The organism is Bacillus sp. 3a, from assembly GCF_017161885.1.
Taxonomy (GTDB): domain Bacteria; phylum Bacillota; class Bacilli; order Bacillales; family Bacillaceae; genus Bacillus; species Bacillus safensis.
In genome coordinates, this window is sequence record NZ_CP067376.1 from 3,337,553 (window position 1) to 3,452,895 (window position 115,343).

Annotated in this window: 110 protein-coding genes, 1 pseudogene and 2 other annotated features (2 of these 113 running past the window's edge); of the genes and pseudogenes, 40 read left to right on the forward strand and 71 right to left on the reverse strand. The window is 41.8% G+C overall.

The window, feature by feature from the left end; genetic code table 11:
* A protein-coding gene (locus tag JJ692_RS17075; protein ID WP_056767742.1) for an AcpB/EbpR/MafR family transcriptional regulator crosses the window boundary here: on the forward strand, window positions 1–786 show its 3' portion. It extends 723 nt beyond the left edge of the window; only the last 786 of its 1,509 coding nucleotides appear in the window; the start codon falls outside the window, past its left edge; it ends in the stop codon at window positions 784–786.
* A 53-nt stretch (window positions 787–839) separates the two neighbouring features.
* On the opposite strand, the gene JJ692_RS17080 is transcribed toward JJ692_RS17075, so the two are convergent.
* From JJ692_RS17080 to JJ692_RS17120, 9 genes are all read right to left on the reverse strand, one after another.
* The gene (locus JJ692_RS17080; protein ID WP_024425245.1) at window positions 840–1,121 is read right to left on the reverse strand and encodes a hypothetical protein; all 282 of its coding nucleotides are present in this window, start codon (window positions 1,119–1,121) and stop codon (window positions 840–842) included.
* A gap of 343 nt (window positions 1,122–1,464) precedes the next feature.
* Window positions 1,465–2,748, reverse strand: coding sequence for a hypothetical protein (locus tag JJ692_RS17085; protein WP_073204347.1), 1,284 nt, complete (start codon window positions 2,746–2,748; stop codon window positions 1,465–1,467).
* Between the two features lie 23 nt (window positions 2,749–2,771).
* Complete coding sequence (locus JJ692_RS17090; protein WP_070326765.1) at window positions 2,772–3,341, reverse strand: hypothetical protein; 570 nt, start codon at window positions 3,339–3,341, stop codon at window positions 2,772–2,774.
* A 173-nt stretch (window positions 3,342–3,514) separates the two neighbouring features.
* Complete coding sequence (gene thrS / locus JJ692_RS17095) at window positions 3,515–5,437, reverse strand: threonine--tRNA ligase (protein ID WP_081372058.1); 1,923 nt, start codon at window positions 5,435–5,437, stop codon at window positions 3,515–3,517.
* 52 nt (window positions 5,438–5,489) lie between these two features.
* Window positions 5,490–5,713, reverse strand: a binding site (T-box leader).
* A gap of 37 nt (window positions 5,714–5,750) precedes the next feature.
* Window positions 5,751–5,974 (reverse strand) — a binding site (T-box leader).
* A 74-nt stretch (window positions 5,975–6,048) separates the two neighbouring features.
* Window positions 6,049–7,230 carry a DUF1835 domain-containing protein gene (locus JJ692_RS17100; protein ID WP_073204345.1) on the reverse strand — a complete coding sequence of 394 codons (1,182 nt, stop codon included), beginning with the start codon at window positions 7,228–7,230 and terminating at the stop codon, window positions 6,049–6,051.
* A gap of 226 nt (window positions 7,231–7,456) precedes the next feature.
* The gene (locus tag JJ692_RS17105; RefSeq protein WP_073204342.1) at window positions 7,457–8,644 is read right to left on the reverse strand and encodes an MFS transporter; all 1,188 of its coding nucleotides are present in this window, start codon (window positions 8,642–8,644) and stop codon (window positions 7,457–7,459) included.
* Between the two features lie 26 nt (window positions 8,645–8,670).
* Window positions 8,671–9,498 carry a MerR family transcriptional regulator gene (locus JJ692_RS17110; RefSeq protein WP_073204339.1) on the reverse strand — a complete coding sequence of 276 codons (828 nt, stop codon included), beginning with the start codon at window positions 9,496–9,498 and terminating at the stop codon, window positions 8,671–8,673.
* Between the two features lie 138 nt (window positions 9,499–9,636).
* Entirely contained in the window at window positions 9,637–9,960 is a 324-nt protein-coding gene (locus JJ692_RS17115; protein ID WP_073204336.1) for a carboxymuconolactone decarboxylase family protein, read from the reverse strand.
* A 26-nt stretch (window positions 9,961–9,986) separates the two neighbouring features.
* Window positions 9,987–10,376, reverse strand: coding sequence for a tautomerase family protein (locus JJ692_RS17120; protein WP_073204333.1), 390 nt, complete (start codon window positions 10,374–10,376; stop codon window positions 9,987–9,989).
* A 111-nt stretch (window positions 10,377–10,487) separates the two neighbouring features.
* Between JJ692_RS17120 and JJ692_RS17125 the strand changes: the two genes are divergently transcribed.
* On the forward strand, window positions 10,488–11,372 hold the full coding sequence (locus tag JJ692_RS17125; RefSeq protein WP_073204329.1) for a LysR family transcriptional regulator: 885 nt from the start codon (window positions 10,488–10,490) through the stop codon (window positions 11,370–11,372).
* A gap of 30 nt (window positions 11,373–11,402) precedes the next feature.
* Here the strand turns inward: JJ692_RS17125 and JJ692_RS17130 are convergent, their stop codons facing one another.
* The 4 genes from JJ692_RS17130 to JJ692_RS17145 form a co-directional block, all read right to left on the reverse strand.
* The gene (locus JJ692_RS17130; RefSeq protein WP_206533989.1) at window positions 11,403–11,816 is read right to left on the reverse strand and encodes a DUF6508 domain-containing protein; all 414 of its coding nucleotides are present in this window, start codon (window positions 11,814–11,816) and stop codon (window positions 11,403–11,405) included.
* 171 nt (window positions 11,817–11,987) lie between these two features.
* A complete protein-coding gene (locus JJ692_RS17135) occupies window positions 11,988–12,749 on the reverse strand; it encodes a methyltransferase domain-containing protein (RefSeq protein ID WP_370880846.1) in 762 nt (253 codons plus the stop codon).
* A 386-nt stretch (window positions 12,750–13,135) separates the two neighbouring features.
* Entirely contained in the window at window positions 13,136–14,521 is a 1,386-nt protein-coding gene (rlmD, locus tag JJ692_RS17140) for a 23S rRNA (uracil(1939)-C(5))-methyltransferase RlmD (protein ID WP_073204320.1), read from the reverse strand.
* A gap of 102 nt (window positions 14,522–14,623) precedes the next feature.
* Window positions 14,624–15,493: a DNA-3-methyladenine glycosylase family protein gene (locus JJ692_RS17145; RefSeq protein WP_073204317.1), complete on the reverse strand. Its 870-nt coding sequence runs from the start codon at window positions 15,491–15,493 to the stop codon at window positions 14,624–14,626.
* A 434-nt stretch (window positions 15,494–15,927) separates the two neighbouring features.
* Between JJ692_RS17145 and JJ692_RS17150 the strand changes: the two genes are divergently transcribed.
* Both JJ692_RS17150 and corA read left to right on the forward strand, forming a co-directional pair.
* Entirely contained in the window at window positions 15,928–16,437 is a 510-nt protein-coding gene (locus JJ692_RS17150) for a hypothetical protein (protein WP_024425256.1), read from the forward strand.
* A 134-nt stretch (window positions 16,438–16,571) separates the two neighbouring features.
* Window positions 16,572–17,531, forward strand: a complete 960-nt coding sequence (gene corA, locus JJ692_RS17155; protein WP_025093503.1) for a magnesium/cobalt transporter CorA — start codon at window positions 16,572–16,574, stop codon at window positions 17,529–17,531.
* 92 nt (window positions 17,532–17,623) lie between these two features.
* On the opposite strand, the gene pdaA is transcribed toward corA, so the two are convergent.
* Together pdaA and JJ692_RS17165 are read right to left on the reverse strand one after the other, a co-directional pair.
* Window positions 17,624–18,415 carry a delta-lactam-biosynthetic de-N-acetylase gene (gene pdaA / locus JJ692_RS17160; protein ID WP_073204315.1) on the reverse strand — a complete coding sequence of 264 codons (792 nt, stop codon included), beginning with the start codon at window positions 18,413–18,415 and terminating at the stop codon, window positions 17,624–17,626.
* Window positions 18,416–18,516: 101 nt separating this feature from the next.
* The gene (locus JJ692_RS17165) at window positions 18,517–18,708 is read right to left on the reverse strand and encodes an SE1561 family protein (RefSeq protein ID WP_012009274.1); all 192 of its coding nucleotides are present in this window, start codon (window positions 18,706–18,708) and stop codon (window positions 18,517–18,519) included.
* Window positions 18,709–18,854: 146 nt separating this feature from the next.
* Here JJ692_RS17165 and yfkAB point away from each other — a divergent pair, with 146 nt between their 5' ends.
* From yfkAB to JJ692_RS17185, 4 genes are all read left to right on the forward strand, one after another.
* Complete coding sequence (gene yfkAB / locus JJ692_RS17170; protein WP_044334665.1) at window positions 18,855–19,976, forward strand: radical SAM/CxCxxxxC motif protein YfkAB; 1,122 nt, start codon at window positions 18,855–18,857, stop codon at window positions 19,974–19,976.
* A 7-nt stretch (window positions 19,977–19,983) separates the two neighbouring features.
* Window positions 19,984–20,820, forward strand: coding sequence for a mechanosensitive ion channel family protein (locus tag JJ692_RS17175; protein ID WP_041116197.1), 837 nt, complete (start codon window positions 19,984–19,986; stop codon window positions 20,818–20,820).
* Window positions 20,821–20,918: 98 nt separating this feature from the next.
* Window positions 20,919–21,320, forward strand: a complete 402-nt coding sequence (locus JJ692_RS17180) for a nuclear transport factor 2 family protein (protein WP_206533990.1) — start codon at window positions 20,919–20,921, stop codon at window positions 21,318–21,320.
* Window positions 21,321–21,451: 131 nt separating this feature from the next.
* Window positions 21,452–22,171, forward strand: coding sequence for a YebC/PmpR family DNA-binding transcriptional regulator (locus JJ692_RS17185; RefSeq protein WP_003218036.1), 720 nt, complete (start codon window positions 21,452–21,454; stop codon window positions 22,169–22,171).
* 113 nt (window positions 22,172–22,284) lie between these two features.
* On the opposite strand, the gene JJ692_RS17190 is transcribed toward JJ692_RS17185, so the two are convergent.
* The 3 genes from JJ692_RS17190 to JJ692_RS17200 all read right to left on the reverse strand — a co-directional run bounded on the left by JJ692_RS17190 (window position 22,285) and on the right by JJ692_RS17200 (window position 24,645).
* Window positions 22,285–23,067 carry a YfkD famly protein gene (locus JJ692_RS17190; RefSeq protein WP_133744874.1) on the reverse strand — a complete coding sequence of 261 codons (783 nt, stop codon included), beginning with the start codon at window positions 23,065–23,067 and terminating at the stop codon, window positions 22,285–22,287.
* Window positions 23,068–23,134: 67 nt separating this feature from the next.
* Window positions 23,135–24,202, reverse strand: coding sequence for a calcium/proton exchanger (gene cax / locus JJ692_RS17195; RefSeq protein ID WP_206533991.1), 1,068 nt, complete (start codon window positions 24,200–24,202; stop codon window positions 23,135–23,137).
* Window positions 24,203–24,267: 65 nt separating this feature from the next.
* Window positions 24,268–24,645, reverse strand: coding sequence for an OsmC family protein (locus JJ692_RS17200; RefSeq protein ID WP_206533992.1), 378 nt, complete (start codon window positions 24,643–24,645; stop codon window positions 24,268–24,270).
* A gap of 75 nt (window positions 24,646–24,720) precedes the next feature.
* Here JJ692_RS17200 and JJ692_RS17205 point away from each other — a divergent pair, with 75 nt between their 5' ends.
* Complete coding sequence (locus tag JJ692_RS17205) at window positions 24,721–25,902, forward strand: MFS transporter (RefSeq protein ID WP_206533993.1); 1,182 nt, start codon at window positions 24,721–24,723, stop codon at window positions 25,900–25,902.
* A 210-nt stretch (window positions 25,903–26,112) separates the two neighbouring features.
* On the opposite strand, the gene JJ692_RS17210 is transcribed toward JJ692_RS17205, so the two are convergent.
* Genes JJ692_RS17210 through JJ692_RS17220 form a run of 3 tightly spaced genes read right to left on the reverse strand, consistent with a single transcriptional unit; the run spans window position 26,113 to window position 27,773 of the window.
* The gene (locus tag JJ692_RS17210) at window positions 26,113–26,931 is read right to left on the reverse strand and encodes a YihY/virulence factor BrkB family protein (protein ID WP_034283696.1); all 819 of its coding nucleotides are present in this window, start codon (window positions 26,929–26,931) and stop codon (window positions 26,113–26,115) included.
* 27 nt (window positions 26,932–26,958) lie between these two features.
* Window positions 26,959–27,282, reverse strand: a complete 324-nt coding sequence (locus JJ692_RS17215; RefSeq protein ID WP_206533994.1) for a YtxH domain-containing protein — start codon at window positions 27,280–27,282, stop codon at window positions 26,959–26,961.
* A gap of 20 nt (window positions 27,283–27,302) precedes the next feature.
* A complete protein-coding gene (locus tag JJ692_RS17220; RefSeq protein ID WP_024425273.1) occupies window positions 27,303–27,773 on the reverse strand; it encodes a low molecular weight protein-tyrosine-phosphatase in 471 nt (156 codons plus the stop codon).
* Between the two features lie 174 nt (window positions 27,774–27,947).
* Between JJ692_RS17220 and JJ692_RS17225 the strand changes: the two genes are divergently transcribed.
* Window positions 27,948–29,303, forward strand: a complete 1,356-nt coding sequence (locus tag JJ692_RS17225) for an alanine/glycine:cation symporter family protein (protein WP_122631769.1) — start codon at window positions 27,948–27,950, stop codon at window positions 29,301–29,303.
* A 77-nt stretch (window positions 29,304–29,380) separates the two neighbouring features.
* Window positions 29,381–29,596 carry a DUF1128 domain-containing protein gene (locus tag JJ692_RS17230; RefSeq protein WP_003214000.1) on the forward strand — a complete coding sequence of 72 codons (216 nt, stop codon included), beginning with the start codon at window positions 29,381–29,383 and terminating at the stop codon, window positions 29,594–29,596.
* Between the two features lie 108 nt (window positions 29,597–29,704).
* Here JJ692_RS17230 and JJ692_RS17235 read toward each other — a convergent pair whose 3' ends face one another.
* On the reverse strand, window positions 29,705–30,223 hold the full coding sequence (locus JJ692_RS17235; RefSeq protein ID WP_024425275.1) for a type 1 glutamine amidotransferase domain-containing protein: 519 nt from the start codon (window positions 30,221–30,223) through the stop codon (window positions 29,705–29,707).
* A 254-nt stretch (window positions 30,224–30,477) separates the two neighbouring features.
* Between JJ692_RS17235 and JJ692_RS17240 the strand changes: the two genes are divergently transcribed.
* Window positions 30,478–34,770, forward strand: coding sequence for a multifunctional 2',3'-cyclic-nucleotide 2'-phosphodiesterase/3'-nucleotidase/5'-nucleotidase (locus JJ692_RS17240; protein ID WP_206533995.1), 4,293 nt, complete (start codon window positions 30,478–30,480; stop codon window positions 34,768–34,770).
* A gap of 86 nt (window positions 34,771–34,856) precedes the next feature.
* Here the strand turns inward: JJ692_RS17240 and JJ692_RS17245 are convergent, their stop codons facing one another.
* The 7 genes from JJ692_RS17245 to JJ692_RS17275 all read right to left on the reverse strand — a co-directional run bounded on the left by JJ692_RS17245 (window position 34,857) and on the right by JJ692_RS17275 (window position 43,412).
* The gene (locus tag JJ692_RS17245; RefSeq protein ID WP_073204286.1) at window positions 34,857–35,291 is read right to left on the reverse strand and encodes a terpene synthase; all 435 of its coding nucleotides are present in this window, start codon (window positions 35,289–35,291) and stop codon (window positions 34,857–34,859) included.
* A gap of 72 nt (window positions 35,292–35,363) precedes the next feature.
* On the reverse strand, window positions 35,364–36,092 hold the full coding sequence (gene treR, locus JJ692_RS17250; protein ID WP_034623146.1) for a trehalose operon repressor: 729 nt from the start codon (window positions 36,090–36,092) through the stop codon (window positions 35,364–35,366).
* A gap of 19 nt (window positions 36,093–36,111) precedes the next feature.
* Window positions 36,112–37,812 (reverse strand): alpha,alpha-phosphotrehalase, encoded by a 1,701-nt coding sequence (treC, locus tag JJ692_RS17255; RefSeq protein WP_206533996.1) that lies wholly within the window; start codon window positions 37,810–37,812, stop codon window positions 36,112–36,114.
* Between the two features lie 15 nt (window positions 37,813–37,827).
* Window positions 37,828–39,264, reverse strand: a complete 1,437-nt coding sequence (gene treP / locus JJ692_RS17260) for a PTS system trehalose-specific EIIBC component (protein WP_206533997.1) — start codon at window positions 39,262–39,264, stop codon at window positions 37,828–37,830.
* Between the two features lie 164 nt (window positions 39,265–39,428).
* Window positions 39,429–39,818 carry a DnaJ family domain-containing protein gene (locus JJ692_RS17265; RefSeq protein ID WP_024425281.1) on the reverse strand — a complete coding sequence of 130 codons (390 nt, stop codon included), beginning with the start codon at window positions 39,816–39,818 and terminating at the stop codon, window positions 39,429–39,431.
* A gap of 179 nt (window positions 39,819–39,997) precedes the next feature.
* Window positions 39,998–41,722 (reverse strand): methyl-accepting chemotaxis protein, encoded by a 1,725-nt coding sequence (locus tag JJ692_RS17270; protein ID WP_206533998.1) that lies wholly within the window; start codon window positions 41,720–41,722, stop codon window positions 39,998–40,000.
* Window positions 41,723–41,753: 31 nt separating this feature from the next.
* Complete coding sequence (locus JJ692_RS17275; protein ID WP_044334637.1) at window positions 41,754–43,412, reverse strand: pyridoxal phosphate-dependent decarboxylase family protein; 1,659 nt, start codon at window positions 43,410–43,412, stop codon at window positions 41,754–41,756.
* Between the two features lie 577 nt (window positions 43,413–43,989).
* On the opposite strand from JJ692_RS17275, the gene ltaS reads away from it, so the two are divergent.
* Together ltaS and JJ692_RS17285 are read left to right on the forward strand one after the other, a co-directional pair.
* The gene (gene ltaS, locus JJ692_RS17280) at window positions 43,990–45,972 is read left to right on the forward strand and encodes a lipoteichoic acid synthase (protein WP_151040240.1); all 1,983 of its coding nucleotides are present in this window, start codon (window positions 43,990–43,992) and stop codon (window positions 45,970–45,972) included.
* Between the two features lie 98 nt (window positions 45,973–46,070).
* Entirely contained in the window at window positions 46,071–46,658 is a 588-nt protein-coding gene (locus tag JJ692_RS17285) for a YjgB family protein (RefSeq protein ID WP_103132783.1), read from the forward strand.
* Window positions 46,659–46,702: 44 nt separating this feature from the next.
* Here JJ692_RS17285 and JJ692_RS17290 read toward each other — a convergent pair whose 3' ends face one another.
* Complete coding sequence (locus JJ692_RS17290) at window positions 46,703–47,206, reverse strand: DoxX family protein (RefSeq protein WP_024426621.1); 504 nt, start codon at window positions 47,204–47,206, stop codon at window positions 46,703–46,705.
* Between the two features lie 195 nt (window positions 47,207–47,401).
* Here JJ692_RS17290 and JJ692_RS17295 point away from each other — a divergent pair, with 195 nt between their 5' ends.
* Window positions 47,402–48,160, forward strand: coding sequence for a DUF817 domain-containing protein (locus JJ692_RS17295; RefSeq protein WP_125587257.1), 759 nt, complete (start codon window positions 47,402–47,404; stop codon window positions 48,158–48,160).
* A gap of 18 nt (window positions 48,161–48,178) precedes the next feature.
* Here the strand turns inward: JJ692_RS17295 and nagE are convergent, their stop codons facing one another.
* Window positions 48,179–49,546, reverse strand: coding sequence for an N-acetylglucosamine-specific PTS transporter subunit IIBC (gene nagE, locus JJ692_RS17300; protein ID WP_171464057.1), 1,368 nt, complete (start codon window positions 49,544–49,546; stop codon window positions 48,179–48,181).
* A gap of 187 nt (window positions 49,547–49,733) precedes the next feature.
* On the opposite strand from nagE, the gene map reads away from it, so the two are divergent.
* From map to JJ692_RS17315, 3 genes are all read left to right on the forward strand, one after another.
* Window positions 49,734–50,483: a type I methionyl aminopeptidase gene (gene map, locus JJ692_RS17305; RefSeq protein ID WP_024424611.1), complete on the forward strand. Its 750-nt coding sequence runs from the start codon at window positions 49,734–49,736 to the stop codon at window positions 50,481–50,483.
* A gap of 324 nt (window positions 50,484–50,807) precedes the next feature.
* Window positions 50,808–50,969, forward strand: a complete 162-nt coding sequence (locus JJ692_RS17310) for a hypothetical protein (RefSeq protein ID WP_087978305.1) — start codon at window positions 50,808–50,810, stop codon at window positions 50,967–50,969.
* A gap of 134 nt (window positions 50,970–51,103) precedes the next feature.
* A complete protein-coding gene (locus tag JJ692_RS17315) occupies window positions 51,104–51,241 on the forward strand; it encodes a YflJ family protein (protein ID WP_064497716.1) in 138 nt (45 codons plus the stop codon).
* 43 nt (window positions 51,242–51,284) lie between these two features.
* On the opposite strand, the gene JJ692_RS17320 is transcribed toward JJ692_RS17315, so the two are convergent.
* Complete coding sequence (locus tag JJ692_RS17320; RefSeq protein ID WP_073204264.1) at window positions 51,285–51,935, reverse strand: MOSC domain-containing protein; 651 nt, start codon at window positions 51,933–51,935, stop codon at window positions 51,285–51,287.
* Window positions 51,936–52,057: 122 nt separating this feature from the next.
* Between JJ692_RS17320 and JJ692_RS17325 the strand changes: the two genes are divergently transcribed.
* Complete coding sequence (locus JJ692_RS17325) at window positions 52,058–52,330, forward strand: acylphosphatase (protein WP_073204262.1); 273 nt, start codon at window positions 52,058–52,060, stop codon at window positions 52,328–52,330.
* Window positions 52,331–52,588: 258 nt separating this feature from the next.
* Here JJ692_RS17325 and JJ692_RS17330 read toward each other — a convergent pair whose 3' ends face one another.
* Window positions 52,589–53,476, reverse strand: a complete 888-nt coding sequence (locus tag JJ692_RS17330; protein WP_073204260.1) for a LysR family transcriptional regulator — start codon at window positions 53,474–53,476, stop codon at window positions 52,589–52,591.
* Window positions 53,477–53,593: 117 nt separating this feature from the next.
* On the opposite strand from JJ692_RS17330, the gene JJ692_RS17335 reads away from it, so the two are divergent.
* A complete protein-coding gene (locus JJ692_RS17335; protein WP_073204258.1) occupies window positions 53,594–55,003 on the forward strand; it encodes an MFS transporter in 1,410 nt (469 codons plus the stop codon).
* A 305-nt stretch (window positions 55,004–55,308) separates the two neighbouring features.
* Here the strand turns inward: JJ692_RS17335 and JJ692_RS17340 are convergent, their stop codons facing one another.
* Complete coding sequence (locus tag JJ692_RS17340) at window positions 55,309–56,415, reverse strand: nitric oxide synthase oxygenase (protein ID WP_044335441.1); 1,107 nt, start codon at window positions 56,413–56,415, stop codon at window positions 55,309–55,311.
* Window positions 56,416–56,519: 104 nt separating this feature from the next.
* Window positions 56,520–57,077 carry a PadR family transcriptional regulator gene (locus JJ692_RS17345; RefSeq protein ID WP_024424606.1) on the reverse strand — a complete coding sequence of 186 codons (558 nt, stop codon included), beginning with the start codon at window positions 57,075–57,077 and terminating at the stop codon, window positions 56,520–56,522.
* A gap of 112 nt (window positions 57,078–57,189) precedes the next feature.
* Here JJ692_RS17345 and JJ692_RS17350 point away from each other — a divergent pair, with 112 nt between their 5' ends.
* Window positions 57,190–57,675 carry a phenolic acid decarboxylase gene (locus tag JJ692_RS17350; RefSeq protein ID WP_008341777.1) on the forward strand — a complete coding sequence of 162 codons (486 nt, stop codon included), beginning with the start codon at window positions 57,190–57,192 and terminating at the stop codon, window positions 57,673–57,675.
* Window positions 57,676–57,747: 72 nt separating this feature from the next.
* Here the strand turns inward: JJ692_RS17350 and JJ692_RS17355 are convergent, their stop codons facing one another.
* From JJ692_RS17355 to JJ692_RS17400, 10 genes are all read right to left on the reverse strand, one after another.
* Complete coding sequence (locus JJ692_RS17355; RefSeq protein WP_206533999.1) at window positions 57,748–59,379, reverse strand: M14 family metallopeptidase; 1,632 nt, start codon at window positions 59,377–59,379, stop codon at window positions 57,748–57,750.
* Window positions 59,380–59,556: 177 nt separating this feature from the next.
* Complete coding sequence (gene citM / locus JJ692_RS17360) at window positions 59,557–60,855, reverse strand: Mg(2+)/citrate complex secondary transporter CitM (RefSeq protein ID WP_024426631.1); 1,299 nt, start codon at window positions 60,853–60,855, stop codon at window positions 59,557–59,559.
* Between the two features lie 341 nt (window positions 60,856–61,196).
* Window positions 61,197–62,174 carry a tripartite tricarboxylate transporter substrate-binding protein gene (locus JJ692_RS17365; protein WP_135032918.1) on the reverse strand — a complete coding sequence of 326 codons (978 nt, stop codon included), beginning with the start codon at window positions 62,172–62,174 and terminating at the stop codon, window positions 61,197–61,199.
* A 3-nt stretch (window positions 62,175–62,177) separates the two neighbouring features.
* Window positions 62,178–62,873: a response regulator gene (locus tag JJ692_RS17370; RefSeq protein WP_025092679.1), complete on the reverse strand. Its 696-nt coding sequence runs from the start codon at window positions 62,871–62,873 to the stop codon at window positions 62,178–62,180.
* 3 nt (window positions 62,874–62,876) lie between these two features.
* Window positions 62,877–64,472 carry a sensor histidine kinase gene (locus JJ692_RS17375; RefSeq protein WP_206534000.1) on the reverse strand — a complete coding sequence of 532 codons (1,596 nt, stop codon included), beginning with the start codon at window positions 64,470–64,472 and terminating at the stop codon, window positions 62,877–62,879.
* 141 nt (window positions 64,473–64,613) lie between these two features.
* Window positions 64,614–67,394 carry an exosporium glycoprotein BclB-related protein gene (locus JJ692_RS17380; protein ID WP_206534001.1) on the reverse strand — a complete coding sequence of 927 codons (2,781 nt, stop codon included), beginning with the start codon at window positions 67,392–67,394 and terminating at the stop codon, window positions 64,614–64,616.
* 112 nt (window positions 67,395–67,506) lie between these two features.
* Window positions 67,507–68,589 carry a bifunctional diaminohydroxyphosphoribosylaminopyrimidine deaminase/5-amino-6-(5-phosphoribosylamino)uracil reductase RibD gene (gene ribD / locus JJ692_RS17385; protein WP_073204237.1) on the reverse strand — a complete coding sequence of 361 codons (1,083 nt, stop codon included), beginning with the start codon at window positions 68,587–68,589 and terminating at the stop codon, window positions 67,507–67,509.
* Between the two features lie 283 nt (window positions 68,590–68,872).
* Window positions 68,873–70,630: a WD40 repeat domain-containing protein gene (locus JJ692_RS17390; RefSeq protein ID WP_024424598.1), complete on the reverse strand. Its 1,758-nt coding sequence runs from the start codon at window positions 70,628–70,630 to the stop codon at window positions 68,873–68,875.
* Window positions 70,631–70,634: 4 nt separating this feature from the next.
* Complete coding sequence (locus JJ692_RS17395) at window positions 70,635–71,438, reverse strand: formylglycine-generating enzyme family protein (protein WP_206534002.1); 804 nt, start codon at window positions 71,436–71,438, stop codon at window positions 70,635–70,637.
* A 32-nt stretch (window positions 71,439–71,470) separates the two neighbouring features.
* Window positions 71,471–72,196, reverse strand: a complete 726-nt coding sequence (locus tag JJ692_RS17400; RefSeq protein WP_024424596.1) for a GTP cyclohydrolase II — start codon at window positions 72,194–72,196, stop codon at window positions 71,471–71,473.
* A gap of 119 nt (window positions 72,197–72,315) precedes the next feature.
* On the opposite strand from JJ692_RS17400, the gene JJ692_RS19185 reads away from it, so the two are divergent.
* A complete protein-coding gene (locus tag JJ692_RS19185; RefSeq protein ID WP_254968622.1) occupies window positions 72,316–72,441 on the forward strand; it encodes a hypothetical protein in 126 nt (41 codons plus the stop codon).
* Between the two features lie 35 nt (window positions 72,442–72,476).
* Here JJ692_RS19185 and JJ692_RS17405 read toward each other — a convergent pair whose 3' ends face one another.
* Both JJ692_RS17405 and JJ692_RS17410 read right to left on the reverse strand, forming a co-directional pair.
* Window positions 72,477–73,133, reverse strand: coding sequence for a class I SAM-dependent methyltransferase (locus tag JJ692_RS17405; protein WP_024424594.1), 657 nt, complete (start codon window positions 73,131–73,133; stop codon window positions 72,477–72,479).
* Between the two features lie 959 nt (window positions 73,134–74,092).
* Window positions 74,093–74,440: a YflT domain-containing protein gene (locus tag JJ692_RS17410; protein WP_034282732.1), complete on the reverse strand. Its 348-nt coding sequence runs from the start codon at window positions 74,438–74,440 to the stop codon at window positions 74,093–74,095.
* 221 nt (window positions 74,441–74,661) lie between these two features.
* On the opposite strand from JJ692_RS17410, the gene JJ692_RS17415 reads away from it, so the two are divergent.
* Together JJ692_RS17415 and JJ692_RS17420 are read left to right on the forward strand one after the other, a co-directional pair.
* Window positions 74,662–75,039 (forward strand): YfmB family protein, encoded by a 378-nt coding sequence (locus JJ692_RS17415; protein ID WP_024424591.1) that lies wholly within the window; start codon window positions 74,662–74,664, stop codon window positions 75,037–75,039.
* Window positions 75,040–75,159: 120 nt separating this feature from the next.
* Entirely contained in the window at window positions 75,160–76,164 is a 1,005-nt protein-coding gene (locus tag JJ692_RS17420; RefSeq protein WP_206534003.1) for an NADP-dependent oxidoreductase, read from the forward strand.
* Between the two features lie 37 nt (window positions 76,165–76,201).
* Here the strand turns inward: JJ692_RS17420 and JJ692_RS17425 are convergent, their stop codons facing one another.
* Window positions 76,202–77,344 carry a DEAD/DEAH box helicase gene (locus JJ692_RS17425; RefSeq protein WP_133744855.1) on the reverse strand — a complete coding sequence of 381 codons (1,143 nt, stop codon included), beginning with the start codon at window positions 77,342–77,344 and terminating at the stop codon, window positions 76,202–76,204.
* A 152-nt stretch (window positions 77,345–77,496) separates the two neighbouring features.
* On the opposite strand from JJ692_RS17425, the gene JJ692_RS17430 reads away from it, so the two are divergent.
* Window positions 77,497–79,050: an ABC-F family ATP-binding cassette domain-containing protein gene (locus tag JJ692_RS17430; RefSeq protein ID WP_024426645.1), complete on the forward strand. Its 1,554-nt coding sequence runs from the start codon at window positions 77,497–77,499 to the stop codon at window positions 79,048–79,050.
* 47 nt (window positions 79,051–79,097) lie between these two features.
* On the opposite strand, the gene JJ692_RS17435 is transcribed toward JJ692_RS17430, so the two are convergent.
* Window positions 79,098–80,288, reverse strand: coding sequence for an MFS transporter (locus tag JJ692_RS17435; protein ID WP_122631754.1), 1,191 nt, complete (start codon window positions 80,286–80,288; stop codon window positions 79,098–79,100).
* 56 nt (window positions 80,289–80,344) lie between these two features.
* Entirely contained in the window at window positions 80,345–80,770 is a 426-nt protein-coding gene (locus JJ692_RS17440) for a MerR family transcriptional regulator (RefSeq protein WP_024424586.1), read from the reverse strand.
* Between the two features lie 143 nt (window positions 80,771–80,913).
* Between JJ692_RS17440 and folE2 the strand changes: the two genes are divergently transcribed.
* Window positions 80,914–81,810: a GTP cyclohydrolase FolE2 gene (folE2, locus tag JJ692_RS17445; protein ID WP_206534004.1), complete on the forward strand. Its 897-nt coding sequence runs from the start codon at window positions 80,914–80,916 to the stop codon at window positions 81,808–81,810.
* A 31-nt stretch (window positions 81,811–81,841) separates the two neighbouring features.
* On the opposite strand, the gene JJ692_RS17450 is transcribed toward folE2, so the two are convergent.
* Window positions 81,842–83,725, reverse strand: coding sequence for an ABC-F family ATP-binding cassette domain-containing protein (locus JJ692_RS17450; RefSeq protein ID WP_206534005.1), 1,884 nt, complete (start codon window positions 83,723–83,725; stop codon window positions 81,842–81,844).
* A 132-nt stretch (window positions 83,726–83,857) separates the two neighbouring features.
* On the opposite strand from JJ692_RS17450, the gene JJ692_RS17455 reads away from it, so the two are divergent.
* Complete coding sequence (locus tag JJ692_RS17455; RefSeq protein WP_206534006.1) at window positions 83,858–84,931, forward strand: tetratricopeptide repeat-containing glycosyltransferase family 2 protein; 1,074 nt, start codon at window positions 83,858–83,860, stop codon at window positions 84,929–84,931.
* Window positions 84,932–85,111: 180 nt separating this feature from the next.
* The gene (gene bcaP / locus JJ692_RS17460) at window positions 85,112–86,503 is read left to right on the forward strand and encodes a branched-chain amino acid transporter BcaP (RefSeq protein WP_025092665.1); all 1,392 of its coding nucleotides are present in this window, start codon (window positions 85,112–85,114) and stop codon (window positions 86,501–86,503) included.
* A 36-nt stretch (window positions 86,504–86,539) separates the two neighbouring features.
* On the opposite strand, the gene JJ692_RS17465 is transcribed toward bcaP, so the two are convergent.
* Both JJ692_RS17465 and JJ692_RS17470 read right to left on the reverse strand, forming a co-directional pair.
* Window positions 86,540–86,773: a hypothetical protein gene (locus tag JJ692_RS17465; RefSeq protein ID WP_103132309.1), complete on the reverse strand. Its 234-nt coding sequence runs from the start codon at window positions 86,771–86,773 to the stop codon at window positions 86,540–86,542.
* Between the two features lie 6 nt (window positions 86,774–86,779).
* On the reverse strand, window positions 86,780–87,037 hold the full coding sequence (locus JJ692_RS17470; protein ID WP_003213975.1) for a hypothetical protein: 258 nt from the start codon (window positions 87,035–87,037) through the stop codon (window positions 86,780–86,782).
* Window positions 87,038–87,102: 65 nt separating this feature from the next.
* Between JJ692_RS17470 and JJ692_RS17475 the strand changes: the two genes are divergently transcribed.
* Complete coding sequence (locus JJ692_RS17475) at window positions 87,103–87,582, forward strand: Hsp20/alpha crystallin family protein (RefSeq protein ID WP_024424582.1); 480 nt, start codon at window positions 87,103–87,105, stop codon at window positions 87,580–87,582.
* On the opposite strand, the gene JJ692_RS17480 is transcribed toward JJ692_RS17475, so the two are convergent.
* Window positions 87,563–87,790: a hypothetical protein gene (locus tag JJ692_RS17480; protein WP_039177063.1), complete on the reverse strand. Its 228-nt coding sequence runs from the start codon at window positions 87,788–87,790 to the stop codon at window positions 87,563–87,565. The genes JJ692_RS17475 and JJ692_RS17480 overlap by 20 nt on opposite strands.
* An 83-nt stretch (window positions 87,791–87,873) precedes the next feature.
* Here JJ692_RS17480 and JJ692_RS17485 point away from each other — a divergent pair, with 83 nt between their 5' ends.
* On the forward strand, window positions 87,874–88,230 hold the full coding sequence (locus tag JJ692_RS17485) for a hypothetical protein (RefSeq protein WP_206534007.1): 357 nt from the start codon (window positions 87,874–87,876) through the stop codon (window positions 88,228–88,230).
* Between the two features lie 5 nt (window positions 88,231–88,235).
* On the opposite strand, the gene JJ692_RS17490 is transcribed toward JJ692_RS17485, so the two are convergent.
* Window positions 88,236–89,651, reverse strand: a complete 1,416-nt coding sequence (locus JJ692_RS17490) for an SLC13 family permease (RefSeq protein ID WP_206534008.1) — start codon at window positions 89,649–89,651, stop codon at window positions 88,236–88,238.
* A gap of 257 nt (window positions 89,652–89,908) precedes the next feature.
* On the opposite strand from JJ692_RS17490, the gene pbp4 reads away from it, so the two are divergent.
* Entirely contained in the window at window positions 89,909–91,948 is a 2,040-nt protein-coding gene (pbp4, locus tag JJ692_RS17495; RefSeq protein ID WP_206534009.1) for a penicillin-binding protein PBP4(5), read from the forward strand.
* A gap of 147 nt (window positions 91,949–92,095) precedes the next feature.
* The gene (locus tag JJ692_RS17500; protein ID WP_056767620.1) at window positions 92,096–93,334 is read left to right on the forward strand and encodes an MFS transporter; all 1,239 of its coding nucleotides are present in this window, start codon (window positions 92,096–92,098) and stop codon (window positions 93,332–93,334) included.
* Window positions 93,335–93,365: 31 nt separating this feature from the next.
* Here JJ692_RS17500 and JJ692_RS17505 read toward each other — a convergent pair whose 3' ends face one another.
* The 5 genes from JJ692_RS17505 to rfbF are packed head-to-tail and all read right to left on the reverse strand — an operon-like array spanning window position 93,366 to window position 98,147.
* Window positions 93,366–94,295, reverse strand: coding sequence for a putative nucleotide-diphospho-sugar transferase (locus tag JJ692_RS17505; RefSeq protein ID WP_024424577.1), 930 nt, complete (start codon window positions 94,293–94,295; stop codon window positions 93,366–93,368).
* The gene (locus JJ692_RS17510; RefSeq protein ID WP_024424576.1) at window positions 94,296–95,486 is read right to left on the reverse strand and encodes a glycosyltransferase family 2 protein; all 1,191 of its coding nucleotides are present in this window, start codon (window positions 95,484–95,486) and stop codon (window positions 94,296–94,298) included. It abuts the gene before it with no gap.
* Window positions 95,483–96,394, reverse strand: a complete 912-nt coding sequence (locus JJ692_RS17515) for a putative nucleotide-diphospho-sugar transferase (protein WP_024426658.1) — start codon at window positions 96,392–96,394, stop codon at window positions 95,483–95,485. The genes JJ692_RS17510 and JJ692_RS17515 overlap by 4 nt, the downstream gene beginning before the upstream one ends.
* A gap of 12 nt (window positions 96,395–96,406) precedes the next feature.
* On the reverse strand, window positions 96,407–97,378 hold the full coding sequence (locus JJ692_RS17520) for a GDP-mannose 4,6-dehydratase (protein ID WP_025092661.1): 972 nt from the start codon (window positions 97,376–97,378) through the stop codon (window positions 96,407–96,409).
* 4 nt (window positions 97,379–97,382) lie between these two features.
* Window positions 97,383–98,147, reverse strand: coding sequence for a glucose-1-phosphate cytidylyltransferase (rfbF, locus tag JJ692_RS17525; RefSeq protein WP_024424573.1), 765 nt, complete (start codon window positions 98,145–98,147; stop codon window positions 97,383–97,385).
* Window positions 98,148–98,502: 355 nt separating this feature from the next.
* Between rfbF and JJ692_RS17530 the strand changes: the two genes are divergently transcribed.
* Entirely contained in the window at window positions 98,503–98,652 is a 150-nt protein-coding gene (locus JJ692_RS17530) for a DUF1540 domain-containing protein (RefSeq protein ID WP_073204211.1), read from the forward strand.
* Between the two features lie 200 nt (window positions 98,653–98,852).
* Window positions 98,853–99,932: a DUF3900 domain-containing protein gene (locus tag JJ692_RS17535; protein WP_122631750.1), complete on the forward strand. Its 1,080-nt coding sequence runs from the start codon at window positions 98,853–98,855 to the stop codon at window positions 99,930–99,932.
* A gap of 63 nt (window positions 99,933–99,995) precedes the next feature.
* Here the strand turns inward: JJ692_RS17535 and JJ692_RS17540 are convergent, their stop codons facing one another.
* Entirely contained in the window at window positions 99,996–101,198 is a 1,203-nt protein-coding gene (locus JJ692_RS17540; protein WP_122631749.1) for an MFS transporter, read from the reverse strand.
* 103 nt (window positions 101,199–101,301) lie between these two features.
* Between JJ692_RS17540 and JJ692_RS17545 the strand changes: the two genes are divergently transcribed.
* Window positions 101,302–102,210 (forward strand): LysR family transcriptional regulator, encoded by a 909-nt coding sequence (locus JJ692_RS17545; protein ID WP_024424569.1) that lies wholly within the window; start codon window positions 101,302–101,304, stop codon window positions 102,208–102,210.
* Between the two features lie 36 nt (window positions 102,211–102,246).
* Here JJ692_RS17545 and JJ692_RS17550 read toward each other — a convergent pair whose 3' ends face one another.
* Window positions 102,247–102,726 carry an aminoacyl-tRNA deacylase gene (locus tag JJ692_RS17550; protein ID WP_024424568.1) on the reverse strand — a complete coding sequence of 160 codons (480 nt, stop codon included), beginning with the start codon at window positions 102,724–102,726 and terminating at the stop codon, window positions 102,247–102,249.
* 145 nt (window positions 102,727–102,871) lie between these two features.
* Between JJ692_RS17550 and JJ692_RS17555 the strand changes: the two genes are divergently transcribed.
* Window positions 102,872–104,071: an MFS transporter gene (locus JJ692_RS17555; protein ID WP_197172123.1), complete on the forward strand. Its 1,200-nt coding sequence runs from the start codon at window positions 102,872–102,874 to the stop codon at window positions 104,069–104,071.
* A 17-nt stretch (window positions 104,072–104,088) separates the two neighbouring features.
* Here JJ692_RS17555 and JJ692_RS17560 read toward each other — a convergent pair whose 3' ends face one another.
* Window positions 104,089–104,820 (reverse strand): MurR/RpiR family transcriptional regulator, encoded by a 732-nt coding sequence (locus JJ692_RS17560; protein WP_024424566.1) that lies wholly within the window; start codon window positions 104,818–104,820, stop codon window positions 104,089–104,091.
* Between the two features lie 199 nt (window positions 104,821–105,019).
* On the opposite strand from JJ692_RS17560, the gene JJ692_RS17565 reads away from it, so the two are divergent.
* Window positions 105,020–106,348, forward strand: a complete 1,329-nt coding sequence (locus tag JJ692_RS17565; protein WP_024424565.1) for a 6-phospho-beta-glucosidase — start codon at window positions 105,020–105,022, stop codon at window positions 106,346–106,348.
* A 75-nt stretch (window positions 106,349–106,423) separates the two neighbouring features.
* On the opposite strand, the gene JJ692_RS17570 is transcribed toward JJ692_RS17565, so the two are convergent.
* Entirely contained in the window at window positions 106,424–107,071 is a 648-nt protein-coding gene (locus tag JJ692_RS17570; RefSeq protein WP_206534010.1) for a DUF3885 domain-containing protein, read from the reverse strand.
* Window positions 107,072–107,185: 114 nt separating this feature from the next.
* Here JJ692_RS17570 and JJ692_RS17575 point away from each other — a divergent pair, with 114 nt between their 5' ends.
* On the forward strand, window positions 107,186–107,386 hold the full coding sequence (locus tag JJ692_RS17575; RefSeq protein WP_122631745.1) for a hypothetical protein: 201 nt from the start codon (window positions 107,186–107,188) through the stop codon (window positions 107,384–107,386).
* A gap of 10 nt (window positions 107,387–107,396) precedes the next feature.
* Here JJ692_RS17575 and JJ692_RS17580 read toward each other — a convergent pair whose 3' ends face one another.
* Window positions 107,397–108,308 (reverse strand): NAD(P)/FAD-dependent oxidoreductase, encoded by a 912-nt coding sequence (locus tag JJ692_RS17580; RefSeq protein ID WP_024424562.1) that lies wholly within the window; start codon window positions 108,306–108,308, stop codon window positions 107,397–107,399.
* A gap of 65 nt (window positions 108,309–108,373) precedes the next feature.
* The gene (locus tag JJ692_RS17585) at window positions 108,374–108,811 is read right to left on the reverse strand and encodes an Rrf2 family transcriptional regulator (RefSeq protein ID WP_024426668.1); all 438 of its coding nucleotides are present in this window, start codon (window positions 108,809–108,811) and stop codon (window positions 108,374–108,376) included.
* A gap of 184 nt (window positions 108,812–108,995) precedes the next feature.
* Between JJ692_RS17585 and JJ692_RS17590 the strand changes: the two genes are divergently transcribed.
* Window positions 108,996–109,367, forward strand: coding sequence for a hypothetical protein (locus JJ692_RS17590; protein WP_024426669.1), 372 nt, complete (start codon window positions 108,996–108,998; stop codon window positions 109,365–109,367).
* Window positions 109,368–109,471: 104 nt separating this feature from the next.
* On the opposite strand, the gene JJ692_RS17595 is transcribed toward JJ692_RS17590, so the two are convergent.
* Window positions 109,472–110,797 carry a 6-phospho-alpha-glucosidase gene (locus JJ692_RS17595; protein WP_024424559.1) on the reverse strand — a complete coding sequence of 442 codons (1,326 nt, stop codon included), beginning with the start codon at window positions 110,795–110,797 and terminating at the stop codon, window positions 109,472–109,474.
* 18 nt (window positions 110,798–110,815) lie between these two features.
* Window positions 110,816–112,405, reverse strand: coding sequence for an alpha-glucoside-specific PTS transporter subunit IIBC (locus tag JJ692_RS17600; protein WP_151863218.1), 1,590 nt, complete (start codon window positions 112,403–112,405; stop codon window positions 110,816–110,818).
* Between the two features lie 148 nt (window positions 112,406–112,553).
* On the opposite strand from JJ692_RS17600, the gene JJ692_RS17605 reads away from it, so the two are divergent.
* Window positions 112,554–113,318, forward strand: a complete 765-nt coding sequence (locus JJ692_RS17605) for a MurR/RpiR family transcriptional regulator (RefSeq protein WP_056767588.1) — start codon at window positions 112,554–112,556, stop codon at window positions 113,316–113,318.
* Window positions 113,319–113,460: 142 nt separating this feature from the next.
* On the opposite strand, the pseudogene JJ692_RS17610 reads toward JJ692_RS17605, so the two are convergent.
* The 3 genes and pseudogenes from JJ692_RS17610 to JJ692_RS17620 all read right to left on the reverse strand — a co-directional run.
* Window positions 113,461–113,910 (reverse strand): annotated as a pseudogene (locus JJ692_RS17610) (SMI1/KNR4 family protein); the annotation flags it as partial.
* Between the two features lie 109 nt (window positions 113,911–114,019).
* The gene (locus JJ692_RS17615; RefSeq protein ID WP_122631743.1) at window positions 114,020–114,994 is read right to left on the reverse strand and encodes a tRNA dihydrouridine synthase; all 975 of its coding nucleotides are present in this window, start codon (window positions 114,992–114,994) and stop codon (window positions 114,020–114,022) included.
* A gap of 268 nt (window positions 114,995–115,262) precedes the next feature.
* On the reverse strand, window positions 115,263–115,343 hold the end of the coding sequence (locus JJ692_RS17620; RefSeq protein WP_206534012.1) for a DNA-processing protein DprA. It continues 945 nt past the right edge of the window; 81 of the gene's 1,026 nt are visible here — the last part of the coding sequence; its start codon lies beyond the right edge, outside the window — the gene reads right to left on this strand; its stop codon occupies window positions 115,263–115,265.

Consider the following 115,343-nt stretch of genomic DNA (forward strand, 5'->3'; position numbering starts at 1 on the left):
CAAATCAAAAACTTAGAAGAACACGTTTGCCAAATGACAAAGGACACTTTTGGTGTTACTTTGGATCGTCACGAATTTGTCTTTTTACTATTGATTGAACCAGCTATTGGCCATTATAAATCAATTGAAACTGTCGAAGAAAAATTGACGTTCTTTCAATCGCATACACCACACCTCTTCGAAGCCATTCATTCCTTTATCAATCAATTGGAGTTGATTTTTCATCAAGAGGTGGCTAATCGCAAGGCGATGACACTGATTCTGCTCCAATATTATGTGTATTCTAGGGAAATTACCGTAAGAGATGGATTCCTTTTCAAAAAGAAATCGAGGTATTTATCAGAGGTAAAAAAACAGCTTCCTTACTTCTATTCGAGGATTACTCATATCATCCAAGAGTTAAAAACAGACGATATACTTGCTTCTTTTGTGAAAAATGAACGAGAATTGATTCGTATCATTACTTCTAACTGGAGGGGGCTTGTTCATTTGGAAATGGATCGGAGAAACGTGTTGAACATTTTTGTCATTTCAACATTAGGTTATAATCATAGTTTGTTTATTGCGGATTTAATTAAATTAAGATTGCCTCCTCTCATTCATATTTTCACAAGTCCAGAAAATACATTAAATGAACTGACAATGGATCAACTTGGGATTGATATGGTTGTGACCGATACTGAGCTTCCTAATCAATTAGGACGGTCTACGCTGCTGATCAGCTCTTTTCCAACAAAGAAAGAAGTGGACAACTTGCACTCAAGATTGGTTGATATGACAAACTAATATTCACAAGAAAAGCTGCTGAGGAGCTCTCAAGCAGCTTTTTTGCTTCTGTATTAATGAAGCGCTATTTGTTCATTCATCAAATCAATGGCGTAAAGCGATTGCTCATATTCATCTAATAAAAGGTAGACTTTGAGCGGTGCAGCGGTTTGATCTGTCTGCTGCGTGAATAGAACACAAGTGAATTTTTCGATTCCTTCTGGCAGCTTGCTTTTCAGAAAAGGATGAAGAATAGGAGAGATTCGAAGGGTATCAACATCTTTCAGCCAAAGCTCATCTTGTAACGCGGGATAATGGTCAACCAAAAACTGACGAAACACTTCCAATGTACTCAAGGCAGATATCCTCACTTTCTTCTATTTATGGCTTTAAGCTTACCTAAAAACAAACATGTTCAACTCATCCTATGATCTTAGTCCGTCTAGTTTCGCTTACTACTAGAGACATGATTTCATTTTTTCTTCTAAAAGACTTGTAGATCAACTTTACTGCAATGGTTTTTCATTATGTATGACGTTTACTATATGAAATACGAATTTCAACCGATGGACCTATGATCATATTCTTATCTGTTTCTTTCGTGATGAAACGACAACTTCCTTCTACAAAATTCCATTTTTATTCTAAAAAGAGGAAAATGGAGCAAAAAAGAACAGCTGCTCACTGTTCTTTTAGAAGTTATGAAAGGTCTGTCAAAGAGAACACTTCACCGCTCACTGCATCAACGCCTTCATGACAGTCGAGCTTTCCGCATAAAACATATTGTTTTTGCACATCGTCATAGACGTAGATGGGTGTAAGTTCGAGGCGTTCTCTCAATGTTTCAAAGGCTTCTTTCTGAGTTATGGTGATTTCACTAGCTGTTTGAGATGGATTGAGTATCCCGCATACTTGAAACATCTCTTTTTTATCTATGTAATTAATGGCTTCAAAAGTGCTGGCATCAATGAAGACCTTGATCTTATCCATAAATCCACAGCCTTCTTGCTCATTCGTTTTTAATATCGCTTCGATGCAGCCATGGTCGCGGTGGAGTGTTTTTAGCACCCACTTCCCTGTATCCTTTGAATATTTTTGCGCCAAAAAGGTGCGAACCGCTTTGATACACTCAGCCTGCTCTTCTTTTGAGATCGGGAATGTATCCGGCGAAGGCTCCAGTGAGAAGGCTTGTTCAGCAGTAATGTCCTCGTTTATATCGATTTCCTTTTTTTCAAAAGCTTTGTTTGACGGTTCATTCCACTCCATGACCTGATTCATGTGGATACAATGCGTTTCTTCACGCCCAATTTCAAACGGTATCATTCCTGTTCCATCGTTCTTGATATAAATTTCTTCTAACGCATATATAGGGCGGATTCGATTCTGCTCGAAGGATGGCCAATCAAACCGCTGCACTTGCTGCTGAGCTAAATTCTCGAACCTATCAATGGAAAGCACATATTCTTCAGTTCTTAGTCGTTCTTTTGCCATAAATGGCCCTCGATGTATATAGTGAATGAGCTGCCCATGTTCATCCCATATCACTTCGATTCTGCCTGAAGGCGTCACTTTCACACCATCTATTGCTTCTTCGAAAAAAAGTTCCCCTTTCTCCTTTTGATGCATATGAAAATGCTCACCATAGACCAACCCTGTTTCTTGTTCGATCCATTGAATGACATGAGCTGGATAAGGCCTCTTAAATGTGACACCATTCTTCGCGAAGGTTTTGTCCATGACAAAAATGACCGTTTCAATCTGGCCTGTATTTAAGTTCACGTCAATCACAGCTGTGCCGTCCGGGTTTAGATCATCGTCCTCGGGTTCAGCTTCATGAGAGGGAAACCATTCCATATTCAATGTATAAACCGTTTCATTGAACATATTGACGTAGCGATGAAAACTGTGTCTTTTTAAATAGTAAAGATCTAAACCAAATTTCGCCTTTGTCTGATCGATCAGTTGTTGAATGTTTGCATTCATTTATTTCACCTCAAAATTCAGTTTTATGGAAGAAAAAAGATGACGATAAATCCGAATATGACAATCACTGATAATAATCCTAAAGCCATTGCCATCATGTTTGATTCCTTTGTAAAGCCTTTTAATCCATGCGCTTCCGTCGATCGGTCGATTTTTCTAAAGCGAAAGAGCATGCTTATATTGATAATGGCTAGAGCCATAACAAATAAGAAAATGAGAAACTTAGGTTCTATATGAAAAAATGGGGCTTGCATCGTTTGAAAACTAAATGACTGGAAGAACATTAGCCCGCTCAATACCAATTTCCAAATATTCTCCACTCTTTGTTCTTTCTCCCACTCTTTTCCCAATTTCTCTTTTTCATAAATGGCTACCTGCTCAAATATGGGAATGATAGACTTTGTTGATCCTTTTTTGATCAAGCCGTAAATACCTTGAAGGAGCATGAAGATTCCTAAACAAAGAAAGAAATATGTAAATTGAATTTCAACATTTTGAATCAAAATAAAAAAAATCAAGATCACCATGCCGAATAGTAAATTAGAGGTAACTACTTGTTTCGATCTCATCTTTTTCAGTGCTGCTTGTTCCATGCAATACTCCTCTCCGTTTTAAACGGTTTCTGTTGAACGCTCTATCTTTATTACGATTTTACCGAAAAAATGTTTCAATATTTTCCCTTTCCATTGCAGATTCAGTTTTTCTGCAAATGAAAAGACGCCCATCATTCAATGAACGTCTGATCCTTCTTCATAAAATCATCACATCATATCTGAGCAGCCGATCTGTCTTTGATTTGCTGAGCTGCTATGTGTTTAAAGTCCTCAATAGACAGCTCTTTTGACGTCTTTTCTCCGTGCTGTCTAATATTCAGTGTTTTTTCTTGCCTTTCTTTATCGCCGATGACCGCGATATAAGGGATTTTTTGTATTTGTGCTTCTCTCATTTTATAGCCAAGTTTTTCATCTCGCTCATCGATTGTGGCTCTTATTCCGATACTTCTTAATTGCTGCTGCACCTCTAAGCAGTGATCAAGGTGAACAGTTGAGACAGGGATGATTTGTACTTGTACTGGTGCTAGCCATAATGGGAAAGCGCCCGCAAAATGCTCGATGAGAATACCTAGGAAACGATCTAGAGAACCGAAAATGGCACTGTGAATCACAACTGGCCGTATCTTTTCATTTTTTTCGTTGATATATGTTAAATCAAATTTCTCTGGCATTTGGAAATCCAGCTGAATTGTGGCGCACTGATGGCTCCGCTGCAAGGCATCTTTAATATGAAAATCGATCTTTGGACCATAAAATGCGCCATCTCCTTCATTCAGCTGGTAGTCGACCTTTAGACGATCAAGCACATTTTTTAACGCTGTTTCGGATATATCCCAAATAGCATCATTGCCTAATGCTTTTTCTGGACGAGTGGATAGCTCGACTGAATACTCAAATCCAAATGTCCGATACACATGATCAACTAATTGGAAAATCCGTTTGATTTCAGCTTCGATTTGATCTTCTCTTAAAAAAATATGGGCATCATCTTGGCAAAATGTTCTGACCCTGAACAATCCATTTAACGCTCCGCTAAATTCATGACGATGCACCTGACCAAACTCAGCCATTCTGATCGGAAGGTCTCTGTAGGAATATAAGCTGTTTTTGAACATAAGCATGTGCCCTGGACAGTTCATCGGTTTTAAAGCAAAGCTTGTATGGTCTACTTCTGAGAAATACATATTTTCATGATAATGATCCCAGTGCCCTGACTTTTCCCAAAGCTCTTGGTTCATCATAAACGGTGTACTCACTTCTTCGTATTGCGCTTTGCCTCGCACTTCTCTTGAAAAGGCCATTAATTCATTTTTGACAATCTGACCTTTTGGTAAATAAAACGGCATACCTGGCGCTTCTTCTGAAAACATAAAGAGGGACAACTGTTTCCCTAATTTCCGGTGATCACGTTTATTTGCTTCTTCCATGAAATGAAGATACTCAGCGAGATGCTTTGGGTGTTGAAACGCCACACCATACACTCGCTGCAAGACATCCTGATGACTGTCTCCCCGCCAATAAGCCCCTGCAACACGTGTTAGTTTAAATGACTTTACGTACCCTGTAGTAGGTACATGCGGCCCGCGGCATAAATCTACAAATTCTCCTTGCTGATAAACCGTGATGGCTTCTTGAGAGGGTAAATCTTTTAAAATATCCAGCTTATAAGGATCATGTGCAAACAGCACTTCAGCTTCTATGTAAGAGACCTCTTTTCTTTGGATAGGATGATTCTCATTTATGATGTTTTTCATCTCTTTTTCAATTTCTGCTAAATCCTCTACGCTTAATGATTGATTGAGCTTCATATCATAGTAAAATCCGTTTTCAATGACCGGTCCGATCCCCAGTGTGACATTGTCATATAACCTTTTCACAGCCTGGGCTAATACGTGTGCAGATGTATGGCGCATCACTTCAAGCCCTTCTTTTGAATCAAGTGTGACAATAGACAGCCAAACATCGCTGTATAGCTTTTTACTTAAATCAACCATTTGATCATTGACCTTACCCGCCACTGCTTTTTTTCTTAAGCTCGGACTAATATGGGAGGCAACATCTGCGACAGTCGTACCTGCGGGAAACTCCTTTATCTTTCCATCCGGAAATTGAATCTTCACCATGTTTTCTCTCATAACCGACACACCTTTCCTATTTTTTGAAATAAAAAAACACATCCATCCCGCGTAAAGGGACGAATGTGTAATCCGTGGTTCCACCCAAATTCCCATAATGCGTATTCGCTTTATGGCTCTGGTGCCGTAACGTGGCATTGACGGTATTGGATACTGCAATTTTCCCCAATACAGCTCAAAGGTGGTAAGACAGCTTTTCTGCGTTAGGAAGATTTCAGCGTCACTTCCCTCTCTGGTAACCGTAAAAGCTGCTCATGTCCTTTTCAAAGCAATGATCCTATATGAGTGAACAAAAAAACACACCCATCCCTCATAAAGGGACGAATGTGATATCCGTGGTTCCACCCAAATTCCCATAATGCGTATTCGCTTTATGGCTCTGGTGCCGTAACGTGGCGTAAACGATATTGGATACTGTGATTTCCCCAATACAGCTCAAAGGTGGTAAGACAACTTTTCTGTGTTAGGAAGATTTCAGCGTGACTTCCCTCTCTGGTAACCAGTAAAAATCGCTCATGTCCTTTTCTTCGCTTTTAATTTCTCCATATCTTACATGATGATGATGGATTGTGTAAAGCTTTATTTTGTACAGTGATAAGAAAATTCATTCTTTAAATGTAATATTGCGCGTATTCACTTGGGCTGTATTCAATTTGAAACGCAGGAGATAAGGCTCGTTTCACTTCTTCAGTGATACGCTCTCCTTCTTGATTGAACTTCCTTTCCATGTCTACACCATTTGGCAGCAAATCATCGGTCTCTTCGTCAAACCAGCGGCCATACTGTATGTTCCAATTCCAAATCTTTGAAAAGAGTGTATCACTCATTGGTACATCATCTCTTTCTAAATGACATTCGCAATACCCACACTGAAAAGGTTCACCGTAATCTCCTTCAATTTTCACAAAGGGATGATCCTTAAACTCTCGACAGCACACCCATTTTTTGAAGTGCTGACCAAACTCTGTCAGTTTAATTGAGTAATAACGCATGGAAGTTAGTTTACCTTTCATATCAAAAATCTCTTGATCAATTAATTTCTTGATTCGATATTCAATAAAATCATCGCCGATATACTGATCTAAATGACCAATGACTTCTCCTATTAAACGTGGAGTTACAATGTACTCGTCTTCTGGCGCGGACTGATGAAGCCGCTTAGCCATTTTCACTAAATAAGCATCAAATTCATCTTCTGGTACGCTGATCGTTTGTCCTTTTTTCCATATCCGCAGCGTATGATTTTCTTTAGCAAATGAAAGCCATTCGTTTTGTAATTTTTCTCTTTCTTCTGTTGATACTGTGTGAATATGCTCTTTACTTCTGTACAAAACCTTCAATTTTTCAGATGTGATTTCCCCGGAATGTCGAATATCCATTCTTCTTGTATTAGTATTGAACAGCTGATCAAATGCAGTCGTTGTATTGATTACAGACAATTCTATGCTTTTCTCTTTTAATAAATAGACGGCATATCGCAAGCCAATTTGCTCATGTGCATTACTGCCTGTCCAGATGAGAATACGACTGCCAGCTTTTATTTCTTTAATTTGCTGAAGCATTCTGTGCTGATCGTTGACCATGTCGTCAAAATAGCCATATTCATTTGACATCACGTTACGCAGCCACTCTATACGGTTCGCTTGTCCTTCATCTTCGTGTAAATGTAGAAGTGGTCCAATCGAATAAATATCATCAAAAGCGATGATATCATCTATTTGATCTTGCTTCATTTCACGTACTGCTTGTTTTAAACTACCGGCAGCTGCCGCCCCAAATATGATATGTATCATTATTCGTCTCCCTTTATCTTACAGTTTATTTCATCTTCACCTATTCATGGTTCTTGCGTCAATTCTATTGAGTCAATTTCATTCAAAAGTATGACAAGGAGATCAGGTATTTACAGAAGTAATAAAGCAGAACTAAAGAGATAAGAATTTTTATAAAAAAACCCTACGAAACTGGGCCAAGGAACTACCCGAAAGAAGTAGTTCCCACAATACAAAACTGAATATGTTACCTTCCTTGCTCCATCACCTTCAAACTCTTCTGCTGAGAGATTCGGTCAAACGCCACCATCAAGATGGTCATGAGTAAAGCAAGAAGAACCGTTCCAGCGCTGATCCAGCTCAGGTTCAATATAGATGTCCTGCTCAATACAAGCCCTCCTAACCCCGAGCCTAAAGCAAAACCGAATTGAATAAACGATGTATTGACACTTAATGCGATATCAGGAGATTTGGGTACAAGTGTGACGAGATACAGCTGCTGAGCTGGCGATGTGCTCCATGTAGCAATCATCCATATCATGATCACCGCCACCATGACCACGAGATTCCCTGTCACAAATGCCAGCAGCATCAGCATGATGATTTGTAGAATAATTCCGGAGAAAATCGTGAATGTTGGGCCTTTTTTATCTGCTGCAACCCCTCCAAGACTGGAGCCCAAAAAGCTACATATTCCCGCTAGTAATAAAATACCACTGATTTCTGTGATGCTAAGGTTTGCTGATTCTTGCAGGAAGGGCGTTAAATAGGTAAATAAAGTGGAATATCCGCCTACATAAAAGAGTGTCACTGCCACTGCAAGCAAAATTCTCTTATCTTTTAATATCGATAATTGCATACCTAGCGTCACCGGTTCTTGTTCTTTTATAGAAGGGATGCGCCTATACACAACTATCATCGGAATGAGCGTGATCAATCCAATGGCTGCAAATAATGCTTTCCATCCAATCATGCTGCTTAGAAATGTCCCGATTGGCACACCTAAAACTAAGGAACTGCTTAATCCCATTAAAATGATGCCAATCGCTGTTCCTCTTTTTTCTCGTTCGACAAGACGAGTGGCCACTGCCATTGCCACCACAATGGCCGTTCCCCCACTAATTCCTTGTAAAACCCTAGTCATCAGCACCATTTCAAACGAATGGCTGACACTTGTGATGATATTACTTAAAGCAAAAATGATCAGCATCCATGATAATATTTTTCTACGGTCGATATTGATGGTCAGTGCAATGACAATCGGCGCGCCGATTGCTGCTGAGAGCGCTAATGACGTGACCAATAATCCAGTAGCAGATGTCGTGACCTGTAAATCATCTGCGACCATCTGGATAATGCCTGTAATGATATATTCGATCGTTCCAATTAAAAAGGCTGCTAAAGCAAGTAAATAGACAACGGCTTTATTTTTCATCGTGGCTTTTCTCCTTTGGACAATGTTTACGATTTGACTTCATTTTTTATAGGAATTTGAATTTCAATGAGTCTGCCTTCTTCATTTTCAGCCAACGGGTAATAAATCTCTCGGCCCGGCTGATCTTCTTTCACGCGGTATCCGTTATGTTCAATCCATGTCGCCAGATCAACACAAGCAGATTGTGCAAATGGAGAATCTGAATGAAATAAGAGCGTCGCCAAGGTTTCTTCAGCTGGTAACGTGCGCATCGTAATTCCCTGAGGAAGAGAGCCCCTTAACGCTTTCGCGGAATAACCAACCTCAAATTCGAACTCACTTTCTTGAGCAGGTGATTCCCTCCACAACACGATTTGCGGCTCAGAGTTCAATTCTTGCGGATGTTTATGTAACAAATGATGAAACGTTTGAAAGAATGTTGGGATTTCGTCAACAGTTCCGTTGGATTGAAAAGACATGATGCGTTTACTTTCAACCGATTTGATGATGACCTCCTGCGCTTTTTCAACACACCCCTCTCGTTTGATGAGGTGCATCCGCTCCTTAATACGCGCTAATTTCTGTTGTTCTCTCTCGATCAATTGCTGAATTTCACTCTCTTTCAAGAGAAACATGCCCTGAATCTGCTCGACAGAAATATCTTCACGAAGAAGCTGACCCATTTGCTTTAACGTAAAACCTAATTCCTTGTACAGAAAAATCCGATTGACCTCAAGCAGCTGCTCAGCTGAATAATACCGGTATCCGGAATCTTGATCGATCTGCTTAGGCTTTAATAAATCAATCTGGTCATAATACCTTAAGGTTTTGACAGGGACTTTACTTAACATAGAAAAATCACCGATTTTAAACATCCTGCATCTCCTCCGATTTGTTAATCTGATCAAAGTATAAACCTTTCAGTAAAGGGGAAAGTCAACAGGAGATTTTAAAATTCAATTTATTGCATATAAAAAGCCCTATTTCAAATAGGGCACGTTGTTTGATGAACTTTATTCGTCCTCCAAAATATGTTTAGCCGCTTCTAGTGCTGAAGCTGCTTTAGGCCATCCGATATAAAAACTAAGATGAGTGATGACTTCAATCAATTCGTTCTTCGTGACACCATTTTCTTTGGCAAGATGTAAATGGTATTCCAGCTGATTCAGGCTGCCCGTACTTACTAAGGCTGATAATGTAATCAGACTACGATCTCTAAGAGAGAGTTCCTCTCTCCTCCACAAATCTCCAAAGAGAACTTTTTCTGAATACTCAACAAATGCTGGGGCAAAATCTCCGAGAGTGAATTTTACAGTTGGCTTGATTGGTTGATGCATAGCTATTTCCCCTTTCATTCGTTCTGTTACTTGATCATCTGCGCAAGTCCTTCTCCAAAGGACCAATTCTCCAACCCTGTCTCATACAGCATAATGAATACATTTTCTTTCGAGATATGAAGCTGGCAATACAACTGGTCAGCTATTTCCTTATATAAAGACTGCTTCTGCCCGTCGGTTCTTCCTGGACCACATGTAATTTGGATATATAAAAGACGATGATCTCTTTCATGACGAAGAAGATAATGGGGATTATAAAAAAATTCTTCTTTCTTATGTGAACTGAATACCTGAAAGTAGTCTTTTTTAGGAACTTGAAATTCTTTCATCAGCGCCTTCATGATCGTTTGGCTAACAGAAGCTAAGCTTTCTGTATCGTACGCATTTTCCATATAGCTGACTTTTACAAATGGCATGAATGTCATCTCCTTTTTTCTGTCTACATTCATTTTACATCCCAACACTTGTTTTATATAATTGAATAATATATAAAATTGTATTCATAAAATGAATGGAGATTATTAGAAATGGACTTAAAAGAGTTAAAAGCATTTCAAGCCATCATTCAGGAAGGGACATTCTCAAAAGCCGCTCAAAAATTGAATTATGCACAGTCAACCATAACGAATCAGATCAAACGATTAGAGAAGGAGTTAGGATTTCAATTGTTTGTAAGAGGATGGGAGGCTGAATTAACCCCTTCAGGACAATTGTTTGCCAAAGAGATTGATCAGCTGATACTCCATTGGCATTTTGTATTAGAGCAATCACAAAAACTCCAAAAAGAAGAAATCGGAACCTTGAATATAGGCGTCATAGAACCAATTGCTGCCACTATTCTTCCTTCCGTCCTTCAAACATTCAGGAGGCAAAAACCGAATATCACATGCCACTTTATCATTGGTAATACAGACTTTCTTCACAAGCTTCTGCTCAAGGGTGAGATTGATTTTGCCGTTGCAGGGGAACCTGTGATGAATACACTTCCGTTTGAGGAGTTGTACAAGGAGGAAATGTCTTTTATTATCGCAAAACAGCAGGCAGATCAAGTCGGACCGATTTCATTGATCAAGGATCTTTATGAACAGCCTTTGATTATTGGCGGGGAAAGTTGTTTATATCACATGAAATTACAAAAGGAACTCTCAAGAATAAATGTCGAGCCGTTCACTTACACCATCAGCCAGATTTCAGCGATTCCATCATTTCTAAAGGCGTTTCCTTCCGTCGGGGTGGTGCTTTCTTCTACCCCATTATCAGACGAATTTGTTAAAGTTCCAATAGAAATAGAGGACCCTTTTATCCCAATAGGAATCTTAACTCATAAGGAACCCCATCTCTCTCTGGAAAACACCAAGCAGCTGCTGCTTGATCTATTTCGTCAAGAAGTGGAGCAATTCACATGCTCATAATCTCGTTTCAGAAATAAAAAAACCTAGATGTCATACATCTAGGTTTTTCAATCTTTCAAGCCATTTTAAGATGGCTCCACTTTTAAAAGAACCCAATATGGCACCATCGCAAAACCGCTCAGCACTCACCACTCCCATGATGAGTGCAAGTATACACTGCGCATTTAAATGTGAGAGGTCCACATTCTCGATATCGTTCAATCCACCTTCAATGCCATTTTCTTTGAGGATTTCTCTGTAGCGGATAAGCTCCAGCTCTTGATGTTGTTCCGCAAAGGTATAGACATCTTCGATAAAGTGACGGACAGTTTCGGAATAATGGACAAAAGGCATCTGGATTGGGCGTTCAGCTGTTCCATCATTTTCTTGGTCGATCACCCATTCTCCTATACGATCCTCCTGAAGCATCGGTATGTATTTTGTTAGAATCTCGAATTGACTCATCGTTATCCTCCTCTATTTTTTTAGAATGTTTTCAAGCCTAACAATATTATAAGGAAACATATGATGAATCGTACGTTTTATTATTTTTCAGCTCATGTATCGTGCATACAGAAGTGCATTAGTTCAGAATTAAGCTGGAGCCTTCATAAATATCGAAGACTCCATTTCCAACTAAACTGCTTTAGCTAAAATAATAAATCGGTGTTGTTTTGCGTCAAAATAACCCTTTTGTTCAATGATTTTATGAATGGTGTATAATTCATCCTTGAAATTACTTATTTCAAAACCTGGCACTTGCCAAGAAATTGCTTTCAGATAATACACCAATGCTCCGATATCATAAAATCTTTGAATAGGGAACTCTTCTGCACTTTTCAACACCTCAAAATGATTCTCCTGTATTTCGTTTAAAGCTTTCTTTAAGTTCCAATCAATAAAATCTTTATTTATTGGTACCCTTAGATTCTCATTAATCTCTATGCAATCGAGTCCACCGACTTGTTGAGTTAGAAAAATACCTTCTTTCGAGATAATTCTTCTCACCTCTTTAGATGAAAATGACTCATGTTGATTGATGATAAGATCAAATTTTCCAGTCTCAAACGGAAGATTTTCATCATTAGAAATTTGAACAACCTTAACTCCTAAAGGGGTTAATCGTTCTTTTGCGATAGGTACATTAGGCAAATAACCTTCTGTAGCATAAACTGATGTTGGAAAAGGTCTTAATTTTGATAAGAACTCTCCACCACCTGTTCCCATATCCAGCATCGATTTTGCACTTTGAACAAGAGAAGTAGCTATACTACCATATGACCATGAAAGCAACTCACTTTTCATTCTTCCAGTTTCAGATATGAATGAGAAATCCCACCCAACAAAAGGTTCATCTGCTTGTTTTAAAAACGATGAAAACTGTTTGTCATTCATCATAATCCCTCCAATTATCATTTTGAGTTTAATGATTAAATATTTGGCGGGCCTCTTACGAATGTATAAAGTTGTTATATTTCATGTTCTTTCAGTCTCATATTGAATCACTCCCATTAAAAATACTTAAAATTATATTTAAGGAGCACCTTGCCGAAGACCTTGATTTTATATTCATCCAGCTGATAATTGAGTGAGACATGAGTTGTTTTGAGAATCGAGAGTACATGATGGGTGTCTCATTATAGAGGACTAAGTACAATAAGAATCCGAATAGGAAAAATAGATTGTTAGTTAAAGTAAAACCCCTCCTGTTGGAAGGGTTTTTATCATTTAGATCCTGCCTTTTCTATTGCTGGTTTCGGTCCATCATAGCTGTCATTTCCTTTTTACTTAAGAGATAAAGACACCACACACTCAACATGAGCCGTATGCGGAAACATATCAACTGGCTGCATGTATTCGATCTTGTAGTCTTTTGACATGTATTGAAGGTCTTTTGCTAGTGTGGATGGGTTGCAAGAGACGTAGACAAAGCGTTTTGGTTTGACTTGTTTGACGGTGTCTAAGAAGGTGCGCTCGCAGCCTGTTCTTGGCGGGTCGACGACGATGACGTCAGGACGGAAGCCTTCTTTGACCCATTTTGGCAGCCAATGTTCAGCTGTTCCTGTTACATAGGTCGCGTTTTTCATGCCGTGTTTTTTGGCATTTTTCTTGGCATCATCAATCGATTCTTTGATGACATCCATTCCTCGTACTTCTTTGGCGCCATCTGAAAGCCACATCCCAATGGTCCCAACACCGCAATACGCATCGACAACCTTTTCTTTTCCTGTCAGTTTGGCCGCTTTTTTCGCTTCATCGTAAAGCTTTAGCGTCTGCTTTGGATTCAATTGGAAGAAAGCACGTGCACTTAGTTCAAAGGAGACGTCTCCTAAAAATTCTTGGATGACCATATTGCCGGCTAGGTGAGATGTTTTATGGCCGAAGATGACTGATGTTTTTTCACCATTGATATTGTGCATGATAGACGTCACTTCAGGCAGTCGTTTTTGAATGGCTTCTGCGATTTCTTTTTTCTTTGGAAATTCAGGTTTTGATGTGACAAGAACGACTTGTACTTCACCTGTTTCAAAGCCGACACGCACGACAATCGAGCGTACGTCGCCTTTTCTTGTCCGTTCATTGTAGACAGATACGCCGAATTTCTCTAAAATTTTGCGGACAACGCCCGTTGTTTTGTTCGTTTTTGGATGCTGCACGATACATTCCTTGATCGGAACAAGCTTATGAGAATTCAATCCGTAAAGTCCTGCAATGATGTCTCCGCTGTGAGAACGTCCTACTTGGAACTGACTTTTGTTTCGGTAATGCCACGGATCTTCCATGCCGATCGTTGGCCGAATATCAAGCTTTTCAACCGATAGCTTTGTATGGCGCTCCATTGATTGAATGACAATATCACGCTTTTCATTTAGCTGCTGCTCATACGCCAAATGCTGCAGCTGACAGCCGCCGCACTGTTCGTATACTGGGCATGGCGGTTTGACTCGATGCTCGGAGCGCTTTCGCACTTTCCTCACTGTACCTTCTGCATATTTTGCTTGGACATTCGTTGCTTCAACGACCACTTCCTCACCTGGAAGTGCACCTGGGACAAAGACCACTTGCTTTTTAAAATAACCGACCCCTTCACCATTAATGCCAAGGCGTTTAATGGTAAGCGGGAACTGCTGTCCCTTTTGCAAAAGGGCACCTTGCTGTTTTTCTTTCACTTTATTCTCTCCGTTCTATTTGAACCCTTGATAGGTTGTCTTCATTTTATTCCATCTCATTAGTATATCACGTCTTAGACAAAGAGAGAAAATTCCTTTCCGTTATTTATCTGTCTCAATGCTTCTCCATAAATATAAAGAAGCGTAGCTTAAATATGGGGTCCATTCCTTGCTTAGCGCTGACATCTCTTCTTTTGTCGGTTTTTCAGGCAGGTCGAAGTGCCGTTTGATTGCATTTTGAATGCCGATATCTGCCATCGGAAAAAGATTTGGTCTTCCAAGCCCATTCATGAGCACATTTTGAACCGTCCAAGGTCCGATCCCTCTAATCGGAAGCAATCGCTCTTCCACCTCCAAATCAGATAAATCGTGTAATTCCTCTAAACAAAGTGAGCCGCTCACAATTCGTTTCGATACATCGATGACATATTCTGCTTTTCGCTGACTAAATTGAAGCTTTCTCAAATCATCTGTCTCAAGAGAGGCAATGGTTTCAGGTAAAGGATCAAACCATACACCTTCTATTTGCTCTCCGTACGTATGGACAAATCGTTTCGTGAGCTCGTAAGCAAACGAAAGATTAAGCTGCTGATGAATGATACATTTCATTAAACAATGATATAAATGGAAATCAAGCATGAGCGGCGTTCCGATATGCTGCTCAAAAATGGGCGCTAGATTGGTTTGAGAAAAATGGTCTTGAATTATGTGTAATTGATGCTCCATGCCAAATATCCGTTTCACCTCAGAAAGAAGGGGTTCCTCTGGACCGTCTGCCCGCACCCGAAACATAGGTGCATCTTTTGTTCCAGTAGCTTGAACGATGACCACATAAGGTTTTTGCTCTAATCTGATCGGCACTTTGATTTCTCTTTGATTCAAATCGACTGCTTTTAATGGATCACTTGATAAGCGTCTAAGCACTTGATCGAAATGATACGGCGGCTCTACCACCAGCTGTTTTTCCCACATACATGTCCTCTTCCTTTCTGCAAACATACGCAGATGTGATTGTTTCATTTTGCATGAATGATTCTCTAGATTGAATACTTTTAAACATAAAGAGTACAAGAATTTATCAGTTATATCTTCCTTATTTGTGGTCATTCTCCTTTTGGATAGACGAAAGTTTTTAGTCGAATTCAGCTAAAATTCGACAGCCTCCTACAACATTTTAGGCTCATTTTCCTTAAATTAGAAATAGAACCTCTGGGTGATATCTTCCATTCCAAAAAAATTTGTATAATTATGACATATCAAGGAGGTGAACAAAGAAATTAGCGGATTAGGCAATCATTTGTTTTATCTTGCAGGAACATATTTACCTCATTGATGACCGGCTTCACTTAGTTTCACATTTTACAAAAAAGAAGACCCAAAATTTAAAAACAAAGGAGATCCGACCAATGAAAAAAACAATTCTTTCTGTTGCCCTTGCCACTGCTGTTTCTTCGACACTGCCAGTATTCGCTGACGCTGCTGAGCCAAAAACTTCAGCACCTGTTTCTACTACACTTCAGCAAACTGTCTTAAACAAAGCTGCTGAAGGTAAAGCATCTACAACTGCAGGAAACGTTAATATTAACTTTGATGTACTTGGTATTGCAAATGCATTAATCAATGCTGCAAATGCTAACACAAACCGTGAAGGCTTTGTCAAAGGATTAATGGAGTCTGCTTTCTATGCTGCTGGCGCAAAATACAATGTCATGGTATTTAACTTAAGCCAAGGTTATGAGACTCGTTTCAACGGCGTCAAAACGTTTGCTACTGTGAAATACGGAAGTATTACGTACGGAGTCTGGGTATTCGAAAATGGATCTTTCACAAACAAAGGTGACGGCGGCTACATCAACTGGGCATTTAGAGGCTGGTTCGACCGTAATGGTGGTTTCGTCAACTTCCGTCGTCCTTAATTCTCGGTTTTATCCATCAATCATACACGCACATTGAACCGATCTCAAAAATGAGATCGGCTTTTTTTTATGAAGAAAACGTATAAGTTCACCGGTGCTGCTTCATGATATAATGCAAGTCTGGAGGGGTGCACATGCTGAGAAAACTTGCAGTGACAAAAAACGGCGACTTGATTGAACATGCAACATTGCAGCAGCTTTCAAGCCCCGATATCGCCTGGTATTGGATTGATTTTCATGCGCCAACGGAAAAGGAAGCAGCCCTTTTAAAGGAATATTTTCATTTCCATCCACTCGCGATTGAAGATTGTTTTCATTATTTACAGCGGCCCAAGCTTGATTTTTATGAAGGGTATTTGTTTTTCGTGCTGCATGCCCTTAATCAAAAAACGCTTCGTTCTGAGGAAGTCGATCTGTTTGTTGGTGAAAACTATATCGTGACCTTTCATTTGAAGGAAGCACCGTACGTTGAACGTGTGATTCGAAAGCTCAAAGGGTCTGATAAAGCGAGAAACAGCGGACCTGAGCATATAGCCTACATGCTGATTGATCAGCTTGTTGATGATTATTTCCCTATTATTTATCAAATTGAAGACAGGCTGAATGAAATTGAGGATGAAGAAGGGCATAAAACGTATGGCACGTTGATGAACGAAGTATTCGGGATTCGCTCAGATTTACTTAAACTGCGAAGAACGATTATCCCGATGAGGGACCTTTTATATCGTATTGTGAACACAAATATGATGAAAAGCGATACAAACCGCCAAGCGTATTTTAATGATATTTATGATCATCTATTAAAACTAACCGAAATTGTTGAGTCAAACCGTGATATGACAGCCGATTTACGAGACAGCTATCAGACGCTGAATTCCAACCGGATGAATGCAATCATGATGACATTGACCATTGTGTCGACCATTTTTATTCCACTGACCTTTATTGTTGGGGTGTACGGAATGAACTTTGACAACATGCCTGAATTACACTGGAAATACGGCTATTTTGGCGTGCTGATATTCATGGGTCTCCTCGTCTCGGGGATGCTTTTGTGGTTTAAACATAAAGGGTGGTTCAGGATTTTTAAATAGTGTTGACTCTTTTTCAAATCATCACCCTCTTTTTTATCGTAAAAATAGAGAGGGATAATCAAAAAGCCTGCAGGTCTTCTGCAGGCTTCTTTCTATAGCTGTGGCAGATGCCATACTTTTTCAAGCATGAGATCGTCTAGGCTTTTAAAGGAATATCCTTGTTTTTTCAGAGCGGTGATGGCATCATCCAGCGCTTCGGCATTGTCTCTTGAGACGGTATGAAGTAAGTAAATGGCTCCTGGGTGCGCCTGCTTCATCATTTGATCGTAAGCATACTGTTTTCCTTTTTGATGATGGATATGCCAGTCTACAAACGCCACTGACCAGAAAACAGTTTGGTATCCGAGCTGTTTTGTTTCTTTTAGTACCCTTTCACTGAACACACCGCGCGGCGGACGAAGGTAGAGGTTATCTTGTTTTCCTGTGATTTTGTACACAGCTTCATTGACACGGTCCAGTTCTTCTTTGATTTCTTTCGTACTTTTTGTTGTTAAATCAGGATGATGATAGGAATGGTTGCCAATGATATGACCTTCTTCTGCCATACGTTTGACAAGCCCGGGCTGGTCCTTTACAAAATGACCTGTCACAAAAAAGGTGCCTGGTACTTGATGTTTTTTCAGCACGTCTAAGATCTTGGGCGTGTACCCATTTTCATAGCCATTGTCGAAGGTAAAATAAATCTCTTTCTTTTTTGTGTTGCCTAAATAGAACGCATCATACTTTTTTAACAGTGCCGATAATTCTTTGCCCGCATCCGGCGGCCTATGCTCTTTACTTTTCGCAAATCCCCAGTGGATGGGCTTATTAGACACGGCTGCCGCTTCTGAGAGAGGCATGGAAACAAAAAGCGCACATAAACAGATCAGCATGTATTTTTTCATTTACGTCACTTCCCGGTTTTTCTTCTATTGTGCAGAATAAGACCGAGACTCATACACCGATTCACCTGCCAATTTAAAGAAAAAAGCCCGCATCACGCGAGCTATTCTTCCTTCCAATCGTTTTTAAACCGTTCATATTTCGCTTCCAGGTCGTCAATCATCTGGATCAGTCTGTCTATATCCTCAACGTCTGTTGATTCGGGATCTAATGAATCAATCACATTCATAAACATATCTAATCGGTTCTTTAAATAATCAACCTGCTGCTCTTTGCTGTCTGCTGCCTTACCCATCGATACACTCCCTTTAGCGTTTGTTTATAGCTTATCTTTTTTTCCCTTGCAAATCAATTGTGTCCCCCTTGCGTATAACCGTGATGAGGCTTAAAATTAACTGTTGGCGGGTCTACGTTTGCCCGAATGAAAAGGAGATAGATACCATGAACCAAAAAACAGCACTTCGTCCGATTACACCTGCATACGACCCCTGGGAAGCCTATCTCGATGTGCAGGATTACGGAGAAATGAAGCTGACAAATATTGAATTTACGACAACAACGCTGTGTAACATGAGATGCGAGCATTGTGCGGTCGGCTATACCTTACAGCCTAAGGATCCGAATGCGCTGCCGATTGATTTGTTACTTCGCCGTTTAGATGAAGTTCCGCTTCTGCGCTCACTTAGTATTACAGGCGGAGAGCCCATGCTTTCTCTTAAATCTGTACGGGAATATGTCGTCCCTTTATTAAAGTATGCCCATGAACGCGGCGTCCGTACACAGATCAATTCAAATTTAACCCTTGATTTGGCGCGGTATGAAGAAATTATTCCATACTTAGATGTCCTTCACATTTCACATAACTGGGGCACTGTCGAAGAGTTTGCAACGGTCGGCTTTGCCATGATGGATCGAAAACCAACCTTTGAGCAGCGCGAGAAATTATTTAACCGCATGATTGAAAATAGTCAGGCACTTGTCAAAGCGGGCGTAACCGTATCCGCTGAAACCATGCTGAATAAGCGCACGCTTCCATATATCGAACACATCCACCGGCAAATCGTCGAGGAAATGAAATGCCAGCGCCACGAAGTTCACCCGATGTACCCAAGTGATTTCGCCAGCGCCCTTGAATCATTGACGCTTCCGCAAATGCGGGATGCGATTCATCAGCTGCTTGATATTCGTGATCAAAACACCTGGATGCTGTTTGGCACCCTGCCGTTTTATTCATGCAGCCCAGATGAAGAAGACCAGCGACTCCTCAACCGATTGCGCCAGGAGAAAAATGTCACGGTACGAAATGACCCTGATGGACGCTCACGGTTGAATGTGAATATTTTTGATGGGAATATTATTGTGACAGACTTTGGCGATACTCCGCCGCTTGGAAACATTGCAACTGATACATTGCAATCAGCCTATACACGCTGGATGGACACAAAATTAGCAAAAGAACTGAATTGTCATTGCCCAAGCGTGCAATGCCTCGGTCCGAATGTTCTAGTGAAAAACAGCTATTATCAAGATGTTGATTTTACTTCTCGAACAGCCAGGGGGTAACCGATAGATGGATGATACATTTCTGACAGTGGTCAAAAACAAATACATTGAAATTCTCCTTGTTGGACTCATTCTTTGGCTTGCCGTCTTTATGATTAACAAAGCCCTTCAAATTTTCTTTAAACGAACTGAGTTTATAGAGGACAAGAAGAAGAAAACGATCGAGAGCTTGGTGAAATCGGTCACGCAGTACACCGCGTCGATTTGCTTTGTGCTCTATGTCATTTCTCTTTTCTTTCATGACTTCGGGAAAATTCTTGCGGGTGCTGGTGTTGCTGGGATCGTCATCGGTTTTGGCGCACAGACACTGATTCGTGATATTTTAGCAGGCGTTTTTCTTATCTATGAACGTCAGATTCATAAAGGGGATTATGTGACGGTGAATAACCTCTTTAATGGAACCATTGAAGAGATTGGTCTCCGCTCTCTGCAAATTAGAGAATGGAGCGGCAAGCTGTTAACCATTTCTAACGGAGATATCCGTCAAATCCAAAACTATAACATGCACTACATGCGGATTACGGAATCTGTGTTAATTAGTGCGAATCAAAACCCTGATATTGCCTTTCAAGCACTTGAATCAGCATGTGACAATTTAAATCAAATGCATCATGATTTTCTTAAAAAAGATGAATTCCAAAACGCCATTGAACCCTTTCAGGTTCATGGAATTATGGGCTTGAATAAGCTGAATCGCGGGATTGAAATCACAGTAAAGGGAATGGTCGAAGACGAAAAATACTTCGAAGCCGCCCTCGCTGTGCGAAAAGAAATGATCAAACAGCTTCATCAGCATGATGTCAAATTGCTTGAGGATCTCGCTTATCCCCAGCCGGCAAAATAACCTCATTTATGATGGGGTTATTTTTTATTTGTTTTTTGTTAACCAGTTAATTATAATGTTATTTAGTTAACCAGTTAATAATAGAGAGGATGTATGGAATGACAAAAACAGAAGCAATTTCTTTCATCAAGGAGATGTATCAAGAGGTATTAACCAAGTACGACACAAAAAAGGTGGAGGCTTATTTTTCACCTGACTATCAGCAAGTGACCGATGGGAAGGTTTCCACGCTTGATGAATTTAAAAAGCATCTATCCACTTTAAAAGAAATGACAACACAGCTTGTGATCCCCGCCTTTCATGATGTGTTATTTGATGAAGAAACGCAGCAAGCGTGTTTTCGTTACACGGTTCATGTTGAACTCACAAGCGGAGACGGGGGTTTAATAGATGTCACAGCTCTTTTCACCTTATTAGATGGCAGGATCATTCGATGTGACGAGCTGACTCGGGCTCACGAAAAACATGAAATGCTTGAAACGCTTGGGCATATTTGCTAACAATTCTCTTCACTTCAGCCCTCTGACTTCTATCCTCTTGACTGATTCATGTATAATAGATAGCAGAATGATTTCATGCAGCATGGGGACCCTCATACTGTGTATTTTCTAAGTGAAAGAGAGTGAATAAGATGGGTCGTAAGTGGAACAACATTAAAGAAAAGAAAGCATCAAAGGATGCCAGTACAAGTCGTATTTACGCAAAATTCGGGCGTGAAATCTATGTGGCTGCCAAACAAGGTGAGCCAAACCCAGAATCAAACCAAGCACTTCGTTTTGTCCTAGAACGTGCAAAAACATATAGTGTCCCAAAACACATTGTGGACCGTGCCATTGAAAAAGCCAAAGGCGGTGCGGAAGAGAACTTCGATGAGCTGCGCTACGAAGGATTTGGTCCAAACGGTTCAATGGTGATCGTTGATGCCCTCACCAATAACGTGAACCGTACAGCTTCAGATGTTCGAGCAGCATTTGGGAAAAACGGTGGAAACATGGGCGTAAGCGGCTCTGTTGCCTACATGTTCGACCAAACAGCTGTCATCGGTGTCGAAGGAAAAAGTGAAGAAGAAACGCTTGAGCTTTTAATGGAAGCAGACGTTGATGTACGTGACATCATGGAAGAAGATGAAACGGTGATTGTGTACGCTGAACCAGATCAATTCCATCAAGTACAAGAAGCATTCAAACAAGCCGGCGTAGAAGAATTCACTGTCGCTGAAATCACAATGCTTCCGCAAAACGAAGTGACATTAGATGATGAATCAAAAGCACAATTTGAAAAGCTGATCGATGTATTAGAAGAGCTTGAAGACGTGCAGCAGGTTTATCATAATGTGGATTTAGGGGAATAAAAAACTTAAGCCATAGTAGTCGTTGAGTTCATTCAACTTCTACTATGGCTTTTTATATTTTCTTTAAAAATCATGGATAAAGCGTTAATGTCTCTTCTATTGATAAAAGGAGATTAATTCATCCCTTGAAACCCAAACGTCAAGTGATCCTGAACAGGAATCCAAGCGCCGATTCCTTGTGAGGTCACGTTTTTCACGACGAGTTTTCGTTTATTTCCTTTTAGTACAAGGTACACTTCTCCGTATGTGACCTTACCTTTTTCGTTAATCGCTGGTGCATAGGCATGAAGCGATGCTGCTTTTTTCGGAGAGACGTGGTATGACTGATCTCGTTTTGTTCCTGCACCAATCACGGTGTCAAAAGCGAGGGGCAGCTTTGTTTTTTGAATCGCTTTTTGCATCATCAATGTTTTCACATCTTCTGGGTTCGGCACTTTTGCTGTGAGGCCTCCGCTTACTTTCACTTGCTGCTTTTGAACGTATTTTCCAATGGCTGTTTTGTTGCCGCCTCTGTTATCAATGTGGTTCGTATTCACTTTTTTGTATTCCCAGTTGGCGACCGTTTCGTTTGAATCGTAGCTCAGCGCCCATCTCCCGAGGAAAACGGTCGCACGGTATCCAACAGCTAATGGCGTCCCTGAAATGCTGGATTCATTCAGCATTTTAATCAAATGAGTGTTCTCAATCGGTACACTTGTTGTTTTGAACAATTCAGCCGTCAGCTCGCTCGGCTGGAGCAGCGGCTGATCCTGTGACGCGTTTGGATACGTATTCTCCTTGGAGATACTGGCGACAGAGGATGGCACTTTAAATTGCTTTGCCGCTTCTGCTGGAAAGCTGTATAGAAAACTTAAGGATAAGAGAACAACAAACATGATGCGGAGCATCTTTTTCATATCATCACTCTTTCTCATTCATTTTTCCATAGTATTTTCCGCAAAGACGTCCCTTATCCACAAAAGATTATAAAAGGAAAAATCCAATCGCCATAATAAAATAGGCAGCGAGTAATGTGGCGCCTTCAAACCAGTTTGTATCACCATCATTTGATAAAATGACCGTGAGCAGCACAGAGGATGCCATCGCAATGAGCTCTGGCAAGGAGAAAATGAGCGGCATCTGCTTATCAAAAAATAGCGAGCTGATGACAAGGATTGGCGCGACCATCATGGCAACCTGAAGTGTGGAGCCAAAGGCAATTTCCACTGCTACATCCATTTTGTTTTTATACGCCATGATAACAGCTGAGGCATGTTCTGCGGCGTTGCCGACGATGGCCACAATAATGACACCGATAAACAGATCACTCCAGCCAAACTGTTCTCCTACCGTATCAAATGTATGAACAAGGCGCTCTGAAATGTACGCAACTGCGATCGTCGAAAGTAGCAAAATTACGGTGGCAAATTTCCCAGACCATTCAGGTGTTTCTTCTTCCGTCTCCGCTTCACCTTGCCCACTCTCTTGCTTGGCAACATAAACACCGCGGTGGCTGACTAGTTTGAAATAAAGCGCCGCAACATAAAGCAAAATCATCACAATGCTGATCCCAATGCTTAAAACAAACTGTTTATTCTCTGCCATCTCCACCGAAAACACTTCTGGAACGACAAACGCTACAATGATAGCAAACATGAGCAAGCCTGAATTGTGCCTTGCATCATGGACATTGAACACTTGGCGCTTATATTTTAATCCGCCAACAAAAAAAGACAGCCCCGCCACAAGCAGTAAATTTCCGATGACTGATCCAGTTAATGAAGCAAGTACAATGGCCGTCAGTCCTTGTTTTAAGGCAAAAAACGATATGATTAATTCCACTGCATTTCCGAATGTGGCGTTTAAAAGTCCGCCAATTCTAGGCCCCGCAATGATGGCAAGACTTTCTGTGGCTCTTCCCATAAAACTAGCAAGACCAATAATGGCAATACAATAAACGGCAAACATGATGACCTGCGGGAAATGAAGAAAACTGCCAATCACCGATAGCGGAACACCGATTGCGACAATTACAAGAAACAAACGATTCATACAGCCATTCTCCTTTACATATGTCTGACTGTTATTCTTTCGTGAGTGCCGGCATCGTATACATTTTAGATTCGCGCGTGTGAGAAAGTGATATCAATACTCCCTTTCACAGACTGCACCATTGAGCAATGCTTCAATGCAAGAGTGATCACTTTATCGATTTGTTCATCAGATGTATTGATGTCTTCAAATAAGATATGTAAATGAATGCAGGAAATTTTGTTTACAGCCCCTGCCCTTGTCGTTTCAGGTGTGATCGTAAGCCCTTCATAGGATATTCGCTTTTTACGGCATACATGAATAAGCATTTCTCCAAAGCAGCCTGCAATGGCTGAGGTGAATAATTGAGATGGGCGGAACCCCAGTTCTTCTGTTCCTGAAATAGGCAGCTGCCTGTCCTCAATATGTGCGATCCAATGATCCTTTTTGCATGTCAGCGTCATTCCTTTTCCACCTTTCTATTGAAACCCCTATGGTTCCATTGTACGATGAAAGCATGAACTTGTAAGGAGCATCTTATGTCGAGAATTCACTTTATGATTTTAATTTTACTTGTATCCGTATCTGGTTTTTCACAAGGGGCATTACTTCCTGTCATTTCCATTATCTTTGAACATGCCGGTACTTCTCCTACGTTAAACGGACTGCATGCCACAGGCTTATATCTCGGTGTGCTGCTTGCGTCTCCTTTTATGGAAGCACCGCTTCGCCGGTTTGGATTTAAGCCATTAATCGTCATTGGAGGCGCCGCTGTCTTTTTAAGCTTATTTAGCTTTGTGTTTTTTGAATCTTATGTCGTCTGGTTCTTCCTTCGGCTCATGATCGGGATTGGTGACCATATGCTGCATTTCTCTACACAGACGTGGGTGACCTATGCTTCATCATCAAGAAATCGCGGACGAAATATTTCATTGTATGGATTATCATTTGGACTCGGTTTTGCCGCCGGCCCTTTTTTAACGCCGCTCATTGAGATCAATCCAGCCTTGCCTTTTATTGTTTCTGGTGCCGTTAGTTTATGTATTTGGCTGCTTGTGTTTGTTTTAAAAAATACATATCCAGATACAGGCGAAGTGCAAACGTCAGAGCAGACAAACAGTTTAAAGCGCTTTAAAAAGGCCTTTCAATTTGGCTGGGTCGCCTTTATGATGCCATTTTGCTATGGCTTTTTAGAAACGACGCTTAATAGTAACTTCCCTGTGTATGCACTCAGAAGCGGTGTGACAGTAGATGCGGTTGCATTTATTTTACCTGCATTTTCCATAGGGAGCATTGTCTTTCAGCTTCCTCTTGGGATGCTCAGTGACCGGTTTGGCAGGCGCCGCATCATTTTATGTGTGACACTCGCTGGATCATTCTTTTTCCTTTTGGCAGGGATTTTCATTCAATCCGTTTTGGCTGTAGCCATCTGTTTCTTTATTGCCGGAATGGCTGTAGGCTCTACCTTCTCACTTGGCATCAGTTATATGACCGACTTATTGCCAAAGCATTTGCTTCCCGCCGGGAACTTGATGTGCGGAATGGCGTTTAGTGCAGGCAGTATTCTCGGGCCAGTACTCGGAGGATTCTTTGTGCAAACGTTTGAAGGAATGAATTTACTTTACCTTGTCAGCATCGTGATATTATTTGTGTTTTGCTGCGTTCGATTTGGGAGAACGCAGGCAGTGGTGGAAAGTCCCAATGAAATCATTTCTAATTAAAAAAACTCCCCTGCACCTATGCAGAGGAGTTTTTTTCATTTAATGATAACCATTTTGCCCGTTTGCACTGCCGCTTGTTTTGTGCTTTGGCTGATGGCCTTTGTTTTGTTTAGTGTTGCTTCCGCCTTTTTTCGATTGTTTGGACATATGTGATTCCCCCATCCATCAAGATTGAACATGTTCGTTCTTCTTTAGGATGCCCGGATTTCTTCACACCTTGCCTGGTACGATTTTACGCTTATGTAAAAGCGCATTGAGCTCGCCGCCAAGGATAATCATGATGCCGGTTAAATAGAACCAGATCATTAAAATAATGATCCCCCCAATACTTCCGTACATCGCACTGTAATTCGCAAACTCGCCTACGTAAAATGAGAACAGCATGCTCACCAAAATCCATCCAATTGAGGCAAAAATGGCGCCTGGCAGAACAAATTTCAATTTCAGTCTAATGTTTGGGGCGAAATAGTACAAGGCTGTAAACACAATCAATAAAATCAACGGACTAATGATCCACCTCATGGCCGTCCACATGGTGAGAAAGGCATCTGACTGCCCGACTAATTCAGCGAGAAATAAGCCAAGTTCTTTTCCAAAGACAGGCAGCATTAAGGCAAAAATAATCGTGAGAACCATTGCGATGGTTAAGATAATTGATGTTAAACGTACGAGAATGAAGGAACGATTTTCCTCAACTTCGTAAGCATGGTTAAATGCTCTGACGACAGCATTAATCCCGTTAGATGCAGACCAAAGGGCGGCAATAATCCCGAATGACAGCAATCCGCCGTTACGGCTGTTCAGTGTCTCTTCGGCAATGGATTCAATCATCGAAAGCGCTCCTTCTGGCGCATAACCAGAGATGACGCTTAGGACATCCTTCGACGTCAGCGGCAAATATCCAACGAGCGTCAGCACGAAGATGAGAAACGGAAATAATGAAAGCAAAAAGAAGTAAGCAAGCTCAGCAGATTTTGCCGGTCCTTCATGCAGCAAAAAGCGTTCAATTAACGCTTTAATAAAACCCATACGCCTCATCTCCAATGATCAATCTTTCTATTTCGATCGAAAGTGATCTTTTGTTTCTTCAATAATCTCTATTACTTTTGGGGTTGTTTCCTTTAACTGATTGACTTGTTCATTTAAAAATGACAAATCATCTGAGACTGTTCGCATCAGCTGCTTCGTTTCTTCCATTTTTTCTTTCATACAAGCAGAAATTCTGGCTGGCTCCTGACGGTATTCCGCCAGCTTTTCCTGACAGTCATCCCATTTGTCTTTGAGCGCGATTCTCGTTGGCCGATGAAATAATGTCAGCAGTGCACCGCAAGCTGCTCCTATCACAGCTCCTCGAAGCATGATTTGATTTTTTTCTTCCATCTCGTCTGATCTCCTTTCAGTTAAAGGTGTTTCTCTTTTTTTACATACGTCAAAAAACGATCAATTCCTTTTTCAATTAAATCATGTACTTCCTCAAAGTTTCCAGTGTAATAAGGGTCTGGCACATCATCTCGATCGTCGTCTTCAACAAAGTCAAGAAGACGGCCAATAAAGTGATGTTTCCCATAGCCGGCTATACTGCGAAGTGCCCCTACATTTTCAGCATCCATCGCAATGATATAGTCGTATGCTGTGATGTCCTCATCTATGATTTGTCTTGCGGACATCCCTTCATAGCTGATCCCTTTTTCATCAAGTAGCTTTCGTGTTCCTTCATGCGGAGGACTGCCTTGATGCCAGCCGCCAATGCCTGCTGAATCAATGACAAAGTGCTCGCTTAGCCCCTCATCTTCTACTCGTTTTCTAAACATGGCCTCTGCCATCGGTGATCTGCAAATATTGCCAAGACATACGAATAATACATGAATCATCCTTCATTCTCCTCCTATCTTTTCCCTAAGAACTGCTTTCGAAAACCTTTTCTCTATCATATCAAGCCCTTTTTCTTTTGAAAACTTTGCAAGAAAAGCTCTCATCGCCATTGACAAAATACACAAAAACAGGAGAAACTTTAGGAGAATTACACAAACAAAGGGGGATATTAGATGGGAATAATTGAGCAGTTTGTCACGACGATGAACAATTTTTTGTGGGGACCTCCCCTGTTGATTTTAATTGTTGGTACTGGAATATACCTCACCTTTCGCATTCTCTTCATTCAAATTAGATTACTTCCTTATTCTTTAAAGCTCGCTTTTTCAAAACAAGACAAAATGTCAGAAGGAGATATTTCACATTTCCAAGCGTTAATGACGGCTCTTGCTGCAACTGTCGGTACAGGGAATATCGTCGGTGTGGCCTCCGCTGTTATAGCCGGTGGTCCTGGTGCAGTTTTCTGGATGTGGTTTGCTGCATTTTTCGGGATGGCCACCAAGTTTGCAGAAGCTGTTCTTGCTGTAAAATACAGAGTCAAAAATGAAAAAGGCGAAATGTCTGGCGGACCTATGTATTATTTAGAGCATGGATTAAAACAGAAATGGCTAGGGGTGCTATTTGCTGTTTTCGGCGCCAGTGCTGCCTTTGGGATCGGCAACCTGGTCCAGTCTAATTCTATCTCAGGCGTCATGAATTCTACTTTTCAAATTCCAACATGGGTAACAGGTATCATCATTACGGCTTTTACAGCACTTGTGATTTTAGGCGGAATCAAAAGCATTGGCCGGGTCACATCTATCTTTGTACCCGTCATGGCTTTATTTTACGTCATTTGCGGTCTAATCATTCTTGTTATGAATGCTGATCTTGTTCCAGGCGCAGTCAGTCTTATTTTCTCAGATGCCTTTACTGGTCAAGCCGTAGCAGGGGGTGCAATTGGGACTGTCATTCGCTGGGGTGTCGCACGGGGAGTTTTTTCCAATGAAGCAGGTCTTGGGTCAGCACCAATTGCTGCTGCAGCTGCGAAAACGGATATGCCTGCACGCCAGGCACTCGTCTCTATGACGCAAGTGTTTATTGATACCATCATTGTTTGTTCTATCACTGGCATTACCATTGTCATGGCAGATATGTATTTAACAGTGAAAAGTGATGCGCTGACTTCGTTATCCTTTGCTCACTTCCTCGGTCCAGCTGGCTCAACCATTGTGGCAATCGGACTGCTCTTGTTTGCCTATTCAACCATCATTGGCTGGTCCTATTATGGCGAAAAATGCTTTACATATTTGGCGAAAGATTCATATGTGATGTATTATCGAGTTGTGTTTGTTATTGCTGTCTTTTTCGGTGCCGTGTTTAAGAATGATTTCGTCTGGGGCGTAGCGGATATGCTAAACGGACTGATGGCTGTTCCTAACTTAATCGGCCTCATCGGTTTGTCAGGAGTTGTCGTATTTGAATCAAAACGAATCATTGAAAAAATTAAACAGGAGAAAAAGGAGAAAAACATCTCGGTGTCGTCTTAATAGCCCTTTTATTCTTTTGCTTTTCTGTTAAAATAGACATATTATTCAACACATATGCAGGAAAGGACGTGCCGCCCTTGTCAGAGCAAAAAGCGGCTGAAGTCAATCAGCTGATTGAAGACATTTCGCAAAAGTTAAATATGCTGAACATTGGAGTCATCAAAGCCGAGGACTTCAGTCCAGACAAGTACGAAGATATTGAATTTCTACACCAAATGGTGATGAAAAAATCTTCATTCAGCCCAAGTGAAATGCAAGCCATCGCAAGCGAGCTAAAAAACTTAAGAAAATAATCGTGCAAAGGAAACTAAGATTGCGGTTTACGCCGCTTTCTTCCAATCATGCGCAGAAAAAGCCAGCACCCCGCAAGGTGCTGGCTTTGTTTATCCTGTCAAAACTGCTTATTTTGCGAGCAGTTTTAATGATTCACGGTTAAATGCTGGAATGTCATCAGGTGTACGGCTTGTCACAAGCTGATCCTGACAAACAACAACTTCTTCATCTTTGAATTTTGCGCCTGCGTTTTCCATATCTACTTGAATGGATGTATAGCCAGTCGCGCCTCTGCCTTCCAGCGTCTTTGCTGTAATGAGCAATTGCGGTCCGTGACAGATCGCAAATACTGGTTTTTTCTCGTCCATAAATGCTCTTGTGAACTGGACATAGCGGTCATCTGCACGCAGAATGTCTGGTGAGAACCCGCCAGGAATTAGCAGTGCATCGAAGTCTTCAGGCTTCACGTTATCAATGGACGCATCCACTCTCACTTCTGCTTCTCCTTGCTTCCCTTTCACTGTTTTTCCTTTTTCGTTTTCAATCACTGTGATCTCATGGCCTGCATCTTTAAAGGCTTTTGCAGGCTCGGTGAATTCAACATCCTCAAAGTAATCTGTTAATACAACTGCAATTTTCTTACCCATGTAGAAACCCTCCTGCTTGATTATCGTTTACACTACACACTATACCCGGGGAGATTGAAATCAAACATCCTATCCCGATCAGAAAACCCCTTATGATAAAAATAAGTATTTAGACTTATTTATATTTCCTCAACAAGGTAATTCGTATGATTTATGTTATCTTTACAATAATCTGCAAAAAATAACTACAAAAGTTAACGAAACATTTCTACAATAGGTATTGTGGTCAAAAAAATTAGAAAGGCGGAGATCAGGTGAAGAAGCAAACACATAGGTCTAAACGAAGGAAAAACCTGTCTATTCTGCTCACTTCCATTATGATGATTAGTCTCATTCTCCCAGCAGTACCTACTCATGCAGCAATAGAAAACGGCGATGCCGTAAAAGTCAGCATCTTAGCCACAACGGATGTTCATGCGAACATGATGAATTACGATTATTACAGCGACAAAGAAACAAATGAATTTGGTTTGGCAAAAACAGCCGAGCTGATTGAAAAGCACCGTTCACAAAATCCAAATACACTCCTTGTTGATAACGGAGACCTGATTCAAGGAACCCCTCTTGGAGAATACGTTTACAAAAATGAAAAAGACAGTATCATCAATCAAACAAAGGTTCACCCCATTATTCATACACTCAACAAACTAAAGTACGATGCAGGCACACTTGGCAATCATGAATTTAACTACGGATTATCATTTCTTGACGGTACTATTGCCGGGGCTAACTTCCCGATTGTCAATGCGAACGTCAAAAAGTTAAATGGAGAACATCGTTTTACGCCTTATGTGATCCAAGAAAAAACATTTAAAGATGCAAACGGAGCTTCCCAAACTGTGAAAGTCGGTTACATAGGATTCGTTCCACCACAAATTATGACGTGGGATAAGAAGCATTTAGATGGACAAGTTCAAGTGCAGGATATCGTCGAATCTGCCAATGAAACCATTCCTGAAATGAAGGAAAAAGGCGCAGATATCATCGTCGCTCTTGCCCATACAGGGATTGAAAAAACCGCTTCACCAAAAGGATCAGAAAATATGATCTTTGACCTTGCCACAAAAACAAAAGGCATCGATGCGATCGTGTCCGGCCATCAGCACGGCACATTCCCAAGCGCTGAATATAGCGGCGTCGACAAATTCGATGTCTCAAAAGGAACGATCAACGGCATTCCAGTCGTCATGTCAAAAAACTGGGGAAGCTACCTCGGAGTCATTGATTTAACATTAGAGCCTGACGGCAGCAAATGGAAGGTCACAGACGGAACAGGAAAGATTGAATCTGTTGCAGGAGTCACCTCTCAAAACAGCACTGTGAAAGATGCCATTCAAACAACGCATCAAAACACACTTGAGTATGTGAGAAAACCTGTTGGTAAAACAGAAGCAGACATTAACAGCTTTTTTGCTCAAGTGATGGATGACCCTTCTATTCAAATTGTGACTGATGCACAAAAATGGTATGCACAAGAAAAAATGAAGGACACGTCATACAAAAACTTACCGATTTTATCTGCAGGCGCCCCGTTTAAAGCTGGCGGCCGAAACGGTGTAAATTATTATACAAATATCGCAAAAGGTGATTTAGCAATTAAAAACATCGGCGATCTCTACCTTTACGATAACACCGTGCAGATTGTCAAACTGAAAGGCAGTGAAGTGAAAGACTGGCTTGAGATGTCTGCTGGACAGTTTAATCAGATCAAACCAAACAATTCAAATGAACAGCCTATTTTAAACGAAGAATACCGCTCGTATAACTTTGATGTGATCGATGGTGTCACCTATCAAGTCGATGTGACGCAGCCTGCTAAGTACAGCACAACAGGCACTCTTGTTAATGCGAATGCAAACCGCATCAAAAACTTGTCCTACAATGGGAAGCCAGTCTCTGACAATCAAGAATTTTTAGTCGTAACGAACAACTATCGAGCTTCTGGCGGCGGGGGCTTCCCGCATCTGACGCAAGATAAAGTGGTGCTTGCCTCAGCTGATGAGAACCGCCAAGTGCTGATGGATTATATTATCGAACAAAAAACCATCAATCCAAGTGCGGATCAAAACTGGTCCATTGCACCAGTCAAGGGCGCAACAGTCACATTCGAATCTTCTCTTTTAGCTAAGCCGTTTGCTGAAAAATCAAGCAGCGTAGATTTTGTTCGTAACGCCAGCACAGATGGTCTTGGCGTGTACAAGCTAGCCTTTAAAGAGGATGGCACAACAGAACCGCCTGCATCAGATAACTGGAATTTAACGGTGATGCATACAAACGATACACACGCACACCTTGATGATGCGGCAAGACGTGCAACAAAGATTAAAGAAGTTCGAGCCGAAAGCAAAAACAACATTTTATTAGATGCTGGAGATGTCTTCTCTGGTGACCTATATTTCACAAAATGGCAAGGACTTGCCGACCTAAAACTGATGAACTTAATGAAATATGATGCCATGACGTTTGGTAATCATGAATTTGACAAAGGTCCTTCTGTTCTTCGTCAATTCCTGACAGGTGATGCATCAGATGTAGATGCGAAAAACCGTCATCAATTTGAAAAGCCTGCATTCCCAATTGTGTCATCAAACGTTGATGTCTCTAAGGAAAAACAATTGAGCGGCTTAGTGAAAAAGCCAGCCACATTTAAAGCTGGTGAGAAAAAAGAAGCTGGGATTTACCCATACATCCTGCTTGATGTAAACGGTGAGAAAGTGGCTGTATTCGGCTTAACGACTGAAGACACGGCCATTACGTCCAGCAGCGGTCCTAACATTCAATTCAAGGATGCGTACAAGAAAGCAAAAGAAACAGTCAACACCATTCAAACAAAAGAAAAAATCAACAAAATCATTGCTTTAACACACATTGGCTATAACCGTGACCTTGAGCTTGCTCAAAAAGTAGACGGGATTGATTTAATCATTGGCGGTCACACGCACACCCTTGTTGAAAAATTAAAGGTCGTCAATAAGAAAGAACCAACAATTGTCGCACAGGTAAAAGACTACGGACAATTCTTAGGAAAAGTAGACGTGGCCTTTAATCAAAAAGGAGTCGTACAGCCAAAGGAATCTTCTTTTGACCTCATCACCATCGATGACTCCGTCAAAGAAGATGCCGATGCAAAAGCAATCCTCGATCAGTACAAGGCAGATATTCAAGATTTAAAAACGGAAAAAGTCGGGTCTACCGATGTCCTCTTAGATGGACAACGCGAGCATGTCCGTGCGAAGGAAACGAACCTTGGGAACTTTATTGCTGACGGCATGCTGAAAAAAGCACAAGAATCTGCTGGTGCTGACCTTGCCATCACAAACGGCGGCGGTATTCGAGGCAGCATTGAAAAAGGAGATATCACATTAGGTGATATTTTAACGGTCATGCCATTCGGAAACACACTCTATGTCGCAGATTTAAAAGGCAGCCAAATTAAGAAAGCACTCGAACAAGGGCTTTCAGGGATTGAAGAAGGCGGCGGCGCGTTCCCTCATGTAGCCGGCATTGAATATACGTTTACACTGAGTAAACCAGCTGGCAGCAGACTCATTGATGTCAAACTGAAAGACCAAAACGGCAAACTAACAGACATTGATGATCAGAAAACATACCGCGTGGCGACAAACGCATTTGTCGGCACAGGCGGAGATGGCTACAGCGTCTTTACAGAAGCTTCTCACGGCGAAGACTTAGGCTATGTTGACTATGAAATCTTCAAAGAGCAAATTGAACAGGCAGACGGCGGGCATATTTCTCCTGTCATCGATCATCGAGTGAAAGAAGTGTTCCTTCCGCGTGCGAAAGGAAAAGGCGCCTATGACATTCAAGATGATGAGAAATTCCAAACGTATGTGCAGCATACAAACAAAGCATTGCTCTATTTAGACAAAGCAAGCGAAGCGAAAAACGTTCAATTGTCTCTATCAAAAGCGCAGGTAGCCGAGCTGAAGAAAAGAGAGCAAGATCCAAACGTCACCATCTATCATGACAAAGTGGGACTCGCATTACCGCTCTCTAATTTGTCCGAAAATAGCGCAGATATATGGATGAAAAAGACGAATAAGGTGAAAAATGCATTAACGGATACGTATGATTTCCAAATCAAACAAGATCAGAAAAAGGTTTCTACCTTTAAAGATCCTGTCACACTATCCTTTACATTAGATGAGCCTCAAAAGGCGAAGAAACCTGGTGTATATTATGTAGACCGCAAGAAAAACCGTTATGCCAAAACAAGTAACGGATCGTTCGAAAATGGGGTCGTATCAGGTCAAACTGAACACTTCAGCGAATATACCGTACTCAACCAAAGCGGGGCAGCTGGAACAACGCCAGATCAAACTGGCGGAGACGGCGGTACATCAGTGCCAGGCGAAGGTACAGGTACAGATCCAAACCAAGATGGAACCGGAATCCCAGGCGGAACACTGCCTAATACAGCAACGATGATGTATACAGCTGTATTGATTGGTGTACTTATGCTTGCCTTAGGCGGTATCCTATATTACTACCAGCGCAAGCGTACAAGAAAAAATGTATCATCCTAAAAAAGGACAGAGCGTATGCTCTGTCCTCATATTGTTGACAAAGGGCTAAAATGATCTTGATTTTAGCCCTTTGTCTTCTTTTCATCTCAATCTTGGGATAAATAAATCCAATTGCGCTTATCAAATTCTTTCACATTATCTGATCCTATATGACGCAGCATTCTATTGAAGAACGTGATATCATCTTCATCATCGATGGCATATAAATCCTCTTGAACATAATCTCTTATAATAAAATTCGTTAAGTTCGTATTATTCACAAAATCAGCAAAATAATCCTCTACAAGAGTTAAATCCTCTTCACTTAACTTTTCATCATTAATAATTGAAATATGAAACACATTCAAAATCGCTTGTATATCTTCTTCATCCATATAACATAATGGCTCTAGTTTTCGATCTTCTTCCGTAAACGGTTTTCGAGTATCTTCAATGATCACGTAACATAATATTCGATGATCTTTCATCACGCTAAAAATTTCTAAATCCCTTAATTTTAGTGGTCGATTCAGTTTAATCATTTTTCCTCCTATAAATCATGATCTTGTCGTTGTATATCCCCGCCCTTCTCCAAAAATTGAAACGGACAGAGCCTATGCTCTGTCCGTTTTTTCTCTTCTAGCAAAATCGACGAATCTGAAGCGGTCTAATCGATGACGGCTTTCTGTGTATTGAAATAGACTCGTATCCTCTAAGAACACATAATTCTTTACCACGACAACATGGTCAAATCCCTTCAAATCAAGGTACTTCGCATCCTCTTCTGTACATGGCTCTACCACAAATTCCTTTTGAGCATAGCTGATCGATACACCGAGTTCTCCCTCAATATACTCGTAGATGGATCCTTCGCATATGTCTTTAGTCAAGACTTCAACATGCTTTTGCAAGAAGTAGTCCTTGTCTAAAATCACTTCTTCCCCGCTAATATTACGAGATCGAATGACTTTCCAAACGTCTGTCTGTTCATCAATTTTCAGCTGAGATTGAATATACTGATCCGGTTTAATTAAGCCAAATTCATGAACCGTTGTGACTGTCTTTCGGCCAAGCGTTTGTGAAAGCTCTTTAAAGCTGACAAGACCTGATACAGGGAACTGCATTTTCTCCCGATTCAGCAATACAGAGCCTTTTCCGCGGATTTTTTGAATATAGCCATTTTGCACAAGAATATTTAATGCCTTTCTCACCGTCTCCCGGGACGTGTCGTACATGATAGAAAGTTCATGTTCTGATGGGAGGATGCCTTTATCCTGCCATTCACCTTGCTCAATTCGTCTTGCGAGCTGATCATAAATCACTCGAAACTTATTCTCTTTCATTTTCCCTCCGCCCCATTTTCTAGCGTTTGGTTAAATGATAAACGATTGACTCATATGGGCGCAACGTAAATCCCTTGATATGTGCCGGCACATCCTCATAATTGGATAACAGGACTTGCCCCTCCATCTCATCTACAGCCTGCACAAGCTCATCAGGAAGCGTAAAGTCCGCCTCCCCTGGATAAAAGTGATTGATCACGAGGAGCTTCTCATCCTTGCTTTCTCTAACATAAGCAAAAATCTTTGGATCTTCTGCTAAAAGTAAGGAGAAGCTGCCATATGTGATCACATCAAGTTCTTTACGCAGTCTGCAAAGGGCTTGGTAATGATAGAAAATGGACGTCCGGTCTTTTAATGCAGCTTCGACCGAAATGTCGTTATGGGCTGGCTCAATCCAAGGTGTTCCTGTTGAGAAACCTGCATTCTTCTCTGAGGTCCACTGCATTGGTGTTCTCGCATTATCTCTTGACTTGACCTGTAAAATGGCGAGTGCTTCTTCCTTTGATTTTCCCTTTTCAAGCATGACTTCGTACATATTGAGTGATTCGATATCACGGTAAGACGCAATGTCCTCAAAGCGAGGGTTCTTCATGCCAATTTCCTCACCTTGATAAATATAAGGAGTCCCCTGCATCAGATGAATCGTGGTCGCCAGCATCTTCGCTGATTGCTGATGATACGTGTCATCATCACCATACCTTGAGACGATCCGCGGCTGATCATGATTGCACCAGAACAGCGCATTCCAGCCGCCGCCCTCATGCATTTTCGTCTGCCATTCAGACAGAATCGACTTTAATTCTTGAAAATCAAATGGTGCGATCGCCCATTTTTCGCCGTTTGGATAATCCACCTTTAAATGATGGAAATTGAACGTCATATCCAGCTCCTGCCGATCAGGTCTTGTATACCGAATGCAGTCTGCGATATTCGTTGAAGACATTTCTCCAACTGTCATGCTATCGTATTTCGAAAAAACCTCCTGGTTCATTTCATGCAGAAATTCATGAATTCTTGGCCCATCCGTATAGTACATGCGGCCGTCGCCTTGCACAGATTGTCCGGCGTCATCTAAGAAACGCTGATCCTTTGAGATGTTGTTGATGACATCCAGCCTGAACCCATCAATTCCTTTTTCAAACCAAAAGTGCATGATGTCATATACTTGCCTGCGCACCTCATCCTTCTCCCAATTGAGATCCGCCTGAGTGACATCATATAAATGAAGATAATAATCTCCTGTTACTTCGTCTAGTTCCCAGGCTGGGCCGCCAAATTTCGACTGCCAATCATTCGGCGGAGATCCGTCCGCTTTTGGCTCCTTCCAAATATAATAATCTCGGTAAGGATTATCCTTTGACTCACGCGAGGCTTGAAACCACTCATGGAAAATGGATGTATGGTTAACGGCTAGATCCATGATGACTCGTATTCCTCTCTCATGCGCTTCTTTCAGCATGCGTTCAAAATCTGTCATTGTGCCGTACATGTCATGGATTTTTGTATAATCGCTGATATCATAGCCATTGTCATGCTGCGGGGACTCATACATTGGCGTGAGCCAAATACAATCCGCCCCAAGCTCTTTAATGTAATCAAGCTTTTTCGTCACGCCATTGATATCCCCTGTACCAGAGCCCGTTGTATCTAAAAAGCTCTTCGGATAAATTTGATAGACCACCGCTTTTTTCCACCATGGTTCATTTGATTGCTGATTCAATTTCCTTCACCACCACTAGTTAAGTTCTTCTGAAAAATCCTTCTTCTTTTTTAGTTTTGCATATAAAAGAGTACCGATGAATGGAAGGATGAGGACAATCACCATTCCAATTGCAAATGCCCCCCAATATTTCGGGATAATGGAGAAGATTCCTGGAATGCCTCCAACACCAATTGAGCTTGCCAGCACCCCTTGAGAGGCGATAAACATACCGGCTAATCCTGAGCTGATCAGTGCAAAAATAAATGGGAATCGATAACGCAGGTTGACCCCAAACATCGCCGGTTCGGTAATTCCTAAATAAGCAGAAATACTTGATGTCAGCGAAAGTCCTTTTTGTTTTTCATCTTTTAAGACAAACATCATTGCCAGTGCAGCTGATCCTTGTGCGATATTGGACAGTGCAAGCATTGGCCATAGGAACGTGCCGTGCAGCTTTGAGTTAATCAATTGAATATCCACAGCAAGGAACGTATGGTGCATTCCTGTAATGACTAATGCTGCATACAGTCCGCCGTATAATAGACCGCCAAGTGCTGCGAATTGCTGGAATACGGCTACAAGTCCAGATGTTAAAACATTACCGATTGCAAATGTAACAGGTCCAATGACGATAAATGATAAAAATCCAATAACTAATAACGTAATCGGTGCAACAACTAACAGCTGAATACTTTCAGGTGTCCGTTTTGTGATAAATAATTCGAGCTTTGCAAGTAAATAGGAGGCGACGAGTATCGGAAGAACCTGTCCTTGATAGCCTACCTTCTGCACTTCAAGTCCAAACAAGTTCCAAACAGGAATGTCACCGGTCTTCTCAGCCGCTCCATAGCCCCATGCGTTTAACAAGTCCGGGTGTACAAGCATCAGTCCAAGGACCATCCCTAAAAGCGGATTTCCCCCAAACCGCTTCACAGCTGACCAGCCAATTAATGCTGGCAGGAAGGTGAAGGCAGTGCCTGCAATTAAGTTGATCATATTCGCTAAATCAGCCCATGCCGGATACACATCCACAATCGATTTTTGATCGAAGAAAATATCAGGAGCTGTTAAAATATTATTAATCCCCATTAATAAACCGGCTGTGACGATGGCAGGAAGAATTGGTATAAAGATATCCGCAAGCGTTTTCACAGCACGCTGCAATGGATTTAATTTTTGATCAGAGGCACGCTTGACGTCTTCTTTTGTGGCTTCCCCAATCCCCGTCCTTTTGACCATTTCGGCATATACTCGATTGACGACCCCTTGGCCGATAACCACTTGGTATTGACCGTTCGCTGAGAAAGATCCCTTCACTTCATCAATTTGTTCAAGTGCTTTCTCATCCACCTTGTCTTCATCTTTCAGCACAAAGCGCAGCCTTGTTACACAATGTGTCGCTTGATCAATATTTTCTTTGCCGCCGATGGCTTTCACAATCTGATCTGCTGCTGCCTGATAATCAGCCATACTATCCCCTCCGAGATCGTTTTTTTATATAAGAAAAAAGAACCAAAAAACTTGTATATACATGTTACTTTATATTTTATATTTGTATATACATGTAGTCAACAACAAAATGCAGCGCTTACATAAAAAAAGCTCCCTCAATGTGCTCAGGGAGAGGCAGCGTGTCATCCTCTTTTTTTATGCTCCGTTAATTTCTCGTAGACCTTATTTTTGTAAAAGGAGGAGGCTGGGCGGGCAAAAGTTTGGCGCTTAGATGTAAGTTCATCCAGACGTTTTTGTTTTTCTTCACAGATAAGAGACAGTTTCTTTCTTTCTTCTCCATCTATGCTTGATTGAAGTAATTCTTTGACAGTCATGAGTTCTTTTTTCAGCGCTGTTTCTTCCCCAGCAAATCCGGCATTTTTCATGATGCGGTAGCCCATTCTAAGTTCTTCTGGTACATGAGCAGCATCATCTTTTGGCAGAGGTTTCCCAAAGCCAGATAATCCTTCAAAAGCCCCGTTATCCATCGCTTTTTTGATCCGTTCTTCTGATAATCTCTGCGCAAAATCCATAGCGTTTCTCCTTTCGCCGCAAGTATTTGATTAAGCATAGCAAAAAAGCTGGCTCTCTCACAAGAGCCAGCTTCAGCATCTAGACACTCCCTCGCATTCGGTGTCTATCCTGCGCTCAGGTGCTCGTCCCTTCTTCGCTGAAAAGAGAAAAAGGGCTAAAATATTTTAGCCCTTTCTCGTTATTTATTGTCGACTTTGAAGGTTGAGACCATTTGTGCTAAGTCCTCTGACATGTCAGAGAGCTGTTCAATCGCACTTGAAATTTGCTGCATACCAGCACTTTGCTGTTCTGTTGCTGCCGCCACTTCTTGAGAGCTGGCTGCATGTTCTTCTGATACAACAGAAATTTGCTCAATCGATGTAGAAATCGTTTGATATGCTTGCTCAACTTGCTTAATAGAAGCAAGCAAATTGTTCGTTCTTCTTGAAAACTGAGATACACCGTCGTAAATCAAAGCGAAATTTTGTGACGTGCCTTCCATTTGCTCACGTCCTTCTTCCACTGCTTTACTACTTTCCTCTACACTTTCAAGAACGCGCTGACTGTTTTCCTGTGTGCCGATGACAAGATCTGAAACGGTTTTAGCCGCATCCGCTGATTGCTCAGCTAACTTGCGCACCTCATCTGCCACAACAGCAAACCCTTTTCCTTCTTCTCCAACACGTGCCGCTTCAATTGAAGCATTCAGTGCAAGCAGATTCGTTTGGGCTGAAATGTCCGTAATAATTGAGATGACACTTTCAATCTCCGTTGAATGAGATTGTAATTCTTCTGCTGCCTGCTTTGAGTTGGTCATCTTGTCATGTAGCATATTCAGATGATCAAGCACATGGTTCACTAATTTTTGACCAGATTCTGATTGCTTTTGTACGTCAGATGAAACAGATTTCATTTCGTCGACTTCTTTTGTGACGCCTTCGATTTGAGTATCGATCTCTGCAACGGATCTCGTACAATCCGTGATATTTGCGACAGAATCATTGATTCCTTCACTCATATTCGTCATAGCTTCTGATACTTGCTGCGCACTTTGACTTGATTCGGTCGTCACCGTACGAAGCTGTGAAGACATTTTCGACACTTCACTAGATGAGTTTGAGATTTTCGAAATGAGCTCTTTAATCCGTCCCTGCATCTTTTGGAAGGATGCGGCAAGCTGGCCGATCTCATCTTTACTTTCAACCTCTACCATACCAGTTAAATCACCGTCAGCAATTCGATTCGCTGATTCCATCAAGGAACGTGCTGGTTTTGCAATTCTTCTTCCCATGAAGTATGAGAAGAGTAATCCACCGATAAGCACAATGGCAGATGCCACTGTGATATAGATCATCAACTTCTGCGTTGTTTGAGGCACGACAGACGCATCTAAATCAATGCCTAAAATCCCTGTCAGCTCACCGCCTGAATCCTTGATTGGCAAAAAGACTGATTTATGTGTACCAAATGAATCTTTGTAAATATCACTTTTGACCATTTTATCTTCAGAGAGCGCTTGTTTCATCTCTTCTGAAAAAGCATAATCTTGATCAAAGTCATTTTCTTCACCGGTTAGTATAATAATTCTTTCTTTGCCGCCTTTATTAGATAACACGTATAAGTTCTCAAGCGTATGATCTTTTTGAAGCTCTGCGAATTTCGTTTTGATCTCAGCATAAATAGGATCATCCTTCCCGCTAATGCTGAGTACGTTTCCATCGATGTTATCGATTTCTTTTTTGGCGGTATCAATATCTGTTGTTAATCGATAATCAAATTGCTTTAATAACTGGGATGATAAATCCTGGCTCACTAGATAAAAGGTTAGAACGAATAATGCTACGGTTGCGAGTAATGTTACGGTAACGACTGACATGATTTTAGAGGATATCGTGTATCCTCCAAATTTCCTTTGTTTCGCCATTTTTTCCTACATCTCCACTCTCAGATTTGATTTAAGCATGTACATTTTCAAATTGACCACAAACAGATGCAATCACATCTTTTAAATAAGATACGATATGAGGGATATGCTCTGGTAACGTATAAGGTGAGATGACAAAAAACTTACTAACACTTAGATAGAATTCTTGACCTTCTTTTGAGTTGACAAGTAAAAACTTCGTTGTATCGCCAAAGAACATCTCATCTCTTTTCTCTCCAAGTTTTTCAAACAGCATTTTGTTCAATTCATTGTTTCTCTCAATTTCCATTGAAGTTGCTTCGCCAGAAATCTCTTCTTGAAAACGCGGTGAGCCGTCTAGGTAAATTCTAAATAATGTAGCCATTCCGACGTTGTCATCATTCACGACTTCTGCTTGCGGAATTTCTCGACTAAGTGCTTCTCTGAAGGCAAGGTTCACTTCTAAGAATTGACCGAGCAAGCGCTGATAGCCTTCAACCCCAAACGTTAAGAGCACACTCAGCATGCTGATTGAGCTTCCCATTCTTGAACACTCAAGTGTATAACCCGTATGGTATTCCCCGTAGCCTCTATGGCCAACGTATGGTGTCTCTTGTTCTTCCAGGTCCAAACGCTTTAAGTCAGCAGCGTTTTTCACTAAGAATAAACTGGATGTGTAAGGTGTTTGGCCAAGCTTTTGAAAATCAAAGCACATCGAGTCTGCAAGAGAAAGATGCTGGAATTTCGCTTTGATTTCTTTTAGCATACGAAGAACACCGACTGAGAATTGCAGCGGGTTTTCTGATACATCATACTCATTAAAGAAAGCAAAGAATCCACCCAGCGCCGAATCTGCATGAATATGCGGCACCTTCAGATCATACTTTTCAGCAATCGCTTCTGCTGTTTCACGTACCCCTTTGACATCATCAATTGCAATGGCATCTGTTGTTCCGGTTGTTGCCACAATATAAACGGGAATCCCGCCACCCTGTGCAACACGTTCCATTTGACAACGCAAATCTTCCATATCCATTGAATGATCTTTATTCGTCTTAATTCTGATTAAGTTGTTTGTGCCTAGTCCTGTTGCTTCCATTGACTTAAATAAGCTGTAATGTGCAGCATCAGAACAAAACGCATAAAGATTTTGTGGAACTCCTTTTCGCAGTGACTCCGGCGCAGCTTTTGCGATCGCTAAACGAAGTCCTGAAAAAATCGCTCCTTGACCTCCCCATGTTGTGTATCCCCCGCTCATATTTGGATCATATCCGATGAGCTTAGACATCATTGAGACCACTCTGACCTCAGCTTCCGCACCTGCTGGTCCATAAACATCCCAAAGGTTGTTTCCGTTTACCAGCATAGCTGTCAGCATGCCTAAAATTCCTGGTGTACTTGCCATTGGCAAAATGTTCGTGAAGAAATACTTGGTGTGGTATGGATGGTTATGTAAAAGCTTCAGTAATTCTTCATTCACAAGTTCCGCTTGCTGGCCGTTCATCGGAATTTGACTTGTTTCAGTGAGCTTTTTGTAAAAATCCTCCCCACGATTCTTTTCACCTTTAAGGTGTGCACGGTTGGGATCTTTCAGGTCATCGACCCCTGAAATGATCTGCTCCATCAATTTGATGAGTTCTTTACGCTCTCCTGCATTTCCGTCCTCACTCGGAAACCAGTTCTGAACGAGGTTCTCTGCTCGTACAGTCATATACTATCAATCCTTTCAATGGAAGATTTCCTGTCACTGTCTATATCGACCCCAATTCAGAAGTTTATAGTCTCGATATGTTCACTTAAGTATATTTAGATAATTTGTTCACTTATTAAAATAAATGAAACCCTTAAAAGACACATAAAAACCATTATGTTCACGAAACACAAAAATATATTGATATATCGTATAGGAGGAATTTTTATCCATCGTCTTATTCCATTACATGGCTCATTTTTTTTGTTTAACCTGCATAAACATTAATAAACAATGGAAATACTCTAAATGACCATTGTAGAAATTAAATTAATTCTTTAGACTTGTATCTTTTTACCTGTTTTATTGATATAGCAACTGGAAAATTGCTGAATTTTCTGTCAATAATAGGTCAATTTTCATAAAAAGTTTTTCGATGGGCGAATATTTTCATTTCCTCTCCTTTTATTGCTCGGACAGGCTTGCAAAGGCTCTTCACTGGTTATGACTTTTCTATTTGTGCATTTCGTGGTATATTCTAATGGTTCGTTTTCTTTCGTTCCGCCTCTTCCGTTTAACGGAGAAAAGGAGTGTTTATATGAAAACATTTATTCAAAAAAGAGGTCTCGGCTTCTTTCTGATTGCAGCCACCTTACTATGGCTCAAAACGTATTCAGCGTATTTAATCGAATTTAAACTTGGTATATCAAATGTGCTTCAGCATATTTTGCTTTTCGTGAATCCTATTAGCTCCAGCTTGTTCTTTCTTGGCTTTGCTTTATTGTTCAAGAAAAAATGGCAGCCTGCCGCTATCATTGTGATTCACTTTTTCATGTCTTTTTTACTATACGCAAACATCGTGTACTATCGATTCTTCAATGACTTTATCACGCTGCCTACAGTGATGCAGGCAGGAACGAATGGCGGACAATTAGGTGATAGTGCATTTTCACTCATGCGTTGGACTGATGTGTTTTACTTTATTGATACAATCATTTTGATTGTACTTGCAGTCCGCATGAAAAGGCAGCAGCAAACAAGTACAGCCACTGTACCTGTTCAAAAGTCAAAATCGTTTAGACTCGTCCTTGTGTCCTCTGTTGTGATCTTTGTTTTAAACTTAGTTGCTGCAGAGATCGATCGTCCAGAGCTTTTATCAAGATCGTTCGACCGCAATTATTTAGTTAAATATTTAGGTGCTTATAACTTTACTGTGTTTGATGCCATTCAAAATGTGAAATCAAACAGCCAGCGTGCTCTGGCAAATTCAAATGACGTGACAGATGTAGAGAACTATTTAAAAGCGAACAGCGCTGATCCTAACCCGGCTTATTACGGGAAAGCGAAAGGCATGAACGTCATTACAATTTCTCTTGAATCTCTGCAAAACTTTGTCATTGATTATAAGGTGAATGGAAAAGAAGTAACGCCATTCCTTAATTCATTGGCACACGATAACAAAACGTTTTACTTTGATAACTTCTTCCATCAAACAGGACAGGGAAAAACGTCTGATGCTGAATTTATGATGGATACTGGGTTATTCCCATTATCACAGGGCTCTGTTTTTATTAACAAAGCGCAAAACACATATCAAGCACTGCCTGGTATTTTGAAGAAGGATCAATATACGTCAGCAGAATTCCATGGCAATACGAAAACCTTCTGGAACCGTAATGAAATGTTTAAGTCGTTTGGGTATGACAGATTTTACGATTCTGAGTACTACGATATGAACGAGCAGGATACGAAGAACTATGGACTGAAAGACAAACCGTTCTTCAAAGAATCGATGCCAATGCTTGAAAACTTGAAGCAGCCGTTTTATTCGAAGTTCATTACCTTATCGAATCATTTCCCATTTGGAATGGACGAAGGTGATACTGATTTCGAACCTGGTGATTTCGGTGACTCTGTCGTCGATAACTACTTCCAATCGGCTCATTATTTAGATGAAGCGATTGAACAGTTCTTCAATGATCTAAAAAAGTCAGGTCTTTATGACAACACAGTCGTCATTATGTACGGAGATCATTACGGTATTTCTGAAAACCATAATGAAGCGATGGAAAAAGTGACAGGACAAAAAATTGGAGATTATGAAAATGCGCAGCTCATGCGTGTGCCGCTCTTTATCCATGTTCCTGGCGTAAAAGGCGGACAGATTCATAAATACTCTGGTGAAGTCGATGTCGCACCAACTCTTCTGCACCTGCTTGGCGATGATACGAAGAACTATTTAATGTCTGGTTCTGATATCTTATCGAAGAACTTTAAAGAGCTTGTGCCATTTAGAAACGGTGACTTCGTGTCTAAGGACTACACGAAAGTAGGTAATAACTATTACAGCAACAAAACAGGCGAGAAAATCGAGCCAACTGACAAGGCATCCCAAGAAAATGAAACGGTGAAAAAGATGCTGGAGACATCTGATAAGATTGTCACCGAAGATTTACTCCGTTTCTACAAGCCTAAAGGCTTTACACCGATTGACCGCAATGATTATGACTATACAAAGAAAGTACAGGATGAAAAGGATTCCTCTTCCGCCAAAGATGAATCCAGCTCTTCTTCAAAATAACGTTCTCATGCTAAGAACCAGCCGATCCTTGATCAGCTGGTTCTTTTTACGTTTGATCATGATTACTCCGGGTATAGGAGAAGAAGGAGGGATATATCATGAAGAAATCAGCAGCTTTTGTCGTGACTGCCTCACTTGCTTCGTCTGCCCTTTTCGGTTTCAGCCCTGCTGTCTCAGCACACGCCATGACCAAACCGGCAGCAGAACAATCCGTTCCTCAAGGTCCAAAAGCCGCGCTTACCAGCATTTATGAGCTGGCACATAAAGGACAAATGCCCTACTATGCTAAAGGATTGAAAATTGGCGTTCAAACAAAAAAAGACGTTCATCATCAGCTCGGAAATCCATATCCAGAAACAGGTCAAAGCAGCTTTGATTTGTATCATGCGGAAATGGGGAATCCCGGATTTGCTTTTCACTATGATGCAAAAGGCAAAATTGATGAAATCCGTTATTTCGGTACAAATGTAGAAAAAGAAACAAATATCGGCGGTATGACCCCTTCGTTACTAAAGAAACAGCTTGGACCAGCGGATTCAGTGAGCACCATTCCGCAGACAAAAGAGAAAAAATATGTGTATCGAACCGGTGATTATGAGCTTGAATTTATCGTTGGACATGATCCTGATATCAGCCAGCATGAACTCACCGTGCTGCATATCAACTTGATAAAAGCCAATTCTTAAATAAAAAAGCATCCTGAGCGTTTACTCAGGATGCTTTTCTTTTATTATGATGCCACTTCTAATTGCGGCTTTCTTTTCAATTTTCGTTTGAGGACTGGACCTGCTACATAATCAAGACCAAGTTTTCCGGCATTTCCTTTCGCTGCCATGATGAAGACTGCGATCAGAAGAAGCAGCGGGTTCACAGAGACAGTTCCAGCTAGTAAGAAAGAGACATTCATCACGCTTCCAAAAAAGGCTGCTGTTGTTGTAAACAAACCAACAATTAATCCTAGGCCTACTAAGATTTCTCCCCACATGACCATGGCACTGAATAGTCCGGCATTTGGCAAAGCGACATTTTCTAAAAACCATACATAGAACGGATACACTAGATGACCATCTTTGACGACAGGTTCAGATATTGCAAATTGCAAATAGCCTGATGCATCAAATCCACCTGTTAGTTTTCCAATACCAGATGTCAGCCAAGTCCATCCGATATAAAGTCTTGCTGCCAAAAGGATAACGGCTGCCCATACATTCGTTTGTAAGAATTTTGTAAACATGATGATGCCTCCCTTTAAATTATGTGAAATATTTCACATTTTCTTTATGATCTTATTATACTATTCAAAATGTTATTTGTGATCTTTTTCACATATATATTCACAAATTGTTCATGAATATCTAGTTGAGGTAAACTTTTCCCTTGCTAAAACCGTCTAAGTCATTTCAGACAGTGAAAAGGGGTTTAATTTTGTATGAAAACACTATTTCATTTTGCTTATTTACAGGCTATCTCATGTCTATTCCCCGTCATGATCTTTGCGGCGCTTGCCCTATCAAAGACGGTGTCTATTCCTTTTCTTCACCGGTATGATTTCATTCTATTGCTTTGCCTAGCGGCTCAGATTCTGATGCTGACGCTGCGGCTGGAGACTTTGGCGGAGCTAAAGGTCATTTGTCTATTTCATCTCATAGGAATCTGTTTAGAAGTGTATAAAGTACATATGGGCTCTTGGTCCTATCCAGAAGAAGCTTATACAAAAATATTTGGGGTTCCACTTTATAGCGGCTTTATGTATGCGAGTGTGGCTAGTTATATTTATCAGGCATTTTCACGACTTCATGTAAAAGTAGCCGACTGGCCTCATCCATTTCTTTCAATTGGCATCAGTTTGTGCATTTATCTCAATTTCTTTACGCATCACTGGCTCTATGATGTCAGATGGTGGCTGACATGTCTGCTTGTTGTTGTGTTTCGGAAAACATCGGTTTCGTTTCAGGTTGGTCCATCTTCCTTTCGAATGCCGCTTGTTGTTTCATTTCTCCTGATTGGCTTTTTTATTTGGATTGCCGAAAATGTCACCACCTTTTTAGGCGCATGGCAATATCCAAATCAGCAGCATGCTTGGTCCATTGTTCATCTAGGGAAAATTAGCTCATGGTTCTTACTCGTTGTGATCAGTATTGTGCTAGTGATCGAACAGCGTAAACAAAAAAACGTTCAGCCCATTTGACCTGGCTGAACGTTTTTTTTAATCTCGATCGACTTCCTTACGGAGATCATCTGCGACAAATTCTACATTCGTTCCAATAATAATTTGTACGGATGTTTTTCCAGAAGTCAGCACCCCTTTGGCACCTGCTTTTTTCAATGTACCTTCATTTAATAAATTTGTATCCTCTACTGTTAAGCGAAGACGTGTGGCACAATGATCAATCGTGGTGATGTTGTCTTTGCCGCCAAGTCCCTCTACGAGCATACTCGCTCCTCCTGCCGTCACCACATCATCTGCTGCGATATCTTCTATGTCATCATCTTCCCTGCCTGGTGTTTTCAGCTTTAATAGTTTAATGAGGAAATAGAAAACGACAAAGTACACGACGCCATAAATGATTCCTACTACGAGAAGCAAGATCGGCTTTTGCGCAATGCCGAAGCTTAAGACGTAATCAATCGCACCTGCTGAAAAGGCAAAACCGCTATGAATCCCAAGGGTATTCACAATAAAAAGCGAAAGTCCCGTCAAAATAGCATGGACACCATATAAAAGTGGTGATAAAAACATAAAAGAAAATTCAATTGGTTCAGTGATCCCTGTTATAAATGATGTAAGTGCCATCCCAATCATCAGACCAGCTGTTGCTTTTCGTTTCTCAGGTTTTGCAGTTACAACCATGGCTAGACATGCCGCTGGCAGACCAAACATCATCACTGGGAAGAATCCAGTCATAAAGACACCTGCACTTGGATCTCCTTTAAAGAATCGCGCTAAATCCCCTGTTGCCCCGCTGAATTCACCGAATTGAAACCAAAATAAGTTATTCAAGACATGGTGAAGACCTAATGGAATGAGCAATCGGTTAAAGAAACCAAACAACCCTGCACCTGTTGCACCAAGGCTTAAAATCCATTCTCCTAAATCATTGATTACACTTTGAATCGGCGGCCATACATATCCGAAAACGGCTGCTAATAGAATGGTGAAAAGTGCGGTCATTATAGGCACAAGCCGCCTTCCACTAAAGAAACCTAAGTATTCCGGCAGTTTCGTATCCTTAAATTTATTGTAAACATAACCTGCCAAAAGTCCGCATAAAATACCGCCCAATACTCCCATATTGTTGGTTGAGTTAATCGACGTTGTACCGGCTGACAAAATAAAATAAGAGATCGCTCCTGATAATGCCGCTGCCCCGTTCCCATCCTTTGAAATACCAATCGCTACACCCATTGCAAAAATTAAAGCCAAGTTCGCAAAAATTGCATTCCCTGCCGCATGAATAAACGGGATATTGAATACATCCTCCCGCCCAATGGCCAAAATAATCCCTGCTGCTGGAAGTACAGCGATTGGAAGCATAAATGATTTTCCTAGCTTTTGAAAAAACTGAAACACCATCTGATTTCCCCCCTTTGTCATCATCATGACCAAAGCATTCATGATGTTCATAAAAAATATATCATATGCACGTCTAGTTATCTATACCAATTTGTCCACATCCATTTGAATTCCGCTCTTTACTCTTTTTGCGTAAAATGTGGTAAGCTATTGAATAGAATGAAGATATAGAAAGCGGGAATGAACAGTGATTGTCAAACATGATCATGAGTTAGAAGCCTTAAAAAAAGTCGGCCGAATTGTCGCTTTGGCAAGAGAAGAAATGAAAAGCCAAGCGAAACCAGGCATGTCTACAAAAGAATTAGATTTGATTGGGAAAAAAATATTAGAAGAGCACGGTGCCAATTCAGCACCTGAAAAGGAATATGACTTCCCTGGTACCACTTGTATCAGCGTGAACGATGAAGTTGCACACGGTATCCCAAGTGAAAAAACCATTTTACAAGAGGGCGACCTCGTGAACATTGATATCTCAGCAGAACTGGACGGCTATTATTCCGATACGGGCATTTCATTCGTTTTAGGTACAGGTGATGCTCGTCTTGAAGCATTATGTAAGTGTGCGGAAGATGCGTTCCTTGAAGGATTAAAACATGCAAAAGCCGGTAAAAGACAAAACCAAATTGGCCGTGCGGTCTACAATACAGCGAAAGAACAAGGATTTACCGTCATTAAAAACCTGACAGGACACGGCATTGGGAAGAATCTGCATGAAGCACCTAACCATATCTTGAACTACTATGATCCATTCGATAATGCTTTGTTTAAAAATGGCACAGTCATTGCCTTTGAACCTTTCATTTCAACAAATGCTGAATCGATTTATCAGGCTGATGATGGCTGGACATTTAAAACACCAGATAAAAGTCTAGTCGCACAGATTGAACATACGATTGTGATCACTAAAGACGAACCGATTATTTTAACAAAGCTGTAAGCCAGCTATCCCCTCCTTCACAGGTGGGGAATCAGATTGTTGACAAAGGGCTAAAATGATGTTGATTTTAGCCCTTTGTCTTCTTTTCAGCGTGATAGAAAACCTTTGCAGTCTAGGAAGGACGAGCAGCGGAGCAGAGCGAATTTGACATTCGTGAGCACCGGAGCGCAGACCTGACAACGAATGCGAGGGTTTGTCTACACGCTGTATCCCCTCCTTCACTGAGAGGGGATTTTTTCATGCCCGTTTCACGAATCTGTCACGACTAAACAAAAAAGCCTGTGGTAAAATAGGCAAAGATATGTGAAAGGGGTCTTATTTGATATGTGGTTCATCATCATAGGTGTTATCTTTTTCATCGAAAGTATTATCTTAACGGTTGTAGGGATTAAGAAAAAACAATCCATGATGACCTATCTTGGTGTTGTCATCATGATTATGACGGTCGGCATGATCCTCGTTACCCTCAACCCGCCAAATTCATAAATCAATATTTCCAGCATATACATGGATCATAGGCAGATAGAATCAGTTTTCATTTCTTGACACCTGCACGCTTTTCACGTCCTTTTTTGAGATGTTACAATGCAGGCAGTTTCAATTGAAAGGAGTTTTCTATCATGCATTATGGTAGCAAAGGCTGGTATGTCGAAGAATTAAAGAAGCTTGGTGTGACTAAGCATGAAGGAAGAAAGCTTCAAAGCTTAAAAACATATTTCCTTGCAAATCTTCTTGAGCAAAAGAAACGCAGCTCATAAACGCTGAAAAGCCGTACATCTTAAGATGATGTACGGCTTTTTTTTAAATGTGCTGAATTCGTTTTTCTAAAGACTTCCTCACCACATCTGCTAAAGCATCTACTTCAAGAACAGCTTTCAGTCTCTCTGGACTTGTTTGACGATATTTGACTTCGTTGACCTCATGGACCGTAATGTGATGGGACGCTTTTTCTACTAGTACAAGCGATGCATCAGGCGGCACCATGCCTTCTTTCAATACACGTAAATAAAAGCCTGTATACCCTGTTTTTTGCACTTCCTTTACAAGCTTCATGTTGCCATGCTTAAGAGACAATTTCACACAAGGCTGTCTTGGCTGGCTCACCTCAACAAATGCATCTCCAAGCTGAAACACATCGCCAATATGCACATTCGTTTCGACTAGCTGGCGTACTGTTACATTCTCGCCAAAGGCAGCTTCCTGTAATGGTACCCCTAAAAATTGTTCAAAGTGAGCATAATGATCATACGGAAAGACACAGACGGCTTTATCATAACCCCCATGATGAACCAAATCCCCTTGACCATCTCCTTCAAAATTGATCTGACTTAAATACACAGGCTCATGAATGCGCCTTTTGTTGATGGCTGTTTTGATTTCTTTTCCATTCGCATATGTAATGATAGGTTGTCCCACTTGGATTCCTTCTATGTCGTATCTCTTTTGTCCCACGATGGCCATCTCCTTTGGTTGTCTACTGGCCTTTATTTTACATCGTTTGACAATCAAATCATAGTCGAGGCGTGAAGATCAGATGCAGGCTATGGTACGATGTGAAAAAAGGAGAGATGACCATGATTCATTATCACGCCATTATAAAAGGACGTGTGCAAGGAGTCGGCTTTCGTTATTTTGTTCAGGGAGAAGCCGTAAATCGTGGAATCAAAGGCTGGGTACGCAACACAGATGAAGGTCATGTCGAGTTAAAGGTAGAGGGTGAGCAGCAGAAAGTGATTGATTTCTTAGAGACTGTCCGGAAAGGAAGTCCTTTTTCAAAAGTCACCGACATGCAAATGGAGCCGCTCACCGAGCTTGCTCATTATCAGGATTTTCGAATACGGTCATAAAAAACCTAGCTATATGTAAACATTATTCCTATTCATGATAGTTAGACGGAGCTTTCGTATGATATAGTTCAGCCAGAATTTTCTGGTTGAACTTTTTTTATTTAGATTTAATCTATCAGTAGCCAGGGTAGAACGTACGGAGGCGTGGGACATTGATTCTCAAGTAAACTGTTCACCACCTACTTGTAGGAATATGTTTGAGGCTGGTTGGGACTTAGATCTTCTATAACATCGAATCGGTACGAGTCATGCATAAGATTAATTGGACTGGTTCGATATTGCCTCAAAATAGTCTAGAACTACTTTGCGGAATTCTAATGAAGCTTGCGTCATGTATCGACTTGTATGCCACAATAAAGCGATATCACGTACAAGTTCATGATTCTCAACTTGCAAATATTTAATCTTTCCCCATGATATTTTTGCTGTGCTTGGTATGAAGGCAAGTCCAATTTCAGCTTCTACAAGACTGATCAAACGTGTAGGTTCATCGCCCTCATACACATATTTAAGGTCAATTCCAGCCGATTTGCATACAGAGTCTACTAAATCACGAGTGCCGTATCCTCTTTTCACACCGACAAAGCATTCATCCTTAAGTTCTGTTAAACATACGCTAGTTCGGTCTGCCAGTCGATGCCCATTAGGAACTGCTACAAGAATGGGATCAACAAAGACAACTTGACATTCGATGTCTTCCCCTTGAAAAGGAGAGGACGACAAGCAAAAATCGACTTCGCCTCGATGTAAAAGCGTGACCATTTCCAGTGTGGTCAGCATTTGCACATGAAATTGGATATTAGGACGTTTTTTACGAAACTCTCGCATCATCTGAGGCAAAGTGCTTGCTGTGGTTACCGCAAGCTTTAGTGTACCAGATTCTCCTCTAGACAAATCGCTAATCTCCTGTTTTCCCTGTTCCAACTCAAACAAAGCCCTTTCCGCGCGACGAATGAATTTGTTGCCAAATTCATTTAATCGCAGTTTCCTGCCTGTGCGATCAAATAAAGGTACCCCTAAATCTTCTTCCAGACGCTGAATTGTTTTGCTAAGCGACGATTGCGTAACGTGGAGGCTTCGTGCAGCTTCGGTTACATGCTCTAATCGAGCTACCTCTAGAAAATATTGTAGTTGAAGGAGTTCCATTTCATTTTTTCTCCAATCATTCCTTTTGGTCAATGATATCATAACTTTAAATGCGTTGGAATGAATGTAAAATCCCAAGTAAGATATCAATATAACAAATTTAAAGGGGGAGAAAAAATGAATTCTCGTAGCAGATGGTTAATGATATCCGTTGGACTAGGAATATTATTAAACCCTTTAAATTCATCAATGATTTCTGTTGCTATTGCTAGGTTGCAACATGTGTATAGCATTGATTTTACTGCTGTTTCCTGGATTGTGTTTTCATTTTATATCGCTAGTGCTATCGCCCAACCTGTCATGGGGAAGGCTAGTGATTTATTCGGCCGGAGGAAGATATTTCTGGCTGGTCTTGTTGTATCCTTAGTTTCTTCTATTCTGGCTCCATTTTCTCCAAATTTCGGATGGCTTATTGTGTTAAGAATCGTACAATCCATCGGAACTAGTATGCTGATTGCAGTTGGAACAGCTATAATACGCATTCATATTACAGAAAAACAATCAGATGCTTTAGCAGGTTTATCAATTTTCCTATCCGGTGCGGCAGCTATAGGACCTTTTGCCGGAGGAGTACTTATTCAATGGTGGGACTGGCCAGCGATCTTCATCGTCAATACCCCGTTTGTAGTGGCGAGCTTTATATTATCTTGGAAAATGATTCCTAATGATGGACCAGCAGCAACGGTTTCATGTGACATGTCGTTTCGAAAATTACTGGGTGTGATTGATGTGCCAGGAATTCTGCTTTTTGCGGTGGGTCTGATTGCCCTTCTAGTTGGCTTGCTGGCAGCGAAATCATCTGGGCATTTCTCTATGTGGAATATCGTTGTTGTGCTAATCGGGCTCGTTGCGGTGGGAATATTCGTACGACATGAGCTAAAAACAGTGTCGCCATTTATTCCTTTACGTACCTTCGCCAAATATCCAGGGATGACTTGGGTCAATATACAATACTTGCTAGTTAACTTCCTTTATTATTCACTCTTTTTTGGGATTCCATCATACCTGCAAATGGTACGTCATGTCAGTGCATTCCACACAGGGATTCTTATGTTAACCTTAGGCTTGAGCTCGATTGCAGCTTCGCCAATAGCAGGGAAATGGGTCGGTAAATCAGGACCCAGACCTGCATTGATTGTATCCTCATTACTGATGGTAGTAGGGGCAGTGTGGATCGTGACATGGACGCAAAGTTCACCAGTCATCAGTGTGTGCCTGGCGTTAGCCGCGTTCGGTTTTAGCAACGGGCTAAACGCTGTTGGTATGCAGGCAGCTTTGTTTAAAAGCTCTCCAAAAGAAATTGCTGGTGTAGCATCTGGCCTATTTAATACATCGAGATACTTGGGAACAATTTTATCTTCACTGTTGACAGGTGTCATTATGGGAGGTGCGTTCACCTTTACAGGATTCCGATTGCTGGGGGTTTTCCTAATGGTCATTGCATTGGTTTTAGTATTTATAAGTCTGCGACTCAGATATTCTGAGCAATTGGATGAACCGAGTACAAGCAATTCAAACAAAAAATAAAAATTGGAGTTGAATGTTATAACAACTGTTAATATCAAGGAATGGTCCTCATGGGATCAAACTTGGCAGGGAATGCAAAAGGATAAACAGCCCCAGGGTGAGAAAGTCATCCAGAAGTGGAATGCGAGAGCGTAAACTTTCGCCCATTGTTGTAGTAAGGAAGAGATCTTTTGTGGTCATCATAAATAAAAAGGGATAGATATCTATCCCTTTTTTTTTAATCAATTTAAATGTTCAACACCATATGAGAGGACACATGTATTATGATAAAAGACATCTTTTTATGGAATTACATATAACTCTCGCTAGGCTTTTTCTGTCCTGTGATAGGGCTTGTCCTGATAAAAATAGTTTGGTTTCACAATGGTATTGTCGTAATGCTTGTGGAATATGTGGGTAGCAGCTGGTGATACTGGCGGAATCAGCCATGTCCAGTCCCCAGTCAGCTTGCGGTCAGCCTTTTCTTCCTGCTTTTCAAACTGCTTGAATTGATGTGCTGCTGTATGGTGATCGACAATGGTTACCCCTGCTTCGCGATAAGAATGGAGAACCGCCACGTTCAATTCGACAATGGCTTTATCCTTCCAAAGGGACGCATTCTTGGTTGTGTCCAGTCCTAAAAGAGAAGCGACTTTTTTCAGCATATTGTAGCGGTTTTCATCCGCTAGGTTGCGTGCGCCAATTTCTGTGCCCATATACCAGCCATTAAACGGTGCAGCATTGTAATGAATACCGCCAATCTCTAATTTCATATCAGCAATAATCGGGACCGCATACCATTTTAGTCCCAAATCACGGAATCCATCATATTCAGGATGGGTGATCTCTACCTCTTGGACGATTTCTTTCGGAAGCTCATACAGAACAGGCGGCTGACCTTTAAGCTGAAACATGAGAGGCAGAATATCAAAATGTGTGCCCTCCCCTTTCCAGCCATGTGCTTCACATAATTTTGTTAATTCAAGAGATGCCTCGTCGCCGATGATGCCGTATTCCGTTTCATAGCCTGCATAACGGACGAGCTGATGATTATAAATGACGACTTCCTTCTGTCTGTTTTTCTCTGGGGGAAAGATCGTAATGGACGGTTTGATTTTCCCGCCATTTGTCGCATACTCAATATGATGAAAGAGCGCCTCCTTCACCTCATCCTCTGTCTTTACATGCCGGCAGTCATGCACTTGCAGGGTCGACCAAAACAAACGGCCAATGCAGCGGTTACTGTTGCGCCATGCCATTTTCGCCCCGTGAGCTAATTCCTCTAGTGTATGCGTATAAATTCCTTCAGACTCAATTTCTTTTTTTATTTCATGCAGACGTGCTGCTTTCTCTTCATTTGACTTGTTTAATTCTTCATAGCATACAGAAATAAAAGCTTCTGCTTCATTCCACAACGCTTCTTGATTACTCAAACATACTCGCCTCACTTTAATACGAATATATCCATTGTAGCGGTTTCTATTGATAAATTCACTCGTTTCAAACCATTTTTTATCAAATCATCCGACCATTGTCCTTAGATCATAGATGAATCAATTCGTTTAAGGGTCTTTTGGAGCCAGCGTACATAGCCTTTTTCCCTTTCGATTGCCCTTGTCAGCACTAAGTAATGCCCAAATTGCGCTGAATGCAGTGATTCAGCAGAAGGGTCTTCCTCTGTCAAAGCGTGCAGCTTTTGTTCCAGCACATCTACTTTCTTGGTGCGCTCTAAAAGTTGATAGGCAAACAGGTCAGCCGCTTCTTCTTTGTCCATGGAGGAGATGAAAAAGGTTTTAAGCATGAATTCATCCTTTGTTGTTTCCGGGATCGGATCTTTTGTTCTTAACCACTGACGCAATTCTTCTTTTCCTGCCGCTGTGATTTGATAGACCTTCTTCTCCAGCTTTTTTCCTTGTATGTGAATATCAAATTCAATAAACCCTTCCTCTGTGAGACGCTTCAGCTCAGGGTAAATCTGACTGTGCTTCGCACTCCAAAACTGTCCAAGCGAATCTTTAAAATGTTTCGTGATATCATATCCCGTCAGCTCATGCTGATCCAGCAAGCCAAGAATGGCATATTTTAGTACTCTCATGATGGGCCTCCAACGCTTATTCTTTGACAATAGTATATCATAGACTTTAAAATAAACATGTAAATCACAACATGTTTGAAAAAACATCATTCTAATGAAAGAAGGAATAAACATGGATCAATTCGTTGGACTTCATATGATTTATACGTATGAAAATGGCTGGGAATATGAGATTTACATTAAAAACGATCATACCATTGATTACCGCATTCATAGCGGAATGGTTGGAGGACGCTGGGTCCGTGATCAAGAAGTAAATATTGTGAAGCTGACAAAAGGCGTATACAAAGTCTCTTGGACAGAACCAACTGGGACAGACGTCTCTCTGAACTTTATGCCTGAAGAAAAACGCATGCATGGCGTCATCTTCTTCCCTAAATGGGTGCATGAACGTCCAGACATCACCGTCTGCTATCAAAATGACTACATCGATCTCATGAAAGAATCTCGTGAAAAATACGAAACCTATCCGAAATATGTTGTCCCAGAATTTGCGGACATTACGTATATCCATCATGCAGGTGTGAATGACGAAACCATTATCGCAGAAGCACCATATGAAGGCATGACAGATGAAATAAGAGCTGGACGAAAATAAAAAAAGCGGCACGCCAAGTGCCGCTTTAGATTGGTGAAAAAGGGCTAAAATGATCTTTATTTTAGCCTTTTTTTATTGAATGCCTAACGTCTTTTGAGGAAGCACGAAACGATAGACTGGCAGTTCATCACCTGTTTTTGAAGCAATAAACCCTGATGACATATAGCTGTCCTTTGATTCTGGTTCAAGGGCAAGTGAGAGCAAATTGGTTTGCGGCTGTGCCGTGACATATACCTTTGTTCCTTTTGGCAGCTGACGTTTCTTGTCAACGAGTTTTGTTTCAAGCTGAATATCTGTTTTGCTCTTTTCCTCTCGCTTTGTCACCTGATAGGCTTGTACCGGCACTTTCATGCCAGCCGGCAATGTGACACTTTTTAATCCTAATGTTCTGAGTTTCTTTTCTACTCCTTCATGCCCCGGAAGAATGAGATAAGCTGTCGGCCGTTCTCTTGTTAAGACAGGAACAGCATCGCTCGCACTGTGAAAGCGCACAGGAACTTGAGTCGTTTGTACCTTCTCAATATCAACCATTTCCAGCGAGTCATTGACAGGTGCTTGGAAATCATCTTGAATGACCACTTGATCATCATCATTTGGCTGCAGTCCTTTTTTGACCAGCTTCAACCGCTCCGTCACCATTTGCTGCTTCACCTGTTTGGCATGTTTCACCGTGGTCTCAATGATTTTTTCATGGGTGGCTACTTGCGCAGCGACGCGGCGGGCAAAATCCTCTCTTCCAATCCCAATCCCTCTGCTTTCTACAAGAAATGACAGGGCTGGCGAAAGTGCAAGGGCATTACGGCCAATTCGCGCATCCGTACCACCTTCATAGATGTCGATCTTTCCATCCTTTCCTCTTGTGTTTGTATAATACAAATCGTTAGAAAATCCTTTATTCGTCAGCGTTTCACGAACTCCGTTAACGTATAACTCATTTGATGTCAGCCGGATGCTTTCAGGAATGTTTAAATTCTTCCCTGAAAGAATAAGCAAATCATGATATTTGAGAGCGCCTGATGAACCGATATTTTCAAACTGCTTTTGACCCACATCGTATTCATGGGCATCAATAACTACCTCTGGCGCATACCGATTAAATTCTTGATGCAGGGCTGCCAGTTCTGGAGATTCTAATGTCATATGATCACGGTTTCCGTCTAATCCGTTTGCCAGTCTGCGGTCAAACGCATAAGAACCATCAGGATTGATTCTTGGAACAATGATGATATTGACATGATTGAGTATACGCTCTCCTTCTTCACCTGCTAATCGTTTTGCAATGACGAGAGCAGATTCACCGGAGGCTGGTTCATTTCCGTGTATTTGTGCTTGGAGCCAGATGGTTGGCTTTTTTGAAAGTGGAGTAATGGAGCGATCCTTTGTAAAGTACAGGGCCGGAATGGATCTACCTTCAATGGATGTTCCAATCTGTTTCTGCGTGGCATATGGGCTTTTGCGGACAATGTCTTTTAAGAAAGCTTGAAGCTCTTCTTGTGTCGTAAATGCTTCTCCTTTTTTCTGAAAGGCAGGGGTTTCAAACGTCTCGCCAGGCTTAGGGTATAGCTTTTTCACTGAAGCCGGTTGTTCATAACTCTTTCCATAATAAGGGGTTTCTGCATGAGCTGAAGCTGGGCTCACCATCGACAAACTGCCTGCCAAGAGGCATGCAGCAGCAAAAAGAATCGTGCCTTTTCGTTTGGACATGCTATCCTCTCCCTTCGTTGATTTGCATTATAAAGAAAAAAACAGAAAAAGTGTCAGTATTTTTCAAAAATAAACCTTTTGGAGGAACAGGCATATCTTTGTCTAGGGCAAATGAATGGAGCCTGCCCGGCAATATGACCTAAAAAAAGTGCCTGCCCGCAGCAGACACTTTTTTATTTACCAGATGGAAATGGCCCCAATGAGAACCGCCACGACAGTCATAGCGACGACTGCCAGCACAGCCCATTTCATCCCAAATTTCTGATGCTGATCCAGTGATACGCCAACAAGTCCAACAAGTAAATGAGTCGATGGAACAAGTGGACTTAACATATGAATCGGCTGTCCAATAATAGAGGCTCTGGCAATCTCAATTTTATCGACACCGTATGCTGCCGCTGTTTCTGATAGGATCGGCAGTACGCCATAAAAGTATGCATCATTCGGCATAAAGAAAGTAAAGATCCCGCTTGTTAATGCGACAATGACTGGAATAAATCCGCCAAGCTGCTCTGGAATTGCAGATACAATCGAAATCGCCATTTCATCGACCATTTTCGTTCCAGTTAGAATACCTGTAAAAACACCTGCCGCAAAAATCATCGAAGCAATGGCTAAAACGTTTGTTGAGTGAGCGGCAATTCGCTCACGCTGCTGATCCAAGTTCGGATAGTTCACGATAATCGCCACACAGAAAGCAAGAACAAATAGAACAGTTAAGCTGACTTTACCTGATACAAGCAGCAGCACCAATAACAAAGTCAGCGCTAGGTTAAACCACCAAAGCTTTGGCCGTTTAATGTCATCTTGCAGTGCTGCTGCCATTTCATTTGCATGAATCGGCTGGTCAAGTTCAATCACACCAAGGCGTTTTCTTTCGGCTTTTCCAAGAAAATAAGCAACAATAATCATACTGAGAACCCCTGCACCAATGACTGGAATCATCGGTCCAAATAAAAGTGAAGGGTCAACGCCAAGTGCACTCGCCGCTCTAGGTGTAGCTCCTCCCCATGGAATTGTATTCATAATTCCCATGCCAACCCCGGCAATACCCGCTAAAATAATTGGACGGATGCCAAGGAGCGTAAATAGTGGAAGCATCGCTGTTGTTGTAATCATATACGTTGTTGTTCCATCACCATCAAGTGCAACAAGCATCGTCAGGACAGCTGTTCCGACCACGATTTTTAATGGATCGCCTTTAACGATTTTTAAAATTTTCGCCACCATTGGATCAAATAAACCCGCATCAATCATAATGCCAAAGTACAAAATCGCAAACATGATCATGACCGCTGTTGGTGCGACTTGCTGCACGCCTTTGACAATCATATCTGAAATTTCAGTAAAATGAAAACCTGCAATAAGAGCAAATGCAATCGGTGTTAACACCAATGCCGTTAAAACAGACATACGTTTCGTCATAATCAAAACCATAAATACAATCATCATAAGAAATCCTAAGATTGCTAACATATTGTTCACCCCTTATGTTGTATACGCTTTCATTAATGTGTTGGTATCCCATTTCCAACCCTTTTTGTCATCATATCTGAGGTGAGAATTGAAGTAAATATTATGAATTTTAATTCTTTTTCGGTCGATAAATGCTTTTTGTTCATTTTGTTCAAACATTGGGCTTTTTGATTCCATGAAAAAAACAAAGGGTTTATTTTAGCCCTTTGTCTTCTTTTCAGCGTGATAGAAAACCTTTGAAGTCTAGGAAAGACGAGTACTGGAGCGAATATGAGATTCGTGAGCACCGGCACGCAGGAATGCGGGCGATGCAAGGGTTTGTCTACACGCTGGAAGCGGTCTCACTCGACCGCTTGTTCTCCTTGTATCAATTGCTCATATTGCCTTAATTGATTTTCCATAAAGATCTTTGCCTCTTTGCTGTTCATATAACGACTTGTCCAGCCCTTTTGCTTTAATCGCTTTTTCCAGGACTTCGTTTTCGTCATTTTTTGAAGAAGCTGATCCCATTCACGAATGTCATGCTGACTCATTTGTTTAGGGCCCATCACACCGCGCCAATGGGAAAAGATGAGCGGAATGCCCTGCTCTTTCCATGTCGGCACATCTTCAAATCCATCTAAACGCTGGCTGGTTGTCGTCGCTACGAGCTTCAGCCTCTTTTTTTCATAATCATGACGAACCTCTGTAATGGTAGTCGTTGCTGCATCCACCTCATGGTCAATGAGTGCCTGAAATAAATCATCTGCACTGTCAAATTTCAAAAATTGAATGCGATAGGGATCAATCCCTGCCATTTCTGCTGCCCGGGCGAATGAGATTTGATCATCATTTCCAAAATCAGGCGCAAACCCAATTTTTAAGGAATCTGGTTTTTTCTTGAGGGCGTGTAACAGCTCCTTCCCATTTGCAAAAGGAGAATCCATCGGGACTGCGACGACCTGCCACTCTTCTGCAAGGATTGCCAGCGGTGTCACATCATTCATCGTCACGTTACTGCTGCCAAGTAAATTACGGCTTAACAATAAACTTGAATTTAAACTGATATAGTTGGCTTCCCGCTCCATCATGTATGTCCATCCTTTATCCACCGTTCCACCTCTTTGATAAAGAATGTTCACAGGCCGGTTCACCAGCTTCTCTTGTTCAAGCACTGATTTCATCACCTGAGCCGTTTGGTCAAATCCCCCCTCTGGTACACCCGACACCACAATATATAAGGAGCTTTGCTGCAGGAAAGAGTCTCCGGCTTTTTTTTCATTAAAGGTGAGTGTTATACAAAGGCAGAGCACGATCACAAAAAGTATTCCTTTTTTCATCTTTTAAGACTCCGCTTGTTTGGCAGGGTAATATTTACGTTCAGGTCTGCCAATAATTCCGTATGCAAGCTCTGCCCGGCATTCCCCTGTTGTCACGAGATACTCTACGTACCGTCTCGCAGTTGTACGTGATGCGCCCATCTTTTCCCCGAGTTCTTCTGCTGTAATTCCGCTATTCTCTGATGCCATCAATGTTTTCACTTTATCCAAGGTCAGTGAATTGATGCCTGTGGGGAGATCTCTGTCATCCCTTTGTTTTGGCTCTTCCTGCATCTGTCCAAAAAACAGATCGATCATCGTTTGATTGACTTCATCCTTTGAATTGATGATGTCTTTCTTCTCTTTATATTCGGTTAAAACTTGTGCAAACTTTTGTGCGGTCACCGGTTTGATTAAATAATGAACCACTCCGTAATGAAGCGCATCTCTTAAAAGCGTCGTTTCCGTTGCAGCCGTGATAATGATCACATCTACTTCAGGACAGCGTTCTCTTAAAAGCGGCAGCAGGTTTGTGCCGAGCTCATCAGGCATATACACATCAAGCAAAATGAGATCCACTTGTTCCCTTTGGAGCGCCTCCCACATATCCTTTGCACTCTTTGCCTTTCCAGCGACCTTAAATCCTTCTATCTTTTGTATATAAGATTCATGAATGGCAGCGATTCGAAAATCATCCTCCGCAATGAGTACCTTAATCACCATCTATTCCCCCTTTGTGCCTTTCGGTATGTATACAGTGAAGATGGCACCGCCTTCTTTTTGGTTCGCAACTTCAATCCAGCCCCCAAGCTCGTCCAATACTTCTTTCACATTCGCAAGCCCATAGCCTCGTCCTTCTCCCTTTGACGAATGGCCTCTTGTGAAAATCTGTGACAGTTCTTCTTCATTCACCCCATCACCTGAATCTGACACTTCTATGATAATATCAAACCCAATATCTGTGATGAACAGGTCTACCTCGCGCTTCTCCTTATTTAATACAGCTTCAAAAGCATTGTCTACGAGATTGCCAATGATGGTGATAAAGTGAGATAAACTTAAATGAGCTGGGAGCGGCTCAAGTGAGCTATTTTCATCAATGTGGAAATGGACTTTCTTCTCAGATGCTTTCCCTAACTTGCCAAGTAAGATGGCTTGTATTTTAGGAGACCGAATCTGCTTCATGAGTAAATCGTGCTGACGGTTTTGCAGATGATATTCTTCTTTAATTAAGTCGATGGCTTCATCGACTTGCTTCAGCTCAAGCAGGCCTAAAATGGCGTACAGCTTATTTGAGAATTCGTGCGTTTGGGCTCTTAGGTCTTCTGAATATTGGCTGACCTCTGTTAATGTATCCAGCAGCTTCGTCAGCTCTGTTTTCTCTCTGAAGCTCACAATCCCTCCGAATACTCGATGATCCTGCATTACTTTTTTCACATTTAAGACATAGGTTTTATCATTGACGACGGTTTCGATGTTAGGTTCAATCGTCTCTGCCTTTAAATAGAGAAGAAGTTTGGCATTTGGCAAGACTTGATCAATATGAAGGGGCAGCTTTGATGAGACGCGCAGCATGTGCTCAGCTGATGTATTCATCATCGTAATCGCGCCTTTCTGGTCAAACGCAATAATCCCTTCTTTTATAGCGAGCAGCATCGCCTCTCTTTCTCGATACAACGAAGCAATTTCATGCGGCTCAAGCCCTAATGTATCTTTGCGAATACTCTTCGTTAAAAAAATCGCACCGAATATGCCAGGCAAAAGCACGAGAAGGGCAATATAGCTAAGTTTCAATAGCTGATGAGCTGTCGCTTGATCAATTTCCTTTTTTAAAAATTCGACGGTGACTGTGCCGATAATTTCTTCATGCCCTTCTGTTTCTTTCATAATGGGTGCACTGCCTCTGACAACGGTTTCACCATTAGAATCATCAGTTGATATGGAGGTTCCTCCAAATAAGAGGGTACTTCTTCCTTCCGATACACTGATGGTTTTTCCTACGTCCTCATGATTCGTATGAACAAGGACCTTTCCTTTTCGATTGGTAATGAAGATGGCATGTGCTCTTACTTGCTCCTTCATTTGCTCAAGCACTGCCTGTTCTTCATTTTCGGACGCTGATAGAGCCACCGATGCTTTAATGGGCGGCATATATGATATCGTTCTAGCGGTCTGCACCGCCAGCTGTTCAGCTTGTCCCTGCCTTTCTGATGTCTGCAGAAAACCAAAACAAATGGTTAATAATGCAATGACAACAAGCAAAAGCCCGATAATTAACCCCAAAATTTTCGTTTGTAAAGTGACTTTCCTTTTGCCCATCCTCACCGCTACAACCCCTAATTCAGTAGATTCACCCGAATAGACTCTAAGAAAATGATATCATTTTTTCTTACTAAGTTAAGAGAAAATTCTTTCAAACAAAAAAGACGACTCAGACATCGAGTCGTCCCTATATGCCTATTACGTGATTGATAAACCCGCACTCGCATAGCCAGCTACGGTATTTACTAAGGAAAGACCTGTAGCTGATGCGGAGAATACAACAAGCAATCGTGTTTCAGGTGTGACTGGTACATTTAGACCAGTCGCAATACCATTTGCAATCGCACCCAGCGTTAAAACACCGGTTAAAGCTGGTGCTAAAGTGACACTCGCTACTTGAGTGAAACTGTTATTTGGTGTTGGTGAAGCAAACAAACTAGCTGTGACCGTAATACTTGTGCCAAGCAAAGAAAGAGCAGCTGTCGTACTGAAATAGCCGGCAAATGATGTGATTGTTCCGGCTCTAGGAACTGAGAACGCCATGTTGAGTAAAGTGCCTGCAGCGCCGGTTAAATCAATCACTCCGCCTAAAATACTGACACCTGTCGCTGAGTTACCAAATCCGATCAAGCTGGATGTTCCAACGAGACCGCCTGCAATTGTTGTCAGGACAGCAGGTGTACCTGAAGCAAACGGAATGATCGCACTCGATCCTGTCACTCCTGTTGGACCGGTGGCGCCTGTTGCTCCTGTACCTGTGACTCCCGTGGCTCCTGTTGCACCGGTTATCCCCGTTGCTCCGGTCACTCCCGTTACGCCTGTTGCACCGGTTACCCCCGTGGCTCCGGTCACTCCCGTGGCTCCGGTGACTCCAGTTAATCCAGTTGCTCCGGTGGCTCCGGTTAGACCTGTGGCTCCGGTGGCTCCTGTTAATCCAGTTGCTCCGGTTGCGCCGGTTAAGCCTGTGGCTCCTGTGACACCGGTGACTCCTGTTAATCCAGTTGTGCCGGTCTCTCCCGTGGCTCCTGTCACTCCTGTCGCTCCGGTTACTCCAGTTGCACCGGTCTCTCCCGTGGCTCCTGTCACTCCTGTAGCTCCGGTGACTCCGGTTTCTCCCGTGGCTCCGGTTAATCCAGTTGCTCCGGTGAGACCTGTAGCTCCTGTGACTCCAGTCGCACCGGTTGCTCCTGTATCTCCAGTTGCACCCGTATCTCCTGTTACCCCGGTTGCTCCAGTTACTCCTGTGACGCCGGTTACTCCTGTGACGCCGGTTGCTCCTGTCGCTCCCGTGACACCTGTCGCGCCTGCGGCTGCTAATAACGTATAGTCTGGAGAAGTATCCGGTGTGCCTGTTGGCGGCGCTGTATTGACCAGATATGTTCCTCCTTCATATGTCACTACTTGACCTACTGGATAGGTTGGCGCTACTGCTGGATCAAACGCTGCGACTCCGGATAAACCGACTCCCGTCGCTCCGGTTACTCCTGTTGCCCCTGTTTCACCAGTTACCCCAGTTGCACCTGTTGGTCCTGTGACGCCGGTTGCACCAGTTTCTCCTGTCGCTCCTGTGATCCCTGTTGCTCCTGTGCCAGTAGCTCCGGTTGGGCCAATTTCCCCGGTCGCTCCCGTAACACCAGTGGCTCCGGTTGGGCCAATTTCTCCCGTAACTCCAGTGGCTCCGGTAGCTCCGGTTGGGCCAACTTCCCCGGTTGGTCCTGTCACTCCTGTTGCGCCGGTGGAACCCGTGACTCCTGTACCGGTTGCACCCGTAACGCCAGTCGCTCCTGCAGCGGCCAATAACGTATAATCTGGTGACGTATCAGGTGTACCTGTTGGCGGCGCCGTATTGACGAGGTAAGTTCCTCCTTCATATGTCACCACTTGACCTACTGGATATGTCGGCGCTGCCGCTGGATCAAACGCTGTGACGCCGGCTAGACCTACTCCCGTCGCTCCTGTAATCCCTGTGGCACCGGTTGCTCCCGTATTACCAGTTGCTCCTGTTGCACCGGTAGTACCCGTTGCTCCTGTGACTCCTGTGCCAGTAGTTCCGGTTGGGCCAATTTCTCCCGTCGCTCCCGTAACACCAGTAGTTCCGGTTGGGCCAATTTCTCCCGTCGCTCCCGTAACACCAGTGGCTCCGGTTGGGCCAATTTCTCCTGTTGCTCCCGTGACGCCGGTGGCTCCGGTTGGACCAATTTCTCCTGTGGCACCCGTGACGCCGGTGGCTCCCGTGGCTCCTGTTGCACCTGTACCGGTAGCGCCTGTAACGCCAGTCGCGCCTACAGCGGCTAAGAGCGTATAATCTGGTGATGTATCTGGTGTACCTGTTGGTGATGCTGTATTGACAAGATACGTTCCACCTTCATATGTCACCACTTGCCCCAATGGATATCCTGGTGCTGCTGCAGCATCATACGGTACAACCCCAGTTAAACCCACACCGGTGGCTCCTGTGGCTCCCGTTGGACCTGGATCTCCTGTGACACCTGTTGGCCCTGTACCTGTTTCCCCCGCTGCAGCTAATAATGTATAATCTGCCGACGTATCCGGCGTACCTAATGGCGGTGCTGAATTGACCACATACGTACTGCCATCGTATGTTACCACTTGCCCTACTGGGTAGGTTGGTGCTACTGCTGGATCAAATGCCAAGATGCCTGTTAAACCTACGCCTGTTGGACCGATTGGACCTGCTGGACCTGCTGGGCCTGCCGGACCCGCTGGACCCACTGCACCCGCTGGACCTGCTGGGCCTCTTCTTCCTCTCCCGCCTGGCGGACCTTGAATCACACAAACACAAGGATCTTTTCCGCAGCAAGGATTTTTCACTGGTTTCCTTGGCTTTTCTGATATCCCTTTTTTACAACTATCACATTCCCAGCCATCATCCTTATACGCATCATACCAGCTTCCTTTTTGGTAGTGGTCTGTCGAATGAGTTGGATATGTCTTACCACATTGCCTACACCTTTTCATGGAATCACCCCCATCCATCGTATTCATCATGACTGGGAAAGGTGTATGTACACTTTTATTTTTTTAAAATAATCAAAAGACCTTGCACTTTATGCACAAGGTCCTTCTTTCATTAAAGTCTCATCGTCATTTTTAAATCTTTTCCTACCATACTATAATCCATATCTACCGGCCGGATGGCTTCTTTTAATGTTTTCGTACCTTCTCCTTCAAAGAAAGTAGGTGCATCTTTCCCTCCAATTAATAATGGTGCCATATAAATAATGACTTCGTTCACAAGGGACGCTTCTAAAAAGGATGCGCTCACACTGCCTCCCGCCTCTACAAGCACCGACATCACAGAGCGCCTTTTCAGCATACGTAACACCGCATGAAGATCTGTCCGATTTTCTCCGCTTGTGACAAACACTTGATGTCCTTTTTGCACCAGTTGATGGTATTTTTTTTGATCGTACTTGTTTGAGGTACAAATGATGGTTTCTGCCATATGATCATTTAAACATTTCGCATGAAGCGGAATCCTTAAGGTGGAATCTAAAATGACACGAATGGGCTGTGTCACGAATGAATCTTTTACAATAAGACCTGCATCATCTTGAATAATGGTTTCGACGCCTGTTATGACAGCATCTGCTTCTTGACGTAATTGCTGCACTTCATTCCTCGCTTCTGTCCCTGTAATCCATTTGCTTTCTTGATGAGCTGTTGCAATTTTCCCATCTAATGAAATGGCTGTTTTTAATATGACATACGGAAGGTCTGATTGTATCGAATGAAAAAAAGGAAGATTTAAGCTGTCCGCTTCCCGCTTACATATCCCTTCTTCTACTTCTATCCCTGCTTGTTTCAACATCGTGATCCCTTTACCTGCTACAAGTGGATTTGGGTCCCCAGTGGCAATGACCACACGTTTCACCCCGCTCTTTATAATGGCTTCTGAGCAAGGACCTGTTTTTCCATGATGCGAACAAGGTTCGAGCGTCACATACATATGAGCCCCCTTCGCCTTATCTCCTGCCATTTGCAGCGCATGAATTTCAGCATGCGGCTCGCCAGCCTTCATGTGAGCACCAATTCCAACGATCTCTCCTTTTTTGACTACCACTGCCCCGACAAGCGGATTTGGCGAGGTTTGTCCTTTCATGGCCTTTGCGTTGGCAATCGCTAGCTTCATATAAAAAACATCGTCTTTCATGTAAGTCTCCTTTCCTCTCTTTCAAGGGAAAGAACTCCTTCAGGGAATGAAGGAGTTCTATTCTCATGTGCTATATTTTTTCCATCCGTTTCTTTTCAGATCGATCATAGTAAGGCAAGGAATAAAAAAGTTTATAAGATGCTCGTTGTTTACAAAAACAGCATTTGCGACATTCATATTTATTAATGAGGAGCACATGCGGACAATTGAGTACAGACAGACCTTTTTTCATATGTTCCTTGCAAACACTTATCATGAGAATCCCCCGCTTACATTCTTTTTCTTAATGAGAGATTACTTCTTTCGGAAATTGTTCAAATAAGCGTAATACTTCGGTATGCGTCCCATCTTCTCGAACGTGATAAATCCCGCCGTCATATGAGCTTGCATATACATCATTGCCTAATTGTCTGATGGCACTAATCCCATTTTGGGCAATTCTAATTGGGCCGGTGTTGACATCCAGCTCTGGATTCCACACAACGATATAGCCCCAATAATCACCGCTTACAATATAGCCTGAGTCTGTGACTGTGACCGATTTAATCGAATACTGGTGTTCGTTATGTTGGTCTAAAATTCTTCCTGTATGCAAATCAAACAATCTCACATTCTTGTCGCGGCTAACAATGGCGATACGGTCTCGTTTACTATCAATAAAGACATCATTTAACAGCTCTGTCGCACCAATGTATTCCGCTTTTAAGGACAAACTCTTTTTATCTAAAAGACAGATGGTTCCTTCAACTGCTGCTGTGATGATAAGATCTCCTTCTACCTTTAATGCTTTAACTGCACAATCGTGTGCTTTGGAACGGCCGATTTCTTTTAAGTGTTCTGTCGAAATGACATGGACATAACCGCCGTAAGTTCCAATATAAAATTGACGATCCTCCTCGTGAAAATACACGCTGTTGACCGGACCTGTGTTAAGATCAAACGAAACCATTTGCTGTAATGACTCATGAACAATATGCACTTGACTTGCATGGTCTCCCCACGCATAATAGCTTCCATCCCGTGCAACAGCTACTCCATTTGTTAAAACGCCCGTCGATTTGGCAATTTCAATCCCATTTTTTCTGAATTTTCCATCATCAGATGCGGTAATAATATCACCCGCATCAGTCAGCGCAATATCATTGATAGATGGTGTCGCCATTTCGATCTCATCTGATATGACTTTGCCCTTTTCGATCGACCATTCACAATATGTTTTTCCAAAGCTGGCTCCTAGTATTGACTTCTCATCCTCTGTCCAGACAAGTGAGCGCTCCCACTGATATTTATGAGGCAGCAGTGTATCGACTAAATCACCTGTTTCATAATTCCACAGCTTAATTAAATGGTCGTAGCCTGCTGTCAGCAAGTAATTGCCGCTTGGAGAAAAATTCACGCGCTTGACGCCCTGTAAATGGGCTTTGATGATTTTCTTCTCCTGTAAAGTAGCTGCATCGTAAATAATAACGGTGCCATCATCTCTGCCAAGTGCGAAAACTTCTTTTTGATTGCTGCCGCTGATCGTATCGAGCTCATAATCAAACGGGCCGATTTCCCCTACAATTTCTCCGGTTTCATACAGCCATACAAGGACATATCCATCATCACCTGTTGTATAAGCTTTATCACCATGTATCCATACAGCTAATACATCTTTGCTATGGCCATGGAATTCTCTTAAAATAGCGCCCGTTTCGATATCCCAGACTAAGCATCTTCTATCTCTGGACACAGATACAAGTAAAGTATCCTGCTTCGCAAAAGCGACGGCTTCTACATCATCTGCATGACCAAACAACGTGCGGATTCGGGTATTTGTGCCTGTATCATACAATTGAATCGTATAGTCTGACGATGCACTCGCTAAATACTTTCCGTTTTCAGAAAGAGATATGGAGTTAATGATATGCTCGTGACTGCCAATAAACGTTCCTTCTCCCGTCGCCCGGTTCCACTGATAAATACAACGGTCATAGCCGCCAGTGTAAACAATTTGGTCGTGCTGAGTTGATAAAACAGATGTAATTGGTCCTCTATGCATAGTTTTACACTCCCACCTTTATATGTTGTTTTTGACGAGTCACTAAACGAAAACCAGTAAATCGAAAAACGGGATCTGGGTGCTTCCCGTGTCTTCTTGCGACTCTGCATAAATCTCCACCTCTTGCGAAAGAGCCGCCTTTTAAAATATAGTAATCATTTCCGAGTGTTTCCGTTAAATCATCGACGACCTCGATGCCGCCTTCATAAACGTGATATTTGGTGTTGACCCATTCCTCGACGTTGCCCCCCATATCATAAAGACCAAATAAGGATCGGCCCTTTTCGTAATGACGGACAGGCGTCGTTTTTTCAATATTTGATTCGTGCGTATTGCAGTAAGAAGGATCAAACTCATCTCCCCACGGGTATTGATTTCTCGTGTTTCCCCGGGCAGCATACTCCCATTCTTCTTCAGTAGGAATCGAAACATCAATCCCAAGTTTCCCGCTCAGCCACTGACAGAACGAGAAGGCATCCTCAATGTCCATGCCCCAAGCTGGATGATCTTTTCCCCCGCCAAGCTTTTCGTTCGTTAAACTCTCCGGGTATGTCTGGCCTGTTTCATCACAATAGCTTTGATACAGTTCATTGCTGACGACCGTATCTGAGATAAAAAATTCGTTGATATACGGCTGATAGGATGGAAATTCTTTGTACAGCCACTTTTGAAATTTTTTCTCACGGCCGTAGGTTGGATTGAGCAGCTTGTCCTTCCAGAATTCTGCTGCCTTTTTCATATCTTCTTCATTACTTCCAATCGTTGCATAGCCGCTTGGGATTTGAATCCAATTGATATCAGGTTTCACGCTTTTCTCCCGCCTTCTTTCAATATACTCGTCTATTGATTAATTAATTTCTTCTCATCGACCATATGTCCTGAGGCTGCTTTTGCCTTTAAATAGGCTTCATTGTAGAGAGAGGCTTCGACTGTATGATCAAACCGCAAAACAGGAAGACCATAAGCTGCAATAGAATCGACTTTATCTGGATTGTTCGTTAGTAAATGCAATGGTTTCCCTTTGTTTAAATAGTGCAAAACAGCTGCTGCTTCCTCGTAATGCCGATCATCATCCCCGCAGCCGATCAGGCGGTTGGCTTCAAAAGTATCCAGCTGCATCTCCTGTAATTTATACGTCAACGCTTTTGCCATCAGCCCAATAGACCGACCTTCTTGATTGGCCATATACACAAGCATGCCTTTTCCGTAATCGGTGATTTTCTTCAGCGATAATGCAAGCTGTGGACCACAATCACATTTCAGTGACCCAAACACATCCCCTGTTTGGCAGACACTATGGATTCGCACAAGCGGCGGCCGTTCATTTTCAAAGTCGCCAAATAAGAGACAAGAGGAAAAGGTTTGCTGCGCGGTACTCATTTGGACAATAGATTCGATCGTTGGTTTTGTATCCCGTTCAACAGGCGCGAAGGCATACCACTTAAATGGCACTTCTTCATGTTGAATGGAAATTGGCAGATTCACAGGCCCCACGAGCAAATAGTGTTTATCTTGAAAGGTAAAATGATGAATCATTGATTGTAATTCATCTACAAACTTGTTCATTAGTCTCCCCCCTATTCATCACTGCACCCAAATCGACTCCCATAGCGCAGTGATGGAGTGATGAATATGTGTACGCACCCCTCAGCTTGTGTGCTCCCGCAGAAGGAAATGGATGTGCGATGTCTCTCATCGTTTTAGACCTTGTCCTTTTCCAGTACAAAGGAGCAGAAATTTTGGTTCATATGCTTTATTTTCTGTCAGAGCAGCAAACGCTCTTGATTGGCAGACGCTCTTTCTTCCCATGAACTCCTCTGCTAGCTTTGAATCACTCACCTTTGTACTAGATTTTGACGGCAATGACATGATGCTGGCTTATTCCAGCCTTCGCTTGTAACGGTGATATGGATACAAGCTCAAGGCCTGATGTACAAATTTTTTCGCCAAGCTGAGAATCTGAAAATGAAAAATGGAAACGGCCATCTTCTCCGATTAATCCTGTTTTCCACTGTTCTCCCCAGACAACAAGTGAAAAGACACCGCCTTCATGAAGTAAAGAAGAGACCTGTTTTAAATAACGTTCATGATCATCAGGATGTTGATGATGAAAGCAGCCATGATCTAAAATTAAATCAAACTGCATCCCGCGTCCCTGATCCATGGACCATGACATAAAATCTTGATGAACAAAATGGACAGGAACTGTTTCTCTTTTCTGTAACCCTTCCCACTCCTCATGCTCATACAGGTCGATACCGACATATGCGGAAAGCCCGCTTAAATGTTCTAGTGCACGGCCGTTGCCGCACCCGATATCCAGCACAGAAGCAAGTGCATTCTTTTCCCTTGAACGCCATGCCTTTAATGACATCACTGCTGCGTCTGTTAAGGATGGATCAGTAGACCACATATCTGTTCTTTGCTCATAATGCTCTTGGAATGCCATGCGCATCTTTTCTAAATACAATCCACTGTCTTCATGGTACAAAGCCTTTTTCATCATGAAACCTCCTTCAATTCACAATCTTCTTTTCGGGCAAAGGTGGTTTTCAAGCCAAAAACCTTATGTTAAAATGAAAGATGGATTTTTTAGGAAAATCTGTTTTTCTGAAAAAGGAGAGAAGCACCCCACATGTTCACTCTTCTTTTTCAGCATTCATCCTCATATGCAGCCGTTCGAAGACCGCATCGCCTCAGCTTGTTCTCTCTTTTTTTCATATGAGTTCACCTCCTTTACCGTTCGATCAACTCACATTTCTTATTGAAACCGCTTTCTCTTTTTTATAAGGACTTAACGTCTTTTGGACAATCTCTTACACTGTGCTTTTAGTAGAAAGATCAATCTACTGTTTAGAATGGCGATCATTTTTTCTTCAAGTAAACGACGATTTGTTCAGTTCTAGTAGACATTTTTGTATCTAAGAGGCGCTTACGCTTTGGTTCTTGCCACCCCCTTTCACTAGATTATGCTTCGAATAAACCCGCCGGAAATTTAACAACTAATTCCATAATGACTGGATTAAGCCAAATATATTGTTTTTAGTTTATTTTGTCAACAAATTATTTCCTAAACATTAAAATGAATTTTCTAATTGAAAATACAGGTAGTTTTCGTGGTTTTTTGACCTTAAAACACTTATTTCTACACAAAAATACAACTTAAACCAATAGAACTAAGAAATTTATCTACTAAATTACACAAGTTTTTTATTTAATTTTAAATCAAAATAGAAAGATACAATAATTATTTCCCGAATGATTTTTTGTGATATTTCGACTATTTTTTCTGATTCTTCATGATTTTCATTGGTATAACGGCATTTTCAATTAGAAAGTTTACTATTTATTCCATACTTATGTATTTACTTATTATCGTAAAAAAGATATATGTCTCTCTTTTAGACATAGAAGCATGAAAAAAAGCCCCTTACAAAAGTAAGAGGCTTTTTCGATTGGCGATTACGCCCAGTTTTTCACTTTTTCATGATCTGTGACAAAGAGAAGGACTTTCCCTTCGTCTAAATGTTCTTCAAATGTCTCAGCTTCTTCTTTTGAGAAACCAATTTCATGAATTTTATTGCGAAGCTCATCGCCCTTTTTACTAAAGATGTTCCCAACCGCATGTTTGAGTCCAACTTCTCTTGAGCCAATCGTATTGGCATCTGCATTATTTGCAATACGCTCTGTTCGATCATCGTCATGGGACAGAACATAAATGTCCTCTCTTGCAACACCGAGTGCCTTTAATTGCTCTACATCTTTTTGAAGTGTTTCATCATTTGAATACTCTCTTACAACAGGTTTCATTTTATATTCCTCCTTTAACGTCTTACGAATCTTTTACCCGTCACTTTTGACATTAAACCTTCCACGAGCACATCCAATTTGCTTGATCGACGTACCATGTCTATCGACTTATTTTTGACAAAAAGCCTGTAAAAATGACTAAATTTTCTGAATTATTATGTTCAATCCTGTTGATTTGTTGTACAATTCTTATACTGGAGGCTAGAAATGAGGGAGAGCTGATGTATTACTTTTCAGCGGAGCAGCAGTTTAATGCTTGGGTTGTCAGTGATTTGGTGAAACAGCTTTTTCAAAAGTGGAATCCTGAAGAAGCAAATACAAAGCCGCTTACATTGTTTGCCGAACAGCACTTTCACATCTCCATTGATTATCTCTTTTCCATCATTATTAACATTGGAGATATCGAGTCAATTGAACAAGATCCACAAGACCTGTTGTCCTCATACTTGAATATCCTTTTCCCTTTTGTGACGCGCGATATGATGAAAGCCTCCATGCAAAATGCAAACGAATATTTGTTAAAAGAACGTGATGCGGATGTGTATCAGCTGTTTGGCTGTCTCCCGCCGCTCCTCTCTGTATCTTTTCAGAAAAAGTAGTCCCTTCGATAAGATGGCGGCTGCTTTTTTATGTGGGTTTTGAAAAGACCGTATGTTTTGAACGAAAAGAAGCATCATGTTAATGTAAATCTAGGCTGTAAGTGAAAGGGAGGATTTGACATGAGTCAACAAAAGCAAATTCAATTAGCTAAACGTCCAAAAGGATTACCTACAAAAGATGTTTTTCATTTTGAAACAGTAGATATACCTGTACCGCAAGAGGGAGAGGTCTTGATTCAAACGAAATATGTTTCTGTAGATCCTTATATGAGAGGACGAATGCAGGATACAAAATCCTATACACCTCCGTTCAAACTAAATGAAGTGATTCAGGGCGGTGTCGTCGGAGAAGTCGTTGAGTCGAAATCGCCTCAATTTGAAAAAGGTGATTTTGTCCTTGGATTCCTTGGATGGCAAGAATATTCCACTGCCAAAGCTGAATCTCTGACTAAAATTGATCCGTCCATTGCGCCATTGTCCTATTATTTAGGGATTTTGGGCATGCCAGGGCAAACCGCTTACTTCGGCCTGCTTACGATTGGCCAGCCAAAAGAAGGCGAGACGGTTGTCATCTCTGGAGCCGCAGGAGCTGTTGGTTCTGTTGTAGGACAAATCGCTAAGATCAAAGGCACACACGTCGTTGGAATTGCCGGATCTGATGATAAACTCGCTTATTTAAAAGAATTGGGCTTTGATGAAACGATTAATTATAAAACAACAAATGATTTAGATGATGCCATTGCAAAAGCCTGTCCTAACGGCGTTGATGTGTACTTTGACAATGTAGGCGGCGAGATTTCAGATGCGGTGATGAATCATTTGAACCGGTTTGCACGCATTCCAGTATGCGGCGCCATTTCTTCTTATAACATTAGCGCAAGCGAGGACATCGGACCGCGTGTGCAAACAAAACTCATCAAAACAAGCGCATTGATGCAAGGCTTCATCGTTGGCAACTATTCCGATCGTTTTGGAGAGGCAGCAAAGGATCTCGCACAATGGGTAAAAGAAGACAAACTCACATATAAAGAAACAATCATTGAAGGCTTTGACAACATTCCTGATGCATTCCTTGGACTATTCAAAGGGGAAAATGTCGGAAAACAGCTTGTCAAAATTTCATAACAAAAAAGGACCCTGCCAATAATGGAGGGTCCTTTTCTTATGCCTGCTTGGGCGCAAGGTGCAGCTGGCCTTGCTTATACACAATTTCTTCAAGCGAAAGATTCAGCTTTTTCGCCATTTTTTTCAGCATTGATTGCTCTTGAGGTGTGACAAGACTGATGACTGCGCCTTCTTTTCCTGCGCGTCCGGTTCTGCCTGAACGGTGGATGTAGCCCTCTTCATTTGGCATATCTGCATGAATCACATATGGGAGATCATCAATATCGATTCCTCTTGCTGCAATATCTGTTGCAAGGAGGAGCGGGAATTCACGCTGTTCAAATGATTTTAAGATCACAGCACGCTCAGCTTTTTTTGCTTCACTATGAAGGACACCAAGGTCGACATGATGGTACGCTAATTTCTCTGCATAAATGCTTAAGTTCGTAATGTCACGCACAAAAACGAGCGCCTGCATGTCCTCAAGCCGTGATAGCTTTTGCAGCAGTTTCACTTTGTCACGCTGATCACATAACAGATAATAGTGACCCACTTTCTGCGCTTCTTCCTCGCTTCTAGCAATTTTCAATACTTCTGGTTCAGATGTCATTTCTTTGATCAGCTGAACGGTTTCATCTTTCAACGTTGCAGAAAAACAAAGGATTTGTCTTTCTTTTAATGTGGACTTAATGATCCCTTGGATCGTTTTCATATGCTCTGGCACAAGAAGCTGATCTGCTTCGTCTAATACAATCGTTTTGACTTCATGCATTTTCAGTTTCTTGATTTTGATTAATTCTTGTACTCGGCCCGGTGTCGCCACAACGATGTTCGGATGTTTCTTTAGTTTTTCTTGCTGCTTCTTGATGTTCGCTCCACCAATCAAGGAGACCGCTTTGATGTCTGATCCTTGTTTGAACTCTTGCACGACATCAAAGATTTGCATCACAAGCTCTCTTGAAGGTGCCAAGATTAAGACTTGAGGATGCTTGATATTGACATCAATTTTATTTAAAAGCGGCAGTACATACGCAAGTGTCTTCCCCGTCCCAGTTGGCGATTCTGCGATCACATCACGCTTCTCCGTAATCCACTCTGCTGTTTTTTCTTGTATAGCTGTTGGTTTTTCGAAGCCAGCCGCTTGAAAGTTTTCCTGAATAAATGGCTTTGCTTCTTTCAAAAATGCCCAATTTTCCGTCATGTCGATCTCCTTTATCCTCATTCAATCTATCCTTTAGTATCTCAAAATCAGCTTTGAAACGCAATTTTTCTTTTGATGCTTTTATCGAGCCGGACAGTTCGATATAATCATGAGAGGCACTAGCCGTTTTGAATCTATTTGAGGTGTAAAAAATGATATTATCTGTTAAAGATTTAAGTCATGGCTTTGGCGACAGAGCCATTTTCCACGAAGTGTCCTTCCGTTTATTAAAAGGCGAGCATGTCGGCTTAATCGGCGCCAACGGTGAAGGAAAGTCAACGTTTATGAATATTATTACTGGCAAGCTGGAGCCAGATGCAGGAAAAGTCGAATGGGCGAAAAATGTCCGTGTCGGCTACCTTGATCAGCATACCGTGCTAGAAAAGGGAAGAACGATCCGTGAGGTCCTTCAGGATGCATTCCATTATTTATTTTCAATGGAAGCCGCGATGAATGACATTTATGGCAAAATGGGTGAAGCCGATCCTGATGAGCTGGAAAAGCTGTTAGAGGAAGTTGGCGTCATTCAGGACGCACTGACAAACAATGATTTCTATATCATTGATTCTAAGGTCGAGGAGATTGCAAGAGGTCTTGGGTTAACGGATCTTGGATTAGACCGTGATGTGACGGAGCTCAGCGGCGGTCAGCGTACGAAGGTATTGCTAGCCAAATTGCTGTTAGAGAAACCTGAAATTCTCCTTCTCGATGAGCCGACCAACTATTTGGATGAGCAGCATATTGAATGGCTGAAGCGTTATTTACAGGAGTATGAAAATGCGTTTATCCTCATTTCACATGATATTCCGTTTTTAAACAGTGTCATCAACTTGATTTATCATGTTGAAAATCAAGAGCTCACGCGCTATGTTGGCGATTATGATCAATTTAAACAAGTGTACGAAGTTAAGAAGCAGCAGCTTGAAGCAGCCTATAAAAGACAGCAGCAGGAAGTGGCTGAACTAAAGGATTTTGTCGCAAGAAACAAAGCACGTGTCAGCACAAGAAATATGGCGATGTCCCGTCAAAAGAAACTGGATAAGATGGATATGATTGAACTGGCAGCAGAAAAACCAAAACCAGAATTCCACTTTAAACCGGCACGTACGTCTGGGAAACTGATTTTTGAAACGAAAGATTTGGTCATCGGTTATGATGAACCGCTCTCTCGCCCATTGAATTTGAAAATGGAACGCGGGCAAAAAATTGCGTTGTACGGTGCTAACGGTATCGGAAAAACGACGCTGCTCCGAAGTCTTCTTGGGGAAATCACACCTATTTCTGGTGAGGTGGAACGTGGAGAATTCTTGCATATTGGCTACTTTGAGCAAGAAGTAAAAGAGCAAAACAGCAATACTTGTATTGAAGAAGTATGGAGCACCTTCCCTTCTTACACGCAATATGAAGTCAGAGCCGCTCTTGCAAAATGCGGATTAACGACAAAACATATTGAAAGCCGTGTGTCTGTTTTAAGCGGAGGAGAAAAAGCAAAGGTCCGTCTTTGCAAGCTGATCAACGAAGAAACCAACTTACTTGTTCTCGATGAGCCGACAAACCACTTAGATGTCGATGCAAAAGAAGAACTAAAACGCGCCTTAAAAGAATATAAAGGCAGCGTCTTATTGATTTCTCACGAACCTGAATTTTATCAAGATGTGGCAACCGAAACTTGGAATTGCGAATCTTGGACGACAAAAGTATTATAACGACAAAAAAGCCTTATATCTTTTGCAGATATAAGGCTTTTTTCTAATTAATGTCCTGCTTGGATATTCACCAAATGCTTACGTCCAAGGAGCAGAATAATCATGCCTAGAAGAACAACAGCAGCCCCGACATAATAAGGTGTACTTGCTGTATAGGATTCAGCGAGAACTCCAGCAATCCAGGGAGCGATCGCGCCCCCAATAAACCGTACAGCACTGTAAGAGGATGAAGCAATTGAACGTTCAACCGGTGCTGACCCCATCACAGCTGTTGTGAGCACTGTATTGATCATACCGAGAATTCCCCCAGCAATGACAATTCCGCATATCACGACCACAACATGAGACGTCCATATCCCAATGCCGAATAAAATTACAGCAAACGAAGCAAACAGAACCACAAGTGAGGTCAATGTCCCAAGTTTGCGATGAATGACCGGCGCTGAGAAGACAGAGGTCACAGCTAAAAATAGCCCCCAACCAAAAAAGACATAACCAAGTCCATGCTCATCAAGATGGAGCACAAATGGTGAATACGCTAAAAGCACAAAGAAACCGAAATTGTATAAGAAAGCGGCAGATGCCATCGTTAAAAGTCCTTTATATTTTAACGCCCCGACAGCCTCGAAAAATTTCACTTTTTTCTGCGGCTTTTGCATAGGTGGAAGCATAAAGATAATCGCTAAAAGTGCAATGAGCATTAACACGGCAACGCCAAAGAAAGGCCCGCGCCAAGAAATTGTTCCAAGCTCACCGCCAAGCAGCGGTCCAACCGATATCCCAAGACCTAATGCTGCCTCGTATAAAATAATGGCCTTCGCACTTCCTCCAACAGATACACCGACAATGACAGAGAGTGCAGTTGAAATAAATAAAGCATTCCCAATGCCCCATCCGCCTCTAAAGCCAATCAATTCATTAATCGTTGAAGAAGTACCTCCTAAAGCAGAAAAAACAATAATAAAAATGAGTCCTACTAATAATGTCCATTTCGCACCAATCCGGCTAGAAATAAAGCCGGTGAAAAACATCACAAAGCCGGTCACAAGTAAGTAGCTTGTAAATAAAAGAGACACCTGGCTTGGAGATGCGTGTAATTGCGATGCAATGGCTGGCAGGATCGGGTCGACGAGTCCTATTCCCATAAACGAAATCACACACGCAAAGGCAACAGCCCAAACGGCTTTTGGCTGCCTAAGCAGACTTGTACGCTGTTTCAACACTTCTTCTTCCTTCATTCCATCAGAACCTTTCCTTCAAATGTTGACAAAATAAAATAAACACGCAGAGGTGTTTATTTTTGTAATTGCTCAATTGCATGAGCCGCTCTTTCTTTCATCGCTTCAAGATCCTTTTTAAAGGATTGAATAGTTTCAAGCTTTTTTGAAATTAATTGATGCTGCACAGTCAGCTGCGCCTCAATATCTAACAGCTTCTCTAATCGTTCCTTCGGATCAAGCGACAGCAAGTAGCCTTCTTTATTCAGCTCTAGCTGCTTTCCGATTTCCATAAACGATTGAAGCTCCTGTAAAGAAAAGCCGAGTACCTCTTTTGCCTGCATGACTTTCTCTAGCTCTTCCATGTCGTCCTCTGAATAAAGTCTGACTCCGCCCTCTGTCCGCTTTGGTGCTGATAATAAACCAATCTCTTCATAGAAACGAATCGTCCGTTTTGTCAGTCCGCTTCTTTTCGCCACTTGATCAATTTTCATCCATTCCATCACCAGTGCCTCCTGCTCATCAATTCATGTTTTATTATACACCTTTATAACCTTAACGTAAACGTTAAATTTTTAACCCTTGATTTCCTTCCTGTTTTATCGCAAAATAAATAGTAATTATTACGATTTAAAGGAGGTACTATATGCGCTCATTTCTATCTAAAGAAGAACGGCACCAGCTATTCGGATCTGTACCGCCAAGTCTTGGCACAAAGCCTTGGCAAAAAGAGAACATGACGGACATTCAAAAAACAGAGCAGGACTTTTATTTTCATCTTGAACAAGTCGGGATCTGCCGCATGTCCTATCCGGTGCATATCGTATCTAAAACAGCACCACAGCGCCAGACAACCACTGCTGAATTTTCACTGAGTACATCCCTGCCAGCTCATCAAAAAGGCATTCATATGAGCCGGCTCACTGAACAGCTGCACTCGTTTTATGAGAGCAGCAAGCCGCTTAATGTGAATGCCTTAAAAGAATTGACGGCAGCGCTCGCCCGAAATATGAATCAGCCCTCTGCTTCCGTTCATGTTGCCTTTCCATGGTACATGGAAAAACAGAGTCCAGTCACCGGTCAGTCAGGCTTGATGCATGCGACTATCAAATATGACGTCCATTTTCATGAAAAGGACGGATGGACCTGTCACGTCGGCTGTGATGCACAGGTCACGACATTGTGTCCCTGTTCCAAGGAAATCAGTGAATATGGTGCACATAATCAGCGCGGATCTGTTTCCATTCAAGTAGGGTTGTTTGAACAAGCATCGCATCCTGACGACATCAAGGCCGCTCTTTTACATATCATTGAGTCCAATGCGAGCGCACCGCTTTATCCCGTGCTCAAAAGACCTGATGAAAAGAAAGTGACGGAAAAGGCTTATGAAAATCCGCGCTTTGTAGAAGATATCACAAGATTAATTGCCATCGAATTATATGAGCAGCCATGGATTAAATCCTTTCAAGTCGAGTGCCGTAATGAGGAATCCATTCACCAGCATGATGCGTATGCCAAATGCTCCTATGAAAAAAACCTGTAGATCGCTCTACAGGTTTTTTATTTCCACTTCTTTATTCATTTAATTCCTCAATCATAAGCGACAGTTCTGTCCAGCGGTCCATTGCTTGTTCTAGTTCTTCCGCAACGGCTTTTTGTTCGTCCATCAGCTCTTGAATTTTCCCAAAATCACTGCCTGCTTCCGCAATGCCGGCTTCGAGCTGCTGATGTTTTTCTTCTAATGCCTGTATCCGGTCTTCAATCCCGTCCCATTCAAGCTGGTCTTTATAAGAAAGTTTTTTTCTCTTTTTCGGCGCAGCTTCTACTTGTTTTTCAGCAGGCTTTGTCTCTGTCCGCTTCTGCTCTTTTTCCTGTTCCATATAATCGCTGTAAGCACCTTGGAAGTGTGAAATGCGGCCATTTCCTTCAAAGACAAGCAGGCGGTGAACCACTCGGTCTAAGAAATAACGATCATGAGACACGGTGATGACGACGCCAGGGAACTGCTCTAAATAATCCTCTAAAATACTGAGGGTCTCTGTATCAAGGTCGTTCGTCGGCTCATCTAAAAAGAGAACATTCGGCTCTTCCATTAAGACCTTCAATAAATACAATCTGCGGCGTTCTCCCCCTGACAGCTTACGGATAAACGTCCGCTGCATCGATCTTGGGAAAAGGAAGCGCTCCAGCATCTGCTCTGCTGTGACAATGGCGCCATCAGACGTCTTGACGATCTCCGCTGTTTCCTTGATATACTCAATGATGGTCAGCTCATCATTCATTTCCTTGTGATCCTGCGTGTAATAGCCAATACGAACGGTTTGTCCAATGGTCAATTGTCCTGAGGTCGGTTCGATTTTACCCGCTAAACAGTTCAGCAGAGTGGTTTTGCCGACTCCATTCGGTCCGATGAACCCGATACGATCACCCGGCACGACTAAATCTGTAAACCGCTCCACAAGGGTCTGGCCAGCAAATGAAATCGATAAGTCTTCTGCCTCTATCACTTGTTTTCCTAGGCGGTGCGAGCCGATGGCAAAATCAAGCTCTCCCTTCGCATCAGGTCCTTTTTGATCCTTCAGCTCTTCGACTCTGCCGATTCGTGCTTTCTGCTTTGTCGTTCTTGCTTTTGCTCCTCGTCTCAGCCATGCAAGCTCTCGTCTAAGCAAGTTTTGACGCTTCGTTTCTTTCACCTGAGCCTCTGCTTCCCTCTCCGCTCTTTTTTCTAAAAAGACTTCATAATTTCCTTTATACGTATAAAGCTGACCTTGATTTAACTCATAAATCCGATTGGCCACCCGGTTTAAGAAATAACGATCGTGCGTCACGAGAATGACAGCACCGCTATATTGGCTTAAGTATCCTTCAAGCCATTCAATGGTGGCATTATCAAGATGGTTGGTTGGCTCATCTAAAATCAGCAAACCTGCAGGCTGAATTAAATTTTTAGCAATGGCGACACGTTTTTTCTGTCCGCCTGATAATGCATGGACAGAGCGGCTCACATCTTTCACGCCAAGTTTTGTCAAAATCATTTTTGCTGAAAGGTTCGCATCCCAAGCGTCTTCCTGATCCATTCGGTTTTGCATGCGCATCAGCGCCTCTTGTTTTGCCTCATTTTGCGGGTCATGGTCTAAATCAGCGAGTGCCTGTTCATACGCCTTCATCGTTTGAATCATTGGTGCCGTTCCAGAAAAAATGTAGTCAAGAATGGTTTCAGTTCCGCTCATTTCAGGATCTTGCTCAAGAAATTCGATATCAAGTGTCCCTGCTTTCGTGATGTCACCTTCCTCAAACGATTCAAGTCCCGCGATGACTTTTAGAAGCGTTGACTTCCCTGTACCATTTGGTCCAATCAATCCGATGCGCTCCTTCGGTTCTATATGAAACGAAATATGATCAAACAGCGTTTTCTCGCCATAGGTTTTATATAATCCTTCAACATTCAATAAACTCATTTTATCAGCCCTTACATAGATTCTTCCTTTATTTTAAATCAGCCAGTAGCAGAAAACTAGTTTTAAAAAACCCGCTGCTGAAAAGAATGTTTCCTTTTGATGCTCGATACACTATGAAGAGGTGATCTAAAGATGATAACCATTAGCTTATGTATGATTGTGAAAAATGAAGAGGAAGTGCTGGCGGACTGTCTTTCTTCTGTTCAAGACATTGTCGATGAGATGATCATCGTTGATACGGGATCAACAGATCAAACGAAGGAGATCGCTCATTCTTTTTCAGCAAAGGTACTGGATTTTGAATGGGTGCAGCATTTTGCAAAAGCACGTAACTTTGCTTTCTCACATGCAGCGAAAGAGTATGTTTTATGGCTCGATGCTGACGATGTTCTGCTTGAAGAAGACCGCCAAAAACTGCTTCAGCTCAAGCAGACATTTGATCCCTCGGTGGATGCCGTTTCGATGTTTTATCATGTGGGATTCGATGAAGACGGTCAGGTCAATTTCAAATATAGAAGAAATCGCCTTGTGAAGCGTTCGTTGAACTTTCAGTGGTACGGGGCCGTTCATGAGTTTCTTCAAGTGTATGGAAACATCCTTCCAGCAGATATCGCCGTCACACATCAAAAGCGCAAGAAAATAACTCCTGGTGAGCCTGGGCGCAACTTGCGAATTTATGAAGACATGCTGGCAAAAGGAGAAGATATGACGCCCCGTGATCTCTTTTATTTTGCCAATGAATTAAGGGATAACGGGCAGCATGTCAGAGCGATTCGTTTTTATCATGAATTTTTAAACACAAAACAGTGCTGGATTGAGGATGAAATTCGCACATGCCAATATTTAGCCGACTGCTATTATGCGGCAGGTTTCGAGGAAGCGGCCTTATCCTCATTATTACGATCCTTCTTATATGATCAGCCCCGGCCAGAGTTTTGTTGCCGGATCGGGGATCATCTAAAAATACAAAATAAACATCAGGCGGCCATCTTTTGGTATGAGCAGGCGCTGAAGGCTCCTGAAAACGAAACAGCCTTCACACTTACACAATATAAAACGTGGTATCCTCACCTTCAGCTTTGCTACTGTTATTATCAGCTCGGCGACCTGGAAAAAGCCAAAATACATCACCATGCCTCCTCCGCCCATCATCCAACTCATCCAAGTGTCCTGTACAATGAAAAAATATTTGCTGAACAGACATAGATCGTCTGTCACCACATCCGCCTTCGATTTCACGGCGGATGTCTCTTTTTATATACTTATTCGGTTTTGACGTTTAACACTTTAGTGATTTAAAGCGTTTTTCAACCAATTGACTAAATTGTCATTTGCGCATATACTAACATTCGTCTTACGAAAAGATTTATCCATTAGGAGGTCAACATGAGTTCTTTATTTCGAAAAAAATCTCTCGACCAGCTCATGCTTGAAAGTCAAACAAAGCGGCTCAGCCGTTCGTTGAATACGTTTGATTTAATCTTGCTTGGCATTGGCTGTGTGGTCGGGACTGGAATCTTTGTCATTACGGGGGTTGCTGCGGCAAATGATGCGGGACCTGCGATTATTATATCTTTTATTTTGGCTGCGATCGCATGCGCCCTTGCTGCTTTTTGCTACGCTGAATTCTCCTCATCCATTCCTGTGTCAGGAAGCGTCTATACGTATTCCTACGCAACACTTGGGGAATTTCTCGCCTTCTTAATGGGCTGGGATCTCATGCTGGAATATGTTATTGCGCTCTCTGCTGTAGCAAGTGGATGGTCGTCCTATTTTCAATCACTGCTCAGCGGATTTGGCCTGCACATACCGAAGGCTTTATCAGCTGCACCTGGAGCCGCTGACGGGGCCGTCTTTAACCTTCCAGGCGCACTCATTATTTTGCTCATCACCTTTATCGTCTCAAGAGGCGTCAAAGAAAGCACAAAGCTGAATAACATTATTGTGCTGATCAAAATTGCCATCGTCCTGCTCTTTATCATCTCAGGCTTTGCTTACGTCAAACCTGAAAACTGGACACCGTTTATGCCAATGGGCTTCCATGGCGTGATTGCTGGAGCGGCAACTGTCTTTTTTGCTTACCTTGGATTTGATGCAATCGCTAATGCTTCTGAAGAAGTTAAAAACCCGCAAAAGGCGATGCCAATTGGAATCATCGGTGCGCTCGGTGTTTGTACGATTTTATACATCGGGGTTTCATTCGTCTTAACAGGCATGGTTCACTATACGAAGCTGAATGTCAGTGATCCTGTCGCTTTTGCTCTTCAAGTGGTTGGCCTGAATAGTGTCGCTGGCATTATATCCGCAGGTGCTATTATCGGGATTACGACAGTGTTAATTGCACTTGTCTACGCTCAGGTTCGTTTAACCTTTGCCATGAGCCGAGATGGACTTATGCCGAAAATCTTTTCAAACGTTCATCCAAAATCTAAGACACCGGTTGCCAACACTTGGCTGACAGGCGCTGTTGCGTCATGTATCGTTGGATTCGTCAACTTATCAACACTTGCTAATTTAGTCAGCATCGGTACACTTGCGGCCTTTACGGTGATCTCTATCGCTGTGATCGTACTCCGGAAAAAACATCCGAATATGAATACAGCTTTTAAAGTACCCTTTGTCCCTGTCCTTCCTATAATTAGTGCGGTCATTTGTATGATCTTGGCTTTCACACTGAAATGGGAAACATGGAGAGCCTTCCTCATCTGGATCGTCATCGGTGTTGTTGTCTATTTCACCTATGCAAGACGAAAAAGCCATCTTAATGAAACACATTAGAAAAGAGACACGGGGTTCCCGGTCTCTTTTTTTTGCTTAAATCACGCTGTTTTTGACTGAATTTGAGTCCACCATATCTGGATCTAACACGTTTGAAATCGGAATGACAAGCGGTGAACAATCTCCATTGTCCTCACCAAAACCTTGGTTCAATTTCATTGAGAGAAAATAATCAATCTGCTGATAAGGTCCTAGCGTCAGTGATGCACCCCGATCCATTGTATTGATTTTAAAAGCACCGACATTGACGACTGAGGGTGAAAATAACATCACACGTCACTTCCTTTGAATGGGTTTAGCTGCTGGCGAAAAAGAGGCAGGTGAGTCCACTTGATCTCGATCATCTACATGGCTTTTTGTACCGACAAAACCGCTGGCATCTCCAAAATTCTGTCCGTAACCCTGATTTTTTTTATCTGAGTTTTGCCACTCTGCTAACAAATTTTGTCCGACATTCACCGCCGACGCATTTTCAAAGGAATTAATTTTTAACATGAAAATATTAATATTGATATACGGAGTTGGTTGAACCACAGATAAACCTCCTTTTTATAGGTATATGCAAGCACCCATCAAGTATGTTAACGGGAGGTCTTCACATGGACTTCGAAAAAATGAAGCAGTGGATGGATATTGCCCAGCAAATGCATGGAGATGATTTTTGGAAAATGATCTTCGATGATGAGCAAAGATCCCCCTTTATGGCAAACGGTCCATCTCCATTTACATTCACACAGCAGGATCAGCGGGGATCAGATGCGTCGTTTCCTCCAATCGATATGGTGGAAACCCATGCAGAAATTCAATACTTAATTTACTTGCCTGGCTACCGAAAGGAAGACGTTCAGGTGTTATCATATGGTGAATATTTGGTTGTGAAAGGACAGCGTTTTTCCTTTTTTAACGAGCAGGACTTTCGCCAAAAGCAAGGGAAGTATGGGCCGTTTGAAAAGAAAATCCGCCTTCCAGAAATGATTCTTGGTCAAATGAATGCTGCCTTTAAAGACGGTGTACTCTACATCCGCCTGCAAAAAGATGAAGGAAAAGCGACGGCTATCATCATAGATGACGAATATTGATACTCACTGCGTCTATTTGATCACGATCATCAATTGTTTCAATTGGCAGGATCGTGATCACGCCATCAGCATTCTGTTCCCCAAAGCCATTGTTTCGTTTGATCGTACTGCAATGATTGCGAACAAACGTCGAGCCAAACGTCATAGATGATCCTGTGCCAATCGAATTCGTTTTCATATGAGCAATGTGAATCTGAGTAGGCAGCATGTGCGTCTCCCCTTTCTTGTCATCTCTATAAGTATATATCAGATAGCTTTTCCATAGACTAGAGTAAGGCGGAAGAAAAGGTTGTGGTCTACTTGAAACATTTCATTCAATCACTCTTTAAAAAAACTGAATCCAATCCATCCCCATCTGTCATTGAGCTAGAAAAAAGACTCGCCGCTCTTGAGCAAAAAATGTCTGCACCAGCTGCTCCTGTCTCAGAGGATACACACATCCATATTGAATCCATGCGCGTGGACAAAATTGATTATCATTTAGAATTTGGGGAGCTTTCTATTGACCAGCTTCAAGGCAGGCTCAATATTGGGGCAACCTATTACACGCCAAAGGACACATGCATCAAAAAATCCACACAAACACCGAAGCCAAAAGAAACAAAAACACCGGTTGTCTCGATTCGATCAAAGCCTTCCTCTTCTTAATTCGCTCAGCTCTTCAGCACGACCGGCAGCCAGAAATAGACCGCAAGAACAATCACCACAATACTGATGATATTTAACCAAAAACCCGCTCTGACCATATCAGATATTTTCAGCACGTCCGCACTAAAGACAGCGGCGTTTGGCGGTGTGGAAATCGGCAGCATAAACGCACAGGAGGAAGCCAAAGCAGCCGCGGCCATTAACCCATATGGCTCGATTCCAATCGCAAGACCAAGTCCTACCGTTATCGGAATAATCATATTGGCAACAGCCGTATTAGACATAATTTCAGTCATAAACAGAATCGCTCCCGTTAAAATAATCAACAGCATGATATACGAAAGCCCGTTTAAATGCTGTAAATTTTCTCCGATCCATCCTGTTAAATTGGTTTCTGCAAAGCCCGTAGCGAGCGAAAGCCCTCCTCCAAACAAAAGCAAAAGTCCCCACGGCAGTTCTTTCATATCCTGCCATTCTAATATTCTCTCTCCATTTGTTGCTGGGATGAGAAATAACAGCATGGCACCGAAAACGGCGATAGACGTATCAGATACGGTCATCCCTCCAAACAAAAAGAGCTTAAAAATCCATAAGAACGCCGTCATGAGAAAAACAACAAATACCCATTTTTCCTCTCTTTTCATTTTTCCTAAATCCTCTAATCCCTTTTGAATGAACGCTGCACTCATTTCACCTTTGTGTTCTACCTTGAACTGTACCCTCGTCAAATACAAAAATAAGAGAATAAGCAAAATCATCGCAACAGGAAAACCAAACAAAAACCATTCGAAAAACATAATCTCTCGATCTAGCAGTTTTTTTGACATCGCAGCAAACACCGCATTCGGCACAGACCCGACAAGTGTCGCCAAACCTCCAATTGACGCAGAATACGCTACCGACAATAAAATGCTTTTACTAAATCGATCAAGAGATGGGCCAGATAAGATTTCATTTGTCTTGACCTCTTTAATCACTGCAAGGGCCACTGGCAGCATCATGAGTGCTGTCGCTGCATTCGAAATCCACATAGATAAAAAAGCAGTCGCGATCATGACACCTAAGACAATGCGATCACTTCTTGTGCCAATCACCCTTAAAATGTGTAAAGCCATTCTTCTATGTAATTTCCATTTTTCAATGGCAATTGCAATCATAAATCCTCCCATGTACATAAAGACGATCGGATCTCCATAAGACCTTGATGCCTGTTCCATAGAAAGACCGCCAAGTGTCGGCAGCAGGATGATGGGCAATAAAGATGTAGCAGGAATGGGCAGTGCTTCAGTCACCCACCATGTAGCCGTCCAAGCCGTAATACCCAAGACTACCCTCGCATCATAGGTCAATTCATCTTCAGGTATGAGAAAAAGAACGAGCAAAAAGAGTGTCGGTCCAAGAACAAGTCCAATCAAATTCACCTTTTTATAAACGATAACAATTCCCCCCTATTGAAAGCGCTTGTCATATTTTTTCTAACATTCGATGATCTTTTAAGAAATCCTTTAAATCATAAGAAAAAATGAAGATATCTTTCATGATGAATAGCTGTTATTTTACTCCCGTTACCCAAACCATGACATGATCCCTTGGTCTATTTTCATAGGAGAAACTATACAAATCACGACCAATCACTGTAAAATATAGAGGATCTAATCAAAAAATTGAGGTGTTTTCATTGTATACGGGTCAAAAAAAATCATTTTGGAAACAGAAAAAAGTCATCATCCCTCTCCTTAGCATCATCGTCGTTGCTGCTGCTTTCTTTTTCTTAAAAGATACTCTTTTCTCAAAAGAAAAAGAGGCTTTAAAAGCCGCTCAAAGCTTTACGAAACATATGGAGAAGAAAGACTTTACGAAGCTGGCAGATGAGGTGACAAGTGCATCTTTGAAAGCCAATGACTTTTCAAAAAAACAACTAGCCGAAAAATACGACAATATTTTCAACGGCATTGGTGCTTATGATCTGAACATTTCAAAGCTCAACGTTGAAAAACAGGACAAAGGAGATGGGTATCAATTCTCCTATGATGTAACGATGAAAACGTCTCTTGGCAAGCTGCATAAGCTGTCTTACAAGGGCATTCTCACCGAAGAAGATGACAAGTGGAAAGTGGACTGGAAACCAAATCTCATCTTCCCGCAAATGGAAAAAGGAGATACCATCAAGGTCAAATCTGACCCTGCTGTCCGCGGAAACATTGTCGACCGAAAAGGACGTACGCTCGCAGAAACAACTGGTGGAAACGCACTTGGCATCATCCCAGGTAAGCTCGGAACAGGAGAAGAAAAAGAACGCAATATCAAAAAGATCAGCAAAGCTTTTGATATAGAGGTAGAACTCATCGACAATCAGCTGAAACAAGCATGGGTCACAGACGACACATTTGTCCCGCTCAAATCGATGTTAAAACAGGAGCCAATTCCAAAAGACGTAAATGGCGTTACCTATCAAACGAAGGAAATGCGCTACTATCCATATAACAAAGCCGCCGCTCATCTCACCGGATATGTCGGAAAAGCAAATGCGGATGATATCAAAAGAAATCCAGCATTAAAGGCAGATCAAATCATCGGCAAAACCGGCCTTGAATTCACATTTGACAAAAACTTACGCGGACAAGATGGCGGAAGCATTCTCATCGTCCATGATGAAACAGGCATTGAAGAAACATTACAAAAATCAGATCGAAAAGATGGAAAAACAGTGAAGCTGACGATTGATGCTTCTTTACAGAAAAAAGCCTATGATCAGTTGAAAGGTGAAAAAGGGGCCGTCACAATCATGAATCCATCAACAGGTGATCTATTAGCACTTGTCAGCACCCCTTCCTACGATGTCAATCTCATGACAAACGGGATTACACCTAAGCAATATCAGGCATACAGTGAAAATCCAGACCTTCCATTCCAAGCTCGATATGCGAGCCGGTATGCACCAGGATCCACATTCAAAACCATTACTGCCGCCATTGGGCTGGAAACAGGTGTCACAAAGCCAGACAAAGTGCGCACCATTCACGGACTGAAATGGCAAAAGGATCAATCTTGGGGAAATTATCGCATCACACGGGTTCATGATAAAGAAAAAGTAAATATGGTCGATGCCCTTGTGTACTCAGACAATATTTATTTTGGACAGGAAGCACTCGAAATCGGGAAAGACACCTACGAGAAAAAAGTAAAAGCATTTGGATTTGGCGAAGACTTACACATGCCATTTACAATGAAGCCTGCACAAGTATCGAACGATGGTATTCAATCGGATATCTTACTGGCTGACTCGGCGTATGGCCAAGGCGAATTACTCATGTCACCGATTGAACAAGTACATGCCTATTCTCCATTTGCTACAGGAGGCAAGCTTGTCTACCCTCGAGTGATTCAAGATGAAAAAACAGCATCACCAAAACAAATCATCAAAGAAGGCTCGGCAGACACAGTGAAAGATGCATTGACTAAGGTCGTGACCAGTCCAAACGGAACAGCCCACTCCTTACAAATCGAAGGAGCGGATATTGCCGCTAAAACGGGAACGGCAGAATTAAAAAGCAAACAAGGTGCAACAGACGGCACTGAAAATGGATTTTTACTTGCGTTTAATCCTAAAAAAGAAGATTATGTCCTCGTCGGCATGATCGAAGGGGTGAAAAACCGCGGCGGCAGCGGACTCGTCGTTCAAAAAATGAAGCCTGTCATTGCTTCTTTTTACAAATAACTCTTTAGAGACACAAGCTCAATCAAATGCTTGTGTCTCTTTTTTTCTAAATCATGACAATTTGCTATTGTTTTATAGTTCACCTTATGAATAAAATGAGAAGAATGAAAAAATCAGAAAACAGATAAATGAAGGGAGGAAGTCTCATTGGCCATTGCTGCTCGTACAAAGGATAAACCTCAACATTCTGTTACCGGCTCAACGGTTTATCCCATCTTATTGATTATTGGTATTTGTCATATGCTGAACGACACATTACAAGCCGTTATTCCTGCGATGTTCCCTATTTTGGAACGCTCAATGGGGCTGACCTTTACACAATTAGGGCTGATTGCTTTTACATTAAATATGGTCTCCTCCGTGATGCAGCCAGCTATTGGGTGGTACACAGATAAACGGCCGATGCCTTATGCACTTCCGATTGCTTTATTTTCAAGTGCTGTCGGTATATTCGGACTCGCGTTTGCTCCGTCGTTTGCCACCATTCTGCTTTGCGTTGTCTTTATCGGACTCGGCTCTGCGATCTTCCATCCAGAGGGCTCCCGTGTTGCCAACATGGCAGCTGGTCCAAGACGAGGACTTGCCCAGTCCATCTATCAAGTAGGCGGGAATACAGGTCAAGCCTTTGCTCCGCTTATCGCTGCATTAATGCTCGTCCCGCTCGGTCAGACAGGCGTGGCTTGGTTTACGATTGTTGGAATGTTGGCGGTTGGTTTCCTTCTTTATATTTCAAGATGGTACGCAGGAAGGCTTCAAACCATTCGGGCCCAAGCGAAAAAAACACCTGCAAAAGCTGCTAGATCTGATATTCATCGTAAATCAGCACTCATTGCACTTGGCATTATCGTCTTTCTCATCTTCGCCCGCTCTTGGTATGGAAATGCCATTTCGAATTTCTATGCATTTTATGCGATTGAACAATACGGTTTGACGATTAAAGAATCACAGACTTATATCTTCTTATTTCTTATTCTAGGTGCGATTGGGACATTTTTAGGCGGGCCGCTTGCAGACCGCTTTGGCAAGAAAAACGTCATTTTAGTTTCCTTATTGGCATCCTTCCCGCTTGCCCTGCTGCTGCCATTTGCCGGACCGGTTTTTGCTTATGTTTTACTCGGGCTGATTGGGCTCATTTTGACATCAAGCTTCTCTGTCACCGTGGTTTATGCCCAAGAACTATTTCCCGGGAAAATTGGCACAATGTCTGGTTTAACTGTTGGGCTTGCGTTTGGTATGGGCGCAATCGGATCGGTTGCCCTCGGCTCATTCATTGATGCCTTCGGCTTAACGCCTACCATGATCGGTGTTGCCTTTTTACCGATATTAGGCATCCTAGCCTTCTTACTTCCTAGCGACCAAACCATCTCCAAATGGAATGAATCATAAAAAGAAAACCGCTCAATAATGAGCGGTTTTTTCATCTCTCATAAAAATGCGTGTCAGGAACATGCTTCTTCGCAATAAATCCTTGCTTAAATTCTGGAAATACCTTTTGCACCTGTTTAATCTTTTGATGAACCAAGTCGGCATACGGAATATACAAATGATCTACAAGCTTCTGTTCTTTCATATAGTAATACCAATTAAGGTTAAAGGTATTCTCGTCAATGATCGTAAAGGCAGAAAAATGATAGAACAAGAGTGGACATTCGTCGAGATACATATCTCCTTTTACAACTGAAAGCTTGTAGTTTTCAATGTTCCAAATCGCCGCATTGGCTCCTTTAGATGCAACGATATGAACCCCTTCAAAATCATCAACCCATCTTTCCACATACCGCTGATCTCCGTATGTCTTTTTTTCTGTATCCATTTCTACTGTACAATGGGCAAGACAGTTTTCTTTCCATTGCGTGACTGCCTGTTTGGCAACATCTGTGTTACGGCAGCCTACAAACCCAGTATTAAAGCGGCCAGACAGCTCATAAAAATGATAGAACCGCTTGGAATTCATATGATCCGTCAAAAATAAATGAGCGCTTGGATTCTCTGCAAAAATCGCCTCCGGATCATGATAAAAATACAAATCCGTATCCAGATGGGCCAGATAATCTGCATCTGAGGACTCAAGAATGTTGAGCAGAAAAGCAGGCTTTAATGTCCAGCAATACTCATGAAACGTTCGATCTTCTTTTGCCTTCCGCAGCGTATCATCTTCAATGTCCTCAAGCTGTTCATATTGAACATGCGGGTGAGGGAACTCCTTTAATACCTTATAAGCCAAAGGGTCTGCACATAAAACGGACAGCTTGAAGGCATGCGCGTTTTGTTCAAGCGAATGAATCAGCGCCAAAAGCTTAAAAACATGGGTATTCGACACAATGGTTGTAAAGTGATAAGACGCCATTTACAACACATCCACTTGGAACAAATCAACGCGCAACAGCTCTTTCGTCAGCCCTTGAATGGCTTCTACTAGCACCATGCAGCCATACTCCTCACGTGCAAGCTGCGCCGCTTCTGCCAGCTTTTTCAAAGGAACATGCTTGGCTGTCAGCATATCTTTTTTATCCCGCTTGATGCCTACATTCCGTTCTGTGATCAAATGAAGCAGCTCTAAAAAATAGGATAACAGGTCATCAAATGCTGGATTCTCACGCAGCTGCCGAACTTCTTTCACAATATCATTTGTCACAGTGTGAGAAAACGGACCAGAGAAAGCCAAGTGGACATCAATGGAATCAATATTGTTATACTTCTCACACATATACAAAATGTTGTATTTGATGTCATCAAATGACGTTAAATTACTTGGATGCTCTTGATGCACACTCATGATATCCTCTCGCAATTCAAAGGAGAGACCAAGCTGATTCAATCGAATCCCTAAATCATAATCCTCAAATCCGTACCGAACGATATTTTCATCAAACATCCCTAATGCCATGACATGCTTACGTTTAACAGAGGAGTTATTTGTAATAAAAAATCGCCATGGCAGCTCATAAGAACCTAAATCATAGTGGTACGTTTCCAAGATGTCTTTTAGGATATCAATAAACTCAGACTGCAAATCGAAGCTTTTCTCTAAAAATGCACCATTTTCGACTTCTTCCAATGATAAAAGAGGTGTTTTGTCCTCCATTTTCCGTTTATACAGTCCTTGCTTTTTCAACCGCTTCATATGATCCTTATCAAACGCTTTGTAAAAATAGCGATAAATCCGCTTCCAGCACACACCGCAAATGACAAGATCCTCCCTGTCAGCATGAGCCTCTGCATGCTTTTGAATAAATCTCGGTTCTGCCAGCATATCACTGTCATGAAAAATGAGCAGATCTCCCTCCGCCTCGCGAATGGCATGATTACGCCCCTTTGCAATCCCTTGATTGACAGGAATACGCACCTTTTTAAATGGGAAGTTCACCTCAATATTCTCGAGCATTTCCATCGTGCCATCCGTTGAGCCATTATCGGCAACAATGACCTCAAATGGAATATCTGTTTCCTGAAGCGTTAATGAAAAAAGGCTTCCTTCTAAACGCTCTTTGGCATTATAGCTTGGAATAATGACGCTTACCTTTGGCTTTTCGTTCATGCGTCATCCTCCTCCCGTTTGGCATAGCCGTTAAACAGCGGGTCGACCTGCTCCACAGATTCAATCACATGGCGAAGCACTTGCCGATAGGCTTCTTGGAAGAACGGCAGGTCATTTCGTCCTTTTTCATGAATTTGCTGCATCTCATCCTTGCTCACAATCCGAAAGCCGCTGTAATGATAGCAAATGAGCGGGTGCCCATCCTCCAGAAGAATACGTCCATTCTCCTCCCGATAAGAATGCTGCCCATAGTTCCAATGACCAATATTCACGCCTTTTGTCTCAATATCTTCTACTTTGTCAAACAGCCTCGGCATATGATCTAGATATCCTTGATCGCCAAACTTGCCTTCTCCCGGTGCATTTTTACATTCTTTTAAGCATTCTTCTTTCCACCAGCTAAGGCATTTTCGTCCGGCTTCATCTCCTTTAAAATGCAGAAAGCCTGAGTTATAGCGTCCTAAAAGCTTCTGAAGCATCTTCACTTCCTCTGCATCAAAGCTTGGAATGACAATATCCCCTCTCGAAATTAAAACAGAAGCATTCGGCTGATGTTGAAAAATCACCTGAGGGCTCTCATAAAAGAACAAATCCGCATCAAGATAGGTCACGCTCTCTGCCTGCTCCTGTTCAAATAACCACTCAATCCAAATCGGCTTTAAGGTCCAGCAATATTCCGATGCATCCCGTTCCTCTTTTTTCTCCAGCAGCTCTGGTGTTTCGAGCTCCCGTACATGAACAAGATCCACATGCGGAAAATTCATTTGATGAAGCAAATCAAATGCAGCATCATCCATGCATAACGTCTTGATGACAGCATCATCTTCTACTTGCTTCAACGATAAGAAAAACGCAATGGCTTGATAAAGTCTTCCACTTGAAAGAACCGTACAATATATGCTGTTCATCTTTTTACACCTCTATTTTTGAAAGAATTCGCGGTACCATTCAATCGTCTTCTCTAAGCCTTCATCAATGGAGTAATCAGGCTTCCAATCAAGCAGCTTTCTCGCTTTCTCTGCTGACAAATATTGATGCTTAATTTCATGTGTTCCTTGGTTGAGAATACGAGGCTTCAGTTCACTTCCCATTGCCTTTAAAATCTTATCCACAAGCTCTAGCACTGTCAGCTGAATCTCGTTACTAAAGTTAAAGGCTTCTCCCGCCAGCCCTTTTTCCTCCATCTTCTCAGCTAGCAGTAAATAAGCCTTCACTGCATCTTCAATGTAGAAATAATCACGAATAAATGTCCCGTCACTTCTAATTTCCGGCGCCTTTCCTTCTAACACAAGCTGAATGGTTTGCGGAATGATTCTGTTGAAATTCAAATCTCCGCCTCCATATAAATTACCGCAGCGTGTAATACAAACTGGAAGACCATATGTGTTGTAGTACGTATGAGAAATGAGATCTGCACAGCTCTTCGAAACATCATACGGATGTTTCCCGTTTAACGGCATGTCTTCATCGTATGGCAGCTGCTCTTGATCACCGTAGGCTTTGTCACTTGATGCCACGATCACTCGTTTGATCAGCGGCTGTCTTCTGCAAGCCTCCAGTACATTCCATGTCCCTAAAATATTCGCTTCAAATGTAGAAACAGGATGTCTATTTGCGACCCCAACAATGGCTTGGGCAGCCAAATGGAAGACGGTGTCAATTTCATATTCTCCTAACGCACGTTCAATCGTCTGCATATCCTCTAATGCGCCTTGCACCACATTCATTTTTTCAAATTGACTGCCTTGATATAAATTCGATCGAGGCACCTGATCACGCACAAGTCCAGTCACGTTTGCCCCTTGATCAATCAATTCCTTAACGAGATAGCTCCCTAACAGCCCTGTACATCCAGTTACAAATACGTTCTTTCCATTCCAAAATCCGCTCATGCTGTCACCAAACCTTCCATGGTTGTTTTCCATCTGTCCACATGTCGTTGATTTCCTTCAGGTTTTTATACGTATCAATTGCTGTCCAAAATCCGTGATGCTCATAAACGGCAAGCTCTCCATCATCCGCCAGGTTTTGAAGAGGCTCCGCTTCAAACACGCATTGATCATCATCTGTCAAATAATCAAATACCTTTGGAGACAACACAAAAAATCCTCCATTGATCATCCCGATACTGTCTGTCTTCTCAGAGAAGGATTGTGCCATCCCGTTATACACCTTCAGTGTCCCGTACTGGGACTTCTTTTCAATGCCTGTGACAGTCGCAGCTGCTCCAAGATCCTGATGACGTTTCAGCAAATGAAACATATTGATATTGGCCAGTCCATCACCATACGTCATCATAAAGGTCTCATCACCAATGTAATCCTGTGCCTGCTTTAAACGTCCGCCTGTCATCGTATCTTCACCTGTATCTAAAAAGGTGATTTTCCAGTTCTCCTTTTTCCCTAAAAGCTTCATTTCTCCTGTCGCCATATCGAGCTGCATGCTGTGATGCTGCCAGTCGTAGTTCAGAAAGTACTCTTTGATCTTCTCTCCTTTATATCCAAGCAATAGGATAAATTCGTCTACACCGTAATACTGATAGATTTTCATAATATGCCATAGAATAGGCCGATCTCCGATCATAGCAAGTGGTTTAGGAAGCGCTTGTGTGACCTCACTCATTCTCGTTCCCTTTCCTCCGCAGAGAATGACTGCTTTCATCTTCTCCCCTCATCTCTCTATGAAGATTTTTGATTAAAAACCCTATCTTTATGCGGAAAATCAGTACATGTACCCCCATACTTTGTCCGACATCAGGTTTTGAATCTACTCTATTCATATGTCGAAATGAAAGAGTGTGCCACCTAGCATTTAACTATTTTTAAAAATAAAAAAAGAGCGAGATTCAAATTCTCGCTCTTCCAAAGTTTAAATTGTATATTTTCAGGGTAGATGGTATGATAAACATGTGCATAACCAGCACAAACAGCCTCTTTCTACAAAGAGACTACTAGATTGAATGAATTCAAGTGGCAGCTTGTTTCATTCTCAATATGAATCACGGAGGTGAATTCCCTTGGCACAAAACGTTCTTTGTGAAGTGAACTCTTGCCGTTTTTGGGCTGAAAACAGCTGTACCGCTTCTACCATTAAAATCGGTAAAAACACGATGACTGAAGTGACTCGCAATGCTGAAACTGATTGCGAAACATTTGAAACAAAATAATCTATTTTTCTCTGAGATGAAGGAACTGGCAGGTTCCTTCTTTTCTTTTACCATTCTATCAAGAATGATAATTATTATCAAGTGTTTTTCAATAAACATTTCTCGGGAAATAATGACACGATATTTCTCCATTCGTTGACGATTTTCACTCCTTTTTCTATACTCAACATATCAGAAGAAGAAAAAGTGGTGACCAATCAATGGATTTTACGATACGTTTTCTATCATTCTTTGTCGTGGAAATCGAAGGCAAAGATGAACAAGCAAATAAACGATTTAAACATTATCAAACACTAGATCAAGAAGAATTTGAACAAAGTGAGCTGAAGGACTTTTTAGACGGTGAACTGAAAAAAATCGTCAAACGAAAAGTGGACAGACACCCTAAATCTGAACAAGTACCGACCAAAATTGGCCGATTTATTGTAGAACCCGGTCATGAGCTTGATTCAAACCCAAACTACAACCTATTTCATCAAACGAGATTTGCAGATACAAAAGAATTTTTTAATGAATGCAGTGAACAGTTTGTTCGCACATATTTAGATACAAGTGCTGTCAGAGGCGGCGTTTTTTTAGTTGCTTCTGCTGTTCCTAAAAAGTATTTCGATGATTCCTTTGTCTTTATTATGAAATGCGATTTCGAACAAAAAGTGGCTTCTATCGCTGATACATCTACCTTGATTAGAAAAGTCGAAATGGCTATTACGACAAAAAACATGAAATCGATTCAATACCCGTTTATGCCAGAAGAGGGAATGACTGAAGAAGCTGAAGTGAAAATTCACCAATCCTCACACGCTCGTTATTTTGAAGACTTTTTGAAATTCGTCGAATACGGTGAATCCATGCCTGAAATCATGAAATCACAGGTTATGAATATGGTACAGGAACAGGTTTTTGAAACATTACAGGATGAAAGTGAAGAATTAAAGCAGTTTGAAGAAGATCTTGAAATATGGGAAGCGAGTGAAAAACGAGAAATTAGAGAAACACTCGATACAGAACAGGTCACACAAGCGGCCTCCCATATTGTTGAACAAACGCCTGATATTACAATGAAAATGCGTCTAGGCGAAACGGATATCAAAGGTCTTCTAGCAGACTTTGGCCAATCAATCCATATTGCTAAGCTCAACAATCGATATGTCGTGCTCGTTGAAGCTGATCAAATCGTCTTCGAAAAAGGAAGCACACCTGTTGAATTCCATAAACCAAATGGATTAAAAGAGGTGGTCAGCCAGCTGATGCAAAAAGCCTATGATTCAGATCTAGAATAAAAAAACACGACTGCCTCTTGCATTCAGCGCATGAGGCAGTTTTTTTGTATAACGCTTGATTTATTACGCTGGATCAGAAGAAACATGCAGCTCCCTGCCTCTTGCCCACATGCTGACAAGCAATAAACTTATGATGAGCATCAGCCAAAAGACGCTGCTTGATCCAAAAAACTGAATCATCGTATATCCGCACAAGGGTCCTAGAGCCGCTCCCATATCTTGAACAAAGGAATAGCTTGCGAGGAAGCGGTTTTTATCTGTTTGAGCAGACGCTTTTTGAAAAGCAAGCGTATCCGTTAATGTCGTTAAGATTGTTGACATCAGCTGGATCAAAAGCAGCATCACAAGAAACCAGCCGCTTACCTTCAGCATGACCGCCAGAAAACTGAGACCTCCAAATGAAAGAAACATCCAGCAAAGCGTTCGTTCCTTCATTACAAGCCCATCAAACCATCTGCCCGTTTTCGGTGCGACAAATGGTTCCCACCCCCATCTGAGCGCTTGAATGATTCCACTTAAAGCCGAAGCTCCGATAACAAAGCCGAACAGAGCAAATTCACCATGACCGATCCTTGCTTCAATGACATGACTGAGGGTTGATGCGAATAACCCTTGTATCACAAGTGCGATCAGCATACCTGTCATTAATACTTTTACAACATCTCGTGCAAGCCACCTCTGTTTGATGACTTGATACACCTGCCCCTCTTCTCCCTTTTCAATCTCATCCAAAGAGACATAAAAAATGATTCCTAGTAATGAGAGTAAACCAAAAACAAGCGTCATGAACTGGAAGCCGATCAGGCTGGCGAATATTCCGCCACATAACATGCCGAATAAACTGCCAAGCCGGTAAAGGCCATTATAAATGCCCGTATAATGCCCTTGGGAGCTTTCCTCCATCTCAGCAATTAATCTCATTCCACTCATACGCAATAACGTCCATGCCAGCCCCCAAGCGCAGCGGCAAATCAGCAGGAGCCAAAAACCGCTCACACCATATAGCACTGTGGTCACTGATGCAATCAAAATAGCAATCAATACACCAGTCTTCATTGGAACAAACCGATAGAGCCACCAAACAACAGGTGTTAGCGGGATGCGGATGAATCGGTTAATGGACAGCAGCAGCCCGACCTCCCAAATAGATGATAAACCAACCTCTTTCCAATAGATCGGAAGAACAATATAAAGCATTGAATCCCCAATCAGTGCAAATGCTGTGATAAGCGATATTGACACCACTTGCTTTTGACGATGATCCATTTTTCCTTCCCCCTTCGCTATCTTTACAATAAGGGATGCCTTATAATAAATCTAATGAATGTTTTTGATTAAACCATCAAAATAATTAATAGGTGGTGCAAAGTTGAATTTACATGCCCTTCGGATTTTTGCAAAGGTCGCAGAGACAAAAAGCGTTACACAAACAGCAGACGTGCTATCTTTGACACAGCCAGCTGTGACGGCTCAGCTTAGAAGCATTGAAAGTGAGATCGGTTTCCGTCTTTTTAAACGAAATGGCAGAGGCATTACACTTACGGAAATGGGAAAAATTCTATACCCTTATGCCCGGCAAGTGTTCGAGGCTGAAAAAGAAGTAGAATATCAGATCACACTTTTACAAAACGGAAAAAAGGGGCGGCTCCGCATCGCTTCTACCTATGTACCACTCAACTTTTTACTGCCAGATTGGCTTGCTGCTTTTAAAACATCTTCACCACAGACAGAAATTGAATTAAAAAGTGGAAACTCCGCTCAAGTTTTAGAGAGCCTGCTTCAATATGAATCAGATGTGGCCATCGCTGTGATCGAGGATCTGCACCATGAGGAGATCCTCACTTCTCATTTAACGAATTTAAGCTATGATTTTATTGTGCCGGCTGACCATCCGTTGAACGGAAAAACGGTCCCGCTGGAGCGCCTGAGTCAGGAGCCTTTTTTGATGCGGGAAGAAGGCAGTTCCACAAGAGATAAGCTCTTTTCTCTTTTTACCTCGAAAGGAATCAAAAAACCGACCGTTGATTTACAATTCAGCGGTGTTCATGAAGCGATTCAAATGATCAAAGCTGGATATGGCATCACACTTGTTCCCCGTGATGCGGTTCATGGCAGTCTCAAGCGGCAAGAAATTGGGCGCGTGTACATTGAAGGCATTGAGATCGTCAGACCGGTTGTTGTGTGCAAACGGGCGAATGATCTTGAAGAAAATAGAACCGTGGATGCCTTCCTGCAAATGAAAGGTATCGGTCCATTTACTACGCCTGCTGCCAATTAAAAAAGTGCCTGCTTCTGAAACAGGCACTTTTTTTCTCTATTCAGCTGGCTGCACGATGTCAAACGGTACAGCTTTTGAGGCTTTCACCAATTGTTCTGGGGTGATGAGGATTTCATTTCCCCATTCGCCTGCCCCAACACCTAATATTTCCTCTTCTAATAACGAAGCCTCAATAATGGTGCGGAATCCTTCTGGCTGCCAGCAAAACGGCGGAATCGAACCAATTCGATAGCCCGTCACTTCAAGAACCTTCTCCGGTGAAGCCATTTTAATATTACGGGAGCCGGCTGCTTTCTTGAGTTTCCCTGACTTAATATGCTGGTCAGCGCCAACCATCACAAGCAGCTGCTCTCCTTCTCCTGTTTCAAAAATCAATGTTTTAATCATTTGTCTTTCACGAAAACCAAGAGCTGCCGCTACATTTGCTGCTCCCTTTTCTGTTTCGGCAGAAAATGTTTTGATTTCATAAGGGATACCATGTTTGTCCAAAAAGTCATGTGCCGGTAATTTTTTCAATCGATTGAACCCCTTTCCTTACAATGTCCTTCATTTAGCTTATCACAATCTTCTCATCCTTAAGATGTATTTTTCAATGAAAAGCCTCTGGACACACCATCACCATGCTATACTGAACTTGTTTTTGAAAAGGAGCCGGTTTAATATGGGAAACAAGTTTTGGTGTTATACAAGCAGTAAAAGCCTTCTCATGCTGAGTGATATTTTATTTGTGATGACGATCACGTTTGTCATTTATCAAGATACACAATCTGTTGCCTATGCGGCTGTCTTTCCGCTGATCAGAACGATATGCCAGCTATTGGCTGGGCTCTTCTCTCCGGTTTTAACCGATTACTTTCAAGCTGGCCGTCTATTGAAATGGGTCCCGCTTTTACGTCTTGGGATGCTCATCATGTTTACAGCCCAATTTCACTTCTTTCAGCAGCATATGGTCTGGTTGTTTAGTGCGCTTATTTTGATTTCCCTCACAGGCGGGTTCATCAGTCCGTTGTTACAGGCCATCATGCCGATGCTTGTGCCAGCAAATCAGCTTGTGAAAGCGAACAGTACGGCCTCGATTTTTCATCAAATGGTTCAAATCGCCGGCTATTCGTTCACTGGAATGCTCGTCCTGTTGATCGGTCCATTTTATTTAATGTGGATTACTTGTGTCATGATTGTATTGTCTTATCTATTATTCATCCCTGTCTTTCCTCTTCTCAAGCAAGAAGAGACGGTTCGAAAAACAAATAAGATGAACAGCTTCAAAGATGGTTGGACGATCATTTGGAGAAATAAAACGGTGCGCACCCTGACATTTATGGATGTTTGTGAAAATATTGCGGGTGCTGTGTGGATCGGGGCGATTACGCTTGCCTTTGTCAGCCATGATTTAAAGCAAGGTGAGGAATGGTGGGGATTTATCAATGCCGCTTATTATACAGGTGCCATCATAGGCGGGCTCTTAGCTGCATGGATGAGTCAGTTTATTCAAAAACAGCTTCTCCTCTATATGGCAGCTGGTTCATTCATTTATGCAGTGCTGACCATTGTCTATTCACTGAACAGCCTGCCGTGGCTTGCTTTGGTGCTTTGTATTTTGATGGGGCCTGCCTACCAAATCCGAGATGTTTCGCAGCAAACCATTCTTCAAACGGAAACGCCAGTACATGACTTATCAAAGGTGTATTCGGCTCACTACGTCCTTTCTTCAGTATCGGTCGGTTTATCTATTTTCTTTGTTGGATTGATTGCAGATGCATACGGGGCGAGGTCTGTGTATTTGCTGGGCGGTCTGTTTGTGCTCGTCTGTTCCGGCATTGCCATCCTTGCTTTTATGAAGCAGAAAAAAGAGAGCAGCTGATGTATGCAGCGGCTCTTTTACTTTTCTTTTAACATCGCAAACATGTCACGGGCCATTGCTTCTAAAATATACACAACTGGCGTCTGTGTGGTGATATTCGCTCTGTGGACCCGCTCATCTGTGACGTAGTAGGCAATATTTAAATCTGAAATGCGCGAAATCGTGCAGTGCTGGTTATTCGTAATACTAATGATCTTGCTGCCTTCTCTTTTTAACTTCGAAATATGATCAATCGTAATACTGTTCTCCCCTGATACAGACAGCACAATGGTGACACTATTGTCTAAATACTGCATATTCATCGGGAAAAACGGATCGTTGATGTAAAATGAAAATTTCTCAAGACTGGAAAAGTACCTCGCCCCATACTGCGCCAAAATGCCAGAACTTCCAGTTCCGATAAACAGCACATTTTTTGCCTCAGCTATGAGCTTCGCGGCCTCCTTAATTTTCCCCTCAAAGTCTCCCTTCAATGTTCGTTCAATAAATTCATATAGAAAGTGCTGTGTGCTTTTTAAAGAAGGTGTCTGCTCTGATTCTAAATACATTTTGAGCTTCACTTTAAACTCTGAAAAGCCTTCACAATTTACTTTTCGGCAAAAGCGAAGGACAGACGAGGTGGAAATATGTGCAGCATCTGCAAGATCTCGAATTCTCATGTACACGACCTTTTCACTGTTTTCCATGATATATCGGTATAAAGCGCTTTCTAGTTCATTAAAGCTGGAAATGACCTCACTTGAAAACATCTGACTTCCCCTTTCTCCAACTACATGTCACAATGTGTTTCTTTTATGTAACAAATCTCTAAATAGGGCACCCTTGCCTAAAGACGCTGAAGTCATTTACGCACATGATGCTCTCACGATAAGCTATAGATGTACAAACAAGAAAAAAGACTTTTCTCTATTATAACATTGCGCGTTACATTATTCGGAGGTGCAGAACATGGCAAAAGGATTAAAGGTTGTCACAATTGGCGGAGGATCAAGCTATACACCAGAGCTTGTAGAAGGATTTATTAAACGATACGATGAATTTCCGATTAGCGAGCTGTGGCTCGTTGATATTGAAGCGGGAAAAGAAAAGCTTGAGATCGTCGGAAATCTTGCAAAACGCATGGTCAAAAAAGCAGGGCTTCCAATCGAGGTTCATTTAACATTAGATCGCAGGAAAGCACTTGTAGATGCTGATTTTGTCACAACACAATTCCGTGTCGGACTTCTTGAAGCACGTATGAAGGATGAACGCATTCCTTTAAAATATGATGTCATTGGCCAAGAAACAAATGGTCCAGGAGGTCTATTCAAAGGACTTCGCACCATTCCTGTCATTCTTGATATTGTCAAAGATATTGAAGAGCTTTGCCCGAATGCATGGCTTGTGAATTTCACAAATCCAGCTGGTATGGTCACTGAAGCCGTTCTTCGTTATTCAAACCATCGTAAAGTCGTTGGTTTATGTAACGTGCCGATCGGCATTCGCATGGGAATCGCCAAAGGGCTTGGTGTCGACGCAAGCAGAGTCGAAGTCAGCTTTGCTGGATTAAACCATATGGTCTTTGGACTCAATGTATTCTTAGATGGTAAAAGCATCATGGATCAAGTCATTGAAGACATGGCTGATCCAAACTCCAGCATGTCGATGAACAACATTCAAGCGATTCCGTGGGATGCTGATTTCTTAAAAGGGCTTGGCGTCATTCCTTGTCCGTATCACCGTTACTACTACAAAACAAGTGATATGCTGGCTGAGGAAAAGAAAGCAGCAGCAAATGAGGGAACTCGTGCTGAAGTCGTTCGCGCATTAGAAAATGATTTGTTCGAGCTTTACAAAGACCCTGATCTCGACATCAAGCCGCCACAGCTTGAAAAACGAGGCGGTGCCTACTACAGTGATGCGGCTTGCAACTTGATTGCATCCATTTATAACGACAAGCATGACATTCAGCCTGTAAACACCATTAATAACGGAGCTATTAGTGACATTCCAAATGATTCTGCGGTTGAACTCAACTGTGTGATCACAAAAGACGGTCCTAAACCAATCGCTGTTGGTGAAATGCCGGTCGCTGTCAAAGGACTTATTTCTCAAATTAAATCCTTTGAACGTGTAGCTGCTGAAGCAGCCGTGACAGGCGATTACAACACAGCTCTTGTCGCAATGACCATCAACCCGCTTGTCCCATCAGATGCCATTGCAAAAAGCATCCTAGATGAAATGCTAGAAGCACACAAAGAATATTTGCCACAGTTTTTCAATAAAGTAGAAGCATAAAAAGAATATTTGCCACAGTTTTTCAATAAAGTAGAAGCATAAAAAGAAGCCGCACTTGTCGAAAGTGCGGTTTTTTTATTTGGCTGCAAACAGCCGGTCCATCTTAGGACGATCATAGTCTAATAGCCAGTGCTGTAAGCCTTCATAGACTGGGCGTAGACGCTCAGCATCTGCCGCAATGAGATCACAGCCTCGATCATCATATAAGTGAAAAATCATTTTTTTTGAGAGATTCATTAGGTAAATTTCATACCCTAGTTTTCCCTTCAAGATTTGATTCGGCGTATAGAAGTCCTCCTGGCACATCGCATGGAGAAGCGGAGGCAATCGAATGTCTTGCAGCTCACATTTGAGTGTAAATCTCTCTAATGTCAGTGAATCTTCTATTTCTGGACGTACATAAGTCAAAAGCTCGTGGCGCAATCTGTTCCTCACTTGCCGATGCACATATTTTTGATAGACAAGGAGCTTACGCTTCGTTAATTCATGTTCATGATCTGTATACACATCCGTCACAAGCAGCATCTCGTCTTCTGGATCAAAAACATATTTCACAATCTCTAAAGCACGATCTCCCGCTTTTTCTAATACAATCGATTCTTTTCCTAATGACCAATCTGCCACTTCAAACCGAAGTCCAATAGGCCACTCATAAAAAAGAGGCGGCGTGAGGATAAGATGAGGAAAATGATTTTTTAGAAACATATTTGTTTGATCACTCATTTGCTTTCCTTTCACTCGTTTTATTTTTCATTTTACCGTTGAAACATATAGGGAAACAAATTGGAAATAAACTGTCATTTCTTATATGATAGAAAGAGATGGAGGTGTGACCAATTGAAAAAATGGTTTTTACAAGTGTTCCTTACAGCACTGATCACCATGTGGATACAGGCTGGACTTGATCAGGCGAACATCATTCAGATCACCAATGTATGGGTCGATGCCAGCAGCTGGATCCTGATCTTCTTTGTTATCTACGCACTTTTTGAATGGACAGCTCACGTCTTAGCAAAACAGAAAACCGCTCATCGCTGAACATCTCTTTTCATAGAGATGTTTTTTCCTGAAACTCTTCTTGAACAAGTTCATGAATGACACCCATTCCTGCCTGGCTTCCAGCAGCTGCTGCGAGAACTAACTGAGCAGGACCGCCTAGATTATCACCACATGCAAAGACACCACTGACGGTTGTACGTCCAAGGATATCTGTTTCGATACCCGTATTCTTCGTCATTTGACAGCCAAGCTTTTCGGCAAATGGGGCTGACTGCTTGAATTCACTTGCGACAAAACCGCCTTCCCTTTTCACTGTCTCCCCATTTGCAAGCTGGAGAGAGCGCAGCTGCCCATTGTCTTGATCAATCGACACAATTGGCACATCAATGACTTGAATAGAATGTGCCGTCAGAAGTACCTTGTCCTCTTCAGCCAACACGTGCCCATTCGTAAACACGATCAAATCCTTTGTCCAATTGGAAAGAAGCTTAGCCATATGCAAGGCTCGCTGATTCTCTGCAATGAGGGCAAGTGCTTTGTCCTTTAATTCCCATCCATCACAGAAAGGACAGCTAAACAACGTTTTTCCGTACACATCATGAATTCCTTCAATCTCTGGCAGTATATCCTGAAGACCTGTTGCCAAAATGATTTTTTTCGCTTTGAATGTATCCCCCTCGTGTGTTAGTAACGTAAATCTTTCCTCTTTCTTTTGTATATCAACAATTCGACTTCGTTTGATTTTGATATTAGGGTATTTTTGAAGATCTGCCTCTCCCGCTCGTCTGATCTCAAACGGTGTCATTCCATCGTTTGTAATAAATCCATGTGATTCCTGCGTCACTCGATTTCTTGGCAGCTCATCATCAAATACAATGACTTGCTTTCTGCCTCTCCCTACAACAAGTGCTGCACTTAATCCGGCTGGCCCGCCTCCGATAATGGCACAATCTAATAACATATCAATCTCTCCTTTTCTATTCAAGATTTTAAAGACTCTTAATATCTATAATTAGTTCAAAAAAATCACATGTTGAAAAATGGATTTTTTTCTGTCTGTTCAATTTGGCTCGCAATATCAATTAACCGTTTTTGACTTAATGTCTCCTGCATTTTCGTTTCAACATCCTGCATAACTTGTTCAATCAAACAGCCATCATGAGGCATAAAGGAGTCATGCTCTAAGGAGCAGCGAAATAAATTCGTTTGTCCTTCTACAGCCTGAATGACATCTAAAAAAGAAATGTCTTCCTTTCGTTTGATAAGGGTATAACCTCCCTTTGCACCAGGTGTTGATTCAATCAATCCCGCCTTCACAAGCTTTGTTAAAATTTTGGATAAATAGGTTGGTGAAAGATCTTGTATCTTAGCAAGAGGCTCAACACCAATCGCTTTACCCTTTGGTGCAAGAGTTAAAAACACCATCGTATGCAGCGCATAGTTGGTTGCTTTAGAATATTTCATGAGGAAACTCCTTTCTATCTATTATAGACCTTTTATATCTGTAATTGATCATAGATGATTCAAGAGAAAAAAGCAAGAGTTGTGAATCTGCTCCACTTTTCATTCCACATTTCACATTTCCTTCCGATAATAGAAGTAAGCACGAAATAAAGTTTTGATTGAGAACTAGAAGGAGTGAAGAAAAATGTCAGATCAACAGCACAATGCAGCACACGAAGAAGAAGAGGAATTTAACGTATACGACATGCTTCCGCCCGCAGGTACAATCATCGGAGAAGCAACAGAAGAAGAAATGGATGCCGCAGCAGCACTTGAAGTGAGACATGTCGCGTTCATGCGTCTTCAAGATATGTTCATTCAATTCGATGGCTCGTCTTACAAAGACTTATTAAAAGACTTTCAAGAATTCGAAATGGATTCCACAAAATTCTGGAGAGCCATTGCTAGACGTCTTCAAATTCCATACGAATGGCCAATCCGAATCGACCACGCAAACGGCCCTATTTATATTGGTGAAACAGAAGATAGCCGTGAGGTTGAGGAGAGCGCAGAGTAAGGAATGGCGGCCCCCTTTTGGTAAGGAGGCTTTTTACAATACATCGGTTGAAAAAACAAATAAGCAATATGAGCGCTGTCACGCCCATATTGCTTATTCTCGTGTTATGTTAACTCTGGCCAAAATGCTTGATTTGCCACAATTAAGTCGTCTAAAATATCTTTTGCTACTTTAGCACTCGGCACCGTTTTCGATAATGTGATGGCCTGCCATAATTTTTGATAGGACCCTTCTTCAAATGCTTCTACTACTAGTTTTTCTACGCCAACTTGCTGCTCCATAAGACTTTTTTGAAATCTAGGAATCTCTCCAACTACTAATTTTTCTGGACCATTGCTGCCAACGATACAAGGAATTTCGACCATGGCTGTTGGATCAAAGTTCCTAATAGCGCCATTGTTCTCTACGATCATCAGCATCCGTTCCTTTTTATTAAAAGCAATGGCTCGTGCCAAATCAACGATATAAGAAGCGTGCTCATCAATGGTCAGCTTTGTTTCCTTTGCAGTTCCTTTATCAATGATGGCCTGACATTCACTAAAAACAAAAGCTTCCCGCCCCTCCATCACTTCATTGGCACGCGTGAACTCGATATTTGAATGTGCCACTTCTTCATCTGGAAATAGATAGTATTTCAAATACGTATTCGGTATCGTTTTTGGATCAAGCGCTTGAATATCTTTGGCCTTTTTTAATGTGCTGTTCCAGCTCTTCTGCTGTTCTAGCTCAGATGTTCCATCTGTTGCATAACCATGCTGGCTTACATGCTTAATTACCTCAGGCATTAAGCTATTTCCTGCTTTATCTCGAATATCTGTCCACCAGCCAAAATGATTCAAACCATAGTAATCGACTTCTAGTTCTTTCCGCGAAGATAAGCCTAAATTTTTTGCAATTAATTCTTCAATGCCAATTGGCATATCGCATATGTTTAAAATTTTGGCATTCGGTCTTAGCTTACGTGTTGCCTCTGCTACTATCGCTGCAGGGTTAGAATAGTTTAACATCCAAGCTTCTGGTGAGTATTTTTCCATATAATCGACAAGTTCTAATACACCTGGAATGGACCGCATTCCGTAAGCTATTCCGCCTGGTCCGCATGTTTCCTGTCCGACGACTCCATGCTTCAATGGAATTTTCTCATCTAATTCTCGCATTGCATATTTCCCGACACGAATATGTGCCATCACAAAATCGACTTGAGTAAAGGCTTCTTCTGGGTTCGTGCTTGCCAGTAATCGTACTTCTGGTGCTCGTTCTTTTAACATAATCTCACATGCATCTGCAATCGTCTTTTGTCTAGCTTCATCATTATCATAGAGTTTAATTGTATGAATTGGGAACTCATCTAGATAGTCTAACAGCATCAAAATGATTCCGGGTGTAAATGTACTTCCGCCTCCAGCGATGGTAATATTAAATTTTTTCATCATATCCAGCTCCTTTTTTCAATCTAATGATAGTTTTGTCTCAAAAGACTCTCTTACTTGCGGTACACTTAAGCCAACAATGATTTGAATGCTTTGACCACTCTTCGCCATGCCGTGGGCCAGTTTATTTTTTGTAAAGTAGTCCCTATCTTTCACCAAGCTAGGGTCAATCACTGTAATACGTAGACGTGTGGCACAGTTTGTCACATCTTTAATGTTTTCTTTACCGCCGAGGCCTGCTAAGAAATACACGGCTTTCTCTTCATACTCAGACGCATAAACGGGCGCTTCTTTTTGGTCATGACCTTTTTTATGAGCATTCTCATAATCTTGTTTTGTATATAGCCTCGTCTCCTCCTCATGTTTTCGTCCTGGTAATGGAATATCGAATTTCACAATCATCCATCTAAATATGACAAAATACACTGCTGTAAAAAGAAGTCCAATCATCGCTTGGATCAGATAAGTCCCTCCATGATTTGAAGAGAGCGGAATCCAGTTCAATGCAGCTATTTCAATAAACCCGGAACCCATCATTCCGACAACACCAAACATATTCATGATTGTCACCATGGTCGCACCAAGAAGTGCATGTATCACAAATAAATAAGGCGCGAGGAATAGGAATGTAAATTCAAGCGGTTCTGTAATTCCGGCAAATACCGCTGTTAATGTGGCGGGTAATACCAATGCCAAAACCTTTTTTCTGTTTTCTTTCGGTGTTGAAAAATACATGGCTAAAGCTATCCCTAAACAGCCAAACATCTTAATATTCCCATGCAATAAAAATCCGTATGGATAAAGATCCTTCAAATCAGAAGTGGAGGACGCAAATTCATTTAAGTGAGCAATCCAATATGGTTTTAACCCCCCATTTACAGCCGCTGGACCAAACTCAAAAGGTGTATAAATAAAATGGTGAAGTCCTGTTGGAATTAACACCCTTTCCAAGAAATGAAACAGCCAGACACCAATATAACCAGACTGTGCCATGAACCCTTGGAGAGATTGAATCCCCTGCTGAACATAGGGCCATACAAAAGCAACGATAAAAGCAATAGGAATCATCACAAAGAATCCGATGATGACAACAAATACAAGCCCCTGGAAAATCCCAAGCATTTCAGGCAGCTTTTGATCATAAAAACGATTATGGATCCAAATGACGATTCCAGATATCATCACCGCACCAATGATACTTGTATCCAGCGTAGGTATACCCGCAATTTCTTTTACACCCGCTACGTTCTCGACACCTTGCGATAAATCAACGCCAAAAGTAGACGGCCAAAGTGTCAAAATAGCATGAATATAATTGTTAAATACAAGATAAATCATCAAAGCTGCGAGCGTCGCACGTGCTTGCGCTTTTTTTGCAAGTGAGATGGGCAATCCAATCACAAAGGCTAATTCCATATGATTGAAAATCGTCCATCCCCCGCTTTCAATCAGTGACCAAACCTTGTACCACATCGTACCTTCTCCAGCCATTTCTCCCATAATCGCTGGATTCTTACATAAAGTCGCGAGGCCGACAACAATACCAAAAAACGCGAATAAAAGTACAGGAACTACCATAGCACTGCCAAACCGCTTGATTGCATTCATAAGCATAACCCCTTTGCTTGATCCATATCATCACTGTAAAGGTAGCGCTTACAAAAACCAATAGGTTTGACGTATTTAGAAATCAAGTTGTAACATTAGATTATATTTTCACAGGAAGAAAATATTTTCATGTTGGAGGGCACATCGCATGATACTGGACAAGCTGGTTAATAAACACTTCGAAGATTTAAACAAGAATGACCTGCACATTATTAAAACAATCCATGATCATCTTGAAGAAATGAAGACAATGAAAATTCAGGATCTTGCCCGTTATGCTCATACTTCCATCTCATCCATCCATCGGCTTGCTAAGAAAATAGGGTTCGACGGCTACAGTGACTTAAAGTCTTATGTGAAATTAAATGCTTTCACTGAAGAGACAACACAGGATTTAATGCAGCTACTTGATCAAGATATCCGGCAGACAAGAAAATATATGGAGCAGCTGGACTTTCATCAATTAAATCAACTGATTGATCGCGCACCGTATATTTATATTTATGGGACAGGAACAGCACAGCTCGATTTGGCCAATGATGTACAGCGGCAGCTATGGTCACTGCATAAAAAATCTCAAGTATTACGAAGCAAGCGGGACTTAACAGATGGAATCATTGAATTTGGTGAGGATGACCTTTTATTTATCATTTCTTTATCTGGTGAATCGAAGAATTTAGATGAAATCATTCAATTGGTGAAAACGAGACATATCAAATTTATCAGCATGACCACATTAAGAAATAACCTTCTTGCACAAAATGCCATGTTTAACATCTATGTAAGCAGCACCCCGTTTCTCTTATATAACAAAGTGGACAACTCCAGCTTTCTGCCATTTTACATTGTGGCAGATATTATCGTCAGAAAATTTAGTGAGTGGAAAGTGAACCAATTGAATAATAAGACTTAAACATAACAGATACAGTTTTGGAGAGAGATTCAATGTTGCTTCGCAAAAAAAGAGAGACTCTTTTGTCTCTCTCAAAAAATACTGTATAACAACGGTTTTAATGAAATATATCTACTTGCGGCTGCCTTTCCTATTCATGCTATTCAGCGCTATAATGCCCAGCAAGCAGTTCATCAAACGAATCCGCTAATTTAAAATCCGTCTCATCTTCTAGATCAAAGTAGTGAATCGTCGGATGCTCCTTTGTTTCTCTATAATCCAATGCAATCCACGTATGACCATCCCCACAAATGAGTACAAGTCCCTCAGGCAATTCCCATTCTTCTATTAAATAATCACTATCCATAATGCCTTCATCTTTTGCAATTCCTCTTAAATGATCAAATGACACATGATCCTCTGCCCATCCATTCGGCTGATCCGTTGGAAAAGCATTATGCAATGTATACCCGCCATTTTGTTCGAGGATCAGTTGCTTATATGTATCAGGCAGGATAACGCCTAGCTTCTTTTCCGCTTTTGCAATGCCTTTCTCATTGATTTTCTTAAATGTTTCTTCGCTTTCTCTATCTTTATCCCAAAATGGTTTCAAATAAAATACCTCCAATTGTTATTTCTATATTATTTTACCATTTAAGAGAACTAGTTTAATAGTCCTGTTTAATAAAAAAGAGAAGGGTTCCCCCTCCTCCTCTTGTTGGTCATGATTGTTCTTGATTTCTCGCTTCAAATTCATCCAACATGGCACGCACTTCATCTGTTGATGATGTGTTCATTAATTGATTTCTTAAGAAACTCGCTCCTCTGAATCCTTTTACATAAATCTTAAAGAAACGGTGCAGTGCCTTGAATGGACGCAAACCTAGTGATGAGTATTGATCATGGAGATCAAGATGTAACCTTAAAAGACCAAGCAGTTCATCACTTGTATGCTCCCTCGGCTCTTTTTCAAAAGCAAATGGGTTATGGAAAATCCCGCGCCCAATCATCACTCCGTCTACTCCATACTGTTCAGCGAGCTTTAAGCCTGTTTGACGATCTGGAATATCACCATTGATTGTCAAAAGAGTATCAGGGGCTACTTCATCACGAAGTTTTTTAATCTCAGGAATGAGCTCCCAATGCGCATCCACCTGGCTCATTTCCTTTCTTGTGCGAAGATGGATTGATAAGTTCACAATATCTTGCTCCAAAATGTGTCTAAGCCATCCGCGCCATTCATCGACCTCAGTAAAACCAAGTCTTGTTTTCACGCTAACAGGTAATCCCCCTGCTTTTGCCGCTTGAATCAGCTCTGCCGCAACGTCTGGACGAAGAATCAAGCCGCTGCCCTTTCCGTTTTGCGTGACATTTGGGACAGGACAGCCCATATTAATATCAAGTCCCTGAAATCCCATTTCCGCCATTCCAATGCTCATTTGTCTAAAGTTCTCAGGCTTGTCTCCCCAAATATGAGCAACAATCGGCTGCTCATCCTCTGTAAACGTTAAACGCCCTTTCACACTTTGAATGCCATCAGGATGGCAATAACTCTCACTGTTCGTGAACTCTGTAAAAAACACATCAGGTCTCGCCGCCTCACTCACAACATGACGAAACACAACATCTGTTACTTCTTCCATTGGTGCTAATATAAAAAATGGCCGCGGTAAATCACGCCAGAAATTTTTACTCATCTTTCATCCAATTCCTCTCATGACATAGCGCCTTAAAGGGCATGTCCTTCTATAAAGTCTTTCAGCAATTTTTATCATTATATACTTTAATATGAACCGGGCAAAATTGCAAAAAAGGTAAGTTCATGACCAAATGCGAGGTAAATATTAAAGTTTGACTCGCGATTACCATTTTATATTCAAGTGGGCAAGCGAAAATAAAAATATCCCGATTTCACTCTTTTATTAGGGAATCGGGATATTTAATACGTTAATTAATTAACAATGGCTATTTTTCTCGATTTCTATTTTCTCTAAAAAAGGAAAGTTGCTCAATTCTGTCTAGCTCATTTTTTGTATTTTTTGTAAT

What these genes read in the sequence shown, in the direction of transcription:
- JJ692_RS17085 (WP_073204347.1), bottom strand. Translation starts at nt 2,748, where the DNA reads ATGAATGCAAACATTCAACAACTGATCGATCAGACAAAGGCGAAATTT.
- JJ692_RS17090 (WP_070326765.1), bottom strand. Translation starts at nt 3,341, where the DNA reads ATGGAACAAGCAGCACTGAAAAAGATGAGATCGAAACAAGTAGTTACC.
- thrS (WP_081372058.1), bottom strand. Translation starts at nt 5,437, where the DNA reads ATGAGAGAAAACATGGTGAAGATTCAATTTCCGGATGGAAAGATAAAG.
- JJ692_RS17100 (WP_073204345.1), bottom strand. Translation starts at nt 7,230, where the DNA reads ATGATACATATCATATTTGGGGCGGCAGCTGCCGGTAGTTTAAAACAA.
- JJ692_RS17105 (WP_073204342.1), bottom strand. Translation starts at nt 8,644, where the DNA reads ATGAAAAATAAAGCCGTTGTCTATTTACTTGCTTTAGCAGCCTTTTTA.
- JJ692_RS17110 (WP_073204339.1), bottom strand. Translation starts at nt 9,498, where the DNA reads ATGTTTAAAATCGGTGATTTTTCTATGTTAAGTAAAGTCCCTGTCAAA.
- JJ692_RS17115 (WP_073204336.1), bottom strand. Translation starts at nt 9,960, where the DNA reads ATGCATCAACCAATCAAGCCAACTGTAAAATTCACTCTCGGAGATTTT.
- JJ692_RS17120 (WP_073204333.1), bottom strand. Translation starts at nt 10,376, where the DNA reads ATGCCATTTGTAAAAGTCAGCTATATGGAAAATGCGTACGATACAGAA.
- JJ692_RS17125 (WP_073204329.1), top strand. Translation starts at nt 10,488, where the DNA reads ATGGACTTAAAAGAGTTAAAAGCATTTCAAGCCATCATTCAGGAAGGG.
- JJ692_RS17130 (WP_206533989.1), bottom strand. Translation starts at nt 11,816, where the DNA reads ATGAGTCAATTCGAGATTCTAACAAAATACATACCGATGCTTCAGGAG.
- JJ692_RS17135 (WP_370880846.1), bottom strand. Translation starts at nt 12,749, where the DNA reads ATGATGAATGACAAACAGTTTTCATCGTTTTTAAAACAAGCAGATGAA.
- JJ692_RS17145 (WP_073204317.1), bottom strand. Translation starts at nt 15,493, where the DNA reads ATGTGGGAAAAACAGCTGGTGGTAGAGCCGCCGTATCATTTCGATCAA.
- JJ692_RS17150 (WP_024425256.1), top strand. Translation starts at nt 15,928, where the DNA reads ATGAAAAAAACAATTCTTTCTGTTGCCCTTGCCACTGCTGTTTCTTCG.
- corA (WP_025093503.1), top strand. Translation starts at nt 16,572, where the DNA reads ATGCTGAGAAAACTTGCAGTGACAAAAAACGGCGACTTGATTGAACAT.
- pdaA (WP_073204315.1), bottom strand. Translation starts at nt 18,415, where the DNA reads ATGAAAAAATACATGCTGATCTGTTTATGTGCGCTTTTTGTTTCCATG.
- JJ692_RS17165 (WP_012009274.1), bottom strand. Translation starts at nt 18,708, where the DNA reads ATGGGTAAGGCAGCAGACAGCAAAGAGCAGCAGGTTGATTATTTAAAG.
- yfkAB (WP_044334665.1), top strand. Translation starts at nt 18,855, where the DNA reads ATGAACCAAAAAACAGCACTTCGTCCGATTACACCTGCATACGACCCC.
- JJ692_RS17175 (WP_041116197.1), top strand. Translation starts at nt 19,984, where the DNA reads ATGGATGATACATTTCTGACAGTGGTCAAAAACAAATACATTGAAATT.
- JJ692_RS17180 (WP_206533990.1), top strand. Translation starts at nt 20,919, where the DNA reads ATGACAAAAACAGAAGCAATTTCTTTCATCAAGGAGATGTATCAAGAG.
- JJ692_RS17185 (WP_003218036.1), top strand. Translation starts at nt 21,452, where the DNA reads ATGGGTCGTAAGTGGAACAACATTAAAGAAAAGAAAGCATCAAAGGAT.
- JJ692_RS17190 (WP_133744874.1), bottom strand. Translation starts at nt 23,067, where the DNA reads ATGAAAAAGATGCTCCGCATCATGTTTGTTGTTCTCTTATCCTTAAGT.
- cax (WP_206533991.1), bottom strand. Translation starts at nt 24,202, where the DNA reads ATGAATCGTTTGTTTCTTGTAATTGTCGCAATCGGTGTTCCGCTATCG.
- JJ692_RS17200 (WP_206533992.1), bottom strand. Translation starts at nt 24,645, where the DNA reads ATGACGCTGACATGCAAAAAGGATCATTGGATCGCACATATTGAGGAC.
- JJ692_RS17205 (WP_206533993.1), top strand. Translation starts at nt 24,721, where the DNA reads ATGTCGAGAATTCACTTTATGATTTTAATTTTACTTGTATCCGTATCT.
- JJ692_RS17210 (WP_034283696.1), bottom strand. Translation starts at nt 26,931, where the DNA reads ATGGGTTTTATTAAAGCGTTAATTGAACGCTTTTTGCTGCATGAAGGA.
- JJ692_RS17215 (WP_206533994.1), bottom strand. Translation starts at nt 27,282, where the DNA reads ATGGAAGAAAAAAATCAAATCATGCTTCGAGGAGCTGTGATAGGAGCA.
- JJ692_RS17220 (WP_024425273.1), bottom strand. Translation starts at nt 27,773, where the DNA reads ATGATTCATGTATTATTCGTATGTCTTGGCAATATTTGCAGATCACCG.
- JJ692_RS17225 (WP_122631769.1), top strand. Translation starts at nt 27,948, where the DNA reads ATGGGAATAATTGAGCAGTTTGTCACGACGATGAACAATTTTTTGTGG.
- JJ692_RS17235 (WP_024425275.1), bottom strand. Translation starts at nt 30,223, where the DNA reads ATGGGTAAGAAAATTGCAGTTGTATTAACAGATTACTTTGAGGATGTT.
- JJ692_RS17245 (WP_073204286.1), bottom strand. Translation starts at nt 35,291, where the DNA reads ATGATTAAACTGAATCGACCACTAAAATTAAGGGATTTAGAAATTTTT.
- treR (WP_034623146.1), bottom strand. Translation starts at nt 36,092, where the DNA reads ATGAAAGAGAATAAGTTTCGAGTGATTTATGATCAGCTCGCAAGACGA.
- treP (WP_206533997.1), bottom strand. Translation starts at nt 39,264, where the DNA reads ATGGCTGATTATCAGGCAGCAGCAGATCAGATTGTGAAAGCCATCGGC.
- JJ692_RS17265 (WP_024425281.1), bottom strand. Translation starts at nt 39,818, where the DNA reads ATGGATTTTGCGCAGAGATTATCAGAAGAACGGATCAAAAAAGCGATG.
- JJ692_RS17270 (WP_206533998.1), bottom strand. Translation starts at nt 41,722, where the DNA reads ATGGCGAAACAAAGGAAATTTGGAGGATACACGATATCCTCTAAAATC.
- JJ692_RS17275 (WP_044334637.1), bottom strand. Translation starts at nt 43,412, where the DNA reads ATGACTGTACGAGCAGAGAACCTCGTTCAGAACTGGTTTCCGAGTGAG.
- ltaS (WP_151040240.1), top strand. Translation starts at nt 43,990, where the DNA reads ATGAAAACATTTATTCAAAAAAGAGGTCTCGGCTTCTTTCTGATTGCA.
- JJ692_RS17285 (WP_103132783.1), top strand. Translation starts at nt 46,071, where the DNA reads ATGAAGAAATCAGCAGCTTTTGTCGTGACTGCCTCACTTGCTTCGTCT.
- JJ692_RS17290 (WP_024426621.1), bottom strand. Translation starts at nt 47,206, where the DNA reads ATGTTTACAAAATTCTTACAAACGAATGTATGGGCAGCCGTTATCCTT.
- JJ692_RS17295 (WP_125587257.1), top strand. Translation starts at nt 47,402, where the DNA reads ATGAAAACACTATTTCATTTTGCTTATTTACAGGCTATCTCATGTCTA.
- nagE (WP_171464057.1), bottom strand. Translation starts at nt 49,546, where the DNA reads ATGGTGTTTCAGTTTTTTCAAAAGCTAGGAAAATCATTTATGCTTCCA.
- JJ692_RS17310 (WP_087978305.1), top strand. Translation starts at nt 50,808, where the DNA reads ATGTGGTTCATCATCATAGGTGTTATCTTTTTCATCGAAAGTATTATC.
- JJ692_RS17315 (WP_064497716.1), top strand. Translation starts at nt 51,104, where the DNA reads ATGCATTATGGTAGCAAAGGCTGGTATGTCGAAGAATTAAAGAAGCTT.
- JJ692_RS17325 (WP_073204262.1), top strand. Translation starts at nt 52,058, where the DNA reads ATGATTCATTATCACGCCATTATAAAAGGACGTGTGCAAGGAGTCGGC.
- JJ692_RS17330 (WP_073204260.1), bottom strand. Translation starts at nt 53,476, where the DNA reads ATGGAACTCCTTCAACTACAATATTTTCTAGAGGTAGCTCGATTAGAG.
- JJ692_RS17335 (WP_073204258.1), top strand. Translation starts at nt 53,594, where the DNA reads ATGAATTCTCGTAGCAGATGGTTAATGATATCCGTTGGACTAGGAATA.
- JJ692_RS17345 (WP_024424606.1), bottom strand. Translation starts at nt 57,077, where the DNA reads ATGAGAGTACTAAAATATGCCATTCTTGGCTTGCTGGATCAGCATGAG.
- JJ692_RS17350 (WP_008341777.1), top strand. Translation starts at nt 57,190, where the DNA reads ATGGATCAATTCGTTGGACTTCATATGATTTATACGTATGAAAATGGC.
- JJ692_RS17355 (WP_206533999.1), bottom strand. Translation starts at nt 59,379, where the DNA reads ATGTCCAAACGAAAAGGCACGATTCTTTTTGCTGCTGCATGCCTCTTG.
- citM (WP_024426631.1), bottom strand. Translation starts at nt 60,855, where the DNA reads ATGTTAGCAATCTTAGGATTTCTTATGATGATTGTATTTATGGTTTTG.
- JJ692_RS17365 (WP_135032918.1), bottom strand. Translation starts at nt 62,174, where the DNA reads ATGAAAAAAGGAATACTTTTTGTGATCGTGCTCTGCCTTTGTATAACA.
- JJ692_RS17375 (WP_206534000.1), bottom strand. Translation starts at nt 64,472, where the DNA reads ATGGGCAAAAGGAAAGTCACTTTACAAACGAAAATTTTGGGGTTAATT.
- JJ692_RS17380 (WP_206534001.1), bottom strand. Translation starts at nt 67,394, where the DNA reads ATGAAAAGGTGTAGGCAATGTGGTAAGACATATCCAACTCATTCGACA.
- ribD (WP_073204237.1), bottom strand. Translation starts at nt 68,589, where the DNA reads ATGAAAGACGATGTTTTTTATATGAAGCTAGCGATTGCCAACGCAAAG.
- JJ692_RS17390 (WP_024424598.1), bottom strand. Translation starts at nt 70,630, where the DNA reads ATGCATAGAGGACCAATTACATCTGTTTTATCAACTCAGCACGACCAA.
- JJ692_RS17400 (WP_024424596.1), bottom strand. Translation starts at nt 72,196, where the DNA reads ATGAACAAGTTTGTAGATGAATTACAATCAATGATTCATCATTTTACC.
- JJ692_RS19185 (WP_254968622.1), top strand. Translation starts at nt 72,316, where the DNA reads ATGTCTCTCATCGTTTTAGACCTTGTCCTTTTCCAGTACAAAGGAGCA.
- JJ692_RS17405 (WP_024424594.1), bottom strand. Translation starts at nt 73,133, where the DNA reads ATGAAAAAGGCTTTGTACCATGAAGACAGTGGATTGTATTTAGAAAAG.
- JJ692_RS17410 (WP_034282732.1), bottom strand. Translation starts at nt 74,440, where the DNA reads ATGAAACCTGTTGTAAGAGAGTATTCAAATGATGAAACACTTCAAAAA.
- JJ692_RS17415 (WP_024424591.1), top strand. Translation starts at nt 74,662, where the DNA reads ATGTATTACTTTTCAGCGGAGCAGCAGTTTAATGCTTGGGTTGTCAGT.
- JJ692_RS17420 (WP_206534003.1), top strand. Translation starts at nt 75,160, where the DNA reads ATGAGTCAACAAAAGCAAATTCAATTAGCTAAACGTCCAAAAGGATTA.
- JJ692_RS17425 (WP_133744855.1), bottom strand. Translation starts at nt 77,344, where the DNA reads ATGACGGAAAATTGGGCATTTTTGAAAGAAGCAAAGCCATTTATTCAG.
- JJ692_RS17430 (WP_024426645.1), top strand. Translation starts at nt 77,497, where the DNA reads ATGATATTATCTGTTAAAGATTTAAGTCATGGCTTTGGCGACAGAGCC.
- JJ692_RS17435 (WP_122631754.1), bottom strand. Translation starts at nt 80,288, where the DNA reads ATGAAGGAAGAAGAAGTGTTGAAACAGCGTACAAGTCTGCTTAGGCAG.
- JJ692_RS17440 (WP_024424586.1), bottom strand. Translation starts at nt 80,770, where the DNA reads ATGGAATGGATGAAAATTGATCAAGTGGCGAAAAGAAGCGGACTGACA.
- folE2 (WP_206534004.1), top strand. Translation starts at nt 80,914, where the DNA reads ATGCGCTCATTTCTATCTAAAGAAGAACGGCACCAGCTATTCGGATCT.
- JJ692_RS17450 (WP_206534005.1), bottom strand. Translation starts at nt 83,725, where the DNA reads ATGAGTTTATTGAATGTTGAAGGATTATATAAAACCTATGGCGAGAAA.
- JJ692_RS17455 (WP_206534006.1), top strand. Translation starts at nt 83,858, where the DNA reads ATGATAACCATTAGCTTATGTATGATTGTGAAAAATGAAGAGGAAGTG.
- bcaP (WP_025092665.1), top strand. Translation starts at nt 85,112, where the DNA reads ATGAGTTCTTTATTTCGAAAAAAATCTCTCGACCAGCTCATGCTTGAA.
- JJ692_RS17465 (WP_103132309.1), bottom strand. Translation starts at nt 86,773, where the DNA reads ATGTTATTTTCACCCTCAGTCGTCAATGTCGGTGCTTTTAAAATCAAT.
- JJ692_RS17475 (WP_024424582.1), top strand. Translation starts at nt 87,103, where the DNA reads ATGGACTTCGAAAAAATGAAGCAGTGGATGGATATTGCCCAGCAAATG.
- JJ692_RS17480 (WP_039177063.1), bottom strand. Translation starts at nt 87,790, where the DNA reads ATGCTGCCTACTCAGATTCACATTGCTCATATGAAAACGAATTCGATT.
- JJ692_RS17505 (WP_024424577.1), bottom strand. Translation starts at nt 94,295, where the DNA reads ATGGCGTCTTATCACTTTACAACCATTGTGTCGAATACCCATGTTTTT.
- JJ692_RS17510 (WP_024424576.1), bottom strand. Translation starts at nt 95,486, where the DNA reads ATGAACGAAAAGCCAAAGGTAAGCGTCATTATTCCAAGCTATAATGCC.
- JJ692_RS17515 (WP_024426658.1), bottom strand. Translation starts at nt 96,394, where the DNA reads ATGAACAGCATATATTGTACGGTTCTTTCAAGTGGAAGACTTTATCAA.
- JJ692_RS17520 (WP_025092661.1), bottom strand. Translation starts at nt 97,378, where the DNA reads ATGAGCGGATTTTGGAATGGAAAGAACGTATTTGTAACTGGATGTACA.
- rfbF (WP_024424573.1), bottom strand. Translation starts at nt 98,147, where the DNA reads ATGAAAGCAGTCATTCTCTGCGGAGGAAAGGGAACGAGAATGAGTGAG.
- JJ692_RS17535 (WP_122631750.1), top strand. Translation starts at nt 98,853, where the DNA reads ATGGATTTTACGATACGTTTTCTATCATTCTTTGTCGTGGAAATCGAA.
- JJ692_RS17540 (WP_122631749.1), bottom strand. Translation starts at nt 101,198, where the DNA reads ATGGATCATCGTCAAAAGCAAGTGGTGTCAATATCGCTTATCACAGCA.
- JJ692_RS17555 (WP_197172123.1), top strand. Translation starts at nt 102,872, where the DNA reads ATGGGAAACAAGTTTTGGTGTTATACAAGCAGTAAAAGCCTTCTCATG.
- JJ692_RS17560 (WP_024424566.1), bottom strand. Translation starts at nt 104,820, where the DNA reads ATGTTTTCAAGTGAGGTCATTTCCAGCTTTAATGAACTAGAAAGCGCT.
- JJ692_RS17565 (WP_024424565.1), top strand. Translation starts at nt 105,020, where the DNA reads ATGGCAAAAGGATTAAAGGTTGTCACAATTGGCGGAGGATCAAGCTAT.
- JJ692_RS17570 (WP_206534010.1), bottom strand. Translation starts at nt 107,071, where the DNA reads ATGAGTGATCAAACAAATATGTTTCTAAAAAATCATTTTCCTCATCTT.
- JJ692_RS17580 (WP_024424562.1), bottom strand. Translation starts at nt 108,308, where the DNA reads ATGTTATTAGATTGTGCCATTATCGGAGGCGGGCCAGCCGGATTAAGT.
- JJ692_RS17585 (WP_024426668.1), bottom strand. Translation starts at nt 108,811, where the DNA reads ATGAAATATTCTAAAGCAACCAACTATGCGCTGCATACGATGGTGTTT.
- JJ692_RS17590 (WP_024426669.1), top strand. Translation starts at nt 108,996, where the DNA reads ATGTCAGATCAACAGCACAATGCAGCACACGAAGAAGAAGAGGAATTT.
- JJ692_RS17595 (WP_024424559.1), bottom strand. Translation starts at nt 110,797, where the DNA reads ATGAAAAAATTTAATATTACCATCGCTGGAGGCGGAAGTACATTTACA.
- JJ692_RS17600 (WP_151863218.1), bottom strand. Translation starts at nt 112,405, where the DNA reads ATGAATGCAATCAAGCGGTTTGGCAGTGCTATGGTAGTTCCTGTACTT.
- JJ692_RS17605 (WP_056767588.1), top strand. Translation starts at nt 112,554, where the DNA reads ATGATACTGGACAAGCTGGTTAATAAACACTTCGAAGATTTAAACAAG.
- JJ692_RS17615 (WP_122631743.1), bottom strand. Translation starts at nt 114,994, where the DNA reads ATGAGTAAAAATTTCTGGCGTGATTTACCGCGGCCATTTTTTATATTA.